At 63.0% G+C, this 111,176-nt stretch carries 109 protein-coding genes and 4 pseudogenes (1 of these 113 cut by a window edge); 66 read left to right on the top strand and 47 right to left on the bottom strand.

Going from position 1 to position 111,176, the window contains the following annotated elements:
- Positions 1–67 precede the first annotated feature (67 nt).
- Entirely contained in the window at positions 68–913 is an 846-nt protein-coding gene (locus K6M89_RS05190) for a metallophosphoesterase (protein WP_222138645.1), read from the top strand.
- A 398-nt stretch (positions 914–1,311) separates the two neighbouring features.
- Here the strand turns inward: K6M89_RS05190 and K6M89_RS05185 are convergent, their stop codons facing one another.
- Positions 1,312–2,001: a helix-turn-helix transcriptional regulator gene (locus tag K6M89_RS05185; protein WP_222138644.1), complete on the bottom strand. Its 690-nt coding sequence runs from the start codon at positions 1,999–2,001 to the stop codon at positions 1,312–1,314.
- A 128-nt stretch (positions 2,002–2,129) separates the two neighbouring features.
- On the opposite strand from K6M89_RS05185, the gene K6M89_RS05180 reads away from it, so the two are divergent.
- A complete protein-coding gene (locus K6M89_RS05180) occupies positions 2,130–2,765 on the top strand; it encodes a LysE family translocator (protein WP_097580124.1) in 636 nt (211 codons plus the stop codon).
- A gap of 92 nt (positions 2,766–2,857) precedes the next feature.
- Here K6M89_RS05180 and K6M89_RS05175 read toward each other — a convergent pair.
- Positions 2,858–3,144: pseudogene (locus tag K6M89_RS05175) on the bottom strand (MurR/RpiR family transcriptional regulator).
- A 416-nt stretch (positions 3,145–3,560) separates the two neighbouring features.
- Between K6M89_RS05175 and K6M89_RS05170 the strand changes: the two are divergent.
- Both K6M89_RS05170 and K6M89_RS05165 read left to right on the top strand, forming a co-directional pair.
- Positions 3,561–4,001, top strand: coding sequence for a c-type cytochrome (locus K6M89_RS05170; RefSeq protein WP_097580132.1), 441 nt, complete (start codon positions 3,561–3,563; stop codon positions 3,999–4,001).
- Positions 4,002–4,113: 112 nt separating this feature from the next.
- On the top strand, positions 4,114–5,028 hold the full coding sequence (locus K6M89_RS05165) for a c-type cytochrome (RefSeq protein WP_222138643.1): 915 nt from the start codon (positions 4,114–4,116) through the stop codon (positions 5,026–5,028).
- A gap of 66 nt (positions 5,029–5,094) precedes the next feature.
- On the opposite strand, the gene K6M89_RS05160 is transcribed toward K6M89_RS05165, so the two are convergent.
- Positions 5,095–5,724, bottom strand: a complete 630-nt coding sequence (locus K6M89_RS05160; protein WP_222138642.1) for a glutathione S-transferase family protein — start codon at positions 5,722–5,724, stop codon at positions 5,095–5,097.
- Positions 5,725–5,895: 171 nt separating this feature from the next.
- Positions 5,896–6,390: a GNAT family N-acetyltransferase gene (locus K6M89_RS05155; protein ID WP_222138641.1), complete on the bottom strand. Its 495-nt coding sequence runs from the start codon at positions 6,388–6,390 to the stop codon at positions 5,896–5,898.
- 281 nt (positions 6,391–6,671) lie between these two features.
- Here K6M89_RS05155 and dmeR point away from each other — a divergent pair, with 281 nt between their 5' ends.
- The 3 genes from dmeR (at position 6,672) to bla (ending at position 8,963) form a co-directional block, all read left to right on the top strand.
- Positions 6,672–6,944, top strand: a complete 273-nt coding sequence (dmeR, locus tag K6M89_RS05150) for a Ni(II)/Co(II)-sensing transcriptional repressor DmeR (protein WP_097608495.1) — start codon at positions 6,672–6,674, stop codon at positions 6,942–6,944.
- A 22-nt stretch (positions 6,945–6,966) separates the two neighbouring features.
- A complete protein-coding gene (gene dmeF / locus K6M89_RS05145; RefSeq protein WP_222138640.1) occupies positions 6,967–7,962 on the top strand; it encodes a CDF family Co(II)/Ni(II) efflux transporter DmeF in 996 nt (331 codons plus the stop codon).
- A gap of 110 nt (positions 7,963–8,072) precedes the next feature.
- Positions 8,073–8,963, top strand: a complete 891-nt coding sequence (gene bla, locus K6M89_RS05140; protein ID WP_222138639.1) for a class A beta-lactamase — start codon at positions 8,073–8,075, stop codon at positions 8,961–8,963.
- A gap of 226 nt (positions 8,964–9,189) precedes the next feature.
- On the opposite strand, the gene K6M89_RS05135 is transcribed toward bla, so the two are convergent.
- On the bottom strand, positions 9,190–11,529 hold the full coding sequence (locus tag K6M89_RS05135) for a glucose/quinate/shikimate family membrane-bound PQQ-dependent dehydrogenase (protein ID WP_222138638.1): 2,340 nt from the start codon (positions 11,527–11,529) through the stop codon (positions 9,190–9,192).
- 140 nt (positions 11,530–11,669) lie between these two features.
- Complete coding sequence (locus tag K6M89_RS05130; protein ID WP_222138637.1) at positions 11,670–13,172, bottom strand: protein adenylyltransferase SelO; 1,503 nt, start codon at positions 13,170–13,172, stop codon at positions 11,670–11,672.
- Positions 13,173–13,409: 237 nt separating this feature from the next.
- Here K6M89_RS05130 and K6M89_RS05125 point away from each other — a divergent pair, with 237 nt between their 5' ends.
- On the top strand, positions 13,410–14,861 hold the full coding sequence (locus K6M89_RS05125; protein ID WP_222138636.1) for an MFS transporter: 1,452 nt from the start codon (positions 13,410–13,412) through the stop codon (positions 14,859–14,861).
- A gap of 37 nt (positions 14,862–14,898) precedes the next feature.
- On the opposite strand, the gene K6M89_RS05120 is transcribed toward K6M89_RS05125, so the two are convergent.
- Complete coding sequence (locus tag K6M89_RS05120) at positions 14,899–15,846, bottom strand: homocysteine S-methyltransferase family protein (protein ID WP_222138635.1); 948 nt, start codon at positions 15,844–15,846, stop codon at positions 14,899–14,901.
- 220 nt (positions 15,847–16,066) lie between these two features.
- Between K6M89_RS05120 and K6M89_RS05115 the strand changes: the two genes are divergently transcribed.
- On the top strand, positions 16,067–16,696 hold the full coding sequence (locus K6M89_RS05115; protein ID WP_183747922.1) for a TetR/AcrR family transcriptional regulator: 630 nt from the start codon (positions 16,067–16,069) through the stop codon (positions 16,694–16,696).
- A 2-nt stretch (positions 16,697–16,698) separates the two neighbouring features.
- Here the strand turns inward: K6M89_RS05115 and K6M89_RS05110 are convergent, their stop codons facing one another.
- Positions 16,699–17,217, bottom strand: coding sequence for a DUF1697 domain-containing protein (locus tag K6M89_RS05110; RefSeq protein WP_222138634.1), 519 nt, complete (start codon positions 17,215–17,217; stop codon positions 16,699–16,701).
- Between the two features lie 52 nt (positions 17,218–17,269).
- Complete coding sequence (locus K6M89_RS05105; RefSeq protein WP_222138633.1) at positions 17,270–19,378, bottom strand: S9 family peptidase; 2,109 nt, start codon at positions 19,376–19,378, stop codon at positions 17,270–17,272.
- Between the two features lie 240 nt (positions 19,379–19,618).
- On the opposite strand from K6M89_RS05105, the gene K6M89_RS05100 reads away from it, so the two are divergent.
- Positions 19,619–20,008, top strand: coding sequence for a DUF930 domain-containing protein (locus tag K6M89_RS05100; RefSeq protein WP_222138632.1), 390 nt, complete (start codon positions 19,619–19,621; stop codon positions 20,006–20,008).
- Between the two features lie 91 nt (positions 20,009–20,099).
- Complete coding sequence (locus K6M89_RS05095; protein ID WP_222138631.1) at positions 20,100–20,888, top strand: polysaccharide deacetylase family protein; 789 nt, start codon at positions 20,100–20,102, stop codon at positions 20,886–20,888.
- Positions 20,889–21,124: 236 nt separating this feature from the next.
- Here K6M89_RS05095 and K6M89_RS05090 read toward each other — a convergent pair whose 3' ends face one another.
- Together K6M89_RS05090 and K6M89_RS05085 are read right to left on the bottom strand one after the other, a co-directional pair.
- Complete coding sequence (locus K6M89_RS05090; RefSeq protein ID WP_222138630.1) at positions 21,125–22,417, bottom strand: NAD(P)/FAD-dependent oxidoreductase; 1,293 nt, start codon at positions 22,415–22,417, stop codon at positions 21,125–21,127.
- Between the two features lie 18 nt (positions 22,418–22,435).
- On the bottom strand, positions 22,436–23,602 hold the full coding sequence (locus tag K6M89_RS05085; protein WP_097580146.1) for an AI-2E family transporter: 1,167 nt from the start codon (positions 23,600–23,602) through the stop codon (positions 22,436–22,438).
- A gap of 217 nt (positions 23,603–23,819) precedes the next feature.
- Between K6M89_RS05085 and K6M89_RS05080 the strand changes: the two genes are divergently transcribed.
- Positions 23,820–24,203: a hypothetical protein gene (locus K6M89_RS05080; protein ID WP_222138629.1), complete on the top strand. Its 384-nt coding sequence runs from the start codon at positions 23,820–23,822 to the stop codon at positions 24,201–24,203.
- 7 nt (positions 24,204–24,210) lie between these two features.
- Here K6M89_RS05080 and K6M89_RS05075 read toward each other — a convergent pair whose 3' ends face one another.
- On the bottom strand, positions 24,211–25,164 hold the full coding sequence (locus K6M89_RS05075; protein ID WP_222138628.1) for a VOC family protein: 954 nt from the start codon (positions 25,162–25,164) through the stop codon (positions 24,211–24,213).
- Between the two features lie 215 nt (positions 25,165–25,379).
- Here K6M89_RS05075 and K6M89_RS05070 point away from each other — a divergent pair, with 215 nt between their 5' ends.
- The 4 genes from K6M89_RS05070 to K6M89_RS05055 all read left to right on the top strand — a co-directional run bounded on the left by K6M89_RS05070 (position 25,380) and on the right by K6M89_RS05055 (position 28,188).
- The gene (locus K6M89_RS05070) at positions 25,380–25,799 is read left to right on the top strand and encodes a universal stress protein (protein WP_097580148.1); all 420 of its coding nucleotides are present in this window, start codon (positions 25,380–25,382) and stop codon (positions 25,797–25,799) included.
- A gap of 156 nt (positions 25,800–25,955) precedes the next feature.
- Complete coding sequence (trhA, locus tag K6M89_RS05065) at positions 25,956–26,624, top strand: PAQR family membrane homeostasis protein TrhA (protein WP_097580149.1); 669 nt, start codon at positions 25,956–25,958, stop codon at positions 26,622–26,624.
- Between the two features lie 112 nt (positions 26,625–26,736).
- Positions 26,737–27,252, top strand: a complete 516-nt coding sequence (locus tag K6M89_RS05060; RefSeq protein ID WP_222138627.1) for a GNAT family N-acetyltransferase — start codon at positions 26,737–26,739, stop codon at positions 27,250–27,252.
- 234 nt (positions 27,253–27,486) lie between these two features.
- Positions 27,487–28,188, top strand: a complete 702-nt coding sequence (locus K6M89_RS05055; protein WP_097580313.1) for a pentapeptide repeat-containing protein — start codon at positions 27,487–27,489, stop codon at positions 28,186–28,188.
- Positions 28,189–28,252: 64 nt separating this feature from the next.
- Here K6M89_RS05055 and K6M89_RS05050 read toward each other — a convergent pair whose 3' ends face one another.
- Positions 28,253–28,525 (bottom strand): usg protein, encoded by a 273-nt coding sequence (locus K6M89_RS05050; protein ID WP_097580151.1) that lies wholly within the window; start codon positions 28,523–28,525, stop codon positions 28,253–28,255.
- A gap of 280 nt (positions 28,526–28,805) precedes the next feature.
- Here K6M89_RS05050 and groES point away from each other — a divergent pair, with 280 nt between their 5' ends.
- The 5 genes from groES to K6M89_RS05025 all read left to right on the top strand — a co-directional run bounded on the left by groES (position 28,806) and on the right by K6M89_RS05025 (position 34,723).
- Positions 28,806–29,120, top strand: a complete 315-nt coding sequence (gene groES / locus K6M89_RS05045; protein ID WP_097580152.1) for a co-chaperone GroES — start codon at positions 28,806–28,808, stop codon at positions 29,118–29,120.
- Between the two features lie 51 nt (positions 29,121–29,171).
- The gene (gene groL, locus K6M89_RS05040) at positions 29,172–30,800 is read left to right on the top strand and encodes a chaperonin GroEL (RefSeq protein WP_097580153.1); all 1,629 of its coding nucleotides are present in this window, start codon (positions 29,172–29,174) and stop codon (positions 30,798–30,800) included.
- Positions 30,801–30,892: 92 nt separating this feature from the next.
- Positions 30,893–31,315 carry a hypothetical protein gene (locus tag K6M89_RS30925; protein WP_222144607.1) on the top strand — a complete coding sequence of 141 codons (423 nt, stop codon included), beginning with the start codon at positions 30,893–30,895 and terminating at the stop codon, positions 31,313–31,315.
- An 87-nt stretch (positions 31,316–31,402) separates the two neighbouring features.
- Positions 31,403–32,497: a glycosyltransferase family 4 protein gene (locus K6M89_RS05030; protein ID WP_222138717.1), complete on the top strand. Its 1,095-nt coding sequence runs from the start codon at positions 31,403–31,405 to the stop codon at positions 32,495–32,497.
- 15 nt (positions 32,498–32,512) lie between these two features.
- Entirely contained in the window at positions 32,513–34,723 is a 2,211-nt protein-coding gene (locus K6M89_RS05025) for an amylo-alpha-1,6-glucosidase (protein ID WP_222138625.1), read from the top strand.
- Between the two features lie 38 nt (positions 34,724–34,761).
- Here the strand turns inward: K6M89_RS05025 and K6M89_RS05020 are convergent, their stop codons facing one another.
- Positions 34,762–34,983: a hypothetical protein gene (locus K6M89_RS05020; protein ID WP_222138624.1), complete on the bottom strand. Its 222-nt coding sequence runs from the start codon at positions 34,981–34,983 to the stop codon at positions 34,762–34,764.
- Positions 34,984–35,198: 215 nt separating this feature from the next.
- Here K6M89_RS05020 and K6M89_RS05015 point away from each other — a divergent pair, with 215 nt between their 5' ends.
- Together K6M89_RS05015 and K6M89_RS05010 are read left to right on the top strand one after the other, a co-directional pair.
- Positions 35,199–35,672, top strand: a complete 474-nt coding sequence (locus K6M89_RS05015; protein ID WP_222138623.1) for an Hsp20 family protein — start codon at positions 35,199–35,201, stop codon at positions 35,670–35,672.
- Positions 35,673–35,762: 90 nt separating this feature from the next.
- Positions 35,763–36,272, top strand: coding sequence for an Hsp20/alpha crystallin family protein (locus K6M89_RS05010; protein WP_222138622.1), 510 nt, complete (start codon positions 35,763–35,765; stop codon positions 36,270–36,272).
- Between the two features lie 142 nt (positions 36,273–36,414).
- Here K6M89_RS05010 and K6M89_RS05005 read toward each other — a convergent pair whose 3' ends face one another.
- Both K6M89_RS05005 and msrB read right to left on the bottom strand, forming a co-directional pair.
- Positions 36,415–36,711: a DUF982 domain-containing protein gene (locus tag K6M89_RS05005; RefSeq protein ID WP_376744678.1), complete on the bottom strand. Its 297-nt coding sequence runs from the start codon at positions 36,709–36,711 to the stop codon at positions 36,415–36,417.
- 320 nt (positions 36,712–37,031) lie between these two features.
- Entirely contained in the window at positions 37,032–37,445 is a 414-nt protein-coding gene (gene msrB / locus K6M89_RS05000) for a peptide-methionine (R)-S-oxide reductase MsrB (protein ID WP_222138620.1), read from the bottom strand.
- 189 nt (positions 37,446–37,634) lie between these two features.
- On the opposite strand from msrB, the gene K6M89_RS04995 reads away from it, so the two are divergent.
- The 9 genes from K6M89_RS04995 (at position 37,635) to K6M89_RS04955 (ending at position 44,786) form a co-directional block, all read left to right on the top strand.
- The gene (locus tag K6M89_RS04995) at positions 37,635–37,850 is read left to right on the top strand and encodes a hypothetical protein (protein WP_222138619.1); all 216 of its coding nucleotides are present in this window, start codon (positions 37,635–37,637) and stop codon (positions 37,848–37,850) included.
- Between the two features lie 129 nt (positions 37,851–37,979).
- Positions 37,980–40,346 (top strand): putative monovalent cation/H+ antiporter subunit A, encoded by a 2,367-nt coding sequence (locus K6M89_RS04990; RefSeq protein ID WP_222138618.1) that lies wholly within the window; start codon positions 37,980–37,982, stop codon positions 40,344–40,346.
- Between the two features lie 4 nt (positions 40,347–40,350).
- The gene (locus tag K6M89_RS04985) at positions 40,351–40,770 is read left to right on the top strand and encodes a Na+/H+ antiporter subunit B (protein WP_222138617.1); all 420 of its coding nucleotides are present in this window, start codon (positions 40,351–40,353) and stop codon (positions 40,768–40,770) included.
- Complete coding sequence (locus K6M89_RS04980) at positions 40,770–41,147, top strand: Na+/H+ antiporter subunit C (RefSeq protein WP_222138616.1); 378 nt, start codon at positions 40,770–40,772, stop codon at positions 41,145–41,147. The genes K6M89_RS04985 and K6M89_RS04980 overlap by 1 nt, the downstream gene beginning before the upstream one ends.
- A 64-nt stretch (positions 41,148–41,211) precedes the next feature.
- On the top strand, positions 41,212–42,765 hold the full coding sequence (locus K6M89_RS04975) for a Na+/H+ antiporter subunit D (protein ID WP_222138615.1): 1,554 nt from the start codon (positions 41,212–41,214) through the stop codon (positions 42,763–42,765).
- Positions 42,762–43,235, top strand: coding sequence for a Na+/H+ antiporter subunit E (locus tag K6M89_RS04970; RefSeq protein ID WP_183840814.1), 474 nt, complete (start codon positions 42,762–42,764; stop codon positions 43,233–43,235). Before K6M89_RS04975 ends, K6M89_RS04970 begins: the two co-directional genes overlap by 4 nt.
- Positions 43,232–43,585 carry a cation:proton antiporter gene (locus tag K6M89_RS04965; RefSeq protein WP_222138614.1) on the top strand — a complete coding sequence of 118 codons (354 nt, stop codon included), beginning with the start codon at positions 43,232–43,234 and terminating at the stop codon, positions 43,583–43,585. Before K6M89_RS04970 ends, K6M89_RS04965 begins: the two co-directional genes overlap by 4 nt.
- Positions 43,582–43,914, top strand: a complete 333-nt coding sequence (gene mnhG / locus K6M89_RS04960) for a monovalent cation/H(+) antiporter subunit G (RefSeq protein ID WP_183840810.1) — start codon at positions 43,582–43,584, stop codon at positions 43,912–43,914. The genes K6M89_RS04965 and mnhG overlap by 4 nt, the downstream gene beginning before the upstream one ends.
- Before the next feature lie 440 nt (positions 43,915–44,354).
- Positions 44,355–44,786: a Ros/MucR family transcriptional regulator gene (locus K6M89_RS04955; RefSeq protein WP_010060045.1), complete on the top strand. Its 432-nt coding sequence runs from the start codon at positions 44,355–44,357 to the stop codon at positions 44,784–44,786.
- Positions 44,787–45,151: 365 nt separating this feature from the next.
- Here K6M89_RS04955 and K6M89_RS04950 read toward each other — a convergent pair whose 3' ends face one another.
- The gene (locus K6M89_RS04950; protein WP_222138716.1) at positions 45,152–45,574 is read right to left on the bottom strand and encodes a SufE family protein; all 423 of its coding nucleotides are present in this window, start codon (positions 45,572–45,574) and stop codon (positions 45,152–45,154) included.
- A 419-nt stretch (positions 45,575–45,993) separates the two neighbouring features.
- Positions 45,994–46,488 (bottom strand): DUF5330 domain-containing protein, encoded by a 495-nt coding sequence (locus tag K6M89_RS04945; protein WP_222138613.1) that lies wholly within the window; start codon positions 46,486–46,488, stop codon positions 45,994–45,996.
- Positions 46,489–46,941: 453 nt separating this feature from the next.
- On the opposite strand from K6M89_RS04945, the gene K6M89_RS04940 reads away from it, so the two are divergent.
- The 4 genes from K6M89_RS04940 to K6M89_RS04925 all read left to right on the top strand — a co-directional run bounded on the left by K6M89_RS04940 (position 46,942) and on the right by K6M89_RS04925 (position 51,403).
- Positions 46,942–48,483, top strand: coding sequence for a sensor histidine kinase (locus K6M89_RS04940; RefSeq protein WP_222138612.1), 1,542 nt, complete (start codon positions 46,942–46,944; stop codon positions 48,481–48,483).
- Positions 48,455–49,408, top strand: a complete 954-nt coding sequence (locus K6M89_RS04935; protein ID WP_222138611.1) for a peptidoglycan-binding domain-containing protein — start codon at positions 48,455–48,457, stop codon at positions 49,406–49,408. Before K6M89_RS04940 ends, K6M89_RS04935 begins: the two co-directional genes overlap by 29 nt.
- Before the next feature lie 134 nt (positions 49,409–49,542).
- Positions 49,543–50,991 carry a methyl-accepting chemotaxis protein gene (locus tag K6M89_RS04930; protein WP_222138610.1) on the top strand — a complete coding sequence of 483 codons (1,449 nt, stop codon included), beginning with the start codon at positions 49,543–49,545 and terminating at the stop codon, positions 50,989–50,991.
- A 61-nt stretch (positions 50,992–51,052) separates the two neighbouring features.
- Positions 51,053–51,403: a DUF1491 family protein gene (locus tag K6M89_RS04925; protein ID WP_222138609.1), complete on the top strand. Its 351-nt coding sequence runs from the start codon at positions 51,053–51,055 to the stop codon at positions 51,401–51,403.
- On the opposite strand, the gene K6M89_RS04920 is transcribed toward K6M89_RS04925, so the two are convergent.
- Together K6M89_RS04920 and K6M89_RS04915 are read right to left on the bottom strand one after the other, a co-directional pair.
- On the bottom strand, positions 51,395–52,444 hold the full coding sequence (locus K6M89_RS04920) for a DUF2336 domain-containing protein (protein ID WP_222138715.1): 1,050 nt from the start codon (positions 52,442–52,444) through the stop codon (positions 51,395–51,397). The genes K6M89_RS04925 and K6M89_RS04920 overlap by 9 nt on opposite strands.
- A 718-nt stretch (positions 52,445–53,162) precedes the next feature.
- Positions 53,163–53,387: a hypothetical protein gene (locus K6M89_RS04915; RefSeq protein ID WP_222138608.1), complete on the bottom strand. Its 225-nt coding sequence runs from the start codon at positions 53,385–53,387 to the stop codon at positions 53,163–53,165.
- Between the two features lie 39 nt (positions 53,388–53,426).
- Here K6M89_RS04915 and K6M89_RS04910 point away from each other — a divergent pair, with 39 nt between their 5' ends.
- Positions 53,427–53,594, top strand: coding sequence for a hypothetical protein (locus K6M89_RS04910; RefSeq protein WP_170964763.1), 168 nt, complete (start codon positions 53,427–53,429; stop codon positions 53,592–53,594).
- A gap of 13 nt (positions 53,595–53,607) precedes the next feature.
- Here K6M89_RS04910 and K6M89_RS04905 read toward each other — a convergent pair whose 3' ends face one another.
- The 3 genes from K6M89_RS04905 to K6M89_RS04895 all read right to left on the bottom strand — a co-directional run bounded on the left by K6M89_RS04905 (position 53,608) and on the right by K6M89_RS04895 (position 57,236).
- Positions 53,608–54,156, bottom strand: coding sequence for a DUF1254 domain-containing protein (locus K6M89_RS04905; protein ID WP_010031065.1), 549 nt, complete (start codon positions 54,154–54,156; stop codon positions 53,608–53,610).
- On the bottom strand, positions 54,149–54,736 hold the full coding sequence (locus K6M89_RS04900) for a DUF1214 domain-containing protein (protein ID WP_009994723.1): 588 nt from the start codon (positions 54,734–54,736) through the stop codon (positions 54,149–54,151). The genes K6M89_RS04905 and K6M89_RS04900 overlap by 8 nt, the downstream gene beginning before the upstream one ends.
- A gap of 316 nt (positions 54,737–55,052) precedes the next feature.
- Positions 55,053–57,236 (bottom strand): transglycosylase domain-containing protein, encoded by a 2,184-nt coding sequence (locus K6M89_RS04895; RefSeq protein ID WP_222138607.1) that lies wholly within the window; start codon positions 57,234–57,236, stop codon positions 55,053–55,055.
- 194 nt (positions 57,237–57,430) lie between these two features.
- On the opposite strand from K6M89_RS04895, the gene K6M89_RS04890 reads away from it, so the two are divergent.
- Positions 57,431–57,907: a YcgN family cysteine cluster protein gene (locus tag K6M89_RS04890; RefSeq protein ID WP_097580178.1), complete on the top strand. Its 477-nt coding sequence runs from the start codon at positions 57,431–57,433 to the stop codon at positions 57,905–57,907.
- A gap of 6 nt (positions 57,908–57,913) precedes the next feature.
- Here the strand turns inward: K6M89_RS04890 and K6M89_RS04885 are convergent, their stop codons facing one another.
- Positions 57,914–58,474 carry a TetR family transcriptional regulator gene (locus K6M89_RS04885; RefSeq protein ID WP_222138606.1) on the bottom strand — a complete coding sequence of 187 codons (561 nt, stop codon included), beginning with the start codon at positions 58,472–58,474 and terminating at the stop codon, positions 57,914–57,916.
- A gap of 90 nt (positions 58,475–58,564) precedes the next feature.
- On the opposite strand from K6M89_RS04885, the gene K6M89_RS04880 reads away from it, so the two are divergent.
- Positions 58,565–59,479, top strand: a complete 915-nt coding sequence (locus tag K6M89_RS04880; RefSeq protein WP_222138605.1) for an SDR family oxidoreductase — start codon at positions 58,565–58,567, stop codon at positions 59,477–59,479.
- Between the two features lie 119 nt (positions 59,480–59,598).
- On the opposite strand, the gene K6M89_RS04875 is transcribed toward K6M89_RS04880, so the two are convergent.
- From K6M89_RS04875 to K6M89_RS04860, 4 genes and pseudogenes are all read right to left on the bottom strand, one after another.
- Positions 59,599–60,651 (bottom strand): fatty acid desaturase, encoded by a 1,053-nt coding sequence (locus tag K6M89_RS04875; RefSeq protein WP_222138714.1) that lies wholly within the window; start codon positions 60,649–60,651, stop codon positions 59,599–59,601.
- Positions 60,652–60,945: 294 nt separating this feature from the next.
- Entirely contained in the window at positions 60,946–61,092 is a 147-nt protein-coding gene (locus K6M89_RS04870; protein ID WP_170961464.1) for a hypothetical protein, read from the bottom strand.
- Positions 61,093–61,130: 38 nt separating this feature from the next.
- Positions 61,131–61,548 (bottom strand): annotated as a pseudogene (locus K6M89_RS04865) (hypothetical protein).
- Positions 61,549–61,624: 76 nt separating this feature from the next.
- Positions 61,625–63,025 (bottom strand): MFS transporter, encoded by a 1,401-nt coding sequence (locus tag K6M89_RS04860; protein ID WP_222138604.1) that lies wholly within the window; start codon positions 63,023–63,025, stop codon positions 61,625–61,627.
- 124 nt (positions 63,026–63,149) lie between these two features.
- On the opposite strand from K6M89_RS04860, the gene K6M89_RS04855 reads away from it, so the two are divergent.
- Complete coding sequence (locus tag K6M89_RS04855; RefSeq protein WP_222138713.1) at positions 63,150–64,112, top strand: LysR family transcriptional regulator; 963 nt, start codon at positions 63,150–63,152, stop codon at positions 64,110–64,112.
- Positions 64,113–64,173: 61 nt separating this feature from the next.
- Here K6M89_RS04855 and K6M89_RS04850 read toward each other — a convergent pair whose 3' ends face one another.
- From K6M89_RS04850 to K6M89_RS04830, 5 genes are all read right to left on the bottom strand, one after another.
- The gene (locus K6M89_RS04850) at positions 64,174–64,554 is read right to left on the bottom strand and encodes a VOC family protein (RefSeq protein WP_222138603.1); all 381 of its coding nucleotides are present in this window, start codon (positions 64,552–64,554) and stop codon (positions 64,174–64,176) included.
- Positions 64,555–64,908: 354 nt separating this feature from the next.
- Positions 64,909–65,751 (bottom strand): transglutaminase-like domain-containing protein, encoded by an 843-nt coding sequence (locus K6M89_RS04845; RefSeq protein ID WP_222138602.1) that lies wholly within the window; start codon positions 65,749–65,751, stop codon positions 64,909–64,911.
- 27 nt (positions 65,752–65,778) lie between these two features.
- On the bottom strand, positions 65,779–66,054 hold the full coding sequence (locus tag K6M89_RS04840; RefSeq protein ID WP_096771085.1) for a DUF1488 family protein: 276 nt from the start codon (positions 66,052–66,054) through the stop codon (positions 65,779–65,781).
- Between the two features lie 313 nt (positions 66,055–66,367).
- On the bottom strand, positions 66,368–66,703 hold the full coding sequence (locus K6M89_RS04835; RefSeq protein WP_222138601.1) for a hypothetical protein: 336 nt from the start codon (positions 66,701–66,703) through the stop codon (positions 66,368–66,370).
- Complete coding sequence (locus tag K6M89_RS04830; protein ID WP_222138600.1) at positions 66,700–66,963, bottom strand: hypothetical protein; 264 nt, start codon at positions 66,961–66,963, stop codon at positions 66,700–66,702. Before K6M89_RS04830 ends, K6M89_RS04835 begins: the two co-directional genes overlap by 4 nt.
- Positions 66,964–67,466: 503 nt before the next feature.
- On the opposite strand from K6M89_RS04830, the gene K6M89_RS04825 reads away from it, so the two are divergent.
- From K6M89_RS04825 to K6M89_RS04815, 3 genes are read left to right on the top strand one after another with little or no spacing between them, the layout of a single operon-like run.
- Entirely contained in the window at positions 67,467–67,751 is a 285-nt protein-coding gene (locus K6M89_RS04825; RefSeq protein WP_097580187.1) for a co-chaperone GroES, read from the top strand.
- A 47-nt stretch (positions 67,752–67,798) separates the two neighbouring features.
- Positions 67,799–69,433, top strand: a complete 1,635-nt coding sequence (gene groL, locus K6M89_RS04820) for a chaperonin GroEL (RefSeq protein WP_222138599.1) — start codon at positions 67,799–67,801, stop codon at positions 69,431–69,433.
- Between the two features lie 58 nt (positions 69,434–69,491).
- Positions 69,492–69,890: a hypothetical protein gene (locus K6M89_RS04815; protein ID WP_097580189.1), complete on the top strand. Its 399-nt coding sequence runs from the start codon at positions 69,492–69,494 to the stop codon at positions 69,888–69,890.
- Between the two features lie 281 nt (positions 69,891–70,171).
- Here K6M89_RS04815 and K6M89_RS04810 read toward each other — a convergent pair whose 3' ends face one another.
- Positions 70,172–71,077, bottom strand: coding sequence for a S1C family serine protease (locus tag K6M89_RS04810; RefSeq protein WP_097580190.1), 906 nt, complete (start codon positions 71,075–71,077; stop codon positions 70,172–70,174).
- Between the two features lie 216 nt (positions 71,078–71,293).
- Here K6M89_RS04810 and K6M89_RS04805 point away from each other — a divergent pair, with 216 nt between their 5' ends.
- Complete coding sequence (locus K6M89_RS04805) at positions 71,294–72,697, top strand: aminotransferase-like domain-containing protein (RefSeq protein WP_222138598.1); 1,404 nt, start codon at positions 71,294–71,296, stop codon at positions 72,695–72,697.
- Between the two features lie 210 nt (positions 72,698–72,907).
- Complete coding sequence (locus K6M89_RS04800) at positions 72,908–73,276, top strand: DUF983 domain-containing protein (RefSeq protein WP_222138597.1); 369 nt, start codon at positions 72,908–72,910, stop codon at positions 73,274–73,276.
- Between the two features lie 3 nt (positions 73,277–73,279).
- Here K6M89_RS04800 and K6M89_RS04795 read toward each other — a convergent pair whose 3' ends face one another.
- Complete coding sequence (locus K6M89_RS04795; protein WP_222138596.1) at positions 73,280–74,173, bottom strand: LysR family transcriptional regulator; 894 nt, start codon at positions 74,171–74,173, stop codon at positions 73,280–73,282.
- Between the two features lie 151 nt (positions 74,174–74,324).
- Between K6M89_RS04795 and K6M89_RS04790 the strand changes: the two genes are divergently transcribed.
- The 4 genes from K6M89_RS04790 to K6M89_RS04775 all read left to right on the top strand — a co-directional run bounded on the left by K6M89_RS04790 (position 74,325) and on the right by K6M89_RS04775 (position 77,030).
- Entirely contained in the window at positions 74,325–74,936 is a 612-nt protein-coding gene (locus K6M89_RS04790) for a glutathione S-transferase family protein (RefSeq protein ID WP_222138595.1), read from the top strand.
- Between the two features lie 43 nt (positions 74,937–74,979).
- Positions 74,980–75,912, top strand: a complete 933-nt coding sequence (locus tag K6M89_RS04785; RefSeq protein WP_222138594.1) for a pyridoxamine 5'-phosphate oxidase family protein — start codon at positions 74,980–74,982, stop codon at positions 75,910–75,912.
- Positions 75,913–75,993: 81 nt separating this feature from the next.
- The gene (locus K6M89_RS04780) at positions 75,994–76,455 is read left to right on the top strand and encodes a nuclear transport factor 2 family protein (RefSeq protein ID WP_222138593.1); all 462 of its coding nucleotides are present in this window, start codon (positions 75,994–75,996) and stop codon (positions 76,453–76,455) included.
- Positions 76,456–76,469: 14 nt separating this feature from the next.
- Complete coding sequence (locus K6M89_RS04775) at positions 76,470–77,030, top strand: TetR/AcrR family transcriptional regulator (protein ID WP_222138592.1); 561 nt, start codon at positions 76,470–76,472, stop codon at positions 77,028–77,030.
- A gap of 38 nt (positions 77,031–77,068) precedes the next feature.
- Here the strand turns inward: K6M89_RS04775 and K6M89_RS31465 are convergent, their stop codons facing one another.
- Positions 77,069–77,203: a hypothetical protein gene (locus K6M89_RS31465; RefSeq protein ID WP_276486362.1), complete on the bottom strand. Its 135-nt coding sequence runs from the start codon at positions 77,201–77,203 to the stop codon at positions 77,069–77,071.
- A 156-nt stretch (positions 77,204–77,359) separates the two neighbouring features.
- Here K6M89_RS31465 and K6M89_RS04770 point away from each other — a divergent pair.
- A pseudogene (locus tag K6M89_RS04770) lies at positions 77,360–78,045 on the top strand (hypothetical protein).
- Positions 78,046–78,065: 20 nt separating this feature from the next.
- The gene (locus K6M89_RS04765; RefSeq protein WP_039618754.1) at positions 78,066–78,371 is read left to right on the top strand and encodes a Dabb family protein; all 306 of its coding nucleotides are present in this window, start codon (positions 78,066–78,068) and stop codon (positions 78,369–78,371) included.
- Between the two features lie 157 nt (positions 78,372–78,528).
- Here the strand turns inward: K6M89_RS04765 and K6M89_RS04760 are convergent, their stop codons facing one another.
- A complete protein-coding gene (locus K6M89_RS04760; protein WP_222138591.1) occupies positions 78,529–79,752 on the bottom strand; it encodes an MFS transporter in 1,224 nt (407 codons plus the stop codon).
- Between the two features lie 351 nt (positions 79,753–80,103).
- Here K6M89_RS04760 and K6M89_RS04755 point away from each other — a divergent pair, with 351 nt between their 5' ends.
- The 12 genes from K6M89_RS04755 (at position 80,104) to K6M89_RS04700 (ending at position 94,588) form a co-directional block, all read left to right on the top strand.
- Positions 80,104–80,352, top strand: coding sequence for a hypothetical protein (locus K6M89_RS04755; protein WP_010029158.1), 249 nt, complete (start codon positions 80,104–80,106; stop codon positions 80,350–80,352).
- 54 nt (positions 80,353–80,406) lie between these two features.
- Positions 80,407–81,078, top strand: a complete 672-nt coding sequence (locus K6M89_RS04750; protein WP_064682001.1) for a response regulator transcription factor — start codon at positions 80,407–80,409, stop codon at positions 81,076–81,078.
- A complete protein-coding gene (locus K6M89_RS04745; RefSeq protein ID WP_222138590.1) occupies positions 81,068–82,471 on the top strand; it encodes an ATP-binding protein in 1,404 nt (467 codons plus the stop codon). Before K6M89_RS04750 ends, K6M89_RS04745 begins: the two co-directional genes overlap by 11 nt.
- Before the next feature lie 118 nt (positions 82,472–82,589).
- Positions 82,590–83,015, top strand: a complete 426-nt coding sequence (locus tag K6M89_RS04740) for an RT0821/Lpp0805 family surface protein (protein ID WP_222138589.1) — start codon at positions 82,590–82,592, stop codon at positions 83,013–83,015.
- Between the two features lie 200 nt (positions 83,016–83,215).
- On the top strand, positions 83,216–84,346 hold the full coding sequence (ccmI, locus tag K6M89_RS04735) for a c-type cytochrome biogenesis protein CcmI (protein ID WP_222138588.1): 1,131 nt from the start codon (positions 83,216–83,218) through the stop codon (positions 84,344–84,346).
- Positions 84,343–84,825, top strand: coding sequence for a cytochrome c maturation protein CcmE (gene ccmE / locus K6M89_RS04730; RefSeq protein ID WP_097580199.1), 483 nt, complete (start codon positions 84,343–84,345; stop codon positions 84,823–84,825). The genes ccmI and ccmE overlap by 4 nt, the downstream gene beginning before the upstream one ends.
- Complete coding sequence (locus tag K6M89_RS04725; RefSeq protein WP_222138587.1) at positions 84,822–86,819, top strand: heme lyase CcmF/NrfE family subunit; 1,998 nt, start codon at positions 84,822–84,824, stop codon at positions 86,817–86,819. The genes ccmE and K6M89_RS04725 overlap by 4 nt, the downstream gene beginning before the upstream one ends.
- A gap of 179 nt (positions 86,820–86,998) precedes the next feature.
- Entirely contained in the window at positions 86,999–87,460 is a 462-nt protein-coding gene (locus K6M89_RS04720; protein WP_097580201.1) for a cytochrome c-type biogenesis protein, read from the top strand.
- Between the two features lie 203 nt (positions 87,461–87,663).
- Positions 87,664–89,262 carry a Do family serine endopeptidase gene (locus K6M89_RS04715; RefSeq protein ID WP_222138586.1) on the top strand — a complete coding sequence of 533 codons (1,599 nt, stop codon included), beginning with the start codon at positions 87,664–87,666 and terminating at the stop codon, positions 89,260–89,262.
- A 65-nt stretch (positions 89,263–89,327) separates the two neighbouring features.
- Positions 89,328–90,083, top strand: coding sequence for a response regulator transcription factor (locus K6M89_RS04710; protein ID WP_376744677.1), 756 nt, complete (start codon positions 89,328–89,330; stop codon positions 90,081–90,083).
- Positions 90,080–91,492, top strand: a complete 1,413-nt coding sequence (locus K6M89_RS04705; RefSeq protein ID WP_222138585.1) for a sensor histidine kinase — start codon at positions 90,080–90,082, stop codon at positions 91,490–91,492. Before K6M89_RS04710 ends, K6M89_RS04705 begins: the two co-directional genes overlap by 4 nt.
- A 138-nt stretch (positions 91,493–91,630) precedes the next feature.
- The gene (locus K6M89_RS04700) at positions 91,631–94,588 is read left to right on the top strand and encodes a bifunctional [glutamine synthetase] adenylyltransferase/[glutamine synthetase]-adenylyl-L-tyrosine phosphorylase (protein WP_222138584.1); all 2,958 of its coding nucleotides are present in this window, start codon (positions 91,631–91,633) and stop codon (positions 94,586–94,588) included.
- On the opposite strand, the gene K6M89_RS04695 is transcribed toward K6M89_RS04700, so the two are convergent.
- The 3 genes and pseudogenes from K6M89_RS04695 to K6M89_RS30920 all read right to left on the bottom strand — a co-directional run.
- Positions 94,585–96,894 (bottom strand): PAS domain-containing sensor histidine kinase, encoded by a 2,310-nt coding sequence (locus tag K6M89_RS04695; RefSeq protein WP_222138583.1) that lies wholly within the window; start codon positions 96,892–96,894, stop codon positions 94,585–94,587. The genes K6M89_RS04700 and K6M89_RS04695 overlap by 4 nt on opposite strands.
- Before the next feature lie 193 nt (positions 96,895–97,087).
- Positions 97,088–99,736 (bottom strand): aminopeptidase N, encoded by a 2,649-nt coding sequence (gene pepN / locus K6M89_RS04690; protein ID WP_222138582.1) that lies wholly within the window; start codon positions 99,734–99,736, stop codon positions 97,088–97,090.
- Positions 99,737–99,921: 185 nt separating this feature from the next.
- A pseudogene (locus K6M89_RS30920) lies at positions 99,922–100,077 on the bottom strand (methyl-accepting chemotaxis protein); the annotation flags it as partial.
- A gap of 221 nt (positions 100,078–100,298) precedes the next feature.
- On the opposite strand from K6M89_RS30920, the gene K6M89_RS04685 reads away from it, so the two are divergent.
- A complete protein-coding gene (locus tag K6M89_RS04685) occupies positions 100,299–101,237 on the top strand; it encodes a DMT family transporter (RefSeq protein ID WP_222138581.1) in 939 nt (312 codons plus the stop codon).
- 177 nt (positions 101,238–101,414) lie between these two features.
- Positions 101,415–102,287 carry a hypothetical protein gene (locus K6M89_RS04680; protein ID WP_222138580.1) on the top strand — a complete coding sequence of 291 codons (873 nt, stop codon included), beginning with the start codon at positions 101,415–101,417 and terminating at the stop codon, positions 102,285–102,287.
- On the opposite strand, the gene K6M89_RS04675 is transcribed toward K6M89_RS04680, so the two are convergent.
- From K6M89_RS04675 to K6M89_RS04650, 6 genes are all read right to left on the bottom strand, one after another.
- Entirely contained in the window at positions 102,288–102,446 is a 159-nt protein-coding gene (locus tag K6M89_RS04675; protein ID WP_183840730.1) for a hypothetical protein, read from the bottom strand.
- 93 nt (positions 102,447–102,539) lie between these two features.
- The gene (locus K6M89_RS04670) at positions 102,540–102,731 is read right to left on the bottom strand and encodes a hypothetical protein (RefSeq protein ID WP_222138579.1); all 192 of its coding nucleotides are present in this window, start codon (positions 102,729–102,731) and stop codon (positions 102,540–102,542) included.
- A 132-nt stretch (positions 102,732–102,863) separates the two neighbouring features.
- Positions 102,864–103,754: a uracil-DNA glycosylase gene (locus tag K6M89_RS04665; RefSeq protein ID WP_222138578.1), complete on the bottom strand. Its 891-nt coding sequence runs from the start codon at positions 103,752–103,754 to the stop codon at positions 102,864–102,866.
- Positions 103,755–103,822: 68 nt separating this feature from the next.
- Positions 103,823–105,115, bottom strand: a complete 1,293-nt coding sequence (locus K6M89_RS04660) for an Hsp70 family protein (protein WP_222138577.1) — start codon at positions 105,113–105,115, stop codon at positions 103,823–103,825.
- 255 nt (positions 105,116–105,370) lie between these two features.
- Complete coding sequence (locus K6M89_RS04655; protein WP_222138576.1) at positions 105,371–108,487, bottom strand: efflux RND transporter permease subunit; 3,117 nt, start codon at positions 108,485–108,487, stop codon at positions 105,371–105,373.
- Positions 108,484–109,773 carry an efflux RND transporter periplasmic adaptor subunit gene (locus tag K6M89_RS04650; protein ID WP_222138575.1) on the bottom strand — a complete coding sequence of 430 codons (1,290 nt, stop codon included), beginning with the start codon at positions 109,771–109,773 and terminating at the stop codon, positions 108,484–108,486. Before K6M89_RS04650 ends, K6M89_RS04655 begins: the two co-directional genes overlap by 4 nt.
- Before the next feature lie 290 nt (positions 109,774–110,063).
- On the opposite strand from K6M89_RS04650, the gene K6M89_RS04645 reads away from it, so the two are divergent.
- Positions 110,064–110,942 (top strand): phosphotransferase family protein, encoded by an 879-nt coding sequence (locus K6M89_RS04645; RefSeq protein ID WP_222138574.1) that lies wholly within the window; start codon positions 110,064–110,066, stop codon positions 110,940–110,942.
- 11 nt (positions 110,943–110,953) lie between these two features.
- On the opposite strand, the gene K6M89_RS04640 is transcribed toward K6M89_RS04645, so the two are convergent.
- On the bottom strand, positions 110,954–111,176 hold the final stretch of the coding sequence (locus K6M89_RS04640; protein WP_222138573.1) for an SDR family oxidoreductase. The gene runs 566 nt beyond the window's last position; 223 of the gene's 789 nt are visible here — the last part of the coding sequence; its start codon lies off the right edge, out of view; the stop codon is at positions 110,954–110,956.

Genomic DNA, 111,176 nt, shown 5'->3' with positions numbered 1-111,176 from the left:
AGCGCCGGGTGTTCGTTTTAGCATCCCGTCGTCACATCCTTGTTACCGGCCGAACCTATCACGCCCCATGTCCTCCTCCGCTCTTCCCCTGTTCCGCTTCGGCGTCATCGCCGACCCGCAATATGCGGCCATCCCTCCGCATGCGGTCATGGACCGCTACTACGCCAACAGCCTCGCCAAGGTCGCCGAGGCGATCGAGGTTTTCAACGGCTGGGAATTGAGCTTCGTGGTGACGCTCGGAGATGTCATCGACCGCAGCTTTTCAAGCTTCGACGATATCCTGCCGGTCTATGAAAAGCTCAGGCACGAGGCGCTCTTCCTGCTCGGCAACCACGATTTCTCCGTCTCCGCGGGGCATCTCTCCGAAATCGCCACACGCCTCGGCATGCCATCGCCCTATTACAGCTTCTCGCGTCATGGCTGGCGCTTCATCGTGCTCGACGGCAATGAGGTCAGCACCTTCGCGCCGCCCGAAGGCCATCCGCATCGCGCGCTCGCCGCGCAAATGCTGGCCGAGCTGGAGGAGAACGGCGCCAGGAATGCACATCGCTGGAATGCCGCGCTGAGCGACGCGCAGTTCGCCTGGCTGGCCGATGAAATCGCCAAAGCGGGCGAGGCCGGCGAAAAGGTGATCGTCATGAATCACTATCCCGTGCATCCGCCCAGCGAGCACGGCATGTGGGACAGCGAGCGTATCGTCGCGCTGCTCGCTGCGCAGGCCAATGTCGTCGCCTATCTCAATGGTCACGACCACGTCGGCAATTACGGCAAGGCCGGCGCCTGCCACTTCGTCAATTTCAAGGGCGTGGTCGACACCGAAAGCGAAAACGCCTTCGCGATTGTCGAGGTCTATGCCGCCCACATCGAAATCCGCGGATTCGGCCGGGAAGAGAGCCGGACGCTGGTTTATTAGGCTGGGTGGGACTGCCGATAAAAGTTGGCCAACTCCTCCTTACGTCATGCTCTGCCTTTACCGGCTCTATAACAGAAATTGACCGAGATATTCGGGGTGCCTCTCCGAAGAAGCGCCCAACCCGCCAACGGTGAGTTTGGCGGGACGCAACCCCATCCTCCGTCATCCTCGGCCTTGAGCCGAGGATCCATGCCCGCTGCTGATGGAGGTCGGCGTGGATCCTCGGGTCAAGCCCGAGGATGACGGAGGGTGGGGCAAATGTCGGCAGTCCCCTGGGTCTGGCGTGTCAGGAGCGTGGCGGTGAAGCCTGTGAAAGACGCTCTCTGGTGTCGCATGACATTGACCTCCTGCTCGTGCCTCAAGCGCTGCCAGACCTGTTCGCACAAACGCTCTGCTCGTTACCCCGCCACAGCCTTCTCCGCCCACCCACTCGTCCAAAGCTCCCGCAGCCTGTCGCCGTCGCCTTTGAAGAAATCGTCACTCGCCGCGCAGCGCTCCACCCGGTCGCTGCGGAAATTGCGGATGGCCTGGCGCAACTCGCACCAGGCGACGATATTGGCGGTCTGCGAATAATAGATCAGCGCGATCGGCTGGATCGTCCGCTCGCTTCCGCGGCCGAGTTCGTCGCGGTAGGCGAGCATCAGCTTGCGTTCGTCGCGGATCGCCCGGCGCACGATCGCGAGGTCGAAGCCGGTCGGCTGCGCGGAGCCCCAGGCATAAAGCGCCTTATTGTCCATCGCCTGGCGCAGCGGCGCCGGCACGGCCCCGGCGATCTTCTGGTTGACCCGGCGCGCCGCCTGCTTCAGCTCCTCGTCGGCCGTGCGTTCGAGCAGCGCCAGCGACAGCACGATCGCCTCCATTTCCTCGATCGAAAACATCAGCGGCGGCAGGTCGAAGCCCGGCCGCATGATATAGCCGATGCCGCGCCCGCCCTCGATCGGCACCCGCATCGCCTGCAGGGCGGCGATATCGCGATAGATCGAGCGCACCGTCACTTCGAGCGTCTCGGCCATCACAGCCGCCGTCATCGGTTTTCTGGCGAGCCGCAGGATCTGAATGATCTCGAAAAGCCGCGAGGCCTTGCGCATTTTGCCTCTCCATCCGTCACGCTCCTGACAATACACTGTCAGTTGGGTTTGCGTATAGAGCCGCCTATCGGATTGAAATCAATCAGGGTCTTTCAAAACGGCTCGCAGAACCCAAGGCGGTAACTGACATGAACTACCATGAAAACCTCTGGCTCTTCTTCACCCTTCTCTTCGGCATCATCATCGTGCCGGGCATGGACATGCTCTTCGTGCTCGCCAATGCGCTGACCGGCGGTATCCGGCGGGGGCTGGCGGCAACCGGGGGCATCATGGCCGGCGGCGCCGTGCACTCCGCCTATGGCGCGGCCGGCGTCGGTGTGCTTGTCACCATGCTGCCGCAGCTGTTCAACGTGCTGCTCTTTGCCGGCGTCGCCTATATGATCTGGATCGGCATTTCGCTGATGCGCAGCTCGATCACCGTTGAGGCGGTCGGGCCGGCAACGGCGGGCTCCGGCTGGCGCGCTTTCCACCAGGGCGCCGTCACCTGTCTGGTCAATCCCAAGGCCTATATCTTCATGTTCGCCGTCTATCCGCAGTTCCTGAGGCCGGAATACGGCCCGGTCTGGATGCAGGGCCTGATCATGGGTGCCATGACGGTCGCGACGCAGTTCGCCATTTACGGCACGCTGGCGATGACCGCCGGCCGCAGCCGCGACCTTCTCGTCGCCAATCCCGATGCGACGGCCTTTGTCGGTCGCTGCGCCGGGCTGCTTCTGGTCGCGGTCTCCGCGCTTAGCCTCTGGCAGGGTTGGAAGAGCGCCTGAGCCTCGAAGTCCTCCCACAGCAGCTCGATCGCCGAGCTCTGTTGCTGCATCTGCCGATTGAGGCCGATGCAGCAGCGGAGGTCGCTGCATCTTCAGGGATGACTTGCGGCAGTGCTGCAGAGTTGTTGTCTTATCATCGCGCGAAACTCACCGAATGTCTGGAACCCAATGTGCCGTACAAGCCGATGGACCGTTGCTGGAGAAACGCGGCACCCGCGCCCACCGCGGCAGCACTTTCAAAGGCCGTTATGTCAGGTCTTTCCAGGATCTCCCTTGCGACCCGTTCGAGGCTGCCGGGAAATACCAGCTGCCGGTTGGCGATCTGGTGCTTCAGTTCTTGCACTGTTGAGGGAGGAGGAGAGTCCCGATCCTTTAGCATTGCACGCACTTCCAAAAGAGCCGACTTCTCGGTCGAAGCCCGCACAGACGCGGCGCCCTGCAACAGAGCGACGGACTTCTCCAGCCCTTCGAGGCTGTTCAGAAGCACATCCTCAGCCAAGCACCCTTGGCATCCATGCTCTTTATGTTTCGCGAAAGCACCTGCCAATGGCCGCACGAGTCCTCATCGACTTTCTGGTAACAAGGCTGGTGGAAGTATAGAGCCGTCAAGTTTGGGATAGCCCGTAACGAGTCGGCCGGATCAGCACCGGCTCGCCCCAGGTTTGTTCGCCGTTTATCACATTGTTTTTATGTCCCTCCGGCAAAACGTGACTGCCTTGCGCCATGGATTTTGTCATGCTGCCGGTGCAGATTGGCCACCGGCCGCCTTGGCCGAGGAAAAATGGAGAGGATAATATGAATTGGAAAGCAGTAGCTGCGGCCGCGGCGATGGCCGGCATGGCCCTCGGCTCGGTGACTGCCGCCGAAGGCACCCATGACTCGCGCGTTGCGTTGATGAAGAAGATCGGCGGTTCGGCGGGCGCTCTGGCCGGCATCGCCAAGGGCGAGAAGCCCTATGACGCCGAGACGGTCAAGACGGCGCTTACGACGATTGCCGCAACCGCCAAGGTTTTCCCCGATCAGTTCAAGCCGGGCACGGAGACGGGCGACGAAGCGGTGAGCCCGAAGCTCTGGGAAAACATGGACGACTTCAAGGCGCGCGCCGCAAAGCTTTCCGCCGATGCAGAAACCGCTCTGGCTCAGCTTCCGGCCGATGCCGCTGCCGTCGGCGCCACGATGAACACCCTCGGCGCCAATTGCGCCGGCTGTCACAAGGCCTATCGTCTTAGCAAGTGAGCGATAGGCCGTTTTGATCTGGATCTTTATATGCGATCCGCGCCGGCCTTGCCGCCGACGCGGGTCGTCTTGATATGCGCCCGGGGAATCTCGGCAAAAGGGGAGGCGGGGCATGATCCGCAGGTTCATCCGGTTAGTGCTCTGTCTGATCGGCGTCGCCGTGCTCGGCGGGGGCGTCTTCTATCTCGTTATCGCGCCCGATCCGCTGCCGGAGAGCCACTGGGCCGGCCTCGGCGCGCCGGATCCGGCCAACGGTGAGATGGTCTTCTGGGCCGGCGGCTGCGTCAGCTGTCATTCAGCCCCCGGTTCCGAAGGCGATGCGAAGCTGACGCTTTCGGGCGGCCTGGCGCTGAAGAGCCCTTTCGGCACCTTCCACGTGCCGAATATCTCACCGGATGAAAAGGCCGGTATCGGCGCCTGGACGCTGGCGCAGTTCGGCAATGCGATGAAACGCGGCGTCGGACCGGGCGGTGAGCATCTCTACCCGTCCTTTCCCTATGGCTCCTATAGCAGGATGAGCGATAAGGACGTTAACGACCTCTTCGCCTTCCTGAAGACGCTGCCGAAGAGCGCCAACGCCACGCCCCCGCATGAGCTGTCGTTCCCCTACAATATCCGGCTGGCGCTCGGCGGCTGGAAATTCCTTTATTTCAACGATCAGCCGCGCGTCGCACTCGCCAAGAACGACGACAAGGTGAAGCGCGGGCAATATCTCGTCGAGGGCCCCGGTCATTGCGGCGAATGCCATACGCCGCGCGATGCCCTCGGCGGCTTTAAGACCGATCAGTGGCTTGCCGGCGCGCCCAATCCCGAAGGCAAAGGCCGCATACCCGATATCACCCCGGCGTCGAAAAGCATCGGCGGCTGGAGCGAGGCCAATATCGCCAGCTATCTCGAAACCGGCTTCACCCCCGATTTCGATAGTGTCGGCGGCTCGATGGTCGATGTGCAGCAGAATATCGCCCGCCTGCCGGCCGCCGACCGCGAGGCGATCGCCGCCTATCTGAAGGCTGTGCCGGGGCGCTGAAGCATGTTGCGCAAAGTGTGCAGCGGTTTTGCGGCCGCTGCATTCCGGAAGTCGAGCTCGATCCTGTTATAGGGAAGTGGGACCAGGCATGAGATCATAGGGGTGGCGCCAGCCCGGCATGCTGCTGATACGATCTTTCCAGGCTCCGATAGCCGGAAAGGCGCTGTGATCGATGCCGGTATCCTCCGGCATGAAGACATAGCCCGCCAAGGAGAGATCTGCGATCGTCAGCCGGTCGCCGACCATGAAGGTCCGGTTGGCCAGGTGTTCGTCAACAATCGCATAGGCAGCTTTAGCCCTCAGCCTTAAAAACTCGACGACTGGCGTCTCGCCGCTCTTCTGGAGGCCATACATGAACCGCAGCGTGGCGTAATAGCTGGTGAATTTATGATTGTCGAAGAGGATCCAACGCATGATGTCGCGCCGTTCTTCGGCCGTCTGCGCCCCAAATTGGCCTGTCACCTCTGCCAAGTAGTCCAGGATAATTCCCGATTGGCTGATCTTCGTTTGGCCATGTTCGAGCACAGGCGCTTCGCCTTGTTCGTTGATCGTTTTTCGCCACTCTTCGGTTCGCGTTTCGCCGCCCAGATAGTCGACGAAAATGCTTTCCCATTCGATGCCCGCAAGCGCAAAGAAGAGTGCGACCTTGTAACAGTTCCCGGAGAGAGCGAAGGAATGAAGTTTGAAATCAGGCATGAAAGCTCCTTAGGCGATTCGAAAAAATTTCAGCATTATTGAAGCAGGCCCCCGGGCGACTCGATCCAAACCCCAGCCGGCGTCTGAATAGATGTGCGGCGCTATAGCGGCAAGCATAACCAAGAGCTCCCGCCCATCGAGCCAGGAATCTAGACCTTCGATCTAGCCACCCTAAGCGATCGACTGCATGTAGCGCATGCCGGTGACCGGCCGCGGGGTGAAATCCAGCTGTTCGTAGAAGCGGTGCGCCAGCACGTTGCCGGTCGCGGCGCTGACGGAGAGATAGCCGCAGCCGGCATTGCGCGCTGTCTCGCGGGCCCGGTCGACGAGCAGCTGGCCGGTGCCGTGGCCGCGATGGCCGTCGCGGACGAAAAGATGGTGCAGGTCCATGCCGCGTTTTCCCTCCTGCGCCCTGTAGAGCGGCACGAGGATGGCGTAGCCAATCAGCCCTTCGCCGGTCTCGGCAACGAGAGCATGGATCCAGGGTAGGGGGCCGAACAGATCGCGCTCCAGCTGCTCCGGCGTCGTCGCCGCCGCGTCGCCGTGATGGGCGGCAAGCAGGGCGATCATGTCGTTGAGTTCGGGCAGGTCGCGCGGCTTGGCGGTGCGGATCGTCACCACCGATGGGCGCATCAGTGAAATTTCGCTGTCTTCGATTTCGGTCATGGTCTTCGCGTCCTTTGATAATCTGCCGTCAGGACGCTGCCGATACAACAAAGCCGCCTGACGGCGGCTTGTTGACAATATGATCTGTCCAGCCGCCCTTTACAGGTACAGCCAAAAATACGAGCGGCTCTGGTGCGCGTTCTTGATCATGGATAACCCATCGCCGCAAACGCGGCATTTGTCAATGGCGTTGCAGCATGACGCTCACGCGCGGCACGGCCATTGATATCGGCCGGCAGATGCTGATAGTATACCCCCCTATATTAATTCGTGAGTCCGTCATGTCCCACACCAGCCTGCAGAAAAAGAAGCTCGTCGCCCGCATCAGTCGTCTGAAGGGACAGATGGAAGCGGTCGAGCGGGCGCTCGAGGCCGAACGCCCCTGCGGCGAAATCCTGCAGCTGCTCGCCTCGATCCGCGGCGCCCTGACCGGATTGACCGGCGAGGTGCTGGACGATCACCTGCGCGAGCATGTGCTGAATGCCGCCGATGACGCGGCAAGGGCCGAGGCGGTCGAGGAAATATCGGAAGTGCTGAGAACGTATCTCCGCTGAGCGCTTGAAGAAGGAGCCTGGAATGACTGCCGGGATTGGGAAAACCCAAATGAACAGCCTCGAACATGATCATGTTTTCCTCGGCGCCGATCATGCGGTGAACGAGCGGCGTGTCTGGCTGGTGATCGCGCTGACAGCGGTGATGATGGTGGCTGAGATAACGGCCGGCACCGCCTATGGCTCCATGGCGCTGGTCGCCGATGGCTGGCATATGTCGACCCATGCCAGCGCCCTTTTGATTTCGGCGCTCGCCTATCTCTTTGCCCGCCGGCAGGCGCGCAATCCGCGATTCACCTTCGGCACCGGCAAGCTCGGCGATCTCGCCGGCTTTGCCAGCGCCATCATTCTTGCGCTGATCGCCCTGCTGATGGCCTGGGAAAGCTGGCTGCGCCTTGCAAATCCGGTGCCGATCGGCTTTGCCCAGGCGATCGCCGTGGCGGTGGTCGGCCTTGCCGTCAACCTCGCCAGCGCCTGGCTGCTTGCCGGAGGCGGCCACCATGCACACGGCCATCATCACCATCACCATCACCATGGCCATCATGATCATGGTGATCATACCCATGATCACCACGCCCACGATAATCATGCAAAGCACGGCGACAACAATATCCGCGCCGCCTATCTGCATGTCGTCGCCGACGCGCTGACATCCGTGCTTGCCATCGCGGCGCTGACGCTCGGCAGCCTCTATGGTTGGCTCTGGCTCGATCCGATCATGGGCATTGTCGGCGGTCTGGTCATCGCCAACTGGTCCTGGAGCCTGATGAAATCCTCGGGCGGCGTCCTTCTCGACGTCGTCCCGCACGGCGAGACGCTGCCGGTTGACATTCGCGAGGCGATCGAGACGGAGGAAGACCGGATCACCGATCTGCATGTCTGGCAGGTCGGCCCCGGCCACCATGCCGCCATCGTCGCCGTCCTCACCCCCGAGCCGCGCGATCCGGCCTTCTACAAGGCCCGGCTTTCGGCCCTCTCGGAATTGTCGCATGTGACGGTCGAGGTGACGCGCGCCGCATGATTCCGGTGCGCGGACGACTTCGTCGCCGCGGGACGACTTCGTCGCCGCGATGACGAGATGCCGCCGCAATCGCGCCTTAGCTCTGTCCTCCTCACCGCTGGAGGATTTTCATGGATCTCAGTCTTACCCGCCGCGTGCTGATAGGCTCGGCTTTGTGCCTGCCTGCGCTCACGCTTCCCGTCAGCGCCGAGGAGAAGAGCGAGGAGGGCGACGACAATGTCGAGCGCCGCCTGGCCGAGCTGGAAAAACGCACCGGCGGGCGCCTCGGCGTCTCGGTGCTCGACACCCAGACCAGCATCTCCTTCGGCTATCGCGGCAGCGAAGCCTTTCCGATGTGCAGCACCTTCAAGGCGCTGGCCGCCGGCTTCGTGCTCGCTCGCGTCGACAAGGGCGACGAGAGCCTCGACCGGCGGGTGACCTATGGCAAGGACAAGCTCGTCGACTATTCGCCGATCAGCGAAAAACATGCAGGCGCCGACGGCATGACGATCGCCGAACTCTGCGATGCGGCGGTGACCGTCAGCGACAATACCGCCGGCAACCTGCTGCTTGAAAGCTTCGGCGGGCCTGCGGGGCTGACCGATTGGCTGCGCTCGATCGGCGACGGCACGACGCGTCTCGACCGCACCGAACCGACGCTGAACGAGGGCCGGAAAGGCGATCCGCGCGACACGACGACACCGGCTGCGATGCTCGATACGCTCGGCAATCTGACGCTCGGCTCTGTGCTGACGGAAGCCTCCTGCAACAGGCTGATCGCCTGGCTGGTCGCCAGCACGACCGGCAAGGAGCGGCTGAGGGCCGGCCTGCCGGCCGATTGGAAGGTCGGCGACAAGACCGGCACCGGCCCGAACGGCTCCCTCGGCGACATCACCGTCATCTGGCCCCCCGACCGCGGCCCGATCGTCGCCGCCGTCTATATCGCCGAGGCGACCGTTCCGGTGAAGGACCTCAATCCGGTCTTTGCCGAGGTGGGACGGATGATTGTCGAGATGGTTTGAGTTGGGGAAGGTATGACGGCTGTCCGGTGTGCGGATGAAAACCCCTCCCCAACCCCTCCCCACAAGGGGGAGGGGCTGCCATGTCGCGCCCGTCGCATTTCATTTCTGACGATGCAGCATGTGACCACCTATTTTGGTCGCGGGGAGCTGACCGCGAGTTAGCCCCTCCCCCTTGTGGGGAGGGGTTGGGGAAGGGTCTTTCTTCCGAGGAACGGCAACTCGTCCATCACGGCAGCGTATAGGCAATCACATAATCGCCGGGCTTGGTGCCGACCGAGCCGTGGCCGCCGGCGACCATGACGACATATTGCTTCTTGTCGTCAGTCGTATAGGTCATCGGCGTCGCCTGGCCGCCGGCCGGAAGCCGCGCCTGCCAGAGTTGCCGGCCGCTCGTCACGTCATAGGCCCTGAGGTAGTTGTCGACCGCGGCCCCGAGGAAGGCGACGCCGCCCTTGGTCAGCATCGGCCCGCCGATGCCGGGCACGCCGACCTTGAAGGGCAGGGGCAATGGCGTCATGTCGTGCACGGTGCCGTTCTTGTGCATATAGGCGATCTTGCCGGTACGCAGGTCGACGCCGGCGACATAGCCCCATGGCGGCGCCTGACAGGGGATCTGCAGCGGTCCGAGGAAGGGCCCCATGAAGACGCCGTAGGGCGCGCCATCATTGCGGTTGAGCCCCTGTTCGCTGCCCTTTTCATCCTGACCTCGCGGCGGAATCTCGGCGGCCGGCACCAGGCGCGAGGTGAAGGCGAGATAGGTCGGCATGCCGAACATGATCTGCCGCTCGGGATCGACAGCGACGCTGCCCCAGTTGAACGTGCCGAAATTGCCGGGATAGACGATCGTGCCTTCGAGCGACGGCGGCGTGTAACGGCCCTCGTAGCGGTAGCGGTGGAAATCGATGCGGCAGACGAGCTGATCGAACAGCGACACGCCCCACATGTCCTTTTCCTTCAGCGGCTCGGGTGAGAAGGTGAGGTCGGAGATCGGCTGCGTCGGCGAGGTATGATCGCCCGAGATCGCTCCATCTGGCGCCGGGATCTCCTTGATGGGGATGATCGGCTCGCCGCTGCGCCTGTCGAGCACATAGAGATCGCCCTGCTTGGTCGGGCCGACCAGGGCGGGGACCATGCTGCCGTCTTCTTTCGTCAGGTCGATCAGCGCCGGCTGGGCCGGAACGTCCATGTCCCAGAGGTCGTGATGCACGGTCTGGCGCACCCAGCGCAGCTGGCCGGTGGCGATGTCGAGCGCGACGATCGAGGAGGAGAATTTCTCGACATTGTCGCTGCGGTTGATGCCGAGCTGGTCGGGCACCTGGTTGCCGAGCGGGATGTAGACCATGCCGAGCGCCTCGTCGACGCTGAAGACCGACCAGCTGTTCGGCGAATTGGTCGTATAGGTCTGACCGTCGGTGATCGGCCTCGTCACATCGGGATTGCCGGAATCCCAGTTCCACACCAGCGCGCCGGTCTTGATGTCGAAGGCGCGGATGACGCCGGACTGCTCCTCGGTCGAATAATTGTCGTTGACCGCCCCGCCGATGATGATCTTGCCGGCCACCGCGACCGGCGGCGAGGTGGAATAATAATAGCCGGCCGGGTTGAAGCGCATGCCGGTTTCCAGATGCAGCACGCCCTGATCGGCAAAGCCGGTGCAGACCTTGCCGTCCGCCGCGTCGAGCGCGATCAGCCGGGCATCCGAGGTCGGCAGGTAGACGCGCTCGGCGCAGGGCTGGCCGGCGGCGACATCGGGGTCGGCATAATAGGTGACGCCGCGGCAGGTCTGATGCTGCCGGTTGGGGTTCATGCCGGAATTGGAGTCATATTTCCATTTCTCCTTGCCGGTCTTGGCGTCGAGCGCGATCGCCCAGTTATGCGGCGTGCACAGATAGAGCGTGTCCTTCACCTTGAGCGGCGTCACCTGATAGGTCGTCTCGCTGATGTCGTCCGGCCGCTTGACGTCGCCGGTCTGGTATCGCCACGCCTCCTTGAGGGTGGAGACGTTGTCGACGGTGATCTGGTCGAGCGGCGAATAACGCTGGCCGAAGGGCGTGCGGCCGTACTGATGCCATTCTCCATCCGGCACGCTGCCGCCGAAAGCGGGGCTGGCGGCGACCTGATCCTTCGGCAGATCGCCGGCAAGATCGTGCGGATCAGTGGTCATCGAATAGAGGGCGACGAGGATGGCGAGAACGACCGGCACGGCGAGCGGCCAGGGATTGGCGCCATAGGTGATGCCGGTCGGGCTGCGAAAGCCGAGCGGCCGGCGGATCCAGGGCGTCAGCAGCCACAGCCCGAGCAGGATGATGAGGCCGCCGCGCGGCCCGAGCTGCCACCAGTCGAAGCCCACCTCCCAGACCGCCCAGGCGAGTGCCGCGATGACGAGCACCGCATAGACCCAGAGCGCCAATGCCTTGCGCATCAGCAGCAGCCCGGCGGTGATCAGGAACATCAGTCCGGCGAACAGATAGAAGACGCTGCCGCCGAGCGTAACGAGCCAGAGCCCGCCGCCGCCGAGCGCCAGTCCGATGATGATGAAAAGGATGGAGGTGATGACGATCGCCATAAGGCTGTCTCCCGCTGAGGTTCGCCGGGTGAAGAAGGGCGGAAAAGCCCCGCCGGTCAGCCAGATAGCGCGAAGGACATGCCTTTCAACGGCTGCATTTGCCGCAGGCGGATGTCACGGTACGGTTGTATTGGAGCCGCTCACGTCCCGCAGAAGGTCGCAAGCACCCGCTCATGCGGCTTCGGCGACTCGCTATAGGCGGCGAAATCCGGCTGGTCGTCATATGGCCTGGCGAGCACCGTCAGCAGCGCCTCGAACAGCGAGAAATCGCCGTTTTCGACCGCCGCCTCGATTGCCTGTTCGACGCGGTGATTGCGCGGAATGAAGGCCGGATTGACGCTGCGCATGGCGGTGGCGCGCTCGCTGGCCGTCTGCAGATCGCGCGACACTCGCTCGCGCCATCGCGTGAGCCAGGTACGGCCGGCCTCCACCTCGCGGAAACTTGCGGCAAAGGCGGGCTCCGCCGCCTCGTCGCCGGCCAGGTCCGACAGTCGGCGGAAGGTCAGGGTGAAATCGGCACTTTGCGCCTGCATCAGCGACAGCAGCGCCTGCACCAGATCGAGATCACCTTCCTCTTCGCCGGCAAGGCCGATCTTTTTCCGCATACCGGCCAGCCAATGCGCCTGGAACCGCTCGCCATAAGCCCGGATCACCACATTCGCCTTATCGACTGCGCCGTCGAGTTCGGCGTCGATCAGCGGCAGCAGCGTTTCGCCGAGCCGCGCGAGGTTCCATTGGCCGATGGCCGGCTGGTTGGCATAGGCGTAACGGCCATGCTGGTCGATCGACGAGAAGACGGTCGCCGGATCATAGGCATCCATGAAGGCGCAAGGGCCGAAATCGATTGTCTCGCCGGAGACCGTCATATTGTCCGTATTCATCACGCCATGGATGAAGCCGACATGCAGCCAGCGGGCGATCAGCGCCGCCTGGCGTTCCGAAACCGCCTCGAACAGCCGAAGATAGGGCTCCTCCGCGTCTTTCAGCGCGGGATAATGCCGGTCGATCACATAATCGGCGAGTGCCCGCACACCGTCTGTATCGCCGCGCGCCGCAAAAAATTGGAAGGTGCCGACCCTGATGTGGCTGGCCGCGACCCGGGTGAAGACGGCGCCCGGCAGCACCTCTTCCCGGTAGACCGGCTCGCCCGTCGTCACCGCCGCCAGCGCCCGTGTCGCCGGAATGCCGAGCGCAAACATCGCCTCGCTGATGATATATTCGCGCAGCACCGGCCCGAGTGCTGCCCGCCCGTCGCCGCGCCGTGAGAAAGGCGTCGGCCCGGCGCCCTTCAGCTGGATATCGAAGCGCCTGCCGGTGCGATCGATCACCTCGCCGAGCAGGATCGCCCGGCCGTCGCCGAGCTGCGGCGAGAAGCCGCCGAACTGGTGGCCGGCATAGGCCATCGCCAGCGGTTGTGCGCCGTCGGGAACGAGGTTGCCGGAAAAGATCGCCGCGCCGTCGCGCCGCAGCGCCTCGACGTCGAGCCCGAGCTCGGTGGCCAGCGGCTCGTTGAGCTTGATCAGCCAGGGCTCCGCCACCGCCGTCGGCATCTGCGCCGCAAAGAAGCGCTGCGGCAGGCCGGCATAGCTGTTGTCGAAGGCGAAGGCCGCACCGGGCCGGTTTTTCTCGAGGGCGGAGGTCATAACCGAAAGGTAGGGCCGGGCGGCCTGTGGCGCAAGCTCTTCACGAAGCGTGAGGCCGATGCAAGCAAACGTGATCTGCTTTTCCCGCTCGTCAAAGCTGCTGTGCCATAAAGGACATAGCGCCGCCATGATCGCAGGCGTATAGCAGATCGTCTCCCCTTGGCATTACGCCATGTCATCCCCCGCGGCCTTGCTGCCTCCTGTGCTCCGCCGCGCCACCGCGAGTGATCCCGGACGATGTCGGATCAGATTTACCAGGCGCCGATGGTTCGGCGCGCCGCGCCCAATTTCCGGGTGATCGCGATGATTGTCGCGAGTGCGATGCTGATGGAAAACATCGATGCGACCGTGCTGGCGACGGCGCTGCCGACCATGGCGCGCGATTTCGCCGTCAGCGCCCCGGCCATGTCGATCGCGCTGACTTCCTATCTCCTCAGCCTGGCGATCTTCATTCCGGCGAGCGGCCGCATGGCCGACAGTTTCGGTTCCCGCACCGTCTTCCGCGCGGCCATCGCCGTCTTCGTCATCGGCTCCATCCTCTGTGCGCTGGCGCCGACACTGTCGTTCCTGGTGCTGGCCCGGCTGCTGCAGGGCCTGGGCGGCGCGATGATGATGCCGGTCGGGCGCCTGGTGCTGATGCGCAGCGTCGCCCGCAAGGATATGGTCAGCGCCATGTCCTGGCTGCTGGTGCCGGCGCTGATCGGCCCGATCGTCGGCCCGCCGCTCGGCGGCTTCTTCGTCACCTATCTCGACTGGCGCTGGATCTTCTACATCAACGTGCCGATCGGCATCATCGGCATGATCTTCGTCTCGATCTATATCGACGAGGTGAAGGGCAAGGCGAGCGGCCCGTTCGATACGATCGGCTTCGTGCTCTCCGGCCTCTCGCTCGGCTCGCTGCTTTTCGGCTTCGAAATGTCGAGCCACGAAGGCGAGGGCGCCTTCTCGCTTTTCCTGATCGCCGTCGGCCTCATCTTCGGCATCGCCTATCTCAGGCATGCCCGCAGGCATCCGTCGCCGATCATGGATTTCTCGCTGATGAAGGTGCCGAGCTTCGGCACCTCGGTCATCGCCGGTTCGCTGACGCGCATCACCCAGGGCGCGCAGCCCTTCCTGCTGCCGCTGCTCTTCCAGATCGGCTTCGGCCTTTCGGCCGCCGCCGCCGGCCAGATCGTCATCGCCACCGCGCTCGGCGCGCTCGCCATGAAGCCGATGGCGAAGTTCGTCTTCAGCCGGCTCGGTTTCCGCCGCAGCCTCGTCCTCAACGGCATCCTCGGCACGGTCGGCTACGGCCTCTGCGCCGCCTTCCGGCCGGATTGGCCGATGCCGCTCATCTTCATCGTGCTGATACTCAGCGCCTTCTTCCTGTCGTTCCAGTTCACCGCCTATAACACCATCGCCTATGACCAGATCGACAAGGAGCGGATGAGCTCGGCCACGAGTTTCTACACCACCTTCCAGCAGCTGATGCTGTCGCTCGGCATCTGCATCGGCGCCTTGGCGCTGCATGGCTCGATGGCCTTCAACAATGTCGAAACGCCGTCGCTCGGCGATTTCTCCACCGCCTTCATCGTCGTCACGCTCATCTCGATCACCGCCACCTTCTGGAACCTGCGCTTTTCGCCAACCGCTGGCGAGGAGATCAGCGGTTATAGGGCCAGACAGAAGAAAGACGCCGTCAAGGGCTGACCCCGCCTGTCATCCCTGTCTCTCCTTCCCTCGCGAGTCATGCCGCCTGCGGCAGGCAGGCCTCGCAGATCGCCGCGACGTGGCGGTGGTCGGTGCCGCAGCAGCCGCCGAGCACGCGCACCGCAGGCATGCGGCCGAGGAGCTTGCGGTAGCGGCGGCCGAGATCTTCGGGATCGCCCGCATCCAGCGTCTCGCTATTGTCCAGCTGCTCGTGGCTCATGGTCGAGGCGTTGGCACGGATGCCGGAAATGCGCTTTACCCAGGCGCTGCCGGGATCGAGCGCACCTTCGAAATGCGAGGGATGGGCGCAGTTGATCATGTAATAGGCCGGCGCCCCGCCGGTCGCAGCATCCGTCGTCTCGATGGCATCCTGAAGGCTGCGGCCCGTCACCAGCCTGCCGTCCGTCTCCAGAGTGAAAGAGATGGCCGAGGGCATGTTGAACGACTGTGCGGCCCGCGCGAGGCCGATCGCCTCGTCGATATTGGTCAGCGTGAAGGCGGTCACCATATCGGCCTCGGTGCCGGCGAAAGCCGCGATCTGGAAAGCGTGGTAGTCTTCCGCTTCGGCCGCATCCATGCTGCCCGCCTTGTAGCCATCGCCGCGCGGGCCGATCGCGCCGCTGATGATGATCGGCTGCTCCGGCTGCTCATAGTCGCTGCATAAGCCAACCAGCAGCTCGACGGCTTCCTCGTTCGCCGCCTTCAGGGCTTCAGCGGTATAGCCGAGCTTCTGCCCCCAGTCCGGATTGGCCCGCCATGTCGCGGTGTCGAGCACGAAGCCGGTGCCGTGCCGTCGGGCGATATCGAGATAACGGCGATAGTAATTCCGCATCCGCTGCCGCCCGTCTTCGGAAGCCAGCAATATGAAGGCGGCGAAATGCGGAAGCGCGATGCCTTCCTGGAAGATCATCGTCGTTTCCATGCCGCCATCGGTAATGAAGGTGCCGCCTTTGAGTTGCGGCAGACCGTTTCTGTACTTTGCCATTGTTGAAGCCTCTCCCTCGCAGCACCCGAAACGGCTGCCGTCGATGAATGATGTTCTGGCGCTTAATCGGCTGCCAAACTAGGAGACTTGCGGTATACTGCCGGCGGTTTTGGTTTTTGCCGGTTGATATCAATCGCTTGGCGTAACCGAAGCTGCCGGGGACGCAGGCAGGATCTGAACGTGCGGCGATCAAAACTGTACCGCCGGTGCAGGAGGGGATATGCGAAAGGGCGAGGAAACCAGGACCCGTATCCTCGATGTGGCCGAAGCGGCTGTCCTGCAGAAGGGTTTCGGCGGCACCTCCATCGAGGAGCTAATCGCCGAGACGGGCATCACCAAGAGCGGCTTCTTCTATCATTTTAGGGACAAGAACGAGCTCGCCAAGGCGCTGCTCAACCGCTACATCGAAAATGACGAGCGCATCTACGACGAGATATTCAGCCGTGCGCGCGATCTGACCGACGATCCGCTGCAAACCTTCCTGCTTGGCCTCAAGCTGCTGTCCGAACTGCTCTCAGATCTGCCGAACGGCCATCCCGGCTGCCTTGTGGCGACCGTGTGCTATTACGAGCGGCTGTTCGACCGGGAGATACAGGAGACCAACCGCAATGCGGTGCTTGCCTGGCGGCGCCGTTTCGGCCGCATGCTCCGCGACATCATGGAGGTCTATCCGCCGCGCGAGCCCATCAATGTCGACCAGCTCGCCGACATGGTGTCTTCCGTCCTGGAAGGGGGCATCGTTCTGTCGAAGACGCTGAAAGAGCCGAACACGCTGGCCGAACAGGTGCTGATGCTCCGCACCTTCGTGAAGATGCTCTTCCTGCCGGTGGCGGAAATGCCGAGGGCCTAGCTTTAGCCTTCCATCGCCGCCGCCATATCGGCGAGCTTGCGCACGGTGTTGAGATTGCGCGAGGTCCCCGGCTTCAGCGCCGGCAGCTTCAGTTTCGAGCGGCCGGAACCATTGGGATAATGCACATAGATTTCCCGGGTCGCGAGTTTTGCCTCCTCGCCGTCGGGCGCCACCATCTTCTCCAGCGCATCGGCAGGGGCTTTTTCGGGCAGGAAGTAGACCAGCAGAAAGTTCGGCTTGGCGTCGGGGAAGGGGGCGTTGGCGGCGATCTTGTCGAGCTCCTTGCGGCTGCGCACCATCACGCCCGGCCGCTTGCCCATCTTCTTGCCGAGCGCCGCGTCGAGCTTTTCCTCCACCGCCGTTTCGGACTCATCCGAGCGGAAGAGTACATTGCCGCTCTGGATGTAGGTTTTGACGTCGGTAAAGCCGAGATCTTCGCAGATCGCCTTCAGCTCGGCCATCGGCAAGGCGCCGGTGCCGCCGACGTTTACGGCGCGGAGGAGGGCGATATAGATGGGCATTTCAGTGTCTCCCTAGGCCTGTTGTGCCGTGCCAGCCCCCTCTATCGACCCTTTACATCTTCCCCGCCACCTTGATCGCAAACGCATACTCGAACGCAATCTCCTCCAGCCGCTGGAAGCGCCCCGAGGCGCCGCCGTGGCCGGCGTCCATGTTGGTCTTGAGCAGGATCGGCGCCGCGCCGGTCGTCTCCTCACGCAGCTTCGCCACCCATTTGGCCGGCTCCCAATAGGTGACGCGCGGGTCGGTCAGGCCGGCGAGTGCCAGGATCGGCGGGTAGGCTTTGGCACCGACATTTTCATAGGGCGAATAGGCGGCGATCTGCTCGTATTCTTCCTTGCTGTCGATCGGGTTGCCCCATTCCGGCCATTCCGGCGGCGTCAGCGGCAAGGTGTCGTCGAGCATGGTGTTGAGCACGTCGACGAAGGGAACGGCGGCGATGATGCCGGAAAATTTCTCCGGCGCCATGTTGGCGACGGCGCCCATCAGCATGCCGCCGGCCGAGCCGCCCTCGGCGATGATCTTCGCGTAAGAGGTGAACTTCTGTTGATTCAGATAGTCGGCCGCAGCGATGAAGTCTTTGAAGCTGTTGGTCTTCTTATCCATCTTGCCGTCTTCGTACCAGGCAAAGCCCTTGTCCTTGCCGCCGCGGATATGGGCGATGGCATAGACGAAGCCGCGGTCGGCGAGCGACAGGCAATTGGTGTTGAAGCCGGCCGGAATGGTGATGCCGTAGGCGCCGTAGCCGTAGAGCAGGCAGGGGGCCGTGCCGTCGAGCGGCGTGTCCTTGCGATAGAGCAGGGTGACCGGCACCGTCTCGCCGTCCCATCCCGGGGCGAAGACGCGGCGGGTGACGTAGTCCTCGGGATTGTGGCCCGACGGCACCTCCTGCGTCTTGAGCAGGGTGCGCTCGCGCGTCACCATGTTGTAATCATAGAGCTGCGACGGCGTCGTCATCGAGGAATAGGAGAAGCGGATGACATCCGTGTCGTATTCCGCCGCCCCCGAAAGTCCCAGGGAATAGGCTTCCTCGGCGAAGGCGATCGCATGTTCCTCGCCGGTCGCCCGATCGCGGATCATGATCTGCGGCAGCCCGTCCTTGCGCTCCAGCCACAGCAGATGGCGGGCATAGGCCATGTGGCTGATGATCAGGGTGCCGGGTTTATGCGGCACGACCTCGCGCCAGTTTTCCTTGCCCGGCTTATCAACCGGCGCTTCCATGATCTTGAAATCCTTGGCGCCGCCGTCATTCGTCAGGATGTAGAAGATGTCGCCGCCCTCGGTCAGCGAATATTCGATGCCTTCCTCGCGCGCCGCCACCAGCTTCGGCTCGGCCGTGAGATCCTTGGTCGACAGCAGCCGGTACTCGCTCGTCTCGTGGTCGTGGATATCGATATAGATGAAGTCATCAAGCAGGGAGCCGCCGACGCCCATGAAGAAGCCGGCATCGGCTTCCTCGTAGACCAGCCGGTCTTCCGATTGCGGCCGGCCGACAATGTGGTGGAACACTTTCGAGGGCCGGTGGTTCTCATCGAGCGCCGAATAGAAGAAGCTTTTGCCATCAGGCGCCCAGACGCCGCCGCCGCCGGTATTCTCGATCACATCGTCGAGATCCTGGCCGGTCGAAAGGTCGCGCACCTTCAGCGTAAAGAACTCCGAGCCCTTGTCGTCATAGCCCCAGATGCCGCGGCCGTGGTCGGTGGAATGGTCGAGGCCGGCGAGGCGGAAATAGGCCTTGCCTGATGCTTCCTTGTCGCCGTCGAGCAGCACCGTGCGGATCGTCTCGTCGGCGACGCTGCCATCGCGAGGAATGCGGAAATAGCGCGGCTGCTCGCCGCCGGTGACGTAGGACGTGCCGTAGGCATAGGCGCCGTCCTTCACCGGCACCGAGCTGTCGTCTTCCTTGATGCGGCCGCGCATTTCGGAAAACAGCACCTTCTGCAGCGGCTTGGTGTCCTCCATCGCCGCATTCATATAGGCGTTTTCGGCTTCGAGATGCCGGCGGATCTCGGGATCGAGGATCGAAGGATCCTTGAACATCGCCTGCCAGTTGTCGGCGCGTAGCCAGGCATAGTCGTCCGTGCGGGTAATGCCGTGGCGCGTATCGGAGACGGGCTTCTTCGGTGCGGCGGGCGGTGTCGGCAGGTTCTTGAAAACGGACAAGGAATAGCTCCGGTGGGAATGTCGGGTTGGCAAGAGATAGAGGCGCGCCGGTCCGGGATCAAGCGCCAAGGGGCGAGGTGACCTTCCACAGGCAAGGGGACGGCTCGGTCCGCCCTGCCTTGATGTCACCACAATATTTAAGAATGTCCGCTATCGCAGATCGAAATTTGCACGTGCCAAGTCCTCGGCAAGCTGTCGGTGGCAGGGTCAAGACTGGACAACAGCAAGGGATTTTCTTCAATGCCGAAACACCTGCTCCTGTTTGTATCCCTCGTCGGCCTTGCTGCCCCCGCCTTTGCAGTCGATCCCGCCATCAAGAAGCAGCTGGAAAAGCTCGATCCCTCGACCCGTCTGGAGCAGAGCTGCGACACCGAGGCGATGAGCCGCATCAACCAGGACAGCACCGGCTTCAAGCCCGACAAGGTGATCGCCTATACCTTCAAGGACCCGATCGCCGGCGACAATTCGCTGCAGGCGCCGGGCGCGGTCTTCCGCAGCAAGGGCGACTGGTACCATCTCTCCTACACCTGCGTCACCGGTCCGCAGCATATCAACGTGCGCCAGCTCGATTACCAGATCGGCGACAAGGTGCCGCGCGAGAAGTGGGAAAAATATTATCTCTACGATTGATCGCCTGTCCCATTGGCTGCGCTGACCGGCCGCATGGCGGTGGACCAATGCAGTCGCTAAACTCGGCCGATGAAATCATAGAAGTCCTTCCATGAACCGCATCTTGCTTGCTTCGGCGTTTCTGCTGGCCGGCCTCTCCACGCTGTGTGCGGCCGAAACGCCGCCGCTGCCGGCCGCCGCCGCCCCGGTCGTGAAGAACCCGGTGGTCAAGCTCGTCGAGCCGCATCTGCATATCGCCCGCTCCAATATATCAGGCCATGCCCGCATTGCGCTGACCTTCGATGCCTGCATGGGCCAGGCCGACGAGCGCATCCTGTCGACCCTGGTGCGCGAGCGCATTCCGGCGACGGTCTTCGTCACCGCCCGCTGGCTGAAGCGGAACCCCGCCGCGCTCGCCGTCTTCCTGCAGAACCCCGACCTGTTCGAACTCGAAAATCATGGCGAGAACCACATTCCGGCCGTCGATACGCCGACACTTGTCTATGGCATCGCCTCCGCCGGCTCGCCGCAAGCCGTCCGACAGGAGGTCGAAGGCGGCGCTGCCGCCATGCTCGCCTCCGGCATCCCCGCACCGCACTGGTTCCGCGGCTCGACCGCCAAATATGACCTTTCCGCCATCGGCGAAATCCGCGCCCTCGGCTATCGCATCGCCGGCTATTCGGTGAACGGCGACGGCGGCTCGCTGCTCGGCGCCGCAATCACCGAAAAGCGCATCGCCTCGGCCAAAGACGGCGATGTCGTCATCTCCCACATCAACCAGCCGACCCATGCGGCCGGCGAGGGGGTGGCGAAGGCGCTGGTCGATCTGAAAGCGAGGGGTACGGAATTCGTCCGGCTCGATGATGTCGAGGATGTGGGCGACGATCGGACGACGGAGTAGTTCCGCAAGGGCGTGCCGTGTCAGCCCCCTCTGCCCTGCCGGGCATCTCCCCCACAGGTGGGGAGATTGACGGGGCGCAATGGCTTCCCCAAACAATCAACGCTGCAACCCGCCGTAACGGTAGACGGGCGCGAAGGTCAGGCCTCTTGTGATCTCCCCACCTGTGGGGGAGATGCCCGGCAGGGCAGAGGGGGCGGCCACGGCACGACAGTCAATGCGGAGCCTCTACCTTATCTCTACCTCAGCTCATCCCCAACCCGCGGCCCATCTTCCCCAAACCGCCGCAGCCCCGGCCCATCCCGATCGAGCGCGAAATCCTCGAACCAGTCGCGATGCATGCCGGCAATCATCGCGCCGATCATCTGGGCGGCGAGATAGGAAAAGGTAATGCCGTTGCCGCCGTAACCATAGGCGGCAACCACATGCGGCATGCCGGGCACCGGCCCGATCAGCGGCAGGCCGTCGGCCGTTTCGCCGAAGGTTCCGCCCCAGGCATGGGCGATGCGGGTATCGGCTCTCGGCCAGAGCCGCTTCATCTTCTCCTGGATTGCGCGAATCTTGGACGGTAGCCGGCGATTCCGCGCTGCGTGGTCGGTCGTGCCATCGTCCTCGCCGCCGGCGACGATGCGATTGTCGGCGGTCGTGCGCATGTAGAGATAGGGATGGCTGTCCTCCCAGATCAACGCCCTATCGCGCCAGAACGTCGCGGGGTTCTGCGGCACGGTGGCGAATGCCCAGCTCGAGCTTGTCCGGTGCAGCTTCGGCATGTCGAGGCCCGGCATCGAATAGCCGGTCGCCAGCACCACATGCCGCGCTTCGATGACATGGGCGCCATCGGTCTCGACCGTCACGTGGTCGCCTTCGCTGTGCAGCGCGGTCACCGAAGCGCTGACCAGCTGCGCGCCGTGCCGCATAGCCATCGCGATCAGCGCCCAGGTCAAGAGCAGCGGATCGGCCTCCGCCGACCCCGGCGAATAGATCGCCCCATCCCGATCGAGCTCGAACTGGGTGAAGAGATCGGGATGTTCGAGATAGACGCCGGGAAGGCCGGCCCGGCGCCGCAACTGGCGCTCTTCCAGCAGGTCGCGGGCGCCTTCCTGGTTGGCGGCGAGATAGAGCGTGTTGCGCGGCCGGAAGCCGCAGGCGATCGCGTTTGCGGCGATCAGCTTGGCAAGGCCTGCGACGGCAGCGGCGCTGCGGCGATAGATGCCGGCGGCGCGCTCGAAGCCATACCAGGTCTCGAGCTCGCTGAGCGTGCTGTCGATCTCCCATTGCAGCATGGCGGTGCTGGCGGCGGTACTGCCGAAACCCGGCTCTTCCCGGTCGATGATGACAACGGAGAAGCCGCGCGCCGCAAGGTGCTCTGCGACCAGCGCGCCGGTGATGCCGCCGCCGATCACCGCGACATCGGCGGAAAAGCTCTCACCGATCGGTTGCCATACGGGCCGTATGCCGGTTCGTCCCCAGAGCGAACGGCCGCTGACCATCTGCTCATGGTCGGCTTCGTCGAGATCGAGATCGGATGCCACGGATGTCTCCTCGCTTGATCACTTCGGCAATTGCGGCTGCGGTCTTTCTTCGATCAGCAATTCCTCGATAACCGTCATCACGATCAGCGACAGCGGCAGCGCCAGCATCGCCCCGACCGCGCCCCACATCCAGGTCCAGAACAGGATGGCCAGGAAGACGATGAAGGGGTTGATTTCCAGCCGCCGTCCCATCACCGCCGGGAAGATCAGGTTCTCCATGACGAGGTGCACGGTGAAAAAGGCGGCGGCCGGCATCAGGCCGACGATGAAGCCGTCATAGGTGATGATGCCGGCGATGGCGACGGACAGCGTCATCAGCGTGATGCCGAGATAGGGAATGAAGCTCGACAGGAAGGCGAAAAAGCCCCACAGCACCGGTGCCGACAATCCGCTCGCATAGGCGATGATCGTCATGACGACGCCGAGCCCGACATAGATCAGCGAGGCGGTGGCGAAATAGAAGCCGAGCACCTGCTCGACGGCATTGATGACGCGGATCGCCGCCAGCCGCTGCGGGCGGGTGCGGAAGGTCATGATGATCGTCTTGCGCAGATTGACCCGGCTGGCGAGGAAGAGCAGCAGTGCGGCGAAAAAGATCAGCCCCTGCACCAGCGCCGGCGTCAGGCTCGTGGTCACCAAATGCAGGACGTTGCCGGTGTTTTCGAGCAGCGCGCCGATCGACATCGGCCCGCTTTCGAATGTCGCCGGCGTGATGTGCAGCCATTCGATGCGCTCGAGGTAGGGCATGATGCGGCTGATCGTCCGCTCGACGAAGGCCGGCGCTTCGTTGGCAAGCATCGTCAGCGGACCGACAAGCGAATTGGCCAGCAGAGCGATCACCAGGGCGACGGCGCTCGACAGAAGGAAAGCGTTGGCGAGCCGCGGCACGCCCATTTTGCCGAGATTTTCCGCGGCGAGGCCGAGGATCATGCCGACGACGACGGCAAGGGTGATGGGAATGAGGATCAGCGACATCATGTAGACGGCGGCAAGGCCGAGTATGGCGAAGATGCCGATGATCGCCCAGGCCATGCTGATATCAAGCCCGTCCTTTTCAAGCCGATGCACCGGCGGGGAAGGCAATTCCTCCGCCGTCTCCCTCAATGACTTCGCCCAGGCGCTGGTATGGCGTTCGCCGATGGCGATCTTCCTTGCTTGTTTGCGGATGCCGTTGGCGATGCCCATGCGGTGAGGTCCCCGAAGCCCATTGCTTCGCCACGAAAACGCGCTGATGCGGTTCCGGTTCCGTTTGAGGTCATGCGACGTCGACAGATGTTCCCTCGGCTTGCCGCAGGGGCGATCGGCAGGAAACCTCCGCCCTCATCGACGACCGCGTGGATTTGATCCGCCTGCCGGAACAACCTCCCAGTCGCGGACGTTCGATCTCTGAAGGAGATAGCTCATGACTGCAGATCGCGATCAGACCAAGGTCACCGAGAGCTTTTCGACCAATCCCCCTTATGCGGACGAGACCAAGCTCAAAGCTGCCGATCGCAGGCGGTGGTGGGGTTGGACCGTCCTCGTGGCGGGTGCGGCGGTCCTCATCATTGCCGGCGTAAGCGTGGCGATCTGGCCCGACCCCACCAATAACGATCCGACGGCGACGGCATCGACGAAGCCGGATCCGATCAATGCGCAGCCGTCCGGCCCCGGCACCTTCGACGATGACCCGGCCTCCGGCCCTGCACGGCCGCCCGAAGCGACGGACCGCGACCCGACGCCGAGCGGAAGCGGTGGCGGACCGACCGGGGTGACGACGCCATCCGGAACCGAAAAGGTTCAATAGATGGAGTTCAGGCCGACAGCGTCAGGCCGATGCCCCAGGGATCCCTGAGGAAGACGCCGCCATCGCGCTTTTCGCTGTCGATCTCCAGCGCGTCGAGCTTCGAGACCGCCGCATCGAGCGTCGCCTTGTCGTTGAAACGGATCTTGTAGTCCGAAAGCCCGGTCATATTGCCGGTGCGCGGGGCCGCGCCCCGGCTGTTCCAGATATTGGCGGCGAGGTGGTGATGATAGCCGCCGGTGGCAAAGAAGCTGGCGCCGGGACGGCTCGCCATCAGTTTCAGGCCGAGCACGTCACGGTAGAAGGCATCGGCCTGAGGGATATCGCCGACCTGCAGATGCAGATGGCCGATGGCCGTGCCGTCCGCCATGCCGTCCCAGCGCTCATCCGGTGCGCTGTCGTGGAGTGCCTGCAGGTCGAGGCGCAGCGTCGCCATCTCGATCATGCCGTCCTGCTGGAACTTCCATTGCTCGTGCGGCCGGTCGGCATAGATTTCGATGCCGTTGCCCTCGGGATCGGAAAGGTAGATCGCCTCGCTGACGAGATGGTCGGAGGCGCCGTCGAGCACGACATTGTTATGCGCCGCATGGCGTAGCCAGCGCGCCAGTTCGGTGCGGTCGGGCATCAGGAAGGCGGTGTGGAACAGCCCGGCGGCGTTGCGCGGCGCGATGGCGGCATTCCCGGCGGTCGTCAGCGTCAGCAGCGGCAGAGCGCCGACCCCGAGAACTTCGCCGCTTGCCGTCTTTTCGATGACTTTCAGACCGAGCATCGATTGATAGAAGCCGGAAACAAGACCGAGGTCTTTAACGACGAGATGCGATTGGTCGATATAGGCAGGCCGCGTCAGCGCATAGGATGTTTCGGTCGTCATGGATAATTCTCCTGCCTGTGAAATCGAAGGCGCACCGGCGGTGGCGGCAACCATGCCGCCCGTGGCAAGCTCGAGAAACTGTCGCCGGTTCATGTGCCTGATATCCTCTCGGCTGCCGTACTTGATTCCTATATGGCCCATCGCCATTGTTCACAGAAGCCTCGTTTTTGAGGATGAAGCGTTGAGCAAGCGTTGACAATCGCTTGCGCTGATTTGCTTCGCTGACGTGTCCCGCCGACTTGATCACGATCAATGCGTCCATATCTTCTTAAGAAGAAGCTTATGCATCTCAGTCATGGAGGGAAGCCATGTACAGGAAGATAATCGTGGCGATTGCGCTCGGCGGTCTCGGCAGGGGAGAAGATATCCTCCGCAAGGCCGCATCGCTGCTCGACGAGGGCGGCGAGATCATCGCGCTCAATGTCGTCGAGGATGTGCCGACCTATGTCGCGATCGAACTGCCGGCCAATATGCTGGATGACGCCATGAAGGACGGCCGCGACAGGCTGCAGGCGCTGGTCACCGCAACCGAAGTCGCGGCAACCGTCGAAATCCGCAACGGCCCGCCGGCCAAGGCCATCATTGCGGCTGCCGAAAGCCATCACGCCGACCTCATCATCCTCGCCTCGCATGTGCCGGATTTTTCCAACTACTTCATCGGCGCCACGGCCGACCGCGTCGTGCGCCATGCCAAGTGCTCCGTGCTGGTCGAACGGCACAAGATCTGAGCGCGCGCTTTCCCTTTTCTCCGCTCGCCACGCTTAAAGCGCGGCAGGCACCGCGTGACCTGTCACGAAGATTTACCGCGCCCGCGATGTGCCGCTGTTGCGCCGCCATCCGTTCGGTGCGACCATCGAGGCAGGGGACGAAATGGATTGGCGCGCATGGCTGAGTTCAACGGCATTCGCTGGGCTTACGACAGGTATGAACTGATCGCCGATGGCATCGTCCACGGCGTCGGCCTCGTGCTGGCGCTGATCGGCGCCACGGTGCTGATCTTCTACGCCACCGTCTGGTGCTCCTACGGCGCGCTCGCCGCCGCCTGGATCTATGGCGTCGGACTGGTGCTGACGCTTGCCATTTCCTTTTCCTACAATGTCTGGCCGGTCTCGCGCACCAAATGGTTTCTGCGCCGCTTCGATCATTCGGCGATCTTCGTCCTGATCGCCGCCACCTATACGCCCTTCCTCGAGCGCGGCGCCGACGATCCGCTGCTCTTGTTCATGCTGGTGGCGATCTGGCTGTTCGCCGCTGTCGGCATCGTCCTGAAATGCGTCTTTCCCGGCCGTTACGATCGTCTCGCCATCCTGCTTTACCTCGCCATGGGCTGGAGCGGCGTGCTGGTGGCCGGGCCTGTCGCCGCGCGCATCCCCTCCGCCTCGATGCTGCTGATTGTTATCGGCGGCGTCCTCTATTCGCTCGGCGTCATCTTCCATGTCTGGGAGAAGCTGCGCTTCCAGAACGCCATCTGGCATGGTTTCGTCGTCACCGCCGCCGCCGTGCACTATTCGGCCGTCTTCACCTGTTTCAGCCTGCCTGTGCAGGGTTTCTGAGGGGCGGCCTCAGCGCAGCCACCCGCAAGCGGCGTCTCTTCGCCGTCCGCCGTTTACATCTTTTGCACCGCGGCGTATGCCACCCCTGACAGCCAATCGAACCGGACCAGCCATGACAGACGCCGTCCTCCTTCGCGACGCCACCGAAGCCGATCTTCCCGCCATCCGCGTCATCTACAATCATGCCGTCGAGCACACGACGGCGATCTGGAACGAGACGCTCGTCGATCTCGAAAACCGGCGGGAATGGTTGAACGCGCGCAAGGGGCGCGGCTTTCCCGTCATCGTCGCCGAGATGTCGGGCAAGGTCGCAGGCTACGCCTCCTATGGCGACTGGCGCGCCTTCGAGGGCTATCGCCACACGGTCGAACATTCCGTCTATGTCGACAAGGATTGCCGCGGCGCCGGTATCGGCGAGGCCTTGATGCGGGCGCTGATTGCGCGTGCCGCTGCCGCCGATATCCACGTGATGATCGCCGGCATCGAGGCTGAGAACGCCGCCTCGATCCGGCTGCACGAGAAGCTCGGCTTCCGCATCGCCGGCAGATTTTCCGAGGTCGGCACCAAGTTCGGCCGCTGGCTGGATCTCACCTGCATGGAGCTTCGTCTGCCCGGCAAGGCCGACTGACGGCCTGCCCGGGCAGGCGGATGATCACCTGCCCGGCAAGGCCGACTGACAGCCTGCCCGGGCAAATGCGGATGACCGCCTGCCTGGGCACGGATGGGCGCTTCGGACGCAGTGAAACGGCAAATCATTGCCAGCGCGCTCGCCATCTTTTTATTGTATTCTGAGCTGTGTAGAAATGAGAGGCCGCCTGCTTCGCGAGAGGCGGCGTGAAGCGTCATGGAGATCAACAGTTCAATGGTAATGCATAGATCGCCGCTCGGCCTCCTTGCCTTGCTTCTTCTCGCCTCCGCTCCGATCTCCACGCGTGCCGCCGATTGCGGCAGCACGGCCTCACCGAAGCTCGACTGGCAGGAATGCTCGAAGAAGAACCTGATGCTGCAGGGCAGTGATCTCGAAGGCGCCAATCTCTTCAGCACCGATTTCTCGCTGACCGATCTCAGCGGCGGAAATTTCAAATCCGCCAATCTGGAGAAGGCGACTTTGGTGCGCGCCTCGCTCGAGGGTTCACATGCCGAAGGGGCCAACTTCGCCAAGGTCGAGGCCTATCGCGCCAGCTTCGCCAATATTGCCGCCGAAGGCGCTTCCTTTGCCGGCGCCGAGCTGCAGCGCGCCAATTTCGGCGGCGCGCGGCTCTCCGGTGCGAGCTTCGAAAAGGCCGAACTCGGCCGCGCCGATTTCGACAAGGCGGTGCTGACGGGGGTGAAATTCTCCTTCGCCAATCTCTCCCGCGCCGATCTCTCCAACGCCACGTTCGGAGGCCCGGCAACATTCGAGCGCGCCTTCATGTTCCTGACCCGCATCGAAGGTTTAGACCTCTCGGCCGCCGCCGGGCTCGAACAGGCGCAGATCGACCTCGCCTGCGGCGACGCCTCGACCAAACTCCCCTCCGGCCTCTCTACGCCGGCAACCTGGCCATGCCCGGCCGAGCACGAGTGATCGGTCGGGCTTTGCAGGACCACGCGGGGCTGGCTGATCGGGCTGCGATCGATGGCGGATCGAGCTAGTGGAGCTTGAACTCGCCCATGACGCGGCGCCATTCGTTTGGTCCGATCAGCCGCTGGTGGGTGTAGCGAACGGAATGTAGCGGCCCGTCGAGCGTAGACTGCCAGAATTCGAGAAACTTGTGCATTTCCGGAAAGTCCGGGGCGAGATCGTAATCCTGCCAGACATAGGTTTGCAGCACGGATTCAAAATCAGGGATGCGATAGAGGATATGCGCAGTGGTCAGTCCATAGCCTTTTAGCTGATGTTCCAGATCCGATGAAAATTGCATACTTCATCTCCGTTTCATGACGCTCGAAAGGTGGCGCAAAATTTTGCCGCCATCAACGGATTTCCGAACGCGTCCACCCTGTTTATTGTTCCTTTACAGGATGTTAGCAGCCACTTTGCACGAGTGCTAATTTTTTTATGGCACCCTCTTGAAATGGAAAAACCGCAAAACCAGATCATTGCGCGCAGAACGCTCGATCGAGGTTTTGCACCCGCCCGGACTGGTCATCCGGTCCGGCCAGGGGAATAACATCGTTATTGTTTGTCCATTGGAGGAAAACATGTCGTTCCGACCGCTTCATGATCGCATTCTCGTCCGCCGCGTCGATTCCGAGGAAAAGACCAAGGGCGGCATCATCATTCCCGATACCGCCAAGGAAAAGCCGCAGGAAGGCGAGGTCATCGCCGTCGGTCCCGGCGCGCGCGATGATGCGGGCCAGATCCAGCCGCTCGACGTCAAGGTCGGCGACCGCATCCTGTTCGGCAAGTGGTCCGGCACCGAGATCAAGATCAACGGCGAAGACCTGCTGATCATGAAGGAAAGCGATGTCATGGGCATCATCGAGGCCCGGGCGGCCGAAAAGATCGCCGCCTGAGGCGATTTCCGCGCATTAGTCAAAAAAGCTGCCTATTGAAGGAGTGACAGAATGGCTGCGAAAGAAGTCAAATTTCATAGCGATGCCCGTGAACGCATGCTGCGCGGGGTCGATGTTCTGGCCAATGCAGTGAAGGTGACGCTGGGTCCGAAGGGCCGCAACGTCGTGATCGATAAGTCCTTCGGCGCGCCGCGTATCACCAAGGACGGCGTTTCCGTCGCCAAGGAAATCGAACTTGAAGACAAGTTCGAGAATATGGGCGCCCAGATGCTGCGCGAAGTGGCATCAAAGACCAATGATCTCGCCGGCGACGGCACCACGACGGCGACGGTTCTCGCCCAGGCGATCGTCAAGGAGGGCGCCAAAGCTGTTGCCTCGGGCATGAACCCGATGGATCTGAAACGTGGCATCGATCTCGCCGTCGACGCCGTCGTCGCGGAATTGAAGGCCAACGCCCGCAAGATCTCCAACAATTCGGAAATCGCTCAGGTCGGCACCATTTCAGCCAACGGCGATTCCGAGATTGGTCGCTATCTCGCCGAAGCGATGGAAAAGGTCGGCAATGAGGGTGTGATCACGGTCGAGGAAGCCAAGACCGCCGAAACCGAACTCGAAGTCGTCGAAGGCATGCAGTTCGACCGCGGCTATTTGAGCCCCTATTTCGTCACCAATCAAGATAAGATGCGGGTCGAGCTCGAGGATCCCTATATCCTAATCCACGAAAAGAAGCTGTCGAACCTGCAGTCGATGCTCCCGGTTCTCGAAGCCGTCGTCCAGTCGGGCAAGCCGCTCCTCATCATTGCCGAAGATGTCGAAGGCGAAGCCCTTGCAACGCTCGTCGTCAACAAGCTGCGCGGCGGCCTGAAGATCGCTGCCGTCAAGGCGCCCGGCTTCGGCGACCGCCGCAAGGCCATGCTCGAAGACATCGCCATCCTGACCGGCGGCACCGTCATCTCCGAAGATCTCGGCATCAAGCTCGAGAATGTGACGCTCAACATGCTGGGCAGGGCCAAGAAGGTGGCGATCGAGAAGGAAAACACCACCATCATCGACGGTGCCGGTTCTAAGGCGGAACTTGACGGTCGCACCGCTCAGATCCGCGCCCAGATCGAAGAGACCACCTCCGACTACGACCGTGAGAAGCTGCAGGAACGCCTCGCCAAGCTCGCAGGCGGCGTTGCCGTCATCCGCGTCGGTGGCTCGACGGAGGTCGAAGTGAAGGAAAAGAAGGACCGCGTCGACGATGCCCTCCATGCGACCCGAGCAGCGGTCGAAGAAGGCATTCTGCCCGGCGGCGGCGTGGCGCTGCTACGCGCGGTCAAGGCGCTCGACACTATCAAGACCGCCAATGATGACCAGCGCGTCGGCATTGACATCGTCCGCCGGGCCATCGAGGCACCGGTTCGCCAGATCGCCGAAAACGCCGGCGCCGAAGGTTCGATCATCGTCGGCAAGCTACGGGAAAAGAGCGAATTCTCCTATGGCTGGAACGCCCAGACCGGCGAATATGGCGACCTCTATGCGCAGGGCGTCATCGATCCGGCGAAGGTGGTGCGTACGGCACTACAGGATGCCGCCTCCGTTGCCGGCCTGCTGGTGACGACGGAAGCCATGATTGCCGAAAAGCCCAAGAAGGAAACCGCTCAGGCCGTGCCCGCCGGCGCCGGCATGGACTTCTAAGCGATCGCTCGGCCCGTCCCGCCTTCGGGGCGGGCCTCTGCGCACTATCGAATGAACGAAGTTCCATCGGTCAACATCAATGGAGCCAAGCTATGAGAAAGGAAAACATCAGCAATTCCATCCAGCAGCAGGCCACGGCGGCGATCAGCGCGGCGCATCTGCTCCATCCGGCGAAACATTTCATTCACCCGCGTGACGTGCTGACCGCCCCGGACATCAGCAATGACGAAAAGCGGGCTATTCTCGCTTCCTGGGCATCCGATATCTTCGCGATCGAATCCGTACCTGCTCTTCGCCTTTACCCCGGGGCGGAAGGAGCCGTTTCCTATGACGAGATTCTTGAAGCGCTGAAGACGTTGGACAAGGGTGATCGGCAATCTGGGGAGCAAGGTTCCTCCGCTTCTTCCAGTGCCCAGAGGACCCGCCGCCACAGACTGCCGGCACGCCGGCTGCCGGGATTCGGCCTTTGCACCTATTCGAGAGGAGGACGGCGTCGACAGCCATTTGAGAGCTGACCCTCCATCTGACCTGCCGCGTGCCTCTTGAGGGCGCCGGCATGATTTTTGCCGACGACTCTTTGCTCAACTGAGGAGGTTTTGCCGATGAAGATCGCTCAGATTGCACCGCTCGCCGAGAGCGTCCCGCCCAAGCTCTACGGCGGGACGGAGCGGATCGTCTCTTATCTGACTGAAGAACTCGCCGCCCAGGGGCACGAGGTCACGCTGTTTGCCAGCGGCGATTCCGTCACCCGCGCGAGACTGCTGCCGTGTGCGAACGTCGCACTTCGGTTGAATCCGACGGTCAAGGACCATCTGCCGCATCAGGTCGTGATGCTGGAGGAGATCCGTCAGCGCGCGCATGAGTTCGACGTGCTGCATTTCCACATCGATCTCTTGCATTTCCCGCTGATCCGCGATTTCGCCGATCGCACAGTTACCACACTGCACGGGCGACTAGACCTGCCTGATCTCAAGCCGCTTTACACGGCCTTCCCGGACGTTCCGCTGGTGTCGATCTCCAACGATCAGCGCCGCCCGATGCCACCAGTCAACTGGCGCGGCACGGTTTATCATGGTTTGCCGGCCGGTCTACTTCCTTTCACGGAGAATACGAAGGGCAATTACCTTGCCTTCCTCGGGCGGATTTCTCCGGAAAAGCGCCCCGACCGCGCGATCCAGATCGCGGCAAAGGTCGGAATGCCGCTGAAGATCGCCGCCAAGATCGATAATGCCGACAGGGCCTATTGGGAAACCGTGATCGAGCCAATGGTAAAGTCACATCCGCATGTGGAATACATCGGCGAGATCAATGAACACCAGAAGGCTGACTTCCTCGGTAATGCTGGCGCTCTGCTCTTCCCGATCGACTGGCCCGAACCTTTTGGGCTGGTGATGATCGAGGCCATGGCCTGCGGCACGCCGGTCATCGCTTTCGGCTGTGGCTCGGTCCCCGAGGTCATTGACAATGGCATCTCCGGCATCCTGGTCGACAGTGTCGCCGAAGCGGTCGAGAACGTCGAATGGGCGCTCCGCTTCGATCGGCGCAGGGTGCGGGCCGCGTTTGAAAGGCGCTTCACCGCGAAACGAATGGCGTGTGATTATCTCGACATCTATCGTAACCTGCCGGGCGTTCGTATCAAAGCCGCGCCGATCAGCCGGTCGAACGGTGAGGCGCCCGACCTGCTGGCCGTCGCCTGACGTTAGGGAGGAGACATGTCGAACGTGTCTGCGGAGAGCAGTTTTGCCACAGCATCGTCAGGCCTGGCAGCGCCGGTCGCTCAGTTCTTCATACCGGCCGCCGCGTCGCTGCAGGAGCGTCGGCCGCGCACCCTGAAACACGGCGACAGTTTCGCGCTCTTCGATCACAATGGAGATGCCCTTTCCGGTCCCGGCAGTCCGGAAGGTCTTTTCTACCGGGATACCCGTTATCTCTCGCATCTCTATCTGACGATCAACGGACAGCGGCCGATGCTCCTGTCGTCGACGCTGCGGGATGACAACGCAACGCTGACCTGCGATCTCACCAATCCTGATCAGTTCGATGAGAAGGGAAAGCTGGTTCTCGGCCATGACCTCATTCATCTGCGCAGGTCGCGCTATCTCTGGAATGCCTGTTGTTATGAACGGCTGGCCGTGAGGAACTATGACGACCGGCGGCAACATGTCCGAATCCAGATTGCGTTCAACGCCGATTTCGCCGATCTTTTCGAGGTCCGCGGAACCGCAAGGGCAAGGCGAGGGCGCCATCTTCCCGCCGTCGTGGAACAGGATTGGATCCTGCTTTCCTATATTGGCCTGGACGATCGCAAGCGGTCGACGAGACTTTCCTTCATGCCGGAACCGGCAGAGATCCGTAGCGATCTTGTCACCTTCGATTTCCATCTGGAGCCGCACGAGACCAAATCGCTGTTCATCCAGATCGGCTGCGATCAGACCTCCGCCGACCGACTGAGCCGTCTTTCCTTCTTCCTGGCCTTGCGGGATGCGCGCCGTGCGTTGCGCGCCTCTTCCTCGCGCGCGGCATCGATCACAACCTCCAACGAGATCTTCAACGAAGTCGCGCGCCGCAGCGCCTCCGACCTGTACATGCTGATCACCGACAAGCCGGAAGGCCCCTATCCTTATGCCGGCATTCCCTGGTTCAGCACCGTCTTCGGCCGCGACGCCTTGATCACGGCGCTTCAGACACTTTGGCTGGATCCGGAGATCGCGCGCGGGGTTCTCGGCCACTTGGCGGCCAACCAGGCGACGAACATTGACCCTGCCTCAGACGCCGAACCGGGCAAGATCCTGCACGAAGTGCGTTGCGGCGAAATGGCCGAACTCGGTGAGGTTCCGTTCCGGCGTTACTATGGCAGCATCGACTCGACGCCGCTGTTCGTGATGCTGGTTGGCGCCTATCTCCAGCGAACCGGTGATCTCGCGACGATCGACCGTCTCCTGCCGAATCTCGAAGCGGCACTGATGTGGATCGACGAGTATGGGGATCGCGATGGCGACGGCTTCGTCGAATACGGGCGGCTGACGCAAGAAGGACTGATCAATCAAGCGTGGAAGGATAGCTACGACTCGGTGTTTCATGCCGACGGCACATTGGCCAGGGGACCAATCGCAATTGCTGAAGTCCAGGCCTATGTCTATGGCGCTTGGCAAAGTGCTGCCGAAATCTTCCGGCGGACGGGCAAGCCGGAACGCGCGGCTAGCTTTCTTGCGCGGGCGGAGCGACTGCGCCGCGCCTTTGACATGAGCTTCTTCGATGAGGAACTTGGCACCTATGTGTTGGCTCTCGATGGGGATAAACGGCCCTGCCGGGTCCGATCCTCCAATGCCGGCCATGCTCTGTTCACCGGTATTGCTTATCCTGAACGGGTTGCACAGGTGACCCGCACCTTGATGAGCGCCTCGTCCTTCTGTGGCTGGGGCATCCGAACCATTCCCTCAACCGAAGCCCGCTACAATCCTATGAGCTACCATAATGGCTCGATCTGGCCCCATGACAATGCCTTGATTGCCAGTGGCCTCGCCCGCTACGGTTATCGCGCCGAGGCGGCGCAAATCTTCGAGGGGCTGTTTGCCGCCGCCACCTATATCGACCTGCGGCGGCTCCCCGAACTCCTCTGCGGCCTGCCGCGTCAGCGCGCACGGGGGCCGACCTCTTATCCGGTCGCCTGCTCGCCTCAAGCATGGGCGGCAGCAGCACCTGTGTCTCTGCTGCAATCCTGCCTGGGCCTGGATTTCGACCCGAACAACTTGCAAATCAGCTTCAACGTGCCACGACTTCCTTCTTTCCTCGACGAGGTAACCCTGCGACGCCTGGTGATCGGTAACGGCTCCGCTGACGTCGCGATCCGCCGGTCGAGACACCAGGTCGTGGTCGATGTGATCAATCGGCAGGGCGATGTCCGCGTGCTCACCACCGCCTGATGAAGCGTAGTTTAGGGAAGGCGGGTGATCCGCCTTTCCTATTCCAGTTCCTCTTCATCCGATCTCAGCAGATCAACAAGCACGGCAACCCTGCCTGTCGGCAGATGCCGGCCCTCACCCATCAAGGCCTCGTCGTTGTTGGCCCATGCAAATGCCTCGGCAAGTTCGGCCTGCGTCGCACCTGTCGCGATGACCTCGGCCACAAACATTTTGTCGGCAGGCCCCAGGACAGCGATGACATCTTCTGAAGTCATTGTCATAGCCATTGCTCCTCGCTCAAGCTTCGCCCAGATATGGTGGCGCCTTCTAAAAAATCAATTTTCTGGTTGAGGAATTCGATCCTCTTGAATTGGTAAGACACTGAATTATATAAATATTGTCGGTCGCCAAATAGGGATCGACACAAAGGTCCAGGAGACGCCGGTCGCTCTTGGCGTCTCCTTGTATCCATGTTGCTTGTAAGGAGGATATGGCTATGAGTGCAAACCTCGACTTCTCTCCCCTGTTCCGGTCGAGCATCGGCTTCGAGCGGATGTTGAACGCGCTCGAGGCTGCAAGGCGTGCCGAAACAGTCGACAACTGGCCGCCTTACGACATCGTCAAAGCCGGCGAGGATGATTACCGCATCGCTATGGCGGTAGCGGGCTTCTCGCGGGACGAGCTGGCGATCACTCAAGAGCAGAACATGCTCATTGTCGCAGGGCAGAAAGCCAACGGCGAAGATGTTCAATACCTGCATCGCGGCATTGCCGGACGGTTCCGGCGTCAGTTCGAACTTGCCGATCACGTGAAGGTCGTGGATGCCGGCCTCGTCGACGGTCTGCTGACCATCGCTCTCAAACGCGAAATTCCTGAAGAGATGAAGCCACGCCAGATCGGAATCGAAACGGGTCAGGCAATGTCGAAGGCGCGGCCGAAAGAGATCGAGGCCGGGAAGCACGCGGCTTAAGCTTCGCCGGCCGCAGGCAAACATGGCGCCGGGAATGGCCTGGCGCCAAACGAAGAGCTTGCCCAGGAACCACCAGAAAGGAGTAAAACCATGAGTGTCCGTGATTTGATTCCCTGGGGTCGCAACAACGGCAACCAGGGTCTGAGTCTCCTTCGCGACGACGACCGCGATCCCTTCCTGTCGCTCCATCGCGAGGTCAATCGGCTGTTCGACGATGTTTTCCGCGGCTCCGGCTCCGGGCTGCCGTCACTGCGTGGCGTCAGCGGGTTCGGTGCCGGCTGGCCGAGTGTCGAAATCTCCGATACCGACAAGGAAATCAAGGTGACGGCCGAAGTACCCGGCCTTGAGGAAAAGGACATCGAAGTCCTCCTCGATGACGGCGTTCTGACGCTGAAAGGTGAAAAGCGTTCGGAGACCGAAGACAAGGAGAAGCAGTTCTCGGAGCGCTACTACGGCCGTTTCGAGCGGCGCATCCCGCTCGGCACCGAGGTCAAGGAAGATCAGGTCGAGGCCACCTTCAAGAACGGCATCCTGACCGTCCGTTTGCCTAAGACCGAAAAGGCTCAGTCACAGGTCAAGCGCATCGCCATCAGGAGCTGATCCAAACAAGTATGGCGGCCACCATCCGGCCGCCTCCGATCGATCTTGGCTTGCGGACCCGCTTGCTGAACTTTGCAACGGCGGGTCCGATGAGGTCAAGGAGCCCTTTGTCTCCCGCGAGGCAATTCCCCCATGGGCGCGCTCACGTACGTGCGGCCCCTTGTTCCGCTGCTACGGCGAAGCCGCGACGGCCGGCCTGCTGTGCCAGGAGATCATGCTTCTCTGCAAACGCGACGAACAGGCCACGAGCAGTTTCCGCGTCGATTTCGCCACGGAGGGCGGCAGCACAGGCCTTCAGCGCAATCGAATGGGCCGCGTCTCGGGATATGGCCGGCCATTCGTCAAGATGCCGATATGCCTCCATGACCGTTCGGAGCTCCGCAGGAAATCCAAGGCCAACAAAAATGGTGACAGGCTGTTTGAACACATCGGGTCTCATCATTCTCTCCTTCCCTACCGCGATGTTGGACGAGCAATCTGCGTCAAGCGCCTCCGAGCTGCGATCTGCGACGAGGCTTTGCGGCCTCCAAACCGGGCGCTCGGCTGGCGCCAGATTAGTTGGTTTTTGACGATTTCCGATTCAATAGGACGAAGAAAAATTTGGTCCGTTCTGCCAGCTGCGAGCTGGAGCGACACCACCTCAATCCTCTCACGGTCAAGGTCGTGCAACGACGGCGTCTGCAAACCTCGGTCCAGTCGCGCGTCGCTTCAAACTGACGACGTACGTCCCTTGCTTGCCAGACGAAGGATCGGTGCGGCCTATTTCCCCGGCTCGAACACCATGGCGTGCCCGTTGATGCAGTAGCGCAGACCGGTCGGTGGCGGGCCGTCGGGGAAGACGTGGCCGAGATGGGCGTCGCAGGTGCCGCAGCGGATTTCGGTGCGCACCATGCCGTAGGTCGTGTCGCGGTGTTCGGTCACCGCATCGGGCGACACGGCTTCGAAATAGCTCGGCCAGCCGCAGCCGGCATCAAATTTCGTGTCGGAGCGGAAGAGCGGCGCGTTGCATCCGACGCAGCGGTAAAGCCCTGTCTCGACGGAATCCCAGTAGGGGCCGGTGAAGGCGCGCTCGGTGCCGTGCTGGCGGGTGATGCGGTATTGCTCGGGCGTCAGCTGCTCTTTCCATTCGGCATCGGTTTTATGAATCTTGGCGGTGGTTGCAGTTTCGGACATGACGTGCTCCTTTCGCCGAGGGGCGGTTCCTTCTTGCGAGAAAATGTGGTGCGCCGTCCTTGCTTCATCAAGCCTCCGGCGCCGTGCCGTGAGCATCGCGGCAGACGGCAATTCAGGGAAGACGCTTGCTTTTACATCCATTAAGGGTTTTCTGTTAGGGTTAATGTTACGTGCATTGAGGAAACATTGGTGTTTGAAGCGGCAATCGTCCTGCTCTACGGTCTCGTGACCGCGGCCGCCATAGCGGTCACGATGCTGGAAGGCTGGGCCAATCATGACGGCTTGACGCTCCATCGTCTCGCCGGCCTCGTCGCGTGCCTGCTGTGGCCGCTGACGCTTGTCCTTTTCATCCTGCACGGCTGCGTCGTCCGGCTGCTGACGCGTCTTTCCCGCTCGGCCGCCTGACCGCTTCGAACTTTCCCGCGCGGCATTGGCCGGTGACCGAAAACGCTTGAGACGCCCTCCCGTTTCGCCTAAGTCAGAAGACGAGCCGATTTGAGATCGGCGTTCCGTCTGGCCGGTAGAGGAGGAGACATGGCCGATGTCACGGCTCTGACATTTCTGGCCCTGTGTCTGCCGCTCGCCGGCGCTCTTGCCGCTCCCTTCGTCATCCGCATCCTCGGCGCAAACGGCGCCTGGCTGCTGGCGGCCGCTCCGCTGTTTGCCTTCCTGCATTTTCTGCGCCTGCTTCCGCAGGTCGCGCGCGGTCAGGCCGTCACCGGCGGTTATGCCTGGGTGCCGAGCTACAACCTCTCCTTTTCCTGGTTCCTCGACGGCCTGTCGCTGGCTTTCGCGCTGCTGATCACCGGCATCGGCACGCTGATCGTGCTCTATGCCGGCGCCTATCTCAGGGGACATAGGGATCAGGGCCGCTTCTTCTCTTTCATCTTTCTCTTCATGGGCGCGATGCTCGGGATCGTCGTGTCCGACAGCTTCCTGATGTTCTTCATCTTCTGGGAACTGACGTCGATCACCTCCTTCCTGCTGATCGGCTTCGATCACGAGCGCGAGGCGGCTCGTCGCGCCGCCCTGCAGGCGCTTGTCGTCACCGGCGGGGGAGGGCTCTGCCTGCTCGCCGGCCTGCTCATTCTCTGGAACATGTCGGGCGTCACGCAGATGTCGCAGCTGATCGGGTCGGGCGATATGCTGCGCGAAAGCCCGCTCTATCTCGCGGCCCTCCTTCTGGTGCTCGGCGGCGCCTTCACCAAGTCGGCGCAGTTTCCCTTTCACTTCTGGCTGCCGAACGCTATGGAGGCGCCGACGCCGGTGTCGGCCTACCTGCACTCGGCCACCATGGTGAAGGCCGGCGTCTATCTGCTGATGCGGCTCAATCCGGTCATGGGCGCAACGCCCGCCTGGGAAATCCTTCTGCCCTTCTTCGGCGGGCTGACGCTGGTGGTCGGCACGGCGCTTGCCATCCGCCAGACCGACCTGAAGCTCGTGCTCGCCTATACCACCGTCTCCTCGCTCGGCCTGCTCGTCATGCTGATCGGCTTCGGTTCCGACTACGCGGTGGCGGCGGCGGCGCTCTATCTGGTGGCGCATTCCCTGTTCAAGGGGGCACTCTTCATGGTCGCCGGCATCATTGATCACGAGACCGGCACGCGTGACATCACCCGGCTCGGCGGCCTCAGGCGGGCGATGCCGCTGACATGGATCATCGCCTTTGCCGCGGCCTTCTCCATGGCCGGCCTGCCGCCCTTCTTCGGCTTTCTCGCCAAGGAGGAGATCTATATGGCGCTCGTCGGCGGCGACATTCGCGCCATCACCTTCACGGCGATCGCCGTCTTCGGCAACGCGCTGATGTTCGCCGTCGCCTTTGCCGTGGCGCTGAAACCCTTCCTCGGCCAGCCGGCGCAGACGCCGAAAGCCGCGCATGAGGCGCCCGTCCTGCTCTGGCTCGGCCCGGCCGTTCTCGCCGTCCTCGGCCTGCTGTCGGCAATTTTTGCGAGCTTCACCCATGCCGCTCTGTCCTCGCCGATCGCAACCGCGATCCGCGGGACCCCGGTTGAGATTTCCATTTCGCTGGCGCCGCATATCGGCTTGCCCTTGGCCCTTTCGCTGCTGACCGTGCTGCTCGGCATCGGCGTCTACTGGCGGCTCGATCGGGCACGTTTCTGGATGGCGGTTTTTCTGCGCGCGGCCGGGCGCGGGCCGGACCATGGTTTCGACCTTGCCATGATGGGTCTTGTCCGTTTCGCCGGCCGCCTCATCCGGTTTGTCCAGCCGGGACGGCTGGAGATCTATGTCGCCTGCACCTTCCTCTGCCTCGCCGCCATCCTCATCATTCCCCCGATCCTCTATGGCGAACTGCCGCACCTTCCCGCCTGGCCGGCAGATGTCAGGCTGTATGAATGGGCGGTGTTCCTGATCGCCGCCTTCGGCCTTGCCGCCGTGCTCGTCGCCCGCGACCGGCTAACGGCAATCGTCTCGCTCGGCATCCAGGGCTTCGCCGTCGCCGTCATTTTCCTGCTGTTCGGCGCGCCGGACCTGTCCTTCACCCAATTCATGGTCGAAACGCTTTCGGTGGTCATCCTCGCCCTGGTCATGACCAGGCTTCGGCTCTCTCCCGACGATCGGCGCTCACCCGGTCGCAGGCTACTGCACGGTGCGCTGGCGCTTGCCTGCGGTCTCGGTTTTTCGCTTTTGCTGCTGCGGGCAACGCAGCTGCCGTTCAACGACGCGCTGACACTATTCTTCAACGCTTATTCCAAATCGATCGCCCACGGCGCCAATGTCGTCAACGTCATCATCGTCGATTTCCGCGGCACCGACACGCTCGGCGAAATCGCTGTCGTCGCCGTGACCGGCCTTGCCATCCTGGCGCTGATCCGCATCCGCGCCGGCAGCGAGCGCAAGCTTGCCGCCAATGATCCGGATGCGGTCGGAGCAGGGGAGTGATCACGTGAACACCCTGATCTTCCGCACTATCGCCCCGTTTCTCACCGCGCTGATGCTGCTTTTTTCCGTCTTCGTGCTGCTGCGCGGCCATAATGAGCCGGGCGGCGGCTTCATCGGCGGGCTGATCGCCGCCTCGGGACTGGCGATCTACGGCATTGCCCGCGGCGTCGCCGCCGTTCGCCGCGCCCTGTTCTTCCATCCGCTGTCGATTGCCGGCTGCGGCCTCTTACTGTCGACCGCGGCCGGTCTTCTCTCCATCCTCTTCGGCGTTCCCTTCATGACCGGCCTCTGGATCTACCCGAACCTTCTCGGCCTCGAGGTGCCGCTGTCGAGCGTCATGCTCTTCGACGTCGGCGTCTATCTCGTCGTGCTCGGCGCCATCACCTCGATAGCGCTGTCATTGGAAGAAAAGGAGGTGGAGTGATGGAGCCGCTTCTTGCGATCCTCGTCGGCCTGTTCTTTGCCGCCGCCATCTATCTGATGCTGTCGAGATTCTCGATCAGCATCATGCTCGGCATCGCCATCCTCGGCAATGCGGTCAACCTGCTGCTCTTTACATCAGGCCGGCTGACACGTGAGGTGCCGCCGATCATCCCGGCGGGTCTCGACGCCTTGCCCGCCGGCACCGCCAACCCGCTGCCGCAGGCGCTTATCCTCACGGCGATCGTCATCTCCTTTTCCTTCCTCGCCTTCCTGCTGGTGCTGACCTACCGCGCCTATCAGGATCTCGGCACCGACGACACTAGCGAAATGCGCGCCGCCGAGCCCTACGACCGGCCGCTGCCGCCATTGGGGTATTGATGCGAATGTCGGTGCGGATGCTCACCCCCCTCTGCCCTGACGGGCATCCCGGAGGCCACAGCTGATGGCCGCTCCCGCCGCTACCGTTGATCTCGCCGCCGCCCTGGTCACCGCCCCGGTGCCCATCGGTCATTGGCTCGCCATCCTGCCGGTCGCCCATTGCATCACGCTCGGTGCTGTCCTGCTGATGGTGCGCGCCTATCCCCGCCTGCAGGCCTGGCTGGCGATCTCGGGCCTTGCGGGCCTGGCGCTGATGGATGCGGCGTTGCTTGCCAAGGTCGCGGCCGAAGGGCCGCTGACCATGGTCATGGGGCGCTGGCTGCCGCCCTTCGGCATCGCCTTCACCGTCGATATCTTCGGTGCGCTGATGGCCTTCGCCGCAGCCCTTGCGGGGCTCGCCGGCGGCATCTATGCACTGGCCGATATCGGCGAAAGTGGCCGCCGATACGGCTTCTTTCCGCTCCTCATGCTGCTGATGGCCGGTGTCACCGGCGCCTTTCTCACCGGCGACGTCTTCAATCTCTATGTCTGGTTCGAGGTGCTGCTGATCGCCTCCTTCGGGCTGATCATCCTCGGCTCGGAGCGGCAGCAGATCGATGGCGCGCTGAAATATGCGGTGCTCAATCTGATCGCCACGACCCTGTTCCTGGTCGGCGTCGGCATTCTCTATGCTGTCTTCGGCACGCTCAACATGGCCGATATCGCCGTGAAGGCGAGGGACATCGGCGGCACGGCGCCGCTGATGTCGCTGGCAAGCCTCTTCCTGCTTGCCTTCGCCATGAAGGCGGCCGCCTTCCCGGTCAATTTCTGGCTGCCCGCCGCCTACCATACCCCGCGTATCACCGTCTCGGCGCTGTTTGCCGGCCTGCTGACCAAGGTCGGCATCTACGCGCTGGTCCGGGTGATGGTCATGCTGCTGCCGGCCGAACGCGCCGAACTCAGCCTTGTGATCGCGCTCGCGGCTGCCGCGACCATTCTCGTCGGCGCGCTCGGCGCTCTGGCCGAAAACGACATCCGCAGGCTGTTCGGCCATGTCGTCATATCGGGCATCGGCAATATGCTTGCCGGCGTCGCGCTCGGCAATCCCGACGGCATAGGCGGCGCGGTCTTCTACGCGCTCCATTCCATGGTGCTGATGACGGCGCTTTATCTTGCCGCCGGCGAGATCGGCCGGCGCGGCGGCGGCTTTTGCCTGTCGGATCTCGGCGGGCTCTATCGGCAAAGCGGCGGCTTCACCGCGCTGTCGCTCGTGCTCTTCCTTGCCGCCTGTGGCCTTCCGCCCTTTTCCGGCTTCTGGCCGAAGGTCATGCTTGTCAAGGCCGCGCTCGATAGCGGTGCCTGGTGGCTGGCGGCGGCAATCCTTGCCGGCGGTTTCTTGACGACGATCGCCTTCGGCCGCCTCTTCCTCCTTGCCTATTGGCGCCCCGCGCCGATGGCGCTCGCGCCGTCGAAACCCTCCTGGCGCACCGGCCTGCCGCTCGCCGCGCTGACGGCGTTCACCATCGGCTTCGGCATCCTGCCGGAACGGCTGCTGGCGTTGTCGCAAGCGGCCGCCGCCGGCCTTGCCGATCCCCAGGCCTATCTCCATTCGGTCTTCCCGCAAGGAGCTCAGCGGTGATCGCCTTCGTCTTCAACCTGTTGCTCGCCATCGCCTGGGTTACTGTTACCGGCAGCGCCTCGCTGCATAATTTCGTCTTCGGCTTCCTGCTGGCGGCCCTGGCGCTGGCCGTCATCCGCGAACCCTTCGGCGGCAGGGGATATCTGCGTCGCACCCGCCTGGTGCTGTCGCTCATTGCCCTCTTCCTCAAGGAACTGTCGCTGTCGGCCTGGAAGGTCACGCTCACCGTTCTCTCGCCGGATATGAAACTGAAGCCAGGCATCTTCGCCTTTCCTCTGACGGTGACCAGCGATTTCGAGATCACCCTGCTTGCGAATCTCATCACGCTGACACCCGGCACGCTTTCCGTCGATGTCTCGTCGGATCGCCGCACGCTCTATGTCCACGCGCTCGATTGCTCCGATCCGGAGGCGACAAGACGCGGCATTGCCAGTGGTTTCGAACGCAAAATCATGGAGGCCTTCCGGTGATCACGCCTGCCGCCATCGTCGCCGTCGCATCCGCGGCTGCCCTCGTCATCCTCGGCTTGGCGCTGCTTTTGACCGTCTGGCGCGTCGTTGCCGGCCCGACATTACCGGATCGCATCCTCGCCCTCGACATGCTGACCGGCATCGCCATCGGCTTCATCGCCGTCATCGCGGTCAAAACAGGGTTTTCCCTCTATATCGATATCGCCATCTCGCTCGGCCTCGTCGGCTTCCTGGCGACCGTCGCCTTCGCCCGCTTCGTGCTGTCACGCGGCAACATCCACTCGCCGCCATCGGCGTCCGCAGCCAAGGGCGGCGCAAAGACGCGCCGGGCAGGGAGGGAGGGACGATGATGGCTTATCTCGTCGCCGCCGTCACCGCGCTGCTGCTGGTTGCCGGTGCGCTCTTTGCCCTTGCGGCGGCCATCGGCCTGGTCCGGCTGCCCGATCTCTACACGCGCATGCACTCGGCCTCGAAGGCCGGCACCGTCGGCTCCGGCCTGCTGCTCTTTGCCGCCGGCCTCTATTCGCAGGACCCGGCGGTTATCGCCCGCGCCCTTGCCGGTTTCGTCTTCTTCCTGTTGACGGCGCCGGTTTCCGCCCATCTGCTGGCCAGGGCGGCCCATCGTTCGGGACACGATCTCGGCGCCATCTCGGTATGCGATGATATGCGCGAACGCTGAGGGGTTGCTATTGCCATCTTAACCTGTTTTACGTCTGACTTATGCACAGGAAGCTGTGAGTAAAGCTTGGCCTAAAGTCCTATAATTCTTCGTCGGCCATTTTTTCTCAAGAAAAACGACAAATAATAATTGGCCTTTCGGCCAAACGATGGTATTTGAAAATGCAAGTAGAATTCTGATTGTGAATTACAATCGTACTGCTTCCAAGTCCCCCAGTTTTGATTTTTCAATGTCTAAACTGGGGTCATCGCCTGGAGCATGACGTAGTGGTTTTTGGTCAGGCAGTATAAGAACAGGTCTCGAACTTCGGAATCTAGGGGTGGATTTCACGTTTTTCGAAACAGAAGATTGCTTCCTGTGCTTTTGCTGTTCGCTTCTACGAGGCGGGTCTTTGGTGTGACAGTCAAAGATCGTTTGAGCATGCTAACAGGAGAAAAAATATGACGGATATGGCGACCGGCAATGGGCCGGAGCTGCTTGTGGAACTGACGGCCGACATCGTGGCGGCTTATGTCAGCAACCATGTTGTCCCGGTCAGCGACCTGGCAAATCTGATTTCCGACGTGCATTCGGCGCTGAGCAACACGTCCGTACCGCAGCCCGCTGCGGCCGTTGTCGAAAAGCAGAAGCCTGCAGTCTCTGTCCGCAAGTCCGTACAGGACGAGCAGATTACGTGTTTGGAATGCGGCGGCAACTTCAAGTCCCTCAAGCGTCACCTGATGACGCATCATTCGCTCTCGCCGGAAGAATACCGCGAGAAGTGGGACCTGCCGACCGACTACCCGATGGTAGCGCCCGCCTATGCCGAAGCGCGTTCGCGCCTGGCAAAGGAAATGGGCCTGGGTCAGCGCCGCAAGCGCGGCCGCGGCTGAGCTTTCTCGAAAGCAATCAACGACAAAAGCCGGGTCTTGCGCCCGGCTTTTCTGTGTGTAACGCGACTGTGATTCCAAAAAACGCGAGCCGTTTTCGGGCGGCCTTCTGTTCCGACCCATTAATTGAGAACGGGAATCAGACTTTAGTCCGGGTGGTCCGAAATCATGCCGTTCCGGGCGAGGAAAATAATCTTCCAGACTATTTCGCGCCGATCGGAAATGAGGCAGGTGAAGACGGGATATCCCAAGGAGCCGCATCTTATGCTTCCGGGGTGAAGCGTAGAATGTATTCCTATACTATAAGGAAGTTTTAATATACTAAATTACGCGGCGCTGCCACGCGTTCGGGCCGAATCGAATCGCGTTCAAGCGGCGGCGCGGACGTTCGCCTCTTCCCGGATTCTCCTCACCATCGAGCGCAGCCCGTTCGAGCGCTGCGACGACAGGTTCTCCACCAGTCCGATCTTCGAGAAGATTTCGAAGGCATCGAGCGCGGCGATCTCCGATGCCGGCTTGCCGGAATAGGTGGCAAGCACGATGGCGACGAGACCGCGCACGATATGGGCATCGGAATCGCCCTCGAAGCTCATGATCGGGTTCTCCGGATCGCCCGACGTGTGCGTCACCAGCCACACCTGGCTGGCGCAGCCCATCACCTTGTTCTCGGAGGTGCGCTTTTCCTCGGCCAGCTCGGGCAGCGCCTTGCCGAGTTCGATGACATAGCGGTAGCGGTCTTCCCAATCGTCCAGGAAGGCAAAGTCGTCGATGATCTGGTCGAGGGATGCCATGGAAAGCCTTTCACCATTGGCATGCCGGCAAAGCTGCACGGCAAATTTGCCTCCGGACATGCTCTAGTACTGCATATAGGTGAAAGACCGGCAGATTTGAACCGTTAAAGCGCGTCGCGGCCTCTCGTATTTGTCCGTGCTGCGGTTTTTTTCTGTTTGCGCATTTCGCGCAAGACCCCGCTGCATATTTATGCGTGATGCGTTCTGAAAAGAAACGCCGTGAGAGATGAGCATCCTCACGGCGCAGCAAGATGCTGAATTAAACAGGGCAGGCACGTCAGGCATGGGGCATTTCCGCGTCATGCGGACCACCGATGCAAGCTCACGCAATTCCGGCCGCGAGGCTGTTTTCTGTCCGGAATTGCATCAACAGAATGAAGAGGTCGAAATGCGCTGCGGGCGGGCGCCGCGTAATACCGTCAGCTCGCCGGTTTCGGCGTCGGCAGCGGGATCGCGCCGGTTACCACCGTCTCAGGTGCCGTTTCATCGTCGACCGGCGGACGGTAGGGCATCGGCTGGTTGAGTGCAGCCTTTGCCTCGCGCACCTTCTCCTGGACGGAAGGCGCGGCGAGGGAGGGCAGGGCGGGAGCTGCGCGCTTTGCCGTTTCGGCAAGCTTTGCAGTCGTTGCCGGCTCGTCGCCGAACTGGCTGTCGAGCAGTTCATAAGCGACGTGAGCGCCCTCGCGGGCCCGGTAACCGAGGGCCGTCAGCGTCTCGGCACCCTTGGCGCAGACCTCGGGTTTTTCCGCGCACATGCCGGTCAGATAGTCATAGGCGCCGCTCGCTGCCGTAAAGGCGTCGGAAAGCTGCAATTGCGGGCCGCTGGCGAGCTTGTCGGAACCCTCCGTGCTGAAGACGGAAAGAAGCACGAGCACAAGGCCAAACCAGAAGGATCCTTTGATCAGAAACCACATTGTCGTTGCCCATCCTGTTTCCCCGTCCGGTTCTTTTCGCCGAATCAGGCCGGTTGTCCGGTGTGCTTTCACCCTATCGATAAGTTGCGAATGCCGCTTTTCGAAACTCGCGCGCATTTGCGGCAAATTTAATTCAAATTTTAGCGAAGCGGATTTGAGCTGCATTTAAGTCGAATGCGAGCGATTGCCGTTAAGCATCGGGGCAGCACCTGCTTGCAATTGCAGGGCTTTTGGCCACTCGCCTTGCCACAGGAGTTAACGTCGTGCTGAAATATGAAGGAATTCCGTTGCTTACCGGCTATTAACCACAAAAGGCAAAGGGGCTCTCGGATGCTTCAAAACGGGATTTTCTGCGCTTTCTGGCTGTGAACAGCGCTTTTGCCTTATCCTTTCCTTAAGTCGCGGGGGCCTATTGTCCGGATCGACAAACAGCCTTTTTCGGGCGGGTATTGCGTGCAAGTATTGAGTGACATTGGCGGCTGGGTGACGGCGCTCGTAGACCGGGCGGCGACAAGCTGGCTCTCCCGGACGGGCGGCGGCGAAGCCGTGCGCCAGCGCGAACTTGCGATTCTGCGCCGCCTCGTGCTGCTCTCCTCGGCCGCTCTCGTCGCCGCGCCTGTCGGTCTTTCGGCAGTCACCAGCCCTGCTGTCGCCTTGCCGGCCGGTGTCGCCATGGTCTGCGCCGCCTTCCTCTTTTCCGCCGTCGGCAGCATTGCGCTTGCCCGCCAGGGCTCGTCGGCCGGCATTGCCACCCAGTCGGCCGAGGACTTCTTCCTGAGCGTTACGCCCGGCTTGGTCTTGTTCCTCGATCCGCACGGCAGCGTCGCCACCATCGGCGGCCGCGACCGCCGCGATTTCCTCGCCTGGATGCGCGATCCCAAGGGCAGGGGCTTCCTGGAGCAGGTGCATGTCTCCGATCGCATCCTGTTCCTGCAGGCGCTCGACGGCCTGCGGCGCGGCGACGATGCCGCAAGTGTCGATCTGCGCCTCGACCGGCCGTCGGTTTCGCGCGATCAGCGCCAGTTCGCCTATCTCAGAATGGATATGACCGCCCGGCGCGATGCCGATGGTGAGCTGGCCGCCGTCATCGCCCAGCTGCGCGACGTCTCCGTCGAGCAGCAGCTGCGGGCCGAGGCACAGAGCCGCGCGGCCGACGCCGAATCGGCAAACGATGCCAAATCGCGTTTCCTCGCCGCCGTCAGCCATGAGCTGCGCACGCCGCTCAACGCCATTCTCGGTTTTTCCGACATTCTGATCGGCGAATATTTCGGCAAGTTCGAAAACGACCGCCAGCGGGAATATGTCGGCCTCGTCCGCGAATCGGGCGCGCATCTGCTGTCCGTCGTCAACACCATGCTCGACATGAGCAAGATCGAAGCCGGCCGTTACGAGCTGATCCTCGAAGCCTTCGATATATCGGCCTCGGTCAGATCCTGCGAATCGATGCTGGCCTTGCAGGCCAAGAGCAAGGGCGTCACCCTGACGAGCCGGATCCAGCGCGGCCTCGGCGAGATCGTCGCCGATCAGCGCGCCATCCAGCAGATCCTCATCAATCTCGTCGGCAATGCCGTCAAGTTCACCGAGGCCGGCGGCGTCGTCTCCGTCGATGCGGCGGCGCGCGACGGCATCCTGAAGCTGACGGTCAGCGATACCGGCATCGGCATTGCCGCCGACAAGCTGGCAATGCTCGGCCAGCCCTTCGTCCAGATCCAGAACGATTACACCCGCCGCTTCGAAGGTAGCGGCCTCGGCCTTTCGCTGGTCAAGGGGCTGGTGGCGCTGCATGGCGGAAATTTTGCTATCGCCAGCCAGCCGGGCGAGGGTACGATCATTACCATCGAGATCGCGGTGGACGGTTCGGGCGCCAGGCAGGCCGAGGATGCCGGCCATGGCGCGACCGTCGAGTTTCCGCCGCGGCTGAAGGACGCGGTCAAAACAGGGGTTGAATTGGAAGAGGGGCTTTTCGATGGCCGCGCGCAAGCGAAAATCGCCTAGGGGGAAAAACCGACGGCAGCAGCCGGGCCTCGTCGTGTCAGGTGCCGCCGCTCTCGGCGGCCTCGGCCTGCAGGGCGCATCTGCGCTGGGCGGTCTCGGCCTGCAGGGCGCATCGGCGCTCGGCGGCGTCATCGGCCGCAACCCGTCGGTTGCCGGCGGCACGATCGCCTTCTTCGTCATCTTCTCCTTCGTCGCGGCCAATGCGCTCTGGTATCAGCCCGGCCTGCATCCGCATCCGATTTTGCGCACGCGCGACCCGCAGTCTTCAAACGTGCTCGGCGCCCGCCGCCCAGCCGAAGAGCAGCAGGGCGAGGTTACCACCTTCCGGATCGAACGGCCTGAAGATGCCGCCACCACCAGCGCCACACCGGCGCCGGCCGCACCGACTCAGCAGCCGAGCGAGCTCGTCATGGGTATCCAGCAGCAACTGGTGCGTCGCGGCCTCTATAACGGCATTCCTGACGGCATTATCGGGCCCCGCACCAGCGCCGCCATCCTGTTCTTCCAGGAGACCGTCGGCATGGCCCAGACCGGCGAAGCGACACCGGAAGTGCTGGCGGCGCTGAAAACCGACGCTGCCGGTCCCTCGACCGTGCCGGTGGAAAAACCGCGTGAGGATGTGAACTCGAAGGCGGCGGCGGAAGACCCGGTGGCCGCCGCGATCCGCAGCGCCGAAAAGACGGTCAAGACGGCGCCATCAGCCACAAAGCAGCTTCCTTCCAGCGAACTCACCACTGTCGACCTGGTGCTGAAGATCCAGAAGGGTCTGTCCAACATGGCCTATGCCAATGTCGGCGTCGACGGTGTTGCCGGCGAGCAGACCCGCGCCGCCATCCGCCACTTCCAGAAGCACTACAACCTGCCTGAAAACGGCGAGCCGAACGAGGCGGTGCTGAAGAAACTCAAGGAAATCGGCGCGATCTGAAGCATAGCGCGCGGCCTGCGGCAGCAAGCTTTGCTCGAGGGTGCTACAACCTAAGTCTAAGACGCTGTCGCCGTTTGCAACTTATTAACCATGTTGATCGAAGCTTTGCCGATTGAGGCGGGGGAACGTCGGTCATGCATGCGTTCAAGGCAATAGACGATCTGGCCGGAGAACCGGCAGTCGAAGCGGAAGGCCCGGATCGCACGGCGTTGCGCCACATCCTGCAGCGCCTTGCCGAGGAGGCTTCGACGCTCGGCATCGATCTCGTCGACATTGCCGGCGCCATTCAGGACATGGCGGCGATGTCGGCCCGCCATGCCTCCGCCTTCGATCATGTCACCAGCACCGCGCTTTCGATTGCCGAAACCAACCGCTCGGTCGCCCTGTCGCTGCGCGAGACCGACCGCACCGCGGCCGAAGCGCGCCAGATGCTGAAGGAATCGGCCGACCGCCTGTCCGGCTCCGTCGCCGAGATCGGCCACATGGTTCAGTCCTCCAACGTCATCGGTGCCGAAATCGCCGGCTTTTCGAAGTCGCTGGCCGATGTCGACAAGATCGCCGACGAGATCAGCACCATTGCCCGCCAGACCAACCTCCTGGCGCTGAATGCCGCAATCGAGGCAGCGCGCGCCGGCGATGCGGGCAAGGGTTTTGCCGTCGTCGCCGCCGAGGTCCGGGCGCTTTCGCTGCAGACCTCGAAGGCGACCGGCTCGATCCAGGAGACGTTGGACGAATTGCGGGTGAAGATCGACCGGCTGTCGGTGGTCGGCGGCGATGCGCGTGAGAGTGCCGCCGGTGTCCGCGACAAGTCGGAGGCGATGCGCGGCGCCTTCGAAAGCATGGAACACGTCATCACCCGCATCCTCGACAGTTCGACCGTCATGGCCAACACGACCGAGGCCGTCGACCAGCAATGCGCTGGTTTCGTCGAAAAGCTCAGCGAGATGTCGGGCGAGGTCGCCGGTTCGAATATCAGGCTGCAGCAGGCGGCAAAACGGGTCGACAGCGTCGTCGGTCTTTCCGAAACCCTGGTCCAGCTGACGGCGAGCGCCGGTGTGAAGACCGCCGACAGCCGCTGGATCGAGGAGGCGCAGTCGGTGGCAAGGCAGATATCAGGTGCATTCGAACGGGCCGTCGCCGAGGGACAGATCGGCCTCGACGCGCTCTTCGACCGACGCTACCGTCCGATACCGGGCAGCGATCCGGCGCAGATGATGGCCGCCTTCACCGAGCTCACCGACCGCCTGCTGCCGTCGATCCAGGAACCCGTCGTTGCCTTGGACGAGCGCGTCGCCTTCTGCGCGGCAGTTGACGAAAACGGCTACCTGCCGACCCATAACCGGAAATTCTCGCAGCCTCAGCGGCCGGGCGACGCCGTCTGGAACACCGCCAATTGCCGCAATCGCCGCATCTTCGCCGATCGTGTCGGCCTGGCCGCCGGCCGCAGCACTGCGCTTTTCCTCGTTCAGACCTATCGGCGCGACATGGGCGGCGGCAATTTCGTAATGATGAAGGATATTTCCGCGCCGATCATCGTGCGCGGCCGCCATTGGGGCGGATTGCGGCTGGCGATCAAGGTCTGACGCATTCGGCAATATCCGAGCGCGGATTGCCGATGCCGGCGCGCCGGTCTATACCGCGCCGATGAGATTACGCGCCGACATCTTCGTTTCATCCCTGCTGCGCCGCGTCTTCGCCAGCGGCGACTTCGCCGCCGTCGAGAAGAAGGGGGCCGAGGAGGCCGGTGCGATCTTCATCCGCCAACACTTCCGCGACGGCCTGGAAACACTCTATGCGCCGGCGCCGCAGACCGCCTTTGGCGACGACGAGATCCGCGATCGCCTGTTCGAAATCCGTCTTGCGCGCAGTGAGCCGGAAGCGGTGCGGGCGATGCTGGAGCGCGAACGCCGCTTCGACCCCGATCTCTGGATCGTCGAGCTGGAGGCGGAGGAACTGGGCGACATGATCCCGCTCGCGCGGGATGGCTCAGCGTGACCGTCGTCCGAGCACGCGCATGTCGCGCTGCACCGGTGCCTGGCGGACGAAGCGGTGGCTTTCCGTTTCCGCAAGCGCAGGCGTCACGGCCGCCTCCGGCTTGTAGGTGTAGCGGTCGGCGCGCCGCCACGCCTCTACCCTTTCGTGGCATTCTTCCGGATCGAGCGCATCGAGCACCATCCAGGCGCGCGTGACATTGTGCTGCTGTTCGGCCAGGTGCGGATAGAACCGTTCCAGCACGAAGACGGCGTCGAGAAAACCCATGCCGAGGCTCGTCAACGTCGTGGCGAGCTGTTGGCCCGATAGGTCGAGCATGATGCGTTCGGCAAGCCAGCGGCTGGCCGAAAGCGCATCGGCGAGCGCGGTTGCGAAATGGGTTGCCTCGCGCAAGCGGGCAAAGCGCACCAGCAGCGCCTCCTGAATGTCGGTGAGCGTGCGCAGGCCGAGCCTGTCATCGTCCTTGCGGCCGAGATGGCCGGCAAGGTCGAGAATGCGCTCGCGCAGCGCTTCTTCATTGGCGATACGCTGTTCCGCCAGCGCTTCGGCCTCGTTGCTCTCGGCCGGGACCGGCGACAGCGGCACGGCCTCCGATTCTGTGATCGGCGCTGCAGGGGCCGCGGGTCGCGGCTGGGTCTGGCGCAACGCCACCAGCGCGTCGATGACCTTCGGCGACAGCGAGTCGCGGCTGACGATCGCCTTGACATGAGCTGCGCCCTGCATGCGCGCAATGGTGATCAGCGTGTCGTCGGCAATGGCCTGGGAGGCGGCAAGAAAGGGTGCGGCGATCTCGATCGGCTGATTGCCGATGAACAGCGCTACGGCTGCCGGCATGGTCGGGCATTGGGAAAGGGCGGCGACCGCCTGGCGCTTGGCCTCGTCGGAGGAGGCCTGGAACAGCGGTGTGAAAAGCTCGGCGAATTGGCGCAGTTCGGATCGCGTCGGATGAGACAGGCTCTCGAAACTGCTGACAGTCGCCATTAACACCACGTCCTTTTTCCTGACGGCCAACGGGCCCTCGAGGTCTCGAAACCGGTCACGCACATGCACACCCTGAAAACGCAGAACCAAGGGAAACCGTGGGCCGATAGCGCTGGCGGGGCGCCTGTCGGACCGCACGGATATGAACAAATCCTACACCGGTACGGTTAATGCATGCTGAAGATTTTATTAAAATGCCGCAGAAATATACACGTGTGGCGTGTTGCTTGATCATTAGCCGGCAATAAAAATCCCCGAGCTCTTTGACGGGCTGATGCGGCGGTGTCCGGTCCCTGTTCGACCGCCGCGACAGTTAGCCTGGTGTCGTCGTGCGGGGCGCGCAGCAGCTTTTGCGCGGCTGTCTTCATCGGTCCCCGGTGCAGATCGTGCTTGGTGCCGCAGGCGGCGTCTTCAGGCCCTTGCTGCTGATATGCCGTCGAGCGCCGCAGCCATGGAAGCCGCGATGTCGGGGTCGTCGAACAAAGTGGAATCAACGGCAAGGCCAGTTGCCCTTAGTTACCGGTCGAGTTTGGAAAGATTCGTGGTCGGCGATGACCGCAAACCGCGCTCCGATTGAGGGCGGATCGAGGGCGATCCGGGCTGCGACGCAACGAATATCGGCCTGCCGCATATTTGCAACACTTGCAGCGCTGCCAGCCTGCGGGTCGCCGCTGCATTGTCAACTATATGAATTATCTCTAATTTTGTCCTTTGGCGGGTGTCCGGACCCCCGCGCAGGTGGCATGAAACCAAATCGGCGCTTCGCGCGTTGAAGAGGAAGTCACGGGAACTGTGTTTGGCGACCGTCGAATATTAGTAAACTGTTAACTGTCATGTGTCTCAATTCGGACAGGAACGACGCGATTTGAGTGTTTGGATCGTTGAAACTCCGCATCACGGGTATTTCAGTCAGGTGCCGTGGGAAAGGCGCGAATGCCCTCGGTTCGGTCATGCCGGCACCGCAGGACGCGCCGGCCCGCAGATTGGCGGGCAGGGTGAAATCCATCGCAAGTTCATCCGTCTCGGGCAGTGCATGGAGACGAGAATGGCAATAGTAGTCGCATTGGCGGATCGGCGACCGCGGGCGCCGCGTCCTCAGGACAAGGAACCCCGCGAAGCCAAGATCCTCTGGTTCACCGGTGTCCGCTACGAGCGGCTGGCCGAGAGCCCCAGACATGGCCCGGCGCCTGCGCCGCGCGCCAGCAAGAAGTAACGTCCGTTCAACCTCAACGGGCGCTGAACTGTTCGCAGCCGGCTTCCGTCAGGAAGTTCCGCGCCGCCTCATCGAAGCTTGCCTGCGGCGCCAGCGTCCGCAGCACGGCGTAACCGTCCGGCCGCGCCATTTCCACCAGGATCGCCTGTTCCAACTCCGGCGGCAGGTTCTTGCGCAGGTCCGTCAGCTGAATCGGACCGCCCGCCAGCACATCGAGCGCGCCGCCGACCGAGGTCCTGTCATTCATGCTGAACACCTCGTTGGAGGCGCTGTCATAGATGGCGATCGACCAGAAGGGCACATTGCCCTTGGCGGTGAAATGCACCGGGCCATCCTCGACGTCGAAGGAGCAGACGGCGGTGCGCACGAAGGGATCGCCATTGGCAAGCCCCGCCTCGTCATGCTGATCGTTCAGCAGGTAGAAATTGTTGAGGTCACCTTCCGCCTCGACGCGGGTCGCCGCGTCCCTGCCGGTGAAATGCGGCAGCGAAAGGATGATGACGAGGTGCAGAAGCGCTGCGCCGAAAAGGCCGGTCAGGATGGCGAAAATGATCCTAAGCATTGCCGCATCCGGTCTTGGTGAGCTTGGGCATGGCGAGGTCGATCACGCCGGAACTGCCGGCCGTCGGCGTATCGAACAAGGTCAGAACGAGCCGGAAGGTGCCGGCCTGCGGCAGGGCCAGCCAATTGCCCGGCTGGGCGACGGCGGAGATCTCGATCGAGAAGCTGCTGTCGGGCTGGCGCAGCACCGTCCAGGAGTTCAACGCCGAGGGAAGCCCGGTCTTCACGGCCGCCGGATTGCCGCCATTGTCGGCGGTAAAGAGCGTCCATAGCCGGGCGGGCGGCGTCTGCCCGCTGATGCGGTAACGGCAGCCGGCATTCAGCCGCGCCCCTTCGTCGTCGACGCTCGCCGTGAAGGTCAGCCCCTCGGCGCTGCCATAAAGCAGCTTGCCGGCGCGCGCCCGGTGCGACTTGGCATAAGGATCGGCATCGACCGTCTGCAACGCCGGAAAAGCCTCCCAGGCGCCAAGCTTGATCGCCCCAAAACCCTGCGTCGCATCCAGCGCATACAGCGAAATCATGATCCCGCCGCCAAAGGCAACGATGAGAGTGATCAGGATGAAAAGGGGGAATCGAAACACGTTATGACCTTGGAAACCATATCGGATGAAAGGGTTACCACTGATTCTGGCAGGGTGGAATGGCGGGCAGTGACATGGACGTCGATCTGTCCGGGGCCGTGCTGTATGTGGCAATACCGCCCCTCACCCTAACCCTCTCCCCGTAAACGGGCGAGGGGACGTGCCCTGCGAGAGGCCGGTGGGGACGGAGAGGTTGCGGCTAGGTCCCTTCGCCCCGTTTACCGGGGTCCGAAGGACGGGTCGAGACCCGTGGCTCGACCCCGGTCGGTGGCGGCAGCCGGATGAGGGGCTGGTTTCGCCGATCTCCTGGGTCTGGCTACTCGGCGCTCGCCACCTTCTGCGGCGTGAGCGGGGCGGCGTCCTTCAGCTTTTTGCCGAGGTCTTTCAGGATATTCGTCGATTGCACCGAGAGCATGCGCGGCCGGATGAGCTGCGGCAATCCGTCCTGCGGTTTGGCGGTGGCGGTCTTGGCGACATCCTTCTCCGAGGGCGGAGGATTTTCGACGCCGGGGATGGCCCGCAGCGTCACACCCTGATGGGCGTAGTCCATGGCCCGCTTGAAGGTCATTGCCGGCAGCGAGCCGCCGGTCATCTCGTTGGTCGAGGTGTAGTCGTCATTGCCGAACCAGACGGCGCAGGTGTAGTTGCCGGTGAAACCGACGAACCAGGCGTCGCGATAGGCCTGGGTCGTGCCGGTCTTGCCGGCGGTCAAAACGCCGTTGTCGAGAGCCGCCTTGCGCGCGGTTCCGACATAAGGCACGCGCGAGAGCATCTGGTTCATATAGGCATCGGCCTGTTCGGACAGCACGCGTTTGGGCGCCGGCTCGTCACGGTCGAAATCATAGAGCACATCGCCCTCGTAATCGAGGATCTGGCTGATGCCGTGGCGGCGCGACTGATAGCCGCCGGCCGGGAAGGTGGCATAGGCTGTCGCCTGGTCGAGCACGGTCACTTCGGAGGTGCCGATCGGGATGGTGACGTCGTCGCGGATCGGCGTTTCGACACCGAGGTTTTTCGCCATCGCCCGGATCGGCTGGATGCCGAGCTTCTCCTTGGCGAGCCGCACCGGCACGGTGTTGATCGACTGGGCGATCGCGGTCTCGAGCGTGATGCGGCCGACATAGCGGTTGGCGTAATTGTGGGGGCTCCAGTTGCCCCAGTAGATCGGCGCGTCGACGATCGTCGTCTGCGGCGTCATCCCGCTCTCCATCGCCAAGGCATAGGTATAGACCTTGAAGGAGGAGCCCGGCTGGCGCAGCGCCCTGGTGGCGCGGTTGAACTGGCTTTCGCCGTAATCGCGCCCGCCGACCATGGCGCGCACGGCGCCGCCGTTCTCGATCATCACCAGGGCGCCCTGCTTGGCGTGGTAGGCCTCGCCATATTCGCGCAGCGACGTTTCGACCGAATCCTCCGCCGCCTTCTGGATACCCATGTCGATCGTCGTGCGCACGATCAGCGAATGCTGGTGGAAGCGCGGCGAAAGCCGCTGCACCTCGTCGAAAGCCCAGTCGAGGAAGAAATCCGGTGATTCCACCTCGTTGCGGTCGACGACGTTGGCCGGACTGCGCCGGGCGGCGATCACCTGGCCCTCGGTCATCAGCCCGCTTTGCACGAGATTGGTCAGCACCTCGTTGGCGCGCGCGCGGGCTGCCGGCAGGTTGACATGCGGCGCATATTTGGCCGGCGCCTTGAACAGGCCGGCCAGCATGGCGGATTCGGCGAGGTTCACGTCGGTGATGTTCTTGCCGAAATAGAATTGCGCCGCTGCCGCCGCGCCGAAGGTGCCGCCGCCCATATAGGCGCGGTCGAGATAGGTGGAGAGGATTTCCTTCTTGGAGAGGTTGGTCTCGAGCCAGAGCGCCAGGAAAGCTTCGGTGACCTTGCGGTCGATCGAGCGCTCGTTGGAGAGGAAGAGGTTCTTGGCGAGCTGCTGGGTCAGCGTCGAGCCGCCCTGCACGACTTCGCCGGCCTGGGCGTTGGTGACCATGGCGCGGAAGAGACCGATGGCGTCGATGCCGAAATGGTCGAAGAAGCGCCGGTCTTCGGTGGCGAGCACCGATTTGATCAGCGAATCCGGCAGTTCGTCGATCGGCACGGAATTCTGGTGGATGACGCCGCGATGGCCGATGACGTTGCCGTAGCGGTCGGTGAAGGTGACGGCGAAATCGCCGCGGTTGCGCCAGTCCTCCTTGGTCGCTTCGAAGGCCGGCTGGGCAAGCACCAGCATCAGCACCGCGCCGACCGTGCCGAGGGTCAGACCTTCGCCCGCCAGTTCGAAGACCACGCGCTTCCAGCCGCGCACGCGGAAACGGCGAAAGAAGATGGTGGTGTCTTCCCAGATCTCGGCGGCGCGGAAGCCGGCGTTCCAGACGGTCGAATCGATCCAGGAATCGATGCGCAGCAGAATGTGACGGCTCTTCGCCGGCCGCCTGCCGGCGTCCGCGGTCTGCTTTTCTGCCCCTTTTTCTGGCCCTTTTTCAGGGTTGTCCGGATCCTGCACGTCCTGTATTCCCGCCTGATCGCGCTTGCTTCATGTCCGGCCGCCGGAAAGCGACGAAAGCGCGAGGCCCGATGGGCCCGAAAAGCTCTCCGCTACCAGGAGCATGCTGAAGAATTGATTGATTTTGTGGCGGATAACAAGAGAGTAGAGCGGCGGTCACGCGAATTTGCGGCCGCTGTTGCAAGAAACGAACGATGAACGATCTGCCCTTCTGGAAGACCAAGACGCTGGCCGAAATGACCGCCGCCGAATGGGAAAGCCTTTGCGACGGCTGCGGCCTCTGTTGTCTCAACAAGATCGAGGAATGGGATAGCGGCGATATCTATTTCACCTCGGTCAGCTGCAAGCTGCTCGACAGGCAGAGCTGCCGCTGCTCGAGCTATGAGAACCGCTGGGATTTCGTGCCGGACTGCGTGCAGCTGACCAAGGAGAACGTGCCCGAAATCGCCTGGCTGCCGCCGACCTGCGGCTACCGGCTGATCAACGAGGGCCGCGATCTCTACTGGTGGCATCCGCTCGTCTCCGGTGACCCCGAAACGGTGCATGCCGCCGGCATTTCCGCCCGCGGCCGCACGATCAGCGAAACCGAGATCGATATAGAGGATCTCGAGGATTACGTCGTCGACTGGCCGCTGACCGTCGGCGAGGCGAAGGACGAGGAAGAGGCGTAAGCGGGTTCACGCTCGCACCGCGGCGAGAAAACGCCGCAGTTCCGTCTCCACATAGGCGGCCACCGGCCCTTCCGCGCCGAAACCCCACCAGGTCAGCGAGCCCTGCCATTGCGCCAGCATCAGCCGGGCGATCGTCTCCGGCGCTCGCGCCGATCCGAAACAGCCTGCGATCGCCGCCGTCAGCGCCTTTCCCCAGGCCGCGCCGCGGGCGCGCAGCACCGGATCGCGGAAGTCTTCGCGCAGCAGCAGCAGTCCCTCGCCATAGGCGGCGACATTGTCGCCGTAATCCTGCGACAGGCCGACGAGCAGGGCGACGGCCCCATCGGGTGTTTTCGGAACCGCCTCGGCAAGCCGTTCTGTCTGCGCATCCAGCCTGTCCCAGGCATAGAGCAGCGCAGCACGCAGCATCGCGGCCTTCGTTGCAAAACGCTGGACCAGCGTCGAGCCGGAAAGGCCGCTCGCCTTTGCCACCGCCGCAAAGGTCGCGGCGTCCGGCCCTTCCGCCTGGATCAGCGCCAGCACCATGGCGAGAAGCTGCTCATCGGATAGGGTGCGGCGGCGCGGCATGAACTTTCCTCTTGCATTCAGTTTATTTATGAACGAGCATTCGTTTATATACAATAGGCGTTTTTCGGTTCTAACGCGGAGGATGGCAAAATGACAGCGGAGTTGCGGGAGAAAGTGGCTTTGGTGGCCGGTGCGACGCGGGGCGCCGGCCGCGGTATTGCGGTGGAACTTGGCGCCGCCGGCGCAACGGTTTATGTGACCGGGCGCACGACGCGCGCCCATCAATCCGAATATGCCAGGCAGGAGACGATCGAGGAGACGGCCGAGCTGGTGACGGCGGCGGGCGGCAGGGGCATTGCCGTGCAGGTCGATCATCTGGTCGCCCATGAAGTCGAGGCGCTCGTCGGACGCATCCGGGCGGAAACCGGAAAGCTCGATATTCTCGTCAACGACATCTGGGGCGGCGAGAAGCTGTTCGAATGGGACAAATCCGTTTGGGAGCATTCGCTGGATAAGGGCCTGCGCATGCTCCGGCTCGGCATCGAAACACATCTGATTACCGCCCACTACGCTCTGCCGCTGATGATCGAGCGGCCGGGCGGGCTCTTGGTCGAGGTGACCGACGGCACGGCCGACTACAATGCCTCCCACTACCGGCTTTCGCCCTTCTATGACCTCGTCAAGACCGGTGTCACCCGGATGGCCTGGGCGCACGCGCAGGATCTGGCCAAGCACGGCGCCACCGCCGTTGCGATCACGCCCGGCTGGCTGCGCTCCGAAATGATGCTGGATGCCTATGGTGTCGGCGAGGAAAACTGGCGCGAGGCGACGAAGGTCCAGCCGCATTTTGCCATTTCCGAAACGCCGCGCTTCGTCGGCCGCGCGGTGGCGGCCATCGCCGCCGATCCCGATCGCGCCCGCTGGAACGGCCAGTCGCTGTCGAGCGGCGGCATGGCCAAGGTCTATGGCTTCGACGATATCGACGGGTCGCGGCCGGATTGCTGGCGCTACATGGTGGAAGTGCAGGAGCCGGGCAAGCCGGCTGATGTCACCGGCTATCGCTGAGCGCCCTTAGAACAGGATGATTTTAGGCCCGGTCGGCCTAAAATCTGAATCCTGTTCTAAATTAAAGAGTTAGAGCATGATGTCGCCCGAAAACCGCTCACACTTTTCGGCATCATGCTCTAGCTTGCGGCTCTGAGCCGGGCCACGTCACGAAACGACACCAGCCGCATCGTCTGTTCGTCCCAGAGCACCAGCTTGACGCAGCGCAGGCTTTCCATGAGCGTGATGCGGCCGATATCGGCCAGCTCGGGATGGTCCCTCAGCACCTCCGGCAGCCGATAATAAGGCACCCGGCTCGCCAGATGATGCACATGGTGGATGCCGATATTGCCGGTGATCCAGCGTAGCACCGGCGGCAGGTCGTAGTGCGAGGCACCGTGAAGCGCCGCATGCTGGAACTGCCAGTCAGGTTTCTTCGACCAGTGCGTTTCCTCGAACTGGTGCTGGACATAGAACAGCCAGACGCCAGCGGCTCCCGCTAGAAGCACGATCGGCAGGTGGACCAGCAGGAAGGGAACGATCCCACCCGCCCAGATCAATAAGGCGGCGGCCAGAGCGATGGCGATGTTGGTCGCCATGGTCGAGATCCAGGGCAGGGGGCCGGAGCGCATCATGCCGAAGGGCAGGCGCTGTTTGAAGATGAACAGCCATGCCGGCCCGATCCCGAACATGACGGCTGGGTGCCGGTAGAGCCGGTAGGCAAGCCGCCCCCGGCGGGACCGCGCGTTATACTCGGCGATCGTCAGTGTCTCAATGTCGCCGACGCCGCGCTCGTCGAGGTTTCCGGCCGAGGCGTGATGTTCCGCATGCGCCCGACGCCAGTAGTCGTAAGGCGTCAGCGTCAATATGCCGATCGTGCGCCCGACCCAGTCGTCGAGGCGGCGGCGGGCGAAAAATGAGCCGTGGCCGCAATCATGCTGGATCATGAACAGCCTGAGCAGGAAAGCGGCCGCCGGAACGACGAGGATCAGGCCCGGCAAAAAGCCGTAACGAACGGCCGCCCATGCGGCGGCCCAGAACAGCGCAAAGGGAATAGCTGTGACGGCCAGTTCAAAGGCACTGCGTGTGGCCCTCGGCTGGCGATATCCTGCAAGGATCTTCAACCAGGCTTTTTCGGCGAAAAGTGCTGACGGTGCCGCAGGTTTCTGCGGATTTTCATAAGGCTCGTCCAAGGCGGCAAGCCGGATTTCCTCGCTCTCGAAGCGGTGCGCGCGTTCGATCACGAAATATCGTCGCAAAAGGCTGCGACGCTCGACGGATCGCCGAGGCGGTTGATTATGTGAAGAGGAGTCATGCTCTGTGGCACCTTCCGGCTTTTTCGAAAACACGATCATCGCTGATCGCGCGCGTCCCGGCAGGACGCGCTGCCGCTTTTAGCCGTACATCACCCATTACGCAAATCGATCCCGACTTGCGTTTGTCATGGAGGCGGCGAGGCGCCATTCACCCGAGAGCTCGATGCGAACTTATTTCTTCGGCGCGCTGCTTCCGTGCGGAGCGGCCTGGGTCGCGGCTTTCATCTGGCCTGCGAAGGTGCCGGCCATCTTCGGCGCCAGCTTGTCCTTCTTCGGTTTGCGAGCCTCGCGATTGCTTCTCAACTGACCTTTTGCCATCGATCGATCTCCTGTTCAGACGAATGCAAAGCGCGTTTTCAGCTTCGCGCGCCGGGTTTGAGGTTCGTCTTGCGCCTGTCGCTGGGCAATCCCTGGATCGCATAACGGTCGTAAACCGGAGTGACTGGTTTCGGCGGCGCTTTCAGCTTGCCGAAGTAGTGTTCGAGCGCCTGCGAAAGCATGGCGGGCGACGTTACGCCCTCCTGAAACAGCTTGATCAGCAGCACCGCTGCGACATTGCAGCCCTTGCCGTCGTCGATCGCGATCCTGGCCTCGTAGCCCGCATTGTCGAGTACGGACTGAAGCATGTCGAGATCGGACGAGGTCAGGTATGGCTTTTTGGAAGTGGAAGACATCGGTCCTCCTTTCGTCGGGGCGAAGGTATTCAAATCCCTCAGTCGGCAGCGCCCGTTCAATGCCTGCCGAGGCGAAACCATGCGCCTTTCGCCGAGGCAAGGCAATGGGATTCTCGCTGTGAATATTCGTTTTTGCTTATGAAAAGCCCGCACCGATAAGGGTGCGGGCGCAACGGTCATTCCGCCGCCTGATAGGTGGGCCTCCGGACGGCCGATGTCCTCGGACCTGCGGCTGCAACCAGGGTGATGGCGATCGCAAGCAGCGCCACGAAGGCGACGCCGGCGACATACGGGTCCCAGCCGAAATTCGGCGCGGCGCTGAACACCGCCGAAGCGGCCGCAAGCACGATGCCGCCGCCAATCTGGAAGGAGGCGAAGAGCAGACCGGAGGCGAGCCCCGACTTGTCGTCCTCGACATCGGAAAGGGCTGCGACCTGCACCGAAGGGTAGGTCATGGCATAACCGAGGCCGAGCAGGATCTGCGAGACCAGCACCAGCAGGATCGGGTCGACATGTCCGAGTGCCGTCACCCAGAAAATATAGCTGAAGGCCTGCAGGCCGACACCGGCCGCCATCAACCCAGTGGCGCCGCGGTTTTGCGCCAGGCTCGCAAATCGCGGCGCCAGGAACATCACGAAGACGCCGCCAAGGGCAAAGGAGAAGCCTGTCGTGAAGGCCGACCAGCCGATGACGTTCTGATAATAGATCGTCGCCAGGAACTGGAAGCCGACATAAGCGCCCTGGAAGAGGGCGGCGATCGCATTGGCGTGCCGCAGCCGCGCCCGGCGGAACATGCCGAGCGGCACCATCGGATCGGCATGGCGTGCTTCGACCGCGAGGAAGAGCAGGATCAGCACCAGCGACGCCAAGAGCGAACCCCAGGTCGGCAGGGCTTGCCAGCCGGCAGCCGCGGCATTGGTGATGCCGAAGACGAAGAGCAGCAGCCCGGGCGTGATCGTCAGTGCGCCGGCCCAGTCGAATGCCGGCCGTGGTCCGGTCCTTTTCGGATCGGCCGGCAGCGCCAACGGCGCCAGGACGAGTGTCAGGATGGCGACGGGCGCACCCATGACCAGCGTCGCCCGCCAGTTGACGATCGTCGCCGCACCGCCGAGCACCATGCCGAGCACGAAGCCGGTCGCACCGGTGGAGGCGAAAACCCCGAGCGCTTTTGCCCGCGCCGTACCTTCACCGAAGACGGAGAGCAGCAGCGCCAGCGCCGCGGGCGCGGTGAAGGCGGCGGCGATGCCCTTGACTAGGCGGGCGGCGATCAAGGTCGGGCCGCTGTCGACGAAACCGCCGGCGATGCTGGCGGCGGCAAAGATTGCCAGCGACCAGAGGAAGACGAGCCGATGGCCGAAGACATCGGCGACCCGGCCGCCGAGCAGCAGGAAGCCGCCATAGCCGAGCACATAGGCGCTGACGGCCCATTGCAGCGATGTCGCCTCCATGCCGAGTTCGGCCTGGATGGCGGGAAGCGCGACACCGATGGTGGAGACATCCATGGCGTCGAGGAAATTGGCGGTGCAGAGCAGCAGCAAAGCCAGCCCCGCTCCGCTTCTCGATTTGGAAAGTGTCATCGAAATCGTTCCTTCTTTGCTGCCGCCTCGTCGGAGGGAGGTTGCCGGGCGGCAGGGAACGAGAAAATGTACAGCTTCCAATCCTATTGCAAATTGATAGTAGCCATGCCAGGTATTACTGATGATGATGAATGATGCCACGCTGCGCAAGATCGACCTCAACCTGCTGCTGGCTTTTTCGGTGCTGATGCAGGAGCGCAATGTCAGCCGCGCCGCAGAACGGCTGCTGCTCGGGCAGCCCGGCCTGTCGGCTGCCTTGCGCCGCCTGCGCGAGGCGCTGGACGATGAATTGTTCGTGCGTGTCGGCCGCGGCCTGCAGCCGACGCCACGGGCCCTGTCCATTGCTCCGGCAATCGAGGACGCGCTGTCGGGCATCGAACGCGCCATCCGCCCGCAGGCCGAATTCGATCCGGCAAGCTGGCACGGCGAGTTCCGCATCGGCATGTGCGACAATCTCGAATCGGCCTTCTTCGGCCCGCTTGCCGCCCGCCTGCTGCAGCTTTCGCCGGGCGCCCGGCTGATCGGCATCGCTTCCGAAAAGCGCGATGCCGCCCGCCGGCTGGATGAGGGCGTCTTCGATTTCAGCGTTTCCGTGCACGACGAACCAGCCTCGTGGCACATCCGCGCGCCGCTGTTCAACCAGGCCTCGATCTGCATTTACGACGATGCTCAACTCAAGCTGAAGGCGCCGCTGAGCCTTGACGGTCTCGCCGATGCCGCACATGTCACCGTCTCCTTCGAGGGCAACGCCTCGACCAGCATCGACATCGCGCTCAGCCGCACCGGCCATCGGCGCCGGGTGGTGGCGACCGTGCCGCGCTTTTCCGCCCTGCCGACGGCGCTGCGGGCGATGCCCGCCATCGCCATCGTGCCGGAATCGATCGGCCGCTGCATGGCGCAGTTGCATGGACTGACGATTTGCGAACCGCCGCTGCCGCTGCCAGTCGATCCGGTGACCATGCTTTACCGTCGGGTCGATCAGGCGGACGGTCGGGCGCGCTGGTTCCGCCGGCTGTTCCTCGACGTCGCCGGCGAGGCGCTCGTAGCCTCCGGCTGCCGCGTGGCGATTTCAAGAGCTGCGGCCTGAGCAATTCCAGGAAAAGTGTGAAGCGGTTTTTCGATCGGAATTGCTCGAAATTCGGAGCTTGTTATATCTCACCCTTGTGGAAATAGGCTTCGAGCCGGTAGCCGTCGGGGTCGATGACGAAGGCGGCGTAATAGAAGCGGCCGTAATCCGGCCGGATGCCCGGTTCGCCATTGTCGGTGCCGCCGGAAGCGATAGCCGCCGCATGAAAGGCGTCGACAGCGGCCTCGTTCGGGGCGACGAAGCAGAAATGCAGCCCGGATTGCATGTCGGCGACAACGGGGTGCTCCGCCTGTATCACCCAGAGGCCGACCTCATCAGGGCCGTAGCCGATCACGCCATCGGAATTGGAGAGGCGCTCATACCCGAGCGGCGCCAGCACCGCATCATAGAAACGGCGGGCTCTTTCGAGGTCTTTGACGCCGATGGAGACATGATCGAACATGAACTGTGAACTCCCTAATTCGGTCCCGACGGACGGCTCACATGAAAGATGGCTCGACGCCAAGATTTTTCAGCAGCTGTTCTGAGGCATGTGTCACAAAGGATCGCCGGCCATTCCGGCTGCGCCTATGACCAGTGTTTTCATCTGACGCGGTCCTCACCCGAAGATATCAACGCCTGCTTCCAGTGCAAGTCGGGCCTGTGCCGGCAATGCCCTAGTTAAGACAAGGCGAGCGACGCTGTCACGCGATTTTCAGGGCGGAGTTCGGGTCAGGGCCATATGGGATGCAGTGCTGCCACTGCGGTCGCCAGCGGCAAAGCCGCGCTGGACATCGCCGCATCCGCCCAGGCACGGCTAAACAGCTCCCTCAGCGGCGCTTGGCATCTGCTGCAGGTTTGTCACCTCGTAGGTCCAGACTCGAAACGCCTTCAGTACATGTGGTCCGAACGAGTTGATGAGCGGGATGTCGGCAGCGTCGCGTCCACGCGCGACGATGATACGACCGATTCGCGGCGTGTTGTTGCGCGGATCGAATGTATGCCATGCACCGTCAAGGAAGACTTCCATCCAGGCGCTGAAGTCCATCGGGTCGACGACGGGAATTCCGATGTCACCGAGATGGCCATTGATATATCGGGCAGGAATGTTGAGGCAACGGCACAAGGCTACCGCGAGATGCGCAAAGTCGCGACAGACGCCGACGCGTTCGTGGAACGCCTCGAAGGCTGTCCGCGTCGATCGCGCCTGCATGTAGTCGAACTGGATATGGCCTTGAACGAAGTCGCAAATCGCTTGAACGCGACCCCAGCCCGGGGAGATGGTGCCGAACATGTCCCAGGCGATTTGACTGAGCCGATCCGTCTCGCAATAGCGGCTGCCCATCAGATAGACGAGGCAATCATCCGGCAACTCCGAAACCGGGAGTTCCCTCGCCTCCGGCAGCGATCTGTCCAACTCGCCGTCGTCTTCGATGGTCGCATCGCCCCATATCGTCAGATCGCCCGTCGGGGCAACCAGCCGAAGGCAGCGGTTGCCGAAAAGGTCGCGATAAGTCGATCTGGGAACATCGGGGGTGGTGAACACCGTTTCCGGAATTCTGATGTCGGCTGCACGATCCTCATGGACCGACAACAGACATACCAAGGCAGCCGGCTGCGGGCAGGTCAAGGTAATTTCATAGCCATAACGGATCAACATGGAGCGTTCTCGCGCGTCCGGATCCGCCTAGCGGAAATCCGCCGCAGTCAGAGTATAGGAGGGGCGGCGGCGGTGGGAGTAGGCTTTGTGTGCTGCGTCATGAATGGAGGTGCGCAGGGCGTCGAAAGACGAAAGCCACCTCGTTTCCGAGACCCCGCTACTTTGCAATGCGGTGTAGGATTTCGCCAGAGCGCCAACCTCGACAAAGAACAACACCTCGAACATACCGTCATGGCCGACGAAGCGCACAGCGTTTCTGGCCGTATCGAAGCTGCGGCTTGGATTGAGAAAGGCTAGCGCCATGGTTGAACCGGCGGAGTCTCAAGAGCACTCCCGGCAGCGTTCGACAGTCTGATCCATTCCCTCCGATACCCTAGGTTGAGAAGATTGAAGGCCGCCATCTCGTTGCCGGCCTCCGGTCGGCTCCCGCTGATTGCGGCGTGGTCCGCGTGTGCCGGGAGGCTCGCAGAGGCATGATAGACGGTCGAAGAACGGATGCGCACGATCCGCCGGTCGCGTTCGATCTCCATGGAGTAGCGGCCGGGCGCGCCACCCTTGTTTAGCCATGCCACGAGAGCAAAGGCATTCCGTCGTTCAGTTTCGTCACCGTTGCTCTTCACGATGTCAACCTTCCATCTTTCGGGCGGTGGCCATGGCCAAACGTCCTCTCGATCAGTGTTGCGCCGCTGCCGGCGGGCGATAGGTTTACCGGTTCCAGGCTATCTTGCATCGCAACCCGCTCATGACGCTCGTCGTCACTGCGAATGCGGTATTGCGGTACATTGCCTCTCAGAGGCAGCGTTGCGGTAATGCGGTATACGTCGGGAAGCTTGGAGGAAACGACCAAGAACCCGTCCTTCAACCGGACGGTCTGTCCCACCTTGAAGATGTGTGTTGCGGCTTCGCGTCGGATCGAGCGTTCACTGCGTTGCGGGATGCGCGTTGCGGTCATAATTGCTCGTGGTCCTTTTCGAGTGCCGTTTCGAGATCTGACGGCTGGATGGACATCATCTGCTGCGTCGAACTCTGCGCGGCGATCGCCGGCAGGTGGATGAAGGCGCCGACCCGCATCCAGGCGAGCCTGGAAACGCCTTCGATCAATTCCTCATCGTAATCGATGCGGTATTCTCCGGCTGGCTGTGCCCCATCGAAACCCGGCAGGCGGAATGGGGATGAAAAACGGACGACGGTTTGTGTGGTGCGACTTGTCACGGCTGATGCCTCCCCAGGAATACACCGATGCGTTTCCTGTAGCGTTGAGATCCGAACCGGACGAACGCGACGCTGCCGCTACATCCGCGGTCAGCGCCAGGTTCATTCCGGATCGGAACAAGCGAATGCACGCCGGAACGACGTCACATATTCGCTATCGAGAATTCGGTGGTGTATGGCGGGTCGTAGGTCTCTGACACCGCGAAGCCAAGTCGGCCAAATCGACGAGGCCTATCATTACACCTTGATTGAGTTTAAATCAAGATAAATTCGGATTTCTTTATGGAAAACACCGAATTAATTCTTTGCTACGGCGAATAAAAACGTAGCATGATGGCGCATAATTTCTATTTTTTACAAAATATCAGGTTGGATTGATTTCAGGATTTTTTCGAAAAATTTCCTGCCATGAACAATATTTCTTGGCACTCCTATCAATCGAGTGCCACGAGTGCTATTTATGGATTGCAGCCGCCATACGCGCCGGCAGCAGAAAGACCTCAATGAAATTCCGTTCACTTCACGACCGCGTCGTCATTCGGCGTGCAGAAGGCGGTGTCACATCCAAGGGCGGGATCATCATTCCAGACGTCGCCAAGGAAAGGCCGCAGGAACGCGAAGTGGTTGCAATCGGCCCTGGCCGGCGCGACCAAAGCGGCAATCTGGCCCCGCTCGATGTCAAGGTCGGTGATCTGATCCTGAATGGCCAGACCCTCCTGATCATGAAGGAGGCCGACATCATGGGCATCGTGGAAAAGACCGAGGCGGCCGCCGACAAGGCCGCCTGACGGTCAGTTTTCCGACCCTTATCTCAAGACCGAACTGGATAGAAATCATGTCTGCCAAGGAAATCAAATTCTCCACCGATGCGCGCGATCATTTGCTGCGCGGCGTCGAATTGCTCAACAACGCCGTCAAGGTGACGCTTGGTCCAAAGGGTCGCAACGTCGTCATCGACAAGGCCTATGGCGCGCCGCGCATTACCAAGGACGGCGTCACAGTCGCCAAGGAGGTCGAGCTCGCCGACAAATTCGAAAACATGGGCGCGCAAATGGTGCGCGAGGTGGCTTCGAAGACCAATGATCTTGCCGGCGACGGCACGACGACGGCGACGGTGCTCGCCGCCTCCATCTTTCGTGAGGGCGCAAAGCTCGTCGCGGCCGGTATGAATCCTATGGATCTCAGGCGCGGCATCGATCTCGGCGTCGTTGCCATCGTCAAGGAGATTCAGGCGCGGGCGAGGAAGGTCAGATCATCAGGCGAGATCGCGCAGGTCGGCACTATTGCCGCCAATGGCGACGCCACCGTCGGCGAGATGATCGCCAAGGCGATGGACAAGGTCGGCAATGAGGGCGTCATCACCGTCGAAGAGGCGCGGACCGCCGAGACAGAACTCGACGTCGTCGAGGGTATGCAGTTCGACCGCGGCTATCTCTCACCCTATTTCGTCACCAATGCCGAGAAGATGCGCGTGGAGCTGGAGGATCCCTATATCCTCTTGCACGAGAAGAAGCTCGGAAGTCTGCAGGCGCTGCTGCCCATTCTGGAGGCCGTTGTGCAGACCGGCAAGCCGCTTCTGCTCATCTCGGAGGACGTCGAAGGCGAGGCGCTGGCGACGCTTGTCGTCAACAAGCTGCGCGGCGGCCTGAAGGTCGCGGCCGTCAAGGCGCCGGGTTTCGGTGATCGCCGCAAGGCCATGCTGGAAGACATTGCCGTGCTCACATCAGGCCAGATGATTTCCGAGGATCTGGGCATCAAGCTCGAGAACGTCACGCTCGATATGCTCGGCCGCGCCAAGCGCGTGCTGATCGAGAAGGACAGCACCACGATCATCGACGGCTCCGGCGAGAAAGCGGCCATCCAGGCGCGCATCCAGCAGATCAAGGCGCAGATCGAGGAGACCACTTCCGATTACGACAAGGAAAAGCTGCAGGAGCGCCTGGCGAAACTCGCCGGCGGCGTCGCGGTCATCCGCGTCGGCGGCGCAACCGAGACGGAGGTTAAGGAAAAGAAGGACCGCATCGACGACGCGCTGAACGCCACCCGTGCGGCGGTCGAAGAGGGCATCGTGCCCGGCGGCGGCGTGGCGCTGTTGCGCGCGAAGTCGGCGCTGACGGGAATGGTTGGGGAGAACGCCGACGTGACAGCCGGCATCTCGATCGTGCTCAGGGCGCTCGAAGCCCCGATCCGGCAGATCGCGGAGAATGCCGGGTTCGAGGGCTCGATCATCGTCGGAAGACTCGCCGGCAGCAATGATCACAATCAGGGCTTCGACGCACAGACCGAAACCTATGTCGATATGGTCGAAGCCGGCATCGTCGATCCTGCCAAGGTCGTGCGCACTGCTCTGCAGGACGCCGGCTCGATCGCGGCGCTGTTGATCACCGCCGAGGTGATGATCGCCGACATTCCAGCAAGAAATTCTGCCCATGCAGTCGGAAATGGCGGCATGGGCGATATGGGATACTGAAACTGAACCGATCCGGCGTCGCCGGACGGCAAACCCGAAGTAGACAAGGAGAATTCCAATGTCCGTGCAGAGTAGCAGCAAGACATCAATCAGCCAGCGTTTCGACAGTTACCAGCCATCCAAGACGCTTCTCGTCTGGGCCTGCCTCGTCACGGCAATCGCCACGATGGTCATCGGGTTCAGTTGGGGAGGTTGGGTAACAGGTGGGACATCGAGCAAAGCGGCAGCAGCCGCCGGTGACATTGCACGCGGCGAACTGGCGTCCGCCATTTGCGTCGAGCGGTTTAATGCGGCGCCGGACGCCAGCGCTAAACTGATCGAGTTCAAGGCGATTACCGAAGGCTACAAGCAACGTCAGTTCATTGAAGCCGGCGGTTGGGCGACCATGCCCGGGCAGACTTCTGCCGACAGCCGAAGTGTTCAAGGCTGCACCACGGCGCTTGCCGTCGGGATCTGACCAATGATTTGTTTCGGGAACAAGGCCGACCCACAGCCGCCCGCAGAAGAAGCTGGTGGTAATGGCTTCGAGGAAATTCAGCCGGCCGCCGACGGGCATGGAAAAGCAAACAACGCCCCCGCGCGTCGCCGGACGGCGAGCGCGCCGGACGATGACGGCCGGCTGATCTGAGGTCTGTTTCTACGAGCAGGTCTCTAACGCCCATCGGAATGGGGGTCGGAAGGCGGTGCGCCTCTCGACGATCATACGAGCGCAACGGCTTTTTCGATTCTGGTGCGGCCCTACTGCAGCTGCGGCTTTCTGAGAAAGCTGTTGCGGTCGGCGGATTTGACGCGCAGCCAGGCTTCGCGGCCGTTGCGCAGGATCCGCATCGGAATCTCGGCGCCGGCCGGGCCACTGCTCCAGAGCTTGCGGTAGAAATCGGCCAGGCCATCGACCTCTTCGTCACGAATCTCGGAGATGATATCGCCCTGACGCAGGCCGGCCTCGGCGGCCGGACCGCCTTCGGCCACGCTCATCACCACCACGCCGCTATTGCTCTCGGCGGAGAATGCGCCGAGCCAGGGGCGCGGCGGCTTGTTGACCTGACCGCGGTTCAGGAGGTCGTCGAGGATCGGCGGCAAAAGATCGATCGGCACGACCATATTGATATCGGCGATCTCGCCGTCCTGGCTCATCTGCAGGCGAAGCGAACCGATGCCGAGAAGCTTGCCGTCGGCGCCAATCAGCGCTGCCCCGCCCCATGCGGGATGGGCCGGTGCGGTAAAAATCGCCTCATCCAGCAGATATTCCCAGTAGCCGGCGAATTCCTGTCGGGCGACGATGTTTGCCTGGACGAACTCGCCGATCCCATCGGCAAGCACGACGGGATCGCCGGGCCTGGCGGCGGCCGCATCGCCGATATCCACCGCCGGAGCGTTCAGAACGCCGAGCGCCTGCACCAGGCCGAAGCCGCTTTCCTGATCATAGGCAAGGGGATGGGCGGGAACCACCCGGCCGTCCTGGGTCGTCAGCCAGACTTCCTCCGCCTCGGTGATGAGATAACCGATGGTCAGCACCAGCCCGTTGTCACGAATGACGACGCCGCTGCCCTCCCGGACGGTGCCTAGCGTCTCCGCCGTGAAGGCATCTTCCGGAATGGAGGAACGGACGGCCACGACTGACCGCAGGATCGGATCGATATTCATGCTTTTATCCCGAGGGCGCCGCCGCGCGACCGAAAGCCGGCGCGCCTCCTTAATAGGTAAGAAGATGAAGGGGTGGCGGCAAGGCTGCCGCGGCGGGAATTTCCGCACCCGCACGCCGCCGCGTGGAGGGATGCCGGGAATATCCGGGGTGACAGCACCGCTGCGCAACAATATACAGTCAATTCTATCAGGAATCAGACGGGCACGGATCACGACATGAAGGACTGGCATCCCGATCTCAGCCGCAGCAGCAGCCCGCGTTACATGGCGATTGCCGATCTGATCGAAATGGATCTGCGCAGCGGCCATCTGGCGGTTGGAGACCGGCTGCCGCCGCAGCGCGACCTCGCCAAGCGGCTGAATGTTGATTTCACCACCGTGGCCAGAGGTTATGTCGAGGCGCAGAAGCGCGGGCTTGTCGAGTCGCATGTAGGCCGGGGCACCTTCGTCACCGGCCGCGCGGGCAAGGCGCGGCAGGACTTCGCGCCTGACGCCGTACCTGATCCGCGCCGCGCATCGATCGTCGATTTCTCGATGAACATGCCGCCGGAACCGGATGATCCGGAACTGATCGCCGGCATGCGCGAGGGCATGTCGGCGGTGGCCGCCAGTCTCGTTCCGCTTCTGCGTTACCAGGGCTTCGGCGGCTCCGGCATGGATAAGGACGCCGCCGCCGCCTGGCTCGGCCGCCGCGGGCTCACGCCGTCGCAGGAGCGGATCTTCGTCACGCCGGGCGCCCATCCGGCCCTGTTGGCGATCTTCGGCCTGCTGGCAAAGCCGGGCGAGACCGTGCTGTCGGAAATCATCACCTATCCCGGCATGCGCTCGATCGCCGCCCAGTTGCGGCTCAATCTCGCCGGCCTGCCGATGGACGAGGACGGTGTCCTGCCGGAGGCCCTTGCCAGCGCCTGCGAGCGGTTGAAGCCGAAGGCGCTCTATCTCAATCCGACGCTGCAGAACCCGATGACGCTGACGATTTCAACCGGCCGCCGTGAAGAAATCGCGGCCGTCGCCCGCAAATATCAGCTGCCGATCGTCGAGGACGATGCCTATGGCTTCATTCCACAGCAAGGTCCGGCGCCGCTGGCGGCAATGGCGCCGGATCTGACCTGGCATATTGGCGGCCTGGCGAAATGCCTCGGCGCGGGCCTGCGCCTTGCCTATGTCGTGGCGCCCGACAGCAAAGCCGTATGGCCTTTCGTCAGCGCCATGCGCGCCAACAACGTCATGGCTTCGCCTTTGACCATGGCGCTCGCCACCCGCTGGATCGAGGACGGCACGGCCGATGCGATCCTGCGCTTCGTCCGCACCGAGGCCGCCGCCCGCCAGCAGATGGTCGCCGCCATCCTGCCGGCCGGCAGCTACCGCGCCGATCCGATCAGCTTCAACATCTGGCTGCCGCTCGCCAATGGCTGGACCCGTTCCACCTTCGGCAGCCATATGCGTTCCTCCGGCATTGGCGTCGTGGGAAGTGATGCCTTCACGGTCGAGGGCGCCGCCCCGGAAGCGGTGCGGGTCTGTCTCGGCGGTCCGATCACCCGGGAGAGACTGCACGGCGCGCTGGAATTCATGGCCCATGCGCTGGAAGGCCCGCCGGAGATGGCGTCGTCGTTCTTCTAAACCCGGCAGCTTTCAACTTGCCCTCAGGCCGCTGCGGGTCTCGTCCCCTCGATGATGTGATGTCTGCGTTGCCCGGTCGGCAGCCGACGGGGATCTGCGGCATTCTGGCAAGTTGACTGGTGATTGATGCGTAATGTATTTATATTGAATGCATACATCTGTATGGCATTGATTGGTATCGAGCCGCGTGCCAGAGAAGACGAGGTTATCATGGATACCGACTATCCCCCACTTCCCCCGATGCAGACCGGCGTCAGGGGACGCTGCCCGCGTTGCGGCCAGGGCCATATGTTCAAGGGATTCCTGACGCTGCAGCCGCAATGCGAGGTTTGCGGCCTCGACTATGCCTTCGCCGATCCGGCCGACGGCCCGGCCTTTTTCGTCATCTGCTTCGCCTGCATCCCGAGCGTGCTGCTCGGCGTCTGGCTGGAGGTGGCGTTCTCGGCGCCGATCTGGGTGCAGCTTCTGGTCACCGGCCCCTTCATGCTCGCCACCTGCATTCCGCCGCTGAGGCCGCTGAAGGGCTGGCTGGTCGCCAGCCAATATTTCTACAAGGCGGAAGAGGGCAGGCTCGCCTAAAGCCTATTTCAACGTCGCGCGCAGGCGCGGCGTCGCGAAATCGATGAGCGCCCGCAGTTTCAGCGGCACCAGTCCCTGCGAGGGATAGACGAGCTGCACCGGGGCCGGCGGCGGTTCGAAATCTTGGAGCAGCGGCACCAGCAGGCCCGCCGCTGCGGCGCGGGCCGCCTGATAGGAGAGTACGCGGGTGATGCCGAGACCGGCAACGGCCGCATCGACGGCGGCCTCGGCGGTGTTGACCGCAAGCCGTGAGCGGATCGGCACCGCGAGATCGCGCTTCCCCTCCGTGAAGGTCCAGCTCCGTATCGAGGCCATGTTCTCGAAGGTGATGCAGTCATGCGCGGAAAGATCACCCGGCTGCCGGGGTGGGGCGTTCCTCGCCAGATAATCCGGGCTGGCATAGACGGTGCGGCGGATCGCGCCGAGCCGCGTGGCCATCAGGTTGCTGTCGGCCAGGGTGCCGATCCTCAGCGCCAGGTCGATATGATCCTCGACGAGGTTCGACAGCCGGTCGCCGAGCATCAGCCGCAGATTGATGTCGGGATAGGCCTTGAGGAAGTCCATCACGACAGGCAGGACATGCAGCCGCCCGAAGACGATCGGCGCGGTCATCGTCAGCTCGCCCTTCGGCGCGCTGTATTCGCCGGCGGCCGTCCGTTCCGCCTCTTCCACCCGGTCGAGAATTTCCCGCGCCGCCTCGACATAGGAGCGTCCGGCCTCGGTCAATGTGATCTTCCGATTGCTTCTTTGCAGCAGCTTGGCGTGAAGATGCGCCTCGAGCTCGGAGACCTTGCGGCTGACCGTCGCCAGCGGTGAACGCAGATGCCGCGAAGCGGCCGACAGGCTGCCTTGCTCGACGACGGCAAGAAGCACGCTCATGGCGTCGAGGCGGTCCATTTTATCCTTCCATCAATTGAGAACATACCTTCCAGATTAGCATCCTACTGCAGTTCATTGGAAGGCAGTAAATTCCCCTGCAGATGGTTCGAAGCGGCCATCGCCGGCAAGGCCGAGACCTTGTTCCCCATCAGACCTCAGAGGAGCCGTCATGAAACTCTACTATCATCCGCTGTCCGGCCATTCGCACCGGGTTCACCTGTTCCTGTCACTGCTCGGCGTGCCTTACGAACTGGTCGAGGTCGACATGGCTGCCGGCGCTCACAAGGCTCCTGAGTTCCTGAAGCTCAATGCCTATGGCCAGGTGCCGGTGCTCGACGACGATGGAGCGGTCATTTCCGATTCCGCCGCCATCCTCGTCTATCTCGCACGCAAATTTGGCCGCACCGACTGGCTGCCGGAAGACATGTTGGCGGCGGCGCGGATCCAGAAATGGCTCTCGGTCGCTGCGGGCGAGATCGCCTACGGGCCTTGCGCCGCCCGTCTCGTCACTGTCTTCGGCGCCAATTTTCATGCCGACGAGGTGATTGCCCGGGCGCACCGCATCCTCACGCTGGTCGAGGCGGAGCTCTCCGGCCGCGCCTTCCTGCTCGGCGACAATCCGACGATCGCCGATATCGCGCTTTACAGCTACATCGCCAATGCGCCCGAGGGCAATGTCGACACCGCGCCCTATCAGACCGTGCGCGCCTGGCTTTCCCGCATCGAGGCGCTGTCGGGCTTCGTCGGCTTCCGCAGGACGAAGATCGGCCTGGCCGCATAAAGATCCGTCCCCGGTCGAAAATCGCGCCTGAAAGGAGGCCATGATGCTGGAGCAGTCAGGAGAAGATGCGGCATCGCCCTGGCATCAGGGTGAACTCGCAATGCAGCGCAGCCTCGGCGTCGTCGAACGCATGGACGGGCCGGGGCGGAATTTCGTCCGCAAGGCGATGCCCGAGCAGCACCGCGCCTTCTTTCCGATGTTGCCTTTCGTCGTGCTCGGCACGGTCGATGCGAAGGGCGACGTCTGGGCGACGGTGCGGGCCGCGCAGCCGGGTTTCATGTCCTCGCCGGACCCTGAGACGCTCGAGGTCCGCCTGCCGCGCGAGCCGGCCGATCCCGCCGATGCCGGCATGGAGGATGGCGCCGCCGTCGCCATGCTCGGCATTCAGCTCGAGACCCGGCGGCGCAACCGGCTCAACGGCGTCATCCGCAGGACGGATGCCGGCGCCTTCCGCCTGCGCGTCCACCAGAGCTTCGGCAATTGCCCGCAATATATCCAGCCGCGCGCCGCCGCCTTCGTCCGCGATCCCGCTCTGCCGACCACGCTGCCGTCGCTGCGTTTCCATGAGCTCGACGAGCGCGCGCGGCATATGGTCGAGAGCGCCGATACGTTTTTTGTCGCCTCCTATGTCGACCGGGAGAATCGCGAGCGCCAGGTCGACGTCTCCCATCGCGGCGGCTATGCCGGCTTCGTGCATCTCGGCGCCGACGGCGCGCTGACCGTCCCCGACTTTGCCGGCAATCGTTTCTTCAACACGCTCGGCAATTTCCTGGTTAATCCGAAGGCCGGGCTGGTCTTCATCGATTTCGAAACCGGCGACATGCTGCAGATGACCGGCAAAGTCGAGGTGCTGCTCGATTCGCCAGAGATCTCCGCCTTTCCCAAGGCGGAAAGGCTGTGGCGTTTCACGCCCGAAAACATTGTGCTTCACCCGGATGCCCTGCCGCTGCGGTGGAGCCGGCGCACCGATGTCTAAGCTCCTCGATCGCCGCCCGACACAGAGTTGCAAAATGTGTACCGTTCGGTAAAGTAAGAACCATTCAGTACAGGAGATACCATGTCCAGCCTCGTTCCGCCTTTCACCCTGGAGACCGCCACGCAGAAAGTTCGTCTTGCCGAGGACGGCTGGAACAGCCGCGACCCCGAGCGCGTCTCGCTCGTCTACACGCCGGACAGCCGCTGGCGGAACCGCGCCGAATTCATCACCGGCCGCGCCGAGATCGTCGCTTTTCTCATGCGCAAATGGGCCAAGGAGCTGGACTACCGGCTGATCAAGGAGATCTGGGCCTTCACCGACAATCGCATTGCCGTGCGCTTTGCCTATGAATGGCACGATGACAGCGGCAACTGGTTCCGCTCCTACGGCAATGAGAACTGGGAATTCGATGCGGCCGGCTTGATGCAGCGCCGTTTTGCCTGCATCAACGATCTGCCGATCCGGGAAACGGAGCGCAAATACCACTGGCCGCTCGGCCGACGTCCGGACGATCATCCCGGTCTGACTGAGCTCGGCCTCTAGAACAGGTCAGCGCGGTGAAGACCGTCTATGAACGCGCCGACATCGTGCCGCTGCTCGCGGAAATCTTCCGCGAGCTCGGCTATGAGGGCGCCACGCTCAGCCGCATCACCGAACGCACCGGCATCGGCAAGGGCAGCCTTTATCACTTCTTCCCGGGCGGCAAGGAGGAGATGGCCGGCGCCGTGCTCGCCGATATCGATGCCTGGTTCGAAGAGGCGGTCTATCGGCCGCTGCGACATGACGATGCCCGTCAGGCGATCGCGGCGATGTGGACCAATGTGAATGACTACTTCCGTTCCGGCCGCCGCATCTGCCTCGTCGGCGCCTTCGCGCTCGACGACACCCGCGAACGGTTTTCGGCCGCGATCGGCGACTATTTCATCCGCTGGATCGACGCGTTGCGATCAGCGCTGATGCGGGCTGGCTGTGTTGAGCGGGAGGCGCAGACGCTTGCCGAGGAGGGCGTCTGCGGCATTCAAGGGGCGCTGGTGCTGTCGCGCGCGCTCGCAGATGAAACGGTCTTCTCCCGGTCGCTGGAGACGCTGGCGAAGCGACTTGAGACCGCGACGCGATGAGGGCAGCCCTTACATCTGCGCCGCTTTGCCTGTATTTCTCAGCGCTGCTGTTGCGGCTGCCGGGTCGGGCGGATGTTCTCGCGTTCAAGGCGAATCTGGCGCCACTCATTTTCCATCTGGTCGACGACGTGCTGGGGAATGGTGGTCTGGGTATTGGCGGCAGGCGTCTGCATCGGAAGTCTCCTCTTGTGGTGGTAAGGCTTCAGGGCAAGGAAATGCATTGCACAAGATAAAAGCCGTGTAAATCAGGGGCTTAGGCACTTCAAACGATTAAGTTGATTTTAATCGATTAAGACGGTTTTAACCACGAGATTCCCGGGAAGCGCGGTATGGTTGTCCACATGGATCGGATGTTCTTTTTTGATGCGGTGTGCCAGGAGCTCTTTAAAGGAGAGCTAACTCAGCCTCAGGTGGTGGGGATCGCGGCGATTCTCGACGCCTGGGAAAGGCGGTTCGCGCAGGCCGACCGCCGATGGCTCGCCTATATCCTCGCAACCGCTTATCACGAGACTGCCTATACGATGCAGCCGGTCCGCGAGACGCTGGCTGAAAGCGATGCCCGCGCCGTCGAGATCCTGGAGGCGGCCTATGCCGCAGGCCGGCTCTCCTGGGTAAAGACGCCCTACTGGCGGCCGGACGAAGATGGCCGCTGCTGGCTCGGGCGTGGCCTGGTGCAGCTTACCCATAAGCGGAATTACGAGGCGATGAGTGGTTTGACGGGCATCGATCTCGTTGCCAATCCCGACCGGGCGATGGAGATGGATGCGGCGGTGACGATCCTGATCGAAGGCATGCTGCAGGGGAGTTTTACCGGCCACAAACTTGCCGATCACCTGAACGCGACGACCGAGGACTGGGTCAATGCGCGCCGCATCGTCAACGGCACCGACCGGGCCGAGAAGCTCGCGGGCTACGCCATCGCCTTCAATGCGGCGATGCGTCCGGATGCCGCGCCGGGCAGGTCGCGCGGTTGAAGGCCAGGGGCGCACATGGTATCGCGCGGGCCGACCTCTGAGATTTGACAGGAGCTTCCGCGTGATCCGCCACATCGTCTTCTTCACCGTGCAGGAAGAACATCTGGAGGAGGTAAGGGCCGGGCTTTCGATCCTGACCGCCATTCCGCATGCGCGGCTGCTGGAAATCGGCACCAATGTGAAGACCGATCAGCTGGGTACCGAGATCGATCTCGTCGTCTATGGCGAATTCGACGATGAAGCGGCTCTCGCCGCCTATAAGGCGCATCCCGATTATCAGCGCTCGATCGAGCGTGTCCGGCCGCTGCGGGAAAAGCGCATCGCCGCGGACTACGACAGCCGCGCAGCGGTGACGCGGCCGCTCTGAATCGGCAGAGCCGTTGGAAGCCGGTCAATGTTCGCTGAAATTTCAAAGGGATAAGCAGCTTTTCGGACTCGCGGGCGCCGGATGTTGAATGCAGCCGTGAGCCACCGGAAACGCGACCGTTGGATTCGTCAGCGCAAGACGGCGTCCGTTCCAGGCCTCATGAAACGGCCGGGCTCGGCCGCGATGCCCGCGCGCCGCGCATCAGCGCCATCAGCATCAGCACGAAGGTCAGCGACAAGGCCGCGAGAATGGCCGCGGCGAAAAGCGCCGGGCCGGTGCCGGCGCGGTCGAGGATGGCGGTGAAGACGACCGGGGCGATCGCATTGGCCAGGTTCTGCGGCAGCGACAGCCGGGCCGATTGCAGGCCGAATTCGCGCGGTGAAAACACCGCCAGCGGCAGAAGCGCGCGGGCGACGGTCATGACGCCGGAGCCGAAGCCGTAGAGCACAACGAAGATGACGAGCAGCGGCGTCGAAGGACCGGCGGCCAGCATCATCAGGAAACTCATCAGCATCAGGCCGATGCCCATGGCGGCGCTGAGGACGGGGTTGCCGCGCCGTCCGAGCAGCATGTCGAGGAAGCGCGCCGAGATGCCGAGCACGCCGCGGGCTGAGCCGAGCTGCAGCGCGAAGGCCGGCGTGGCGCCGGACTGGCGGAAGATCTCGAGCAGCGAGGGGGAGATGCCGAAGGTGACGAAGGTGGTAAGGGTCGTCGCCGCGGCGATCAGCAGGAAGGCCTTGCGTTGTGCCGCCTTCGACAGCGGCACCGGGGCGATGTCGGCTGTGGCGCTGTCGACATGGCCTGCGATCGGCCTCGGCAGAGCGAAAAGATGCAGCGGCAGGCAGACAAAGAATTGCAGGCCTGCGCAGATGAGGAAGGTTAGGCGCCAGCCGACGGCTTCGTTGAGCAGGCTGAGGATCGGCCAGAAAATGGCGCTCGAAAGCCCGGTGAACAGCATCAATATGGCGATGACGCGCTTGCCGTTCATCCCTTCACGCTCGACGACGGCGGTATAGGCCGGCGCCGACAGGCCGAGCGCGCCGCCGACGCCGATCACGATCCAGGCGGCGGCGTAGAGAATGACGCCGTCGGCGGCGGCAAGCAGACAGAGGCCGAGGGCAAAGGTCAAGGAAGCCGCCGAAAGCACCCGGGCGGCACCGTAACGGCCGAGCCAGCGGCCGGTCGCCGGGCCGACGATGGCGCTGACCAACATCATGATCGTCAGGCCGGCAAACGCCACCTCGTTCGCCATGCCGAGATCGGGCGCCACGATCCGGCCCATCACCCCGAGCATGTCGAAGGTCGTGCCCCAGCCGATCAGCTGGGTGATGGCGAGCACGAAGACCGTCTGCGCCGAGCGGAAGCGGAGGGAGTTTGGCATTGGTGCTGAATGGCCTGAATGCGGGAGCCGCAAGGACATAACAGTTTCAATCGGCCGATAAAAGCTGCGATTGCAATTCCCGGCAGCCCGCCGCGCGCCGGCTTGACCCGAGCGTCCCCGCCCAGCCGCCGTGTGTGCCTGGAGCCGAGGACTTTATTCCGTGCGCAGAAGGCTGCTGCATTCCATGCGCCGAAGGCCGCTGCGGCATCGGTTTTCAGCGGCTGAAACCTGGCTGTCGCCAGCAGTCGAGAACGGTTCTAAACACCCTGTATTACAGCGCATTCATTTGCCATTCAGGTCACGTGAGTACATAGTCGCAGCAAGTTGGAACTACCCTTGAAAGCATAACACATGGCCTTTCCTCTGAGCGTCGCAGTAGTGGCCGCCGGGCTGGTGGTATCGGCGCCCTCATCGGACGGCGCGGGCACCCTCGTCCTGCGCGTGGCAGGCGATTGCAGCGCCGCCGCAGCCCAGGTCGTCGAGCAGACGGGCGGCCAGCTCCTGTCCGTGCAACCGGTGGGCGATAGCTGCATCATCACCGTTCTGGTGTCGGGCAACGGCCAACGTCCGCGCAAGGTGACGGTAAAGGTTCCGATGTAGGCGGAATCGGTCTATTCAGAACATGATCGATTTGAAGCGGACGAAGGCGGAGCGATGCGCATCCTGGTTATCGAAGACGACGTCAACCTGAACCGGCAGCTGACCGACACGCTGAAGGAGGCGGGCTATGTCGTCGACCAGGCGTTCGACGGCGAGGAGGGTCATTTCCTCGGCGATACCGAACCCTATGACGCCATCATCCTCGATATCGGCCTGCCGGAGATGGACGGCGTCACCGTGCTCGAAAAATGGCGCGGCGCCGGCCGCGGCATGCCGGTTTTGATCCTGACGGCGCGCGACCGCTGGAGCGACAAGGTCGCCGGCATCGACGCCGGCGCCGACGATTACGTCACCAAGCCTTTCCATGTCGAGGAAGTTCTGGCGCGCATCCGGGCGCTGATCCGGCGCGCTGCCGGGCATGCCTCCTCCGAGATCGTCTGCGGGCCGGTGCGGCTCGACACCAAATCCTCCAAGGCGACGGTCAACGGCACGGCGCTGAAACTGACCTCGCACGAATATCGCCTGCTCGCCTATCTCATGCATCACATGGGCGAGGTCGTCTCGCGCACCGAACTGGTCGAGCACATGTACGATCAGGATTTCGACCGTGATTCCAACACGATCGAGGTCTTCGTCGGCCGTCTGCGCAAGAAGATGGGCGTCGACCTGATCGAAACGGTGCGCGGTCTCGGCTACCGCATCCAAGCGCCGAAACATGCGAATTAAGTCGCTCACCGCACGTGTGCTGCTGCTGACCACGGTCTGGTCGACGGTGGCCCTGGTGGTGATCGGCCTGCTGATCTCGACGCTCTACCGCAAGAGCGCCGAACGCGGCTTCCAGGATCTCTTGCGGGCGCAGCTCTATAACGTCATCAATTCGGTGACGATCGGCGATCAGGGAGCGTTGAGCGGTAGTCCGCAGCTCGGCGACCTGCGCTTTGCCCAGCCGAAGACCGGCTGGTACTGGGTGGTGGAGCCGCTCGGCACCTATACGACGGCGCCGCTGGTCTCGCCCTCGCTCGGCTCAGCGCTCATTCCCGTTCCCTCCGTCGTCGAGGCGCCCTTCGACAAGAATTACGAACGCTACTACCAAGTGACGGACGCCTCGGGGAACCGTGTGCAGGTCGCCGAAACCGAAGTGGTGCTCGACACCGACGGGCGTGCGGCGCGCTTCCGCGTCACCGGCAATGTCGACGTCGTCGAGGACGATGTGCGCACCTTTTCCCACAGCCTCTATCTGGCGCTTGCCGGCTTCGGCGTCGGCAGCCTGATCGTCAATGCGCTGGCGATTCTCTACGGCCTGAAGCCGCTCGACAAGGCGCGCGCCGCCCTGGAGCGCATCCGCGCCGGCGAGAGCGAGCAGTTGAAGGGCGATTTCCCGCGCGAAATCCTGCCGCTCGCCAACGAGGTGAACGCGCTGATCGATAGCAACCGCCGCATCGTCGAGCGGGCGCGCATGCAGGTCGGCAATCTCGCCCATTCGCTGAAGACGCCGATCGCCGTTCTTTTGAATGAGGCCCGCGTTCTCGAAAAATCCCATGGCGAATTGGTGCGCAGCCAGGCGGAATCGATGCAGGGGCAGGTGCAGTCCTATCTCAACCGGGCCCGCATCGCCGCGCAGCGTGAATCCGTGCTCGCCCGCACCGATGCCGAGCCGGCGCTCGAACGGCTGGTGCGCGTCATGCGCCGGCTGAATGTCGACACTGAATTCGATCTCGTCGTCTCGCCGCCGCATCTGGCCGTCGCCATGGAACAGCAGGATCTCGAGGAGACGGTCGGCAATCTCCTGGAAAATGCGGCGCGATTCGCCAAGAGCAAGGTCCGGCTTTCGGCCGTCGAGGCCGGCGAGGACGTCAAGGGAGCAGAGGCGAGCGCGCGCCGTCATTGGGTGGAGCTCGCCGTCGAGGACGACGGGCCGGGATTGGAGCCCGACCAGATCCGCGAGGCGCTGAAGCGCGGCCGCAGGCTCGATGAAAGCAAGCCCGGAACCGGGCTCGGCCTGTCGATCGTCACTGAGATTTCCAACGAATACCAGGGACGCCTTGAGCTGTCCCGTGGCGATTGGGGCGGGCTGAAGGCGAAGCTTATCCTGCCCGGCGTCACAAAGGATGTTGCATGACCAACTGCTTGATGTCACAAGGATAGTGGCAAATGTATAGCATGCTTTGCCTTAATGCTGACACGGGGACGCTGCACTTCGATCGGCTGAAATTGACCTCTGATCGTGGTTCGACGCAATGATTCTACGCTCGCAAGGCATGATCGTTTCCACTTTGCTTCTCGCCGTCGCGCTCACCGGCTGCACGACGACGAAGAGCGCTGCTTCGCGCGGCATTTTTTCCAGCAAACCCTCGGCATCGGCCACCTTTATCACCGCGCTGCAGGGCGGCATTGTCGGCCGCAGCGGCGTCAGCTTGAGCGACAGCGACAAGCAAAGGGCGCTCGAAGCGGAATACCGGGCGCTGGAAGGGGCAGCCGCCGGCCAGCCCGTGGTCTGGAGCGGCAAGGAGGTCACCGGCAAGGTGGTGGCGGCAGCACCCTACCAGGTCGGCTCGCAGAATTGCCGACAATATACCCATACGCTGACGGTCGACGGCAAGGACACCGTGGCGCGAGGCGCTGCCTGCCGCAACGACGACGGCAGCTGGTCGCCGCTCGGTTAAGGTCTAATGCATGGCGCCCGGAAGTGTGCATCGCTTCCCGGACAACGACAGGCATAAAAACAAGAGCGAAAGCGCGTCGCATGCATTAAATTGGATGCGACGCGCTTTAAGCCTGCTGAATTGCGGCGAATAGCCTCAAATCTTCGTCATTCCGGCTTTGGCAGTTGGAATGGGCTCGCGCTTCACGTATTTGGGCCGCTATGCTGTTCTGGATTCTCGTTGCCGTTCTGACGGCAGCCGTCGCCGTCATTCTGCTTTACCCCCTTCTGCGTGGCGCGAAGGCGGCGGAGAACAGCCGCGCCGGCGAGGCGGCGGTCTATCGCGACCAGCTGCGCGAACTCGACCGCGATCTTGCCGGCGGGCTGATCACACCGGAAGAGGCCGACTACGCCAGGGCCGAAATCGGCCGGCGGCTGATCGCCGTTGCTGCGGGCGAGCCCGAGGCGACGCCGAAACCCATACGGCATCATCGTGTCACTGAAGCCTTCGTTCTCCTGATCCTGCCGGTGCTCGGGCTCTGTCTTTACTTGACGACGGGCAGGCCGGATCTGCCCGCGCAGCCGCTGGAGGCGCGGCTGGAAAACCCCGGCAATGACGTGGCGGTACTGATTGCCAAGGCGGAACGGCACCTGGCCGAGAATCCCGATGACGGCAAGGGCTGGGACGTGCTGGCGCCGATCTATGTCCGCACGATGCGGGTCAACGATGCTGAGGTCGCCTATCGCAACGCGATCCGGCTTCTCGGCCCGAGCCCGATCCGGCTCGACGGGCTTGCCGAGACGCTGATGGCGGTCTCCGACGGCGTGGTGACGGAGGAGGCGCGTCAGACGCTGGAACAGTCGCTGACACTGGAACCCGACAATCCGCGTGCCCGCTTCTATGTCGCGCTCAGCATGGAGCAGGCGGGACGGACCGACGAGGCGCGCCGGGCCTTCGAAGCGCTGGCGCAGCAATCGCCTGCCGATGCGCCCTGGCTGCCGCTGGTCAATGAACATATCGCCAAGAACGGCGGCGCGGCTGCCCAGCCTTCGGCGCCTGGCGGACCGACGTCGGAAGACGTGGCGGCGGCCGAAAACATGAGCGCCGGCGACCGGCAGCAGATGATCCGCGGCATGGTCGAAAGCCTCGACGCCAAGTTGAGCGCCGAACCCAACAATTTCGAGGGATGGATGCGGCTCGTCCGCTCCTACGCCGTATTGAACGATAAGGATCGCGCAGCCGACGCCCTGAAGCGCGGGCTTGCAGCCTTTCCGCCGCCCGGTGAACAGGGCCGGCAATTGCTGGCGCTTGCCAGGGAACTTGGCATAGCCATGGAGGGAATGACGCAATGACGCGCAAGCAGAAGCGCCTTGCGGTGATCGCGGGCGGGATGGGTTTCATCCTTGCGGCGGTGCTGTTGGTGATGTTCGCCTTCAGCCAGTCGGTGGCTTATTTCTACATGCCGGCGGATCTGGCCAAGACCCCGGTGGCACCTGAGACCCGCATCCGGCTCGGCGGGCTGGTGGGCGCGGGCAGCGTCGTGCGCGGCGCCGGTTCGACGGTGGAATTTGCAGTCACCGACGGCAGCGCCAATGCGGTCAAGGTCCAATATACCGGTATCCTTCCGGATCTGTTCCGCGAGGGCCAGGGTGTGGTCACCGAAGGCATGTTTGCGTCAGGCACGAACGTCTTCGTCGCCGACACGGTGCTCGCCAAGCATGACGAGACCTATATGCCGAAGGAGGTCGCCGACCGGCTGAAGGCGCAGGGCCTGTGGCAGGAAGGCCAAGGGGGACAAAACCAGGGGCAGGAGGCGAAGGCGACGCCATGATCATCGAGATCGGCCATTACGCCCTGGTGCTGGCGCTGGCGACGGCGCTGATCGTCTCGATCGTGCCTGTCATCGGCGCTCGCCGCCATGATCGGGCGATGATGGATGTGGCGACATCAGGCTCGCTGGCGATGTTTGCGCTCGTTGTCTTTGCCTTCGCCGTCTTGACCTATGCCCATGTCGTCTCCGACTTCTCGGTCGAGAACGTCTGGGAGAACTCGCATTCGCTGGTGCCGCTGATCTACAAATATTCCGGCGTCTGGGGCAATCACGAGGGATCGATGCTGCTCTGGCTGCTGATCCTGACGCTGTTCAGCGCCCTGGTCGCCGTCTTCGGCCGCAATCTGCCGGAGACGCTGAAGGCCAATGTGCTGGCCGTGCAGGCCTGGATCTCGCTCGCCTTCACCCTGTTCATCCTTTTGACCTCCAATCCCTTCCTGCGGCTCGATCCGGCCCCGGCCGAGGGCCGCGACCTCAATCCGGTGCTGCAGGATGTCGGTCTCGCCATTCACCCGCCGCTGCTCTATCTCGGCTATGTCGGCTTTTCCGTCTGCTTCTCCTTTGCCGTTGCGGCTCTTCTGGAGGGCAGGATCGACGCCGCCTGGGCGCGCTGGGTGCGGCCCTGGACGCTGGCCGCCTGGACCTGTCTGACATTAGGCATCGCCATGGGCTCCTACTGGGCCTATTACGAGCTCGGCTGGGGCGGCTGGTGGTTCTGGGATCCGGTGGAAAACGCCTCGTTCATGCCGTGGCTGGCCGGCACGGCGCTGTTGCATTCGGCGCTGGTCATGGAAAAGCGCGAGGCGTTGAAGATCTGGACGGTGCTGCTGGCCATCCTCACCTTCTCGCTGTCGCTGATGGGCACCTTCCTGGTGCGCTCCGGGGTGCTGACCTCGGTGCATGCCTTTGCCAGCGATCCCTCCCGCGGCGTCTTCATCCTTTGTATCCTGCTGATCTTCATCGGCGGAGCGCTGTCGCTGTTTGCCCTGCGGGCGCCGAAGCTTGCGGCCGGCGGGCTGTTTGCGCCGATCTCGCGCGAGGCGGCGCTGGTTCTCAACAATCTGATCCTGACGGTCGCCTGCGGCACGGTCCTGACCGGCACGCTCTATCCGCTGCTCTTAGAGACGCTGACCGGCGACAAGATCTCCGTAGGCCCGCCCTTCTTCAACCTCACCTTCAGCCTGCTGATGGCGCCGCTGCTCGTCATCGTGCCGTTCGGGCCGCTGCTTTCCTGGAAGCGCGGCGATCTGCTCGGCGCCCTGCAGCGGCTCTATCTCGTCGCGGCTCTCGCCTTCGCGGCGGCCGTCATCCTCTTCTACATCGAGCATGGCGGGCCGGTGCTCTCGGTGCTCGGGCTGGCGGCCGGGCTGTTCCTGATCCTCGGCGCCATTGCCGATCTCTGGTATCGCGCCGGCATCGGCAAAGTTGCCGGAAGCATCGCCTGGCGCCGTCTGACCGGCCTGCCGCGTTCGGCCTTCGGCACCGCGCTTGCCCATGCCGGCCTCGGCGTCAGCGTGCTCGGCATCGTCGCCGTCACCACCTTCCAGAGCGAACATGTCGTCGAGATGAAGCCGGGCCAGGTGGTCGAGGCCGGCGGCTACAGCCTGGAGTTCGACGGCATGCGGCCGGCAAGGGGACCGAACTATAGCGAGGAGCGCGGCCACTTCACCATCCGGCGCGCCGGGGTAACGGTCGCCGACACCTGGTCGGCCAAGCGCCTCTATACCGCCCGGCAGATGCCGACGACCGAGGCCGGCATCCTGACCTTCGGCCTCAGCCAGCTCTATGTCTCGCTGGGCGACGCCACCACCGACGGCGGCATCGTCGTGCGCATCTGGTGGAAGCCGTTCATCCTGTGCATCTGGGGCGGCGCCCTGATCATGGCCGCCGGCGGCCTCGTCTCGCTCTCCGACCGCCGCCTGCGCGTCGGCGCCCCGCGCAGAAAGGCGAAGCCGGCAAGGCCGGCGACCCCCGCGATGGAGCCGGCTGAATGATGCGCTCGCACCTGTTTCCCGCTTCTCCCCACCGGGGAGAAGATGCCCGAAGGGCAGATGAGGGGGTCGAGCGGCGGAGCCGCGAGGAGCTTGCGCGCAAGCGAAAGGTCACTTTTGCTGCGAGTGGCCGCCCCCTCATCCGCCCTGTCGGGCACCTTCTCCCCGAGGGGAGAAGGGGAATGTGGCTTCTCTCTCGACTCCTCGTCATCCTGTTCATTCTCTTCACGCCCTTCTCCGCCTTCGCCGTCAATCCCGATGAGGTTCTAACCGATCCGGCGCTGGAGGCGCGCGCCCGCACTCTTTCGGCTGAACTGCGCTGCATGGTCTGCCAGAACCAGTCGATCGACGATTCCAATGCCGAGCTGGCGAAAGATCTGCGCCTGTTGGTGCGCGAGCGCATCAAGGACGGCGACAGCGACGAGGAAGTGCTGGACTATATCGTCTCGCGCTACGGCGAATTCGTGCTGCTGAAGCCGCGGTTCAATCCGAAGACGGTGCTGCTCTGGGGCGCGCCGGTGCTGCTGGTGCTGGCCGGCGGGCTGTCACTGCTGGTCTTTGCGCGCAAGAGGGCTGGCAAGCCGACGGGAAGCAAGCTGACGGCGGAAGAACAGGCGAGGCTGAACGAGCTTCTAAAGAAATAACAACTCGTCGAGCCGGCGAATATTTCCGCATCCTTTGGACCCCCAGGGAAGGGCCCGGCGCAGTAACGGCCAGAAATATTCCAACATTACCAATTTTTCATTGACCGGACAGTTCGCAGTAAGGTGCGCCATCCTATATCTTCAGTTATCGACTGATCCGGCGCTGCCGGTCTGAAGATCTAAGAACAAGAGAAGGTGCTCCAATGCTGAAGAATTTCAACGGACGTCCGTCCCTCGCCACCGTGCTCAAGGCTTCTACCGTTGCCGGTATCGCTGCCGCTGTGCTCGCAACCGGCGTTCCGCTCGAAATCACCCGGTCTTATGCCGAAGCCGTCAAGGTTCAGGCGCCTGCCGTTCCGAGCTTCGCCAATGTCGTCGATGCCGTTTCGCCCGCCGTGGTGTCCGTTCGTGTGGAAAACCGCGTCAATCCCGTCGCCGACAACAATGACGGCTTCTCCTTCGATTTCAATGGCCGCGGCTTTGACGACCTGCCTGATGATCATCCGCTGAAGCGCTTCTTCCGGCAGTTCGGCCAGGATCCGAACGACCAGCAGGGTGGCCATCAGCGGCGCTTCGGCCAGAACGGCCCCGGTGGCCCGGGCGGCCCGAATGGTCCCGGCAAGGGCCGTCTGCGTCCGGTCGCTCAGGGCTCCGGCTTCTTCATCTCCGAGGACGGCTACATCGTCACCAACAACCACGTCGTTTCCGACGGGCAGGCCTTCGTCGCCGTTATGAATGACGGCACCGAGCTTGATGCCAAGCTGATCGGCAAGGATCCGCGCACCGACCTCGCCGTCCTTAAGGTCGACGGCAAGGGCAGGAAGTTCACCTATGTCAACTGGGCCGACGACAACAACGTCCGCGTCGGCGACTGGGTCGTCGCCGTCGGCAATCCCTTCGGCCTCGGCGGCACGGTCACGGCAGGCATCGTCTCGGCTCGCGGCCGCGACATCGGCTCCGGCCCCTATGATGATTACCTGCAGGTGGATGCGGCCGTGAACCGCGGCAACTCAGGCGGTCCGACCTTCAACCTCAGCGGCGAAGTCGTCGGCATCAACACCGCGATCTTCTCGCCGTCCGGCGGCAGCGTCGGCATCGCCTTCGCCATTCCCGCCTCGACAGCCAGAGATGTCGTCGCCGATCTGATGAAGGACGGCCAGGTTTCGCGCGGCTGGCTGGGTGTCCAGATCCAGCCGGTGACCAAGGATATCGCCGAATCCATTGGCCTTTCCGAGCCGAGCGGCGCCCTCGTCGTCGCCCCACAGGCCGGATCGCCGGGCGACAAGGCCGGCATGAAGGCCGGCGACGTCGTCACCGCCCTGAACGGTGAAACGATCAAGGATGCGCGGGATCTCAGCCGCCGCATCGGCGCGATGCAGCCGGGCAGCAAGGTCGAGCTTTCGGTCTGGCGAGCCGGCAAGGCGCAGTCCCTGACCGTCGAACTCGGCACGCTGCCGGCCGACCAGAAGGAGGCGTCCGCCGATGACAACAACCAGCCGCAGCAGCCCGAGGCGCCGGCGTCCGAGAAGGCGCTCGCCGATCTCGGCCTGACGGTCGGTCCTTCCGATGACGGCAAGGGCCTGGCGATCACCGGCATCGACCCGGACTCCGACGCCGCCGACAAGGGCATCAAGGAAGGCGAGAAGATCACCTCGGTCAACAACCAGGAAGTCTCCACCCCTGCCGATGTCGTCAAGGTGCTGAACCAGGCCAAGAAGGACGGCCGAACCCGGGCGCTCTTCCAGATTCAGTCGAGCGAAGGAAGCCGTTTCGTCGCTCTGCCGATCAACGGCCAGGGCTGATCCCCGAAAAACGGGAGCCGTGCGGAGGAAACTCCGCACGGCTCGATTGTTCTGATTTTTGAAGGATGATCGCGATGAGCGCCGCTCCGCAGCCAGATGCTTTGAGCCTTGCCGAAACGCAGCCGGTGGGTAATGTCGGCCGCATGAAGATTCTCATCATCGAAGATGATCTCGAAGCCGCGGCCTACCTCACGAAAGCCTTTCGCGAGGCGGGCATTGTCGCCGACCACGCCAGCGACGGCGAGAGCGGCCTGTTCATGGGATCGGAAAATACCTATGACGTCATCGTCATCGACCGCATGCTGCCGCGCCGCGACGGTCTCTCCGTTATCAGCGAGCTGCGCCGCAAGGGCATCCATACGCCGGTGCTCATCCTCTCCGCGCTTGGCCAGGTCGATGACCGGGTGACCGGCCTTCGTGCCGGCGGCGACGATTACCTGCCGAAGCCCTATGCCTTCAGCGAATTGCTGGCGCGTGTCGAGGTACTCGGCCGCCGCAAGGGCACGCCGGAGCAGGACGTCGTCTATCGCGTCGGTGATCTTGAACTCGACCGGCTCTCCCACGAGGTGCGCCGCGGCGGCAAGGAAATCCCGCTGCAGCCGCGCGAATTCCGCCTGCTCGAATATCTGATGAAGAATGCCGGCCAGGTGGTGACCCGCACCATGCTGCTCGAAAACGTCTGGGACTACCACTTCGACCCGCAGACAAACGTCATCGACGTCCATGTCTCGCGCCTGCGCTCGAAGATCGAGAAGGACTTCAGCCAGCCGCTCCTGAAAACCATCCGGGGCGCGGGGTATATGATCAAGGACGAGGGATGAGCCGTTTCAGGGTTCTCTTCAAGTCCACCGCAGTCCGCCTCTCGGCACTCTACATCCTGCTTTTCGCCATCTGCGCCGCGACCCTCGTCTTCTATGTGACGGCGATGTCGGAACGGCTGCTGACCGGCCAGATCCGCGATGCCGTCAGGCAGGAGGTGGAGCAGGTGCAGCGTGCCTATGACACCGGCGGCATGAACCTTCTGCTGCGCACGATGGAGCGGCGCGCCCGCCAGCCGGGCGCCAATCTCTATATCATCGCCGGCCCTTCGGGCGATATTCTCGCCGGCAATGTCGCCTCGGTGCAGCCGGGCGTCTTCGAGGAGGTCGGCTGGACCTCGGCTCCCTTCGCTTATCAGCGCTATACGGACGGTGGTGGTGTCGAGCGCCGGCACAAGGCGATCGCCAATATTTTCGTGCTCGACAACGGCTTGAGAATTCTTGTCGGCCGCGACCTTGGCGACCCCGAACGTTTCCGGCTGTTGGTGCGCCAGGCGCTGATGGTGGCTTTGGCGATCATGGGGCTCGGCGCGATCATCATCTGGTTCGGCATTGGCCGCAATGCCCTGAAACGCATCGATCGTATGTCGGATGCGAGCAAGAAGATCATGGCCGGTGATCTTTCGCAGCGCCTGCCGGTCGGCGGTTCCGGCGATGAGTTCGACAGGCTGTCAATGTCTTTGAATACCATGCTGGAGCGCATCGAGAAGCTGAACGAGGGCCTGCGCCAGGTCTCCGACAACATCGCCCACGACCTCAAGACGCCGCTGACGCGGCTGCGCAACAAGGCCGCCGATGCCCTCGATATGACTGACGGCGATACTCGGCGCGTCGCCCTCGAAGGCATCATTTCCGAATCCGACCAGCTGATCCGCACCTTCAACGCGCTGCTGATGATCTCCCGCGTCGAGGCAGGCTCGGTCGCAGCCGAGATGTCGCCGGTCGAGTTGTCGGCCATCGTTGCCGACAGCGCCGAGCTTTACGAGCCGGCGGCGGAAGAGGCCGGGCTTGGCTTGAGCGCCAACGTCGAACCCGGGATCGAGGTGCAGGGAAATCGCGAGCTGATCGGCCAGGCGATCTTCAATCTGCTCGACAATGCCATCAAATATTCCTCCGATACGGAAGGGGCGGGCGAGGTGTCGCTGAAGCTTGCCCGCCGCCCGGATGGCATCTGCCTGTCGGTGGCCGACCACGGGCCGGGGGTACCGGCCGATCGGCGCGACGACGTGGTGAAGCGCTTCGTCCGCCTCGACGAAAGCCGCTCGAAACCAGGCACGGGGCTCGGACTTTCGCTGGTGGAGGCGGTGATGGAACTGCACAACGGCCGGCTGGAACTCTCCGACACCAATCCCGACAAGCCGGAACAGCGCGGACTGACCGTCAGCATGATCTTCCCGGCCAAGGCCGCCTGAACGGCCCGTGCGCAAACACGATCGGTTGAATCGCGTATTGGCGGTTTGGCGCCGAGACCCTAGTTTAATCCCGATCGAGGAGGCGGGGCCTGTGATTCTGGCGGCCGTTTCCTTCCGGTCCAAAGCCAGGGAGAGCCTATGCTGACGAAATCGACGCATGGCCTCAAGGACGTCGCCGAAGGGCTGCTGCGTCCGTTGAGCCAGACGGAGTTGAAGCTGGCGCTGAGCGACCTTCAGCAGGCCGGCAAGAGCGAGCCGTCGGTCGCCGCGATGCTGAAGAGCGAAGGGCCACTGCGCGATTTCATCTCCGCCGTGCTGACGCTCTCGCCCTACCTGCGCGAAATCGTCAATCTCGACCCGGCCATTCTCGCCGGCGCCATCACGCAACCCTTGGAGCCGCAGATCGAAGCGCTGATCGCCGAGGCGCGGGTCTGCTGGCGGCCGGACGGGGAAGGGGCCGCGCCGGCGGAATCGGCGGTGATGAGCAGACTGCGCATTATCAAGCGCAAGGCCGCCTTCCTCGTTGCACTCGCCGATCTCTCGCGCATCGTCGATGGCCGGGCCACGACCGCCTGGCTGAGCGAGCTCGCCGAAGCCTCTGTCGGCGCTGCAATCGACCATCTGCTGCTGGCGGCGCATGAGAGCGGAAAGATCAGGCTTCGGGATCCGGCGAAGCCGAGCGAGGGCTCGGGGCTGATCGTGCTCGGCATGGGCAAACTCGGCGCCTGCGAGCTCAACTATTCCTCCGATATCGACCTCGTCGTCTTTTTCGACGAACAGGTCGGCATCGTGCCCGACCCCGATGACGCCATCGAGGTGTTCCCGAGGATGATGCGCCGGCTGGTGCGCATCCTGCAGGAGCGCACGGCGGATGGTTACGTCTTCCGCAGCGATTTGCGATTGCGACCCGATCCCGGTTCGACGCCGCTGGCGATTCCGGTCGACGCGGCGATGATCTATTACGAGGGCAGGGGCCAGAATTGGGAGCGGGCGGCCTTCATCAAGGCGCGCGCCGTGGCCGGTGACCTTGTGGCTGGCGGCGAGTTCCTGCGTGGGCTGTCGCCTTTCGTCTTCCGCAAATATCTCGATTACGCGGCGATCGCCGATATCCATTCGATCAAGCGGCAGATCCACGCGCATAAGGGCCACGGCGCGATCGCGGTCAAGGGCCATAATGTCAAGCTCGGGCGCGGCGGTATCCGCGAAATCGAATTCTTCGTCCAGACGCAGCAGCTGATCGCCGGCGGCCGCATGCCGGCGCTGCGCGGCCGGTCGACGGAGGAGACGCTCGGCGAGCTCACCAAGGCGAAATGGATCGATGCGCAGACGCGCGACGAACTGACGGAGGCCTACTGGTTCCTGCGTGACGTCGAGCATCGCATCCAGATGGTGCGCGACGAGCAGACCCACCTTCTGCCGGAGACCGACGCCGACCTCAAGCGCATCGCCTTCATGATGGGCTTTTCCGACACGCCGAGTTTTTCCGAACGGCTGGTCGGCGTGCTGAAGACGGTGGAGCGTCGGTATGCCCGCCTCTTCGAGCAGGAGAGCAGGCTTTCCGCCGAAACCGGAAACCTCGTCTTCACCGGCCAGGGCGATGACCCCGATACGCTCAAGACCTTGAAGAAGCTCGGTTTCACCAGGACGTCCGACATTTCCCGCATCATCCGCACCTGGCATTACGGTCGCTACCGCGCGACGCAATCGGTGGAAGCGCGTGAGAGACTGACGGAGCTGGCGCCAGAGCTCCTGCGCGTCTTCGGCGAAAGCAAGCGCGCCGACGAGGCACTGCTGCGTTTCGACAGTTTCATCTCCGGCCTTCCCGCCGGCATTCAGCTCTTCTCGCTCCTCGGCAGCAATCCGGCGCTCCTGTCGCTGATCGTCAACATCATGTCCTCGGCACCCCGGCTGGCCGAGGTGATCGCCGCCAAGCCGCATGTCTTCGACGGCATGCTCGATCCCGGCCTGATGGCTGAGCTGCCGACGCGCGACTATCTCGGCGAACGCCTGAAGGGCTCGCTCGTCCAGGCGCGCCATTATGAGGAGGTGCTCGACCGGCTGCGCATCTTCGCCGCCGAACAGCGCTTCCTGATCGGCATCCGCCTGCTCACCGGCGCCATCAATGGCGCAATGGCCGCCCGCGCATTCACCCATCTCGCCGATCTCATCATCGCAGCCGCGCTCGACGCCGTGATCGGCGAAATGCGGGTCGCACACGGCGACTATCCGGGCGGGCGGATCGCCATATCAGGCATGGGCAAGCTCGGCAGCTTCGAGCTGACAGCGGGTTCCGATATCGACCTGATCCTGCTCTATGATTATGACGACGCCGCCTCCGAATCCGACGGGCCGAAGCCGCTCGACGCGACGCGCTACTTCACCCGCATCACCCAGAGGCTGATCGCCGCCTTGTCGGCGCCGACCGCCGAAGGCGTGCTCTATGAGGTCGACATGCGGCTGCGTCCCTCCGGCAACAAGGGGCCCGTCGCCACCCGCATCAATGCCTTCGGCAAGTATCAGCGCGAGGAGGCCTGGACCTGGGAGCATATGGCGCTCAGCCGCGCCCGGCTGATCTCAGGCGATGACAGCCTGATCGCCGAAACGGAGCATGTCATCCGCGAGGTGCTGTCGGCCGGTCGCGACATCGCCAAGGTGACGCATGACGTCGCCGAGATGCGCGAATTGATCGAAACGGAAAAGCCGCCTTCCGGCCCCTGGGACCTGAAACTGATCCCCGGCGGCGTCGTCGATCTCGAATTCATCGCCCAATACCTGGTGCTGATCGCTCCGGCCAGGGGTGTCGACGTTGCGGTCAGCGGCAAGAGCACCGGCGAGGCTCTGAAGCTGCTCGGCGACCGGCTGATGGCCGCGGACGATCTCGACACCTGCCTGGAAGCCTTCGCGCTCTATACCAGCCTGTCGCAACTAATTCGTCTCTGCATCGACGGCGAGTTCGATCCGAACGACGCACCTGCCGGCCTCGTCGAACTCGTCTGCCGCGCCGGCGACTGCCCCGATATCAGGACGCTGGAGGGGGAGGTGAAACGGCTCTCGAAGGCGGTTCGGAAGATTTTTCAGAGTGTGGTTAAAGCCTAAACATCATCCGGAATGCGCAGCGAGATCACCGTGCCCACCGCTTCGCGCGAGCGGATCTTCATGCGGCCGCCATGCAGGGCGGTCAGCGAACGCGAGATGGCAAGCCCGAGGCCGGAGCCGCCCTTGCTCTTGGCGTACTGGCTCTGCACCTGTTCGAAGGGCTGGCCGATCTTCGACAGTGCCGAGCGCGGGATGCCGATGCCGGTATCGGCGATGGTGACGGTGACGGCGCCGTCGACGCGGCGTGTGCGCACCGCGATGCGGCCGCCATTGTCGGTGAACTTGACCGCATTGGAGAGCAGGTTGAGCAGCACCTGTTTCATCGCCCGGCGGTCGGCTGTCAGCGTCAGGCCGGAGGAGATGCGCTGCTCGATAACGATGTTCTTTTCGGCCGCCGGAATGGCGGTGAAGCGCAGGCTTTCCTCGATCAGCGGCACGAGGTCGATGCGCTCGCAATGCAGCCTAAGATGACCGGCCTCGATCTTCGACATGTCGAGGATGTCGTTGATGACGTTGAGCAGATGTTTGCCGCTGTCATGGATATCGCGGGCATATTCGTCGTATTTCAGCGAGCCGAGCGGCCCGAACATCTGGTTCTGCAGGATTTCCGAGAAGCCTAGAATGGCGTTCAGCGGCGTGCGCAGCTCATGCGACATGTTGGCGAGGAATTCCGACTTCGCCTTGTTGGCGGCCTCGGCGCGCTCCTTCTCCGCCTGGTAGTTGGCGTTGGCAGTCGAAAGCTCGGCCTTCTGGATCTCCAGCGTCTGGCGCGAAGCGGAAAGATCGCCGATCGTCGCCATCAGCCGGCGTTCGGATTCGCGCAGCCGCTCCTGATGGCGTTTCATCAGCGTGATGTCGGTTCCGACCGACACCCTGCCGCCGTCGCGGGTCCGCCGCTCGTTGATCTGCAGCCAGCGCTCGTCGGCCAGCTGCACCTCCGTCGTGCGCGAATAGCCGGAGCCGCCGGCATCGGCGATCCGCCGCTCGATGACCGGGCGGGCGGCGGCGGCGTTGACGATCGAGCGTTCGGTGCCGGGCACCAGCACGCTGTCCGGCAGCCCGTAAGCCTGCTGGAAATGTGTGTTGCACATGACGAGCCGGTCGTTCTTGTCCCAGAGCACGAAGGCTTCCGAGGTGCATTCGATAGCGTCGGCGAGCCGCTGGTCGGCTTCCGCGTAGCGCTGGGCGAGCCGGTGCTGTTCGGTCACGTCCATGGCGATGCCGATCAGGTGCATGCGGCCGGAATTGCTGCGGATCACCTGGGCACGCGCCCGCATCCAGACATAGTGGCCGCCGGCATGGCGCATGCGGAAGATCTGGTCGACCTGGCCGGAATGGCCCTTGGCGATGGCGCGGGCGATCTCGTAGAGCCCGCCGTCATCGGGATGCATCAGCCGCGCGGCTTCGCCGAAGCCCATCGTCTTGTCGGAGCCCGGCAGGCCGAGCATGTCGTACATCGAGCGCGACCAGAAGAATTCCCGGTTCTCGAAATCGAAGTCCCAAAGGCCGCAACGGCCGCGCGACAGCGCCGTCTCGACGCGCAGGTTCGATTCCAGGAAGATGTCGTCGGCGTCGCGGGCCCGCTTCACCTGCGTGTAATAGGCATAGAGGATGACGAGCAGGATCGAGGAGATGCCGGCAAATAGCGTGACGTTGAGCGCCAGCTCCTCGCGCCAGAGCCGGCCGACCTCCTCGAGCGAGGTGGCGGCGACGACGTAACCGCCGGCATTGCCCATCAGCGTGATCTCGGCATAGTGCGGCACGCCGCCGATCGTCGTTTCGATGACACCGGCCCGATCGCCGAAACGCCGGATCGCCGAGACTTCGGGGAAGAAATCGCCAACATTGCTGCCGACATGCGAAAGCCCGGCGGTGGTTGCGGCAAAAACCTTGCCGCTGGCCTGCACCAGCAGCACGAAGGCGCCGTTATCGAGCCGGTCCTGCGGCAGGTACCTGGAGAGGCGAGCCTGCGCTTGCGCGATATCGCCGCTGTCGAAAATGTCGGCCGCATCGGCAAATACGGCAGACGCCGTTGCCGCCGAAAGCGCGGTGGCATGGCGGGCGGAAGCCTCCAGCCGGCTATATTCGCTCATCATGCCGAAGAAATGCGAGGCGGCGACGACGGAGAGGAAGGCGATGATCAGCGCCGGTATGGCGCGCTTCAAGATCAGCTCCGCCTTCGGCAGATGACGCAGGAGCGGCTCCGATGTCGAGTGACCGGATAGGCTGTCTCGCCAGGCTTTCAGCCCGTCAAAATCGACACGCAGCCGTCCTCCGGCCACGGTTGCCCGCCGCACGTCCATCATCTCTTCGCCTTGTCCCTCGTGTGATTCGCGCGCCGCTCGCTCGAACCTGACCTAGAGAATCATGGGTGATTCGCCTTGTCCAGAGGCAAAGGTAAAAATCCATTAACTATTTATATTTTCGTATTTTTCGGGCGATTCGAATCGCCGGGCGAGGCGGCCGCCGCATGGTGCGCGACGGCCGGACCAAGCAAAATCACCCTTTGAGCGTGCGCTCGACGATATCGCGCACGTCGGTGGAAAGGTCGGGCGCCCGCTCGATCTCGATCAGGGCAGCGCGGGCGTGATCGGCGCGTATCGGTTCCAGCGAGCGCCAGGAACGCATCGAGGTGAGAATGCGGGCTGCAAGCTGCGGGTTGCGGCCGTCGATCTCCAGAATCTGACCGGCGAGGAAGCGATAGCCTTCGCCGTCGGCCCGCCCGAAACCGGTCGGATTGCCAAAGGCGAAGGTTCCGACCAGCGCCCGCATCCGGTTCGGGTTGGTCCGCTTGAAAAGCGGGTTCTCCATCAAGCCGCGCACGCGGTCCAGCGCCTTTGCGCCCGGAATGCCGGCCTGGATCGTGAACCATTTGTCGATGACGAGTGCGTTTTCGGCAAAGCGGTCGCGGAAGGCGGCCAGCGCCTCGCTTGTCTCCGCACTGTCGGGGAAACGATGGGCGAGGATCGTCAGCGCATGGCTGAGGTCGGTCATGTTGTCGGCTGCATCAAAGGCTGCCTTGGCGCGCGCAGGTGTCTGTTCGGCGTGCGAGAGATAGGTCAGCGCGCTATTGCGCAACGCTCGCAGGCCGGCGCTCTTGGCATCCGGGCTGAAGCCGCCAGATGTCGCCATCGCCGCGTAGAGGCCGGCAAAGACATCCTTTCCGGCATCGGCGATCTGTTTGAGGATCGCCTGCCGGCCGGCATGGATGGCGTCGGGATCGTTGTTGCCGCCGAGTTCGCGGGCAATATCGGATTCGCTCGGCAGCGCCAGCGCCTGGGCGCGGAAGGCCGGCTCGAGGCTTTCGTCGGCGGCCGCCGCAATCAGCGTCTCGACGAAGGTCGGCTCGCAGACGACCGGCTTGCCCTCGCGCGCTTCGCGGGCAGCTTTCAGAAGGTTCGGGAGCGCCAGATCGGTCAGTGCCTGCCAGCGGGCGAAATGATCGGTCTCATGGCGGGCGAGATGGGCGAGATCGGCCGGGCTTTGATCGAAATGCAGGTTGATCGGCGCCGAGAAGCTGCGGTTGATCGAGACGACCGGGCGCGAGCCGACGCCATGAAACACCGCCGTCTGCGTGCGGCCGGTCAGGTGCAGCACCTCGCCGGCATATTCGGCGCCGTCGACCGAGCTTGGCGCGATCTTGCCGCCGTTTTCGCCGAAGAGCGCCAGGCTGAGCGGGATATGCATCGGTTCCTTGCTCGACTGGCCGGGTGTAGCAGGCGTCATCTGTTCGAGCGACAGGGTGAAGGTGCCGGCCGCCGGATCATAGCTGCCCGATGCGGTGACGAGCGGGGTGCCGGCCTGATGGTACCAGAGCGAGAATTGCGTGAGGTCGCGCCCGCTTGCATCCTCGAAGCATTTGACGAAATCCTCGATCGTCACCGCCTGCCCGTCATGGCGGTCGAAATAGAGGTCCATGCCCTTCTTGAAGCCGTCTCTGCCGAGCAGCGTCGCGATCATCCGCGTGACTTCGCTGCCCTTCTCGTAGACGGTCCTCGTGTAGAAATTGTTGATCTCGCGATATGTCGTCGGCCGCACCGCGTGGGCGAGCGGGCCGCCATCCTCCGGAAACTGCTCGGACTTCAGGTGGCGCACATCGGCGATGCGCTTGACCGGGCGCGATCGCTGGTCGGAGGAAAATTCCTGGTCGCGATAGACCGTCAGGCCTTCCTTGAGGCACAGCTGGAACCAGTCGCGGCAGGTGATGCGGTTGCCGGTCCAATTGTGGAAATATTCATGCGCGATGACCGCTTCGATATTGGCGTAGTCGGCGTCGGTCGCGGTCTCGGGATCGGCAAGGACGTATCTGTCGTTGAAGACGTTGAGGCCCTTGTTCTCCATCGCCCCCATGTTGAAGTCGGAGACGGCGACGATCATGAAGATGTCGAGATCATATTCGCGCCCGAACCTCTCTTCGTCCCACGCCATCGAACGCTTCAGCGCGTCCATGGCATAGGCCGCGCGCGGCTCCTTGCCGTGCTCGACATAGATCTTCAGCACCACTTCGCGGCCCGACATGGTGATGAAGGTGTCTTCGACGACGCCGAGATCGCCGGCAACGAGGGCAAAAAGATAGCTCGGCTTCGGATGCGGGTCGAACCAGGCGGCGAAATGCTTGCCGGGGCCATAGCCGGCGCCGCCGAGGAAGTTGCCGTTCGACAGGAGCAGCGGATTGGCCTCCTTGTCGGCGATGATGTTGACGGTGAACGGCGCAAGCACGTCGGGCCGGTCGGGGAAATAGGTGATGCGGCGGAAGCCCTCCGCCTCGCACTGCGTGCAGTAGATGCCGCCGGTGCGATAGAGGCCCATCAGCTGGGTATTGGCCTCGGGATTGATGATCGTGGTGATCGTCAGCTCGAAGGGGGCGCTCTCCGGCAGGTCGCGCACCGTCAGGCTTTCCGGCGTCGCATCATAACGCGAAGGGTCGAGCTCCACCTGGTCGAACAGCAGCCCCGCCAGCGTCAGCTCGTCGCCGTCGAGCACGATCGGCGCGGTAATGTCGGCGCCCGGGCGACGGTGAAAGATCAGACGGGCTTCGACCTTTGTCTCCGTCGGATCGAGTTCGAAGGTCAGGTCCACGCGTTCCAGCACGAAGTCGGTGGGACGGTAATCTGCCAGATGGATGACCTGGCCGGTATCTGTTCGCATGGTGTTTCCTGAAGACCGTTATTTGACAACCGCGGATACAGAGGCGGGCGCACTCTGCCTAAATTGCCGGGCATGATTACATTAAAGTCTGAACTAAAGTTAAAGCAAATTGCCCGCGAACACGAAGTTTACGGGCAAAATATCCTGTTCGAAACGGATGGATGCGGCGGCCGGGAGAAAGGCCGCTATTTCAGATTGAGCGCGACATTGATCGTCGCGTCGCTTTCGGTCTGCTGCACGACGACGCCATCCCAGCCGAGGCCGTCGTAATCCTCGTCGCAGACGGTGCGCGCGAAGGCGACGATCGAGCCGTTATTGTCGAAATAGCTGCCTTTTGCCCGGATTTTCCGGTTTTGCTTGAGGATTGGCCGATGACAACGCCGCCGTCTTCAGACGCGCGAAGCATGCCGTAAACTTTGAACTCCTGCGTAATCATCCTGAGGTCGATTCCGATTTAAGGATTATGCAGCGGGATTTTCTTTCGCTACGATGGGGCTCATCTTCTGCGTTCCCGAGTCGAACGCGTTTCCCCTTCGTTCAAGTCAGCATTAGAGCCAGGATCATGCACTCGGTTCTCAGAAACCCGATGAGAGGCATTGCGCTGAAAGTCTCGTCGGTCGTGGTCTTCCTGGCCATGCAGACCTGCATCAAGCTGGCCGGCCCGGATATTCCGCCGGGCCAGGTCACCTTCTGCAGGTCCTTCTTCGCGCTCTTCCCGATCATGGCCTATCTCGCCTATATCGGACAGCTGCGCGCAGCCTTCCACACCGCCAATCCGGTCGGCCACCTGAAGCGCGGCACGATCGGCATCCTGTCGATGGCTTTCGGTTTTTACGGCCTCCTGCACCTGCCGCTGCCGGAGGCGATTGCGCTCGGCTACGCATTGCCGCTCGTCGCCGTGATCTTCGCCGCGGTTTTTCTCGGCGAGACCGTGCGCATCTATCGCTGGAGCGCCGTTCTGGTCGGTATGGCCGGCGTTGCCATCATCTCCTGGCCGAAGCTCACCCTGTTTCGCGACGGCGGCATGGAAACCGAACAGGCCGTCGGCGCGCTGTGCGTGCTGTTTTCGGCGGTTCTCGGCGGCATGGCGATGATCCAGGTGCGTCGCCTCGTCGAAGAGGAGAAGACGGCGACAATCGTGCTGTACTTTTCGCTCACCGCATCGGTCTTCTCGCTGGCTTCGCTGCCTTTCGGCTGGCTCGTCCTGCCGTGGCCGTCGGCGCTTTTTCTGATCGCTGCCGGCTTTTGCGGTGGTGTCGCGCAGATCCTGCTGACCGAAAGCTACCGCCATGCCGACGTCTCCACCATCGCCCCGTTCGAATATACGTCGATCCTGCTTGGCGGCATCGTCGGCTACTTCGTCTTCAGTGATGTGCCGAGCGTCACCATGCTGATCGGCACCGTTATCGTCGTTGCTGCCGGTATCTTCATCATCTATCGCGAGCATCAGCTGGGTATCGAACAGCGCGAGGCCCGCAAGGCGACGACGCCGCAGGCCTGAGGTCCAAGGCGGGAATGGTCATTTCTTAGGATGGCGTCGACCTGCGGAATATGATTGTTGAACATGAGATACTATCATTTATTCAACGCTGTGCACGGCTGACAGGCCGCTGCCACCGCGGCTTTCGATATTACTGCTCCGAACGCTGGCCTGCGAGCGGAGGTGGAGAAAAGCATAATGGCGTTCACGGCGGAGCAATTGGCGGGGAACTGCTCCTTTCTGACCAGTATTCGCTTTCTGGCCGGGCAGACGCGCGGCATGTTCGATGCCGGCCCGCGTCTGGCGCGATTGCTCGCCTCCCACCAGCGCTGGCTGCTGACCCAGACCGCCTATGCCCTCCACCTGGAATATGATCCGCGCGACCCGACCTCGGGTCTTACCGCCGTTCGGCTGACCGGCCGCATCACCGCCCACAAGGTGGCCAGCCGTAACACGGTGCTCGCCTTCATCGAAGAGCTCTTTACCTACCGCTTCATCACCCATACGCCCGGCGACGAGCGGCGCCGGCCGCGCCATTTCGACCCCGCCAATGTCAGCCACCAGGCGATGTTTGCCTGGATTCATGCCAATCTCGCCGCGCTCGACCTGCTCGACGCCGGTGAACGGGCGGCTGTTTTCCAGGCAAATCCATCATTGATGAGGCTCGTTCAGCCGCGCATTGCCCGCCACTGCCTGGAAGATGCCGCCTGGCGCGAGCCGCCGGAGCAGGTGGCGTTGTTCCTCTGGACCGAAGCCGGCGGCCTCGTCGTCGACAACTTCATCGCCAGGATGGATCCGGAAGACACCGGCGCGGGCAAGTTTCTCGTCGGCCGCGTCGAAACCCGCGCGCTTGCCGCCGATTTCATGATGTCGCGCACGCACCTGCAGCGGCTCCTGGCAAAGGCGGCGCAGCGCGGCTGCGTCGGCTGGCATGATGAGCCGCGCAGGACGCATCTGTGGATATCGCGGCATTTCGTCGAGGAATATTGCGCCTGGCAGGCGGTCAAGTTCGCCTATGTCGACGAAGCCTTCGAATGGGCGAAGGCCCGGATCGACGCGCTGGCGGTGTGATTACAGGACGATCGCTGCTGAGCCCGCGCCAAGATCCGCGGCGGCATTGGCCGGCTTTACCGAGAGCTCGCGCTCATATTCGCGCGCGGCGCAGACCGCGGCGCGGATATGCTCGAAGGTTTCGATGTTGCGCAGAAGCGATAGCAGGATCGTTGACATAAGTTACTCTGACATTTAAAAGGCAGCAAAATCAAAGCGCTACAGCAACATCTGCACGTCTGGAGAGATGCGCGGCGCTGTAGCGGCTGCCGCTCAGTATTGCTGGAAGTCCGAAAAAATGGCGTTCGGGCGCCCCGTGCGGCTGTTGATGCCGGTGCCGCGGGCAATCATCTGTTCGTTCGTGGCGAAGCCGAAGCGGCTGTAGCCATGTGTGGAGCGAAGCTGGTCGCCGGCAAGGCGAAGGGTTTCAAACCCGGAATGAATAGGACGAAATCTCTTGTTCATGGCCTTGGTTCCTGTGATTCCTCCCAAGACACAGGCTTATATTGCAGTGCAACATAGATTCTACAATGCATGCTGGCGCGATGCAGCCATGCGAAAAGTGCATGGCGTTCTTCATGAATTATTCAACTTCGGCTAATTTCTGAGCAGAGAGAGGGATTTGAGTTTCGCCTGAAAGGCGAGAAGATCGTTCCAGGCCAGCCGCTTGTTGACGGGTGCGGTCAACAGATCCTGGGGATGCAGGCTGGCGATGGCCGGAATGGCGCGATCGGCGATGACGATGTCCTTCCAGTGGCCGCGCAGGCCGTGAATCGTATCGTTTTCCCCGAGGAAGAACCGTGCCGCGAAATTGCCGAGCAGCAGGATTGCCTGCGGTTCGGCGAGCGCGATCTGTCGTTCGATGAAGGGCCGGCAGATGTCGATCTCGGCCGCCGACGCCGCCCGGTTACCGGGCGGGCGCCAGGGAATGACCTGCGTCAGCAGAACGCTCGAGCGGTCCAGCCCGATCGCTGCCAGCATCTTGTCGAACAACTGGCCGGACTTTCCCGAGAAGGGCAGGCCTTCCCGATCGTCTTCGGCGCTCGGCGCCGAGCCGATCACCATGATGCCGCTTTCGGCGTCACCGCTGGCAAAGATGGTCGAGCGGGCGCTGTGCTTGAGATTGCAGCCGTTGAAGGCTTCGATCGCGGTCTTGAGCTCTGCCAGCGATCGCGCCGCTTCGGCGACGAAGCGCGCCTGCTGCACAGCCTCGCCGTCGGGGATCGCCGGTTGCGGGCCGGAGACCGGGGCCGGACGCGCTGCTGCCGTCGGGCGCTGCGATGTCTGGCGTTCTCCGCTGCTTGGGCGCTCCCCGGCCGCTGGACGTTCCTGCTGCGTCGACGCTGGACGGCGCGCCGCCTTCATCGCCTCGAACTCGGCGAAGCGGTCGACCGCCTCTTCCTCCAGCAGCCACTCCACGCCGGCATCCGCATGGAAATGCAGAAGCGCTGCCAGCTCGGCGGGGGAAAGGTCGTTGGCGGAGATCATGCGGCAAGCTTAACGGAGAGAAATGGGCATTGAAAGGGCGGGCGGCACATTGGCCGCTCCTGCCGGCTTTATTGCACAGTCCATTGCGCGATGTCGTCGCGCTCGCCGATCAGCGCCAGGCCATGGGCGATCGACAGCAGTTCGCCGCCGCTTTCGATCCGGTCGCGCTCGAAGCGCTCGGTGAAGATGCGGCGCACCGCCGGCACGAAGGAGGTGCCGCCGGTGAGGAACACTTTGTCGATCTCGGCAGCCTTCGTCTCGGTCTTGTCGAGCACCTCGTCGAGCGCGGCTTCGATGCGGGCGAGATCCTCGGCGATCCAGCCTTCGAAATCGCTGCGCTTGATGCTGCGGTGTCCGCCGCGGCCAAGCGGCGCGAAATCGAAAGGCGCCTCCTCGGCGGCCGAGAGTGCCATCTTCGTCGCCGAGACCGCCTGGTAGAGTGGGTAGCCTTCGTCATGGTCGATGAGATCGATAAAGATCTCGAGCTTTTCCGGCTCCAGGCTGGTGCGCACCAGCTTCTTCAGATCGTCGAATTCACGCGTGGTCTTGAAGATCGACAGCTGGTTCCAGCGGCCGAAGCTGGAATAATAGTTGGACGGCACTTCGAGAACCTTGTCGAAGCTCTTGAAATGGCTGCCCTTGCCGATCAGCGGCGCGACGATGTTGTCGATCATCCGGTAGTCGAAATGGTCGCCGGCGACGCCGACGCCGGAATGGCCGATCGGCGTTGCCGTCAGCCTGCCGGCGACGGTCTCGAAGCGGATCAGCGAATAGTCGGTGGTGCCGCCGCCGAAATCGGCGACCAGCACGGTCGCATCCTGCTTCAGGTTCTGCGCGAAATAGAAGGCGGCGGCGACCGGCTCGTAGACATAGTGGATTTCGGGAAAACCGAAGCGCGACAGTGCCTCGTTGTAGCGTTCGGTCGCCAGATCAGGATCCGGGCTGGCGCCGGCGAAATGCACCGGACGGCCGGTGACGATGCGGCTGACATCGGAAGGCCAGCTGTCGCCGGCATAGTTGCGCAGGCGCCGCACGAAGATCTCCATCAGATCTTCGAAATTATGGCGCTTGGCGAAGATCAGCGTGCCCTGGAACAGCGCGCTTGCGGCAAAGGTCTTGATCGATTGCAGGAAGCGGCATTCGCCGGGATTGTCGATGAATTGCCGGATCGCCGCATGGCCTGCCTCCACCTTCAGCGCCGAGGCGCCGAGCTGGGCATCCTTCATGAAGGACAGCGCCGTGCGCATGCTGTCGGCGGTTCCTGCCGTGCTCGTGAACGCCATCGAGCGCGTTGCCCCGCCATCCGCCATGGCGAGAACCGTATTCGTCGTGCCGAAGTCGAAACCCAGCGCCTGAGCCATGCCCGCACCTCTTCATGCCGATTGTCATTGGGGACGGAGCATCGCTCCGTGAAGGGCGAAAGGACGCCCGGATTCAGGAGGGCGGGTGATGCCACAGAGGCGTGACACATTCAAGAGGATCGAAAGTTGATGGGATCGAAGGCGCACGTGTTCTCCCCGGGGGAAGAAGTCTTCTCCCCTGGGGAAGAAGTGTTCTCCCTGGGGGAGAAGACGTGCGCCGCAAGGGCTGGCGATACCGAAGTCAGAGGGCCGTCATCATTCGGCAGCCATTGCCCTGGCCTCCTGCAACTCCGGCGCCTCGACCTTCGTGCCGCCCATCAGCCGGCCGAGGAAGTTTCCGAACCGGTCCATCTCGACGAAGATAACAGGGGTGATGAACAGCGTCAGCAACTGCGAGACAACGAGGCCGCCGACGACGGCGATGCCGAGCGGCTGGCGCAGCTCCGAGCTTGCGCCGGTGCCAAGCGCGATCGGCAGGGCGCCGAGCAGGGCGCAGAAGGTCGTCATCATGATTGGCCGGAAGCGGCGCACGCAGGCCTCGTGGATCGCCGCCGTCGCCTTTTCGCCGGTTGTGCGCATGGTGTCCACCGCCACGTCGATCATCATGATCGCGTTCTTCTTGACGATGCCGATCAGCATCAGCAGGCCGATCAGGGCGATGATTGACAGATCGAAGCCCATGATCTTCAGGGCCAGCAGCGCGCCGAAGGCGGCGGCCGGCAGGCCGGAGAGAATGGTGAGCGGATGGATGAAGCTTTCATAGAGCACGCCGAGCACGACATAGATGGTCAGGACGGCCGCAAGGATCAGGTAGGGCGTATTGCCCTGCGACTGCTGGAAGATTTCGGCCGTACCGCCATAGGAGGTGAAAACATCGGTCGGCAGGCTGATCTCCTTCTTGATCTGGTCGATCGCCGCCGTCGCGTCGCTGAGCGAGACGCCCTCCGGCAGGTTGAAGGAGACGGTGGTCGAGACGAGCTGGCCGGTCTGATTGATGGTGACCGGGCCGGTGGTGCGCTCGACATGCGCGAAATTCGAAAGCGGCACCAGGCTGCCATTCGACGAGGCGACACGGATTTCCGCCAGTTTCTGGTCGTCCCAGGGTTTGCTCGTGTCGTATTCGACGATGACGTCGTAGCTGTCGCCGGTCGACTGGATTTCCGCCGCCGTATATCCGCTGAAGGATTCCTGCAGCGTCGTGCGCAGCGTATCATTGTCGATCCCATAAGCGGCCGCCCGCTCGGTATCGATGACGATATTGGCCTGCAGGGCGTTGTTCTGGGCGTCCGAGGTGACGTCGGTGAACAGCCGGTCCTTGCGCATCGCCGCCTGGATCTTGCCGGCCCAGAGGTTGGTCTGGTCGGCGCTCAGCGCCTGGATCACCAGCTGATACTGGCTGGCGGTCTGGCGGCCGCCGAACCGCAGGCTCTGGTTCGGCGTCACGAAGGCCTGCAATCCGGGGATCTTGTTGATCGCCGTGCGCAGCTCGCGCAGCGTCTGGTCGAGCGGCGGACGCTCCTTCTTGTCCTTGAGCTCGACGAACATCGAGCCGTTGTTCTGCGGCTTGTTCGGGTTGCCGCCGATCGTCGACATCACGTGGTTGACCGCCGGGTTTGCCTTGACGGCGGCTGCCGCCTGCTGCTGCAGCGCCTCCATTGCCGAGTAGGAAATATCCTGGCGGGCCTGGGTGCTGATCGTCAGGCGGCCGATGTCCTCCTGCGGGAAGAAGCTCGTCGGCAGCGTCATGAAGAAATAGATCGTCAGCGCCACCGAGCCGAGGAACACGCCGAGGATCGTCACGCGATGACGCAGGCACCAGCCGACCGCTCTGTCGTAGCCGCTGAGCGTCCGCTCGAAACCCGCATCGAAGAGGCGGATCAGGAGCGGCGGCCGGCTGTGATTGTTGGAGAGGCGCGAACCGAGCATCGGCGTCACGGTCAGCGAGACGATGGCCGACGAGATGATGGCGATGGCGACCACCATGCCGAATTCGTTGAACACGCGACCGACGACGCCGCCCATCAGCAGGATCGGGATAAAGACGGCGGTCAGCGAAACCGACATGGAAATGATGGTGTAGCTGACTTCGCCCGCTCCCTTGATCGCCGCTTCCCGCACCGGCATGCCTTCCTCGACATGGCGCAGGATGTTTTCGAGCATGACGATCGCGTCGTCGACCACCAGCCCCACCGCGAGCGTCAGCCCGAGCAGCGAGATATTGTCGATGCTGTAGCCGAGCACATACATCATGCCGAAGGTCGAAATCAGCGACAGCGGAACGGCGAGCCCCGGAATGATCGTCGCCGTCGCATGGCCGGTGAAGAGATAGATGACCAGAACGACGAGGCCGATTGTCAGGAACAGCGTGAATTTCACGTCGGCGATGGCCGCACGGATCGGTTTTGCGGCGTCGTTCATGACGACAGTCGTGACCGAAGCCGGGATTTCGGCGTGAAGCTGCGGCAGCTTGGCGTTGATCGCGTCGACGACGTCGACCGTATTGGCATCCGGCTGGCGCTGGATGGCGAGGATGATGCCGCGCTGGCCGTCATACCAGCTGCCGGTATACTGGTTCTCGACGCCGTCCTGCACGTCGGCGACATCGCCGAGATGGATCGGCGCGCCGTTCGGATTGGCAATGACCAGCGAGCGGAATTGTTCGGCATTGGTGCGCTGCGTATTCGCCGTGATGGTCATGCTCTGCGCGTTGTTCTGCAGCGTGCCCACGGGCTGCTGGCTGTTGGCGGCAGAAAGCGCCTTGTTGACGGTGTCGATGCCGATGCCGCGGGTGAGCAACTTGTTGGGATCGACCTCGACGCGCACCGCATAGGTCTGCGCCCCGAAGACGCTGACCTGGGCAACGCCCGGGAGGGTGGAAAGCGACGGCGAGATGATGTCTTCGGCGATCTCGTCGAGCTTGCTGCGCGGCATGGTGTTGCTCTGCACCGAGAGCAGCATGACCGGCGCATCGGCCGGGTTGGTCTTGCGATAGCTCGGCGGCGTGGTCAGATTGTCGGGCAGCTGCCGGGTGGCGTGCGAGATCGCCGCCTGCACGTCGGCCGCGGCCGCGTCGATATCACGGTTGAGGTCGAACTGCAGCACGATGCTGGTGCTGCCGAGCGAGCTCGAGGCGCTAATCTCGCTGATGCCGGGAATGGTCTCGAACTGCTTGATCAGCGGCGTGGCGACCGACGTCGCCATCGTCTGCGGCGAGGCGCCGCTCAGCTGTGCCGAAACGTTGATCGTCGGAAAATCGACCTGCGGCAGGGCCGCGACCGGCACGAGCCGGTAACCGGCAAGGCCGGTCAGAATGACGCCGATGGCAAGCAGCGTCGTGGCGACCGGGCGCTGGATGCAGAAATTCGGGATCATTGCTGCGCTCCCACCGTGATCGTCTCGGACTGCTGCGGCTGCCGAGGCGCGTCGGCGGAGGCGACATTGAGCGCCTTTTCGTCGAACTCTTCGTGGATCGCCTGCTGATCGCTGAGCTGGCCCTGGCCCTCGACGACGACATGGTCGCCTTCGGAAAGCCCCGATTCGATGGCGGTGAAGCCGCCATTGGCGCGGGCGACGGTGACCGGCGTCAGATGCGATTTGCCGTCCTTGGCGATGAAGGCGAAGAAACCGTCGGGGCCGGGGCTGACGGCAACCGTCGGCACCACCACCTGCTGTTCCTTGCTGTTGAAATGCACGACGATATTGACCGACTGGCCGGGCCAGAGCGCGCCGGAGGCGTTCTCGAATTTCGCCTTGGCGAGGATCGTGCCCGAGGCCGTATCGACCGTGTTGTCGTAGAAGCTGATCTCGCCCTTGCGGACCTGGCCCTTGGTGGAATTGGGCGCCGTGCTGACCTCGACCGGTCCGGCTGCGAGTGCCTTCTTCAGCTCGCGCAGATAACGTTCCTGCAAGTGGAATTTCACATAGATCGGATCATATTTGGCGATGGTGACGATGGCCGCGCCGGCATTGAGGAAGGCACCCTTGCTGACGGCGATATCGCCGAGCCGGCCGTCGAAGGGCGCGCGGATATCGGTATGCTCGAGCAGGATCTGATCGGAGGCAAGTGTTGCCTTATCCGCATCGACCATCGCGGCGGCAGTGTCGCGGGCGGCTCTCGCCTGATCGAGGCTCTGCTGGGTGCCGGCCTTCTGGTCGAACAGATCCTGGGCACGCACCAGCGCGGTCTCGGCCTCCGAAAGCGTCGCCGTGTCGCGCACGATCATCGCATTGTCCTTGTCGACGGCCGCCTTGGCCGTCCGGTCGTCGAGCTTGGCGATCAGGTCGCCGGCCTTGACGGTCGCCCCGTCCTGCGCCGCGATGCTGACGATCAGCCCCTGTTCCTGTGCGGCGACGGTCGTGTTGTCATCGGCATCAGCCCAGCCGGACGCCGTCACATCCATCGGCAGCGTCGTTTTGACGGCTGCGACTGTTTTGACGACGGTCGGGCCGCCACCGCCGCGTCTGCGCCCGCCGCCCTGATGCTGTCCGCCGTCCTGGGCCTGGTCGGCCTGCCCCTGCTGGCCATTGCCGCCGGCCGGCTGCCGGATCAGCTCCGACAGGTAGGGAATATGCGAGGCATAGGGGATCATATTGCCGAATTGCCAGAGGCCGACGGCGGCAACGGCGATAATACTGACGGTGATCCAAAATTTCTTCATGGGGCGGGACCGGGTTGAGCAAGGGTTGCGAATTTTATGCTCCGATTGAGCCGCTTATATTGCGGCGCAAAAAAGACATAATTCCCCGGTCGCGATCACTAAGTGGTTATAACGGCTTAAAATTTTGTAATGAATATTCCGTAATATTCAAACTATACTAATATAATAGGAGTGCGCTCGACGCGGCTCCGTGGCGGCATTGCCGGCGGTCCGCGGCGCAGGCTGATGCCGTTCCCGCACCGGATCGCAGCACGCAAAGAACGGCGGAAAAACAGAGGAGGCAGGTCGTCATGACTGAGTTGGACGCCAGCGAATTTCGCTCGCTCATCATAAGGGTGTTTCCCCAACTAACGGCCTCCGTCTTCAAGCTGGCGGCGAAGGGCTGGGATTCGATGGCGGTCGACGTCGACGACACGCTGATCTTCAAGTTTCCGCGCCACCTCGGCGCCGAAAGGGCGCTGGTGAGGGAAGCCGCCCTGCTCGACATCATCAGGCCGTCGCTGTCGATTGCGGTTCCCGACATGCGCATACACGACGGCCCGCCGATCTTCTCCAGCCACGCCAAGCTGGAGGGCGAACATCTTATTGCCGAAGATTACGACGCGCTCGGGGAGGGCGACCGCCAGCGCCTGGCGGATGATCTCGCGCGCTTTTACGCCGAGCTGCATGCGCTCGACGCTGACCGCCTGCGCGCGGCCGGCGCAACGGCGATCCAGCCGTGGCAATCGCCGGACGTGGTGCGAAAGAAGGCTTTGCCGCTGCTGCCGGCTGACATCCAGCGCTTTGCCGAGGTCGTCATTTCGGATTTCGAATTTCTGCCGCCGGATCCCTACGGCAAGGTCTACGGCTTTTTCGACGGCCACGGCTGGAACATGGCCTTCGACTTCCGGCAGGGCAGGCTCAACGGCCTTTACGATTTCGCCGATTCCGGTTTCGGGCCGTTGCACCGGGAGTTCGTCTATTCGAACTTCATCTCGCCCGATCTGACCGCGCGCATCATCTCGGCCTATGAAATCCTGACCGGCCGCCGGCTCGACCGGCGGCGCATCGCGATCATGACCGGTTTCCACCGGCTTTCCGAACTCGCCGAATTTGCCGACGATCCGGGGAATGTCGAGCAGATGATCCGCAGCGCGACGAGCTGGGCTGCTCAGGCGGCCCGCGCCTGAGCAGCCTCTGACTAGACCGATCGCGCCGCGCCGCCGTCGCAGCGGATGAGCGAGCCGGTGATGTAGCTTGCCGGCTGGCTGCAGAGGAAGGCGGCCGTTGCGGCAAACTCCTCCACCCGGCCGTAGCGGCCGACTGGAATGCGCGCCTCCTTGTCGGCGCGGATCTCCTCGAGGCTTTTGCCGGTGCGCTTTGCTGCGGCGCCATCGAGATCGTCGAGCCGCGCCGTCAGAATA

This window comes from Rhizobium croatiense (genome assembly GCF_019793465.1).
GTDB classification, from domain to species: domain Bacteria; phylum Pseudomonadota; class Alphaproteobacteria; order Rhizobiales; family Rhizobiaceae; genus Rhizobium; species Rhizobium croatiense.
This window is presented reverse-complemented; position numbering and strand designations above follow the sequence as displayed.

Excerpts from the sequence above, each read along its gene's own strand:
- mnhG (WP_183840810.1), top strand. The coding sequence starts at position 43,582 with ATGATGGCTTATCTCGTCGCCGCCGTCACCGCGCTGCTGCTGGTTGCC.
- K6M89_RS05020 (WP_222138624.1), bottom strand. The coding sequence starts at position 34,983 with ATGACAATGACTTCAGAAGATGTCATCGCTGTCCTGGGGCCTGCCGAC.
- K6M89_RS04810 (WP_097580190.1), bottom strand. The coding sequence starts at position 71,077 with ATGAATATCGATCCGATCCTGCGGTCAGTCGTGGCCGTCCGTTCCTCC.
- K6M89_RS04815 (WP_097580189.1), top strand. The coding sequence starts at position 69,492 with ATGTCCGTGCAGAGTAGCAGCAAGACATCAATCAGCCAGCGTTTCGAC.
- pepN (WP_222138582.1), bottom strand. The coding sequence starts at position 99,736 with ATGCGAACAGATACCGGCCAGGTCATCCATCTGGCAGATTACCGTCCC.
- ccmE (WP_097580199.1), top strand. The coding sequence starts at position 84,343 with ATGACGCGCAAGCAGAAGCGCCTTGCGGTGATCGCGGGCGGGATGGGT.
- K6M89_RS04725 (WP_222138587.1), top strand. The coding sequence starts at position 84,822 with ATGATCATCGAGATCGGCCATTACGCCCTGGTGCTGGCGCTGGCGACG.
- K6M89_RS04870 (WP_170961464.1), bottom strand. The coding sequence starts at position 61,092 with ATGGCAAAAGGTCAGTTGAGAAGCAATCGCGAGGCTCGCAAACCGAAG.
- K6M89_RS04645 (WP_222138574.1), top strand. The coding sequence starts at position 110,064 with ATGACTGAGTTGGACGCCAGCGAATTTCGCTCGCTCATCATAAGGGTG.
- K6M89_RS05115 (WP_183747922.1), top strand. The coding sequence starts at position 16,067 with ATGCGAAAGGGCGAGGAAACCAGGACCCGTATCCTCGATGTGGCCGAA.
- groL (WP_222138599.1), top strand. The coding sequence starts at position 67,799 with ATGTCTGCCAAGGAAATCAAATTCTCCACCGATGCGCGCGATCATTTG.
- K6M89_RS04660 (WP_222138577.1), bottom strand. The coding sequence starts at position 105,115 with ATGGCTCAGGCGCTGGGTTTCGACTTCGGCACGACGAATACGGTTCTC.
- K6M89_RS05060 (WP_222138627.1), top strand. The coding sequence starts at position 26,737 with ATGACAGACGCCGTCCTCCTTCGCGACGCCACCGAAGCCGATCTTCCC.
- K6M89_RS05075 (WP_222138628.1), bottom strand. The coding sequence starts at position 25,164 with ATGAACCGGCGACAGTTTCTCGAGCTTGCCACGGGCGGCATGGTTGCC.
- K6M89_RS04755 (WP_010029158.1), top strand. The coding sequence starts at position 80,104 with ATGGCCTTTCCTCTGAGCGTCGCAGTAGTGGCCGCCGGGCTGGTGGTA.
- ccmI (WP_222138588.1), top strand. The coding sequence starts at position 83,216 with ATGCTGTTCTGGATTCTCGTTGCCGTTCTGACGGCAGCCGTCGCCGTC.
- K6M89_RS04945 (WP_222138613.1), bottom strand. The coding sequence starts at position 46,488 with ATGTGGTTTCTGATCAAAGGATCCTTCTGGTTTGGCCTTGTGCTCGTG.
- K6M89_RS05100 (WP_222138632.1), top strand. The coding sequence starts at position 19,619 with ATGCCGAAACACCTGCTCCTGTTTGTATCCCTCGTCGGCCTTGCTGCC.
- K6M89_RS04915 (WP_222138608.1), bottom strand. The coding sequence starts at position 53,387 with ATGGATTTCACCCTGCCCGCCAATCTGCGGGCCGGCGCGTCCTGCGGT.
- K6M89_RS04845 (WP_222138602.1), bottom strand. The coding sequence starts at position 65,751 with ATGTTGATCCGTTATGGCTATGAAATTACCTTGACCTGCCCGCAGCCG.
- K6M89_RS04705 (WP_222138585.1), top strand. The coding sequence starts at position 90,080 with ATGAGCCGTTTCAGGGTTCTCTTCAAGTCCACCGCAGTCCGCCTCTCG.
- K6M89_RS04890 (WP_097580178.1), top strand. The coding sequence starts at position 57,431 with ATGAACGATCTGCCCTTCTGGAAGACCAAGACGCTGGCCGAAATGACC.
- K6M89_RS05155 (WP_222138641.1), bottom strand. The coding sequence starts at position 6,390 with ATGACCGAAATCGAAGACAGCGAAATTTCACTGATGCGCCCATCGGTG.
- K6M89_RS04850 (WP_222138603.1), bottom strand. The coding sequence starts at position 64,554 with ATGTTCGATCATGTCTCCATCGGCGTCAAAGACCTCGAAAGAGCCCGC.
- msrB (WP_222138620.1), bottom strand. The coding sequence starts at position 37,445 with ATGTCCGAAACTGCAACCACCGCCAAGATTCATAAAACCGATGCCGAA.
- K6M89_RS04910 (WP_170964763.1), top strand. The coding sequence starts at position 53,427 with ATGGCAATAGTAGTCGCATTGGCGGATCGGCGACCGCGGGCGCCGCGT.
- K6M89_RS05180 (WP_097580124.1), top strand. The coding sequence starts at position 2,130 with ATGAACTACCATGAAAACCTCTGGCTCTTCTTCACCCTTCTCTTCGGC.
- K6M89_RS04955 (WP_010060045.1), top strand. The coding sequence starts at position 44,355 with ATGACGGATATGGCGACCGGCAATGGGCCGGAGCTGCTTGTGGAACTG.
- K6M89_RS05085 (WP_097580146.1), bottom strand. The coding sequence starts at position 23,602 with ATGGGCATCGCCAACGGCATCCGCAAACAAGCAAGGAAGATCGCCATC.
- K6M89_RS05080 (WP_222138629.1), top strand. The coding sequence starts at position 23,820 with ATGACTGCAGATCGCGATCAGACCAAGGTCACCGAGAGCTTTTCGACC.
- groES (WP_097580152.1), top strand. The coding sequence starts at position 28,806 with ATGTCGTTCCGACCGCTTCATGATCGCATTCTCGTCCGCCGCGTCGAT.
- trhA (WP_097580149.1), top strand. The coding sequence starts at position 25,956 with ATGGCTGAGTTCAACGGCATTCGCTGGGCTTACGACAGGTATGAACTG.
- K6M89_RS05170 (WP_097580132.1), top strand. The coding sequence starts at position 3,561 with ATGAATTGGAAAGCAGTAGCTGCGGCCGCGGCGATGGCCGGCATGGCC.
- K6M89_RS31465 (WP_276486362.1), bottom strand. The coding sequence starts at position 77,203 with ATGCAGACGCCTGCCGCCAATACCCAGACCACCATTCCCCAGCACGTC.
- K6M89_RS30925 (WP_222144607.1), top strand. The coding sequence starts at position 30,893 with ATGAGAAAGGAAAACATCAGCAATTCCATCCAGCAGCAGGCCACGGCG.
- K6M89_RS04885 (WP_222138606.1), bottom strand. The coding sequence starts at position 58,474 with ATGCCGCGCCGCCGCACCCTATCCGATGAGCAGCTTCTCGCCATGGTG.
- K6M89_RS05125 (WP_222138636.1), top strand. The coding sequence starts at position 13,410 with ATGTCGGATCAGATTTACCAGGCGCCGATGGTTCGGCGCGCCGCGCCC.
- K6M89_RS05015 (WP_222138623.1), top strand. The coding sequence starts at position 35,199 with ATGAGTGCAAACCTCGACTTCTCTCCCCTGTTCCGGTCGAGCATCGGC.
- K6M89_RS04930 (WP_222138610.1), top strand. The coding sequence starts at position 49,543 with ATGCATGCGTTCAAGGCAATAGACGATCTGGCCGGAGAACCGGCAGTC.
- K6M89_RS04840 (WP_096771085.1), bottom strand. The coding sequence starts at position 66,054 with ATGGCGCTAGCCTTTCTCAATCCAAGCCGCAGCTTCGATACGGCCAGA.
- K6M89_RS05120 (WP_222138635.1), bottom strand. The coding sequence starts at position 15,846 with ATGGCAAAGTACAGAAACGGTCTGCCGCAACTCAAAGGCGGCACCTTC.
- K6M89_RS04780 (WP_222138593.1), top strand. The coding sequence starts at position 75,994 with ATGTCCAGCCTCGTTCCGCCTTTCACCCTGGAGACCGCCACGCAGAAA.
- K6M89_RS04665 (WP_222138578.1), bottom strand. The coding sequence starts at position 103,754 with ATGATCTCCGCCAACGACCTTTCCCCCGCCGAGCTGGCAGCGCTTCTG.
- K6M89_RS04880 (WP_222138605.1), top strand. The coding sequence starts at position 58,565 with ATGACAGCGGAGTTGCGGGAGAAAGTGGCTTTGGTGGCCGGTGCGACG.
- K6M89_RS05130 (WP_222138637.1), bottom strand. The coding sequence starts at position 13,172 with ATGACCTCCGCCCTCGAGAAAAACCGGCCCGGTGCGGCCTTCGCCTTC.
- K6M89_RS04785 (WP_222138594.1), top strand. The coding sequence starts at position 74,980 with ATGCTGGAGCAGTCAGGAGAAGATGCGGCATCGCCCTGGCATCAGGGT.
- K6M89_RS04745 (WP_222138590.1), top strand. The coding sequence starts at position 81,068 with ATGCGAATTAAGTCGCTCACCGCACGTGTGCTGCTGCTGACCACGGTC.
- K6M89_RS04790 (WP_222138595.1), top strand. The coding sequence starts at position 74,325 with ATGAAACTCTACTATCATCCGCTGTCCGGCCATTCGCACCGGGTTCAC.
- K6M89_RS04695 (WP_222138583.1), bottom strand. The coding sequence starts at position 96,894 with ATGATGGACGTGCGGCGGGCAACCGTGGCCGGAGGACGGCTGCGTGTC.
- K6M89_RS04740 (WP_222138589.1), top strand. The coding sequence starts at position 82,590 with ATGATTCTACGCTCGCAAGGCATGATCGTTTCCACTTTGCTTCTCGCC.
- K6M89_RS05005 (WP_376744678.1), bottom strand. The coding sequence starts at position 36,711 with ATGAGACCCGATGTGTTCAAACAGCCTGTCACCATTTTTGTTGGCCTT.
- dmeF (WP_222138640.1), top strand. The coding sequence starts at position 6,967 with ATGACTGCCGGGATTGGGAAAACCCAAATGAACAGCCTCGAACATGAT.
- K6M89_RS04835 (WP_222138601.1), bottom strand. The coding sequence starts at position 66,703 with ATGACCGCAACGCGCATCCCGCAACGCAGTGAACGCTCGATCCGACGC.
- K6M89_RS04860 (WP_222138604.1), bottom strand. The coding sequence starts at position 63,025 with ATGACACTTTCCAAATCGAGAAGCGGAGCGGGGCTGGCTTTGCTGCTG.
- K6M89_RS04905 (WP_010031065.1), bottom strand. The coding sequence starts at position 54,156 with ATGCTTAGGATCATTTTCGCCATCCTGACCGGCCTTTTCGGCGCAGCG.
- K6M89_RS04650 (WP_222138575.1), bottom strand. The coding sequence starts at position 109,773 with ATGAAGAAATTTTGGATCACCGTCAGTATTATCGCCGTTGCCGCCGTC.
- K6M89_RS04675 (WP_183840730.1), bottom strand. The coding sequence starts at position 102,446 with ATGTCAACGATCCTGCTATCGCTTCTGCGCAACATCGAAACCTTCGAG.
- K6M89_RS04720 (WP_097580201.1), top strand. The coding sequence starts at position 86,999 with ATGTGGCTTCTCTCTCGACTCCTCGTCATCCTGTTCATTCTCTTCACG.
- K6M89_RS04680 (WP_222138580.1), top strand. The coding sequence starts at position 101,415 with ATGGCGTTCACGGCGGAGCAATTGGCGGGGAACTGCTCCTTTCTGACC.
- K6M89_RS04710 (WP_376744677.1), top strand. The coding sequence starts at position 89,328 with ATGATCGCGATGAGCGCCGCTCCGCAGCCAGATGCTTTGAGCCTTGCC.
- K6M89_RS05070 (WP_097580148.1), top strand. The coding sequence starts at position 25,380 with ATGTACAGGAAGATAATCGTGGCGATTGCGCTCGGCGGTCTCGGCAGG.
- K6M89_RS04950 (WP_222138716.1), bottom strand. The coding sequence starts at position 45,574 with ATGGCATCCCTCGACCAGATCATCGACGACTTTGCCTTCCTGGACGAT.
- K6M89_RS05190 (WP_222138645.1), top strand. The coding sequence starts at position 68 with ATGTCCTCCTCCGCTCTTCCCCTGTTCCGCTTCGGCGTCATCGCCGAC.
- K6M89_RS05030 (WP_222138717.1), top strand. The coding sequence starts at position 31,403 with ATGAAGATCGCTCAGATTGCACCGCTCGCCGAGAGCGTCCCGCCCAAG.
- K6M89_RS04855 (WP_222138713.1), top strand. The coding sequence starts at position 63,150 with ATGATGAATGATGCCACGCTGCGCAAGATCGACCTCAACCTGCTGCTG.
- K6M89_RS05110 (WP_222138634.1), bottom strand. The coding sequence starts at position 17,217 with ATGCCCATCTATATCGCCCTCCTCCGCGCCGTAAACGTCGGCGGCACC.
- K6M89_RS04800 (WP_222138597.1), top strand. The coding sequence starts at position 72,908 with ATGGATACCGACTATCCCCCACTTCCCCCGATGCAGACCGGCGTCAGG.
- K6M89_RS04935 (WP_222138611.1), top strand. The coding sequence starts at position 48,455 with ATGGCCGCGCGCAAGCGAAAATCGCCTAGGGGGAAAAACCGACGGCAG.
- K6M89_RS04805 (WP_222138598.1), top strand. The coding sequence starts at position 71,294 with ATGAAGGACTGGCATCCCGATCTCAGCCGCAGCAGCAGCCCGCGTTAC.
- K6M89_RS04750 (WP_064682001.1), top strand. The coding sequence starts at position 80,407 with ATGCGCATCCTGGTTATCGAAGACGACGTCAACCTGAACCGGCAGCTG.
- K6M89_RS05160 (WP_222138642.1), bottom strand. The coding sequence starts at position 5,724 with ATGCCTGATTTCAAACTTCATTCCTTCGCTCTCTCCGGGAACTGTTAC.
- K6M89_RS05095 (WP_222138631.1), top strand. The coding sequence starts at position 20,100 with ATGAACCGCATCTTGCTTGCTTCGGCGTTTCTGCTGGCCGGCCTCTCC.
- K6M89_RS04715 (WP_222138586.1), top strand. The coding sequence starts at position 87,664 with ATGCTGAAGAATTTCAACGGACGTCCGTCCCTCGCCACCGTGCTCAAG.
- K6M89_RS05050 (WP_097580151.1), bottom strand. The coding sequence starts at position 28,525 with ATGCAATTTTCATCGGATCTGGAACATCAGCTAAAAGGCTATGGACTG.
- K6M89_RS04990 (WP_222138618.1), top strand. The coding sequence starts at position 37,980 with ATGGCCGATGTCACGGCTCTGACATTTCTGGCCCTGTGTCTGCCGCTC.
- K6M89_RS04925 (WP_222138609.1), top strand. The coding sequence starts at position 51,053 with ATGAGATTACGCGCCGACATCTTCGTTTCATCCCTGCTGCGCCGCGTC.
- K6M89_RS04760 (WP_222138591.1), bottom strand. The coding sequence starts at position 79,752 with ATGCCAAACTCCCTCCGCTTCCGCTCGGCGCAGACGGTCTTCGTGCTC.
- K6M89_RS05135 (WP_222138638.1), bottom strand. The coding sequence starts at position 11,529 with ATGGCGATCGTCATCACCTCCATCCTTTTCATCATCATCGGACTGGCG.
- K6M89_RS05055 (WP_097580313.1), top strand. The coding sequence starts at position 27,487 with ATGGTAATGCATAGATCGCCGCTCGGCCTCCTTGCCTTGCTTCTTCTC.
- K6M89_RS04975 (WP_222138615.1), top strand. The coding sequence starts at position 41,212 with ATGGCCGCTCCCGCCGCTACCGTTGATCTCGCCGCCGCCCTGGTCACC.
- K6M89_RS05165 (WP_222138643.1), top strand. The coding sequence starts at position 4,114 with ATGATCCGCAGGTTCATCCGGTTAGTGCTCTGTCTGATCGGCGTCGCC.
- K6M89_RS04685 (WP_222138581.1), top strand. The coding sequence starts at position 100,299 with ATGCACTCGGTTCTCAGAAACCCGATGAGAGGCATTGCGCTGAAAGTC.
- K6M89_RS04700 (WP_222138584.1), top strand. The coding sequence starts at position 91,631 with ATGCTGACGAAATCGACGCATGGCCTCAAGGACGTCGCCGAAGGGCTG.
- dmeR (WP_097608495.1), top strand. The coding sequence starts at position 6,672 with ATGTCCCACACCAGCCTGCAGAAAAAGAAGCTCGTCGCCCGCATCAGT.
- K6M89_RS05185 (WP_222138644.1), bottom strand. The coding sequence starts at position 2,001 with ATGCGCAAGGCCTCGCGGCTTTTCGAGATCATTCAGATCCTGCGGCTC.
- groL (WP_097580153.1), top strand. The coding sequence starts at position 29,172 with ATGGCTGCGAAAGAAGTCAAATTTCATAGCGATGCCCGTGAACGCATG.
- K6M89_RS05010 (WP_222138622.1), top strand. The coding sequence starts at position 35,763 with ATGAGTGTCCGTGATTTGATTCCCTGGGGTCGCAACAACGGCAACCAG.
- K6M89_RS04825 (WP_097580187.1), top strand. The coding sequence starts at position 67,467 with ATGAAATTCCGTTCACTTCACGACCGCGTCGTCATTCGGCGTGCAGAA.
- K6M89_RS04795 (WP_222138596.1), bottom strand. The coding sequence starts at position 74,173 with ATGGACCGCCTCGACGCCATGAGCGTGCTTCTTGCCGTCGTCGAGCAA.
- K6M89_RS05025 (WP_222138625.1), top strand. The coding sequence starts at position 32,513 with ATGTCGAACGTGTCTGCGGAGAGCAGTTTTGCCACAGCATCGTCAGGC.
- K6M89_RS04980 (WP_222138616.1), top strand. The coding sequence starts at position 40,770 with ATGGAGCCGCTTCTTGCGATCCTCGTCGGCCTGTTCTTTGCCGCCGCC.
- bla (WP_222138639.1), top strand. The coding sequence starts at position 8,073 with ATGGATCTCAGTCTTACCCGCCGCGTGCTGATAGGCTCGGCTTTGTGC.
- K6M89_RS04670 (WP_222138579.1), bottom strand. The coding sequence starts at position 102,731 with ATGAACAAGAGATTTCGTCCTATTCATTCCGGGTTTGAAACCCTTCGC.
- K6M89_RS04655 (WP_222138576.1), bottom strand. The coding sequence starts at position 108,487 with ATGATCCCGAATTTCTGCATCCAGCGCCCGGTCGCCACGACGCTGCTT.